Origin of the sequence: Nocardia sp. NPDC049149, assembly GCF_043197455.1 — a bacterium.
In the GTDB taxonomy this organism is placed as follows: Bacteria; Actinomycetota; Actinomycetes; order Mycobacteriales; family Mycobacteriaceae; genus Nocardia.
On record NZ_JBICTD010000010.1, the window covers coordinates 199,773 to 313,477 of the forward strand.

111 protein-coding genes (1 of these 111 only partly in view) are annotated in these 113,705 nt (G+C 65.0%); 44 read left to right on the plus strand and 67 right to left on the minus strand.

Annotated elements, in window-relative coordinates; translation table 11 throughout:
• The 7 genes from ACGFNJ_RS34330 to ACGFNJ_RS34360 form a co-directional block, all read right to left on the minus strand.
• Positions 1 to 20, minus strand: partial view of an ABC transporter permease gene (locus ACGFNJ_RS34330; RefSeq protein ID WP_393458481.1) — the 5' portion only. 763 nt of this gene lie to the left of the window's left edge; the window shows 20 of its 783 coding nt (coding positions 1-20); the start codon lies at positions 18 to 20; its stop codon lies off the left edge, out of view.
• A 62-nt stretch (positions 21 to 82) separates the two neighbouring features.
• Positions 83 to 1,078 (minus strand): ATP-binding cassette domain-containing protein, encoded by a 996-nt coding sequence (locus ACGFNJ_RS34335; RefSeq protein WP_393458002.1) that lies wholly within the window; start codon positions 1,076 to 1,078, stop codon positions 83 to 85.
• Positions 1,079 to 1,217: 139 nt separating this feature from the next.
• Complete coding sequence (locus tag ACGFNJ_RS34340; RefSeq protein ID WP_393458005.1) at positions 1,218 to 15,092, minus strand: amino acid adenylation domain-containing protein; 13,875 nt, start codon at positions 15,090 to 15,092, stop codon at positions 1,218 to 1,220.
• Between the two features lie 489 nt (positions 15,093 to 15,581).
• Positions 15,582 to 17,102, minus strand: coding sequence for an apolipoprotein N-acyltransferase (gene lnt, locus ACGFNJ_RS34345; RefSeq protein WP_393458484.1), 1,521 nt, complete (start codon positions 17,100 to 17,102; stop codon positions 15,582 to 15,584).
• 134 nt (positions 17,103 to 17,236) lie between these two features.
• Positions 17,237 to 18,832, minus strand: a complete 1,596-nt coding sequence (locus ACGFNJ_RS34350) for an amidohydrolase (RefSeq protein WP_393458008.1) — start codon at positions 18,830 to 18,832, stop codon at positions 17,237 to 17,239.
• A 43-nt stretch (positions 18,833 to 18,875) separates the two neighbouring features.
• Positions 18,876 to 19,130, minus strand: a complete 255-nt coding sequence (locus tag ACGFNJ_RS34355; protein WP_393458011.1) for a hypothetical protein — start codon at positions 19,128 to 19,130, stop codon at positions 18,876 to 18,878.
• Positions 19,131 to 19,207: 77 nt separating this feature from the next.
• Complete coding sequence (locus tag ACGFNJ_RS34360) at positions 19,208 to 19,690, minus strand: FxsA family protein (protein WP_393458014.1); 483 nt, start codon at positions 19,688 to 19,690, stop codon at positions 19,208 to 19,210.
• A 168-nt stretch (positions 19,691 to 19,858) separates the two neighbouring features.
• On the opposite strand from ACGFNJ_RS34360, the gene ACGFNJ_RS34365 reads away from it, so the two are divergent.
• The gene (locus ACGFNJ_RS34365) at positions 19,859 to 20,860 is read left to right on the plus strand and encodes a zinc-binding dehydrogenase (protein WP_393458017.1); all 1,002 of its coding nucleotides are present in this window, start codon (positions 19,859 to 19,861) and stop codon (positions 20,858 to 20,860) included.
• Between the two features lie 55 nt (positions 20,861 to 20,915).
• Here ACGFNJ_RS34365 and ACGFNJ_RS34370 read toward each other — a convergent pair whose 3' ends face one another.
• The 3 genes from ACGFNJ_RS34370 to ACGFNJ_RS34380 are packed head-to-tail and all read right to left on the minus strand — an operon-like array spanning position 20,916 to position 23,957.
• Entirely contained in the window at positions 20,916 to 22,046 is a 1,131-nt protein-coding gene (locus ACGFNJ_RS34370) for an FAD-dependent oxidoreductase (protein WP_393458020.1), read from the minus strand.
• Between the two features lie 33 nt (positions 22,047 to 22,079).
• Entirely contained in the window at positions 22,080 to 22,739 is a 660-nt protein-coding gene (locus tag ACGFNJ_RS34375) for a response regulator transcription factor (protein ID WP_069162531.1), read from the minus strand.
• Positions 22,740 to 22,781: 42 nt separating this feature from the next.
• Positions 22,782 to 23,957: a sensor histidine kinase gene (locus ACGFNJ_RS34380; protein WP_393458024.1), complete on the minus strand. Its 1,176-nt coding sequence runs from the start codon at positions 23,955 to 23,957 to the stop codon at positions 22,782 to 22,784.
• Positions 23,958 to 24,144: 187 nt separating this feature from the next.
• On the opposite strand from ACGFNJ_RS34380, the gene ACGFNJ_RS34385 reads away from it, so the two are divergent.
• A complete protein-coding gene (locus ACGFNJ_RS34385; protein WP_393458027.1) occupies positions 24,145 to 24,912 on the plus strand; it encodes a TSUP family transporter in 768 nt (255 codons plus the stop codon).
• On the opposite strand, the gene ACGFNJ_RS34390 is transcribed toward ACGFNJ_RS34385, so the two are convergent.
• Entirely contained in the window at positions 24,913 to 25,554 is a 642-nt protein-coding gene (locus tag ACGFNJ_RS34390; protein ID WP_393458030.1) for a TetR/AcrR family transcriptional regulator, read from the minus strand. It lies immediately after the preceding gene.
• Positions 25,555 to 25,766: 212 nt separating this feature from the next.
• On the opposite strand from ACGFNJ_RS34390, the gene ACGFNJ_RS34395 reads away from it, so the two are divergent.
• Positions 25,767 to 27,296, plus strand: a complete 1,530-nt coding sequence (locus ACGFNJ_RS34395; RefSeq protein ID WP_393458033.1) for a TldD/PmbA family protein — start codon at positions 25,767 to 25,769, stop codon at positions 27,294 to 27,296.
• Positions 27,297 to 27,307: 11 nt separating this feature from the next.
• A complete protein-coding gene (locus ACGFNJ_RS34400) occupies positions 27,308 to 28,684 on the plus strand; it encodes a metallopeptidase TldD-related protein (RefSeq protein WP_393458487.1) in 1,377 nt (458 codons plus the stop codon).
• 290 nt (positions 28,685 to 28,974) lie between these two features.
• Here the strand turns inward: ACGFNJ_RS34400 and ACGFNJ_RS34405 are convergent, their stop codons facing one another.
• Complete coding sequence (locus ACGFNJ_RS34405) at positions 28,975 to 29,355, minus strand: PPOX class F420-dependent oxidoreductase (RefSeq protein WP_393458036.1); 381 nt, start codon at positions 29,353 to 29,355, stop codon at positions 28,975 to 28,977.
• Positions 29,356 to 29,377: 22 nt separating this feature from the next.
• Entirely contained in the window at positions 29,378 to 29,929 is a 552-nt protein-coding gene (locus ACGFNJ_RS34410) for a PadR family transcriptional regulator (protein WP_393458039.1), read from the minus strand.
• Between the two features lie 114 nt (positions 29,930 to 30,043).
• Between ACGFNJ_RS34410 and ACGFNJ_RS34415 the strand changes: the two genes are divergently transcribed.
• The gene (locus ACGFNJ_RS34415; RefSeq protein ID WP_393458042.1) at positions 30,044 to 30,763 is read left to right on the plus strand and encodes a VOC family protein; all 720 of its coding nucleotides are present in this window, start codon (positions 30,044 to 30,046) and stop codon (positions 30,761 to 30,763) included.
• A 153-nt stretch (positions 30,764 to 30,916) separates the two neighbouring features.
• Here the strand turns inward: ACGFNJ_RS34415 and map are convergent, their stop codons facing one another.
• Positions 30,917 to 31,705, minus strand: a complete 789-nt coding sequence (gene map / locus ACGFNJ_RS34420) for a type I methionyl aminopeptidase (RefSeq protein WP_393458045.1) — start codon at positions 31,703 to 31,705, stop codon at positions 30,917 to 30,919.
• A gap of 96 nt (positions 31,706 to 31,801) precedes the next feature.
• On the opposite strand from map, the gene ACGFNJ_RS34425 reads away from it, so the two are divergent.
• Positions 31,802 to 32,065, plus strand: coding sequence for a helix-turn-helix transcriptional regulator (locus ACGFNJ_RS34425; protein WP_069162539.1), 264 nt, complete (start codon positions 31,802 to 31,804; stop codon positions 32,063 to 32,065).
• A 91-nt stretch (positions 32,066 to 32,156) separates the two neighbouring features.
• On the opposite strand, the gene ACGFNJ_RS34430 is transcribed toward ACGFNJ_RS34425, so the two are convergent.
• From ACGFNJ_RS34430 to ACGFNJ_RS34440, 3 genes are all read right to left on the minus strand, one after another.
• Positions 32,157 to 32,546, minus strand: coding sequence for a PPOX class F420-dependent oxidoreductase (locus ACGFNJ_RS34430; RefSeq protein WP_393458048.1), 390 nt, complete (start codon positions 32,544 to 32,546; stop codon positions 32,157 to 32,159).
• A gap of 110 nt (positions 32,547 to 32,656) precedes the next feature.
• Positions 32,657 to 33,820, minus strand: a complete 1,164-nt coding sequence (locus ACGFNJ_RS34435; protein WP_393458051.1) for an epoxide hydrolase family protein — start codon at positions 33,818 to 33,820, stop codon at positions 32,657 to 32,659.
• Between the two features lie 600 nt (positions 33,821 to 34,420).
• Entirely contained in the window at positions 34,421 to 36,895 is a 2,475-nt protein-coding gene (locus ACGFNJ_RS34440; RefSeq protein WP_393458054.1) for a hypothetical protein, read from the minus strand.
• A gap of 1,299 nt (positions 36,896 to 38,194) precedes the next feature.
• Here ACGFNJ_RS34440 and ACGFNJ_RS34445 point away from each other — a divergent pair.
• The 3 genes from ACGFNJ_RS34445 (at position 38,195) to ACGFNJ_RS34455 (ending at position 40,775) form a co-directional block, all read left to right on the plus strand.
• Entirely contained in the window at positions 38,195 to 39,031 is an 837-nt protein-coding gene (locus ACGFNJ_RS34445) for a helix-turn-helix domain-containing protein (RefSeq protein ID WP_393458490.1), read from the plus strand.
• A 363-nt stretch (positions 39,032 to 39,394) separates the two neighbouring features.
• Positions 39,395 to 39,544, plus strand: coding sequence for a hypothetical protein (locus ACGFNJ_RS34450; protein ID WP_393458057.1), 150 nt, complete (start codon positions 39,395 to 39,397; stop codon positions 39,542 to 39,544).
• Positions 39,545 to 39,962: 418 nt separating this feature from the next.
• Positions 39,963 to 40,775 (plus strand): SAM-dependent methyltransferase, encoded by an 813-nt coding sequence (locus ACGFNJ_RS34455; protein ID WP_393458060.1) that lies wholly within the window; start codon positions 39,963 to 39,965, stop codon positions 40,773 to 40,775.
• A 218-nt stretch (positions 40,776 to 40,993) separates the two neighbouring features.
• Here ACGFNJ_RS34455 and ACGFNJ_RS34460 read toward each other — a convergent pair whose 3' ends face one another.
• Genes ACGFNJ_RS34460 through ACGFNJ_RS34480 form a run of 5 tightly spaced genes read right to left on the minus strand, consistent with a single transcriptional unit; the run spans position 40,994 to position 43,873 of the window.
• A complete protein-coding gene (locus tag ACGFNJ_RS34460) occupies positions 40,994 to 41,428 on the minus strand; it encodes a YbaB/EbfC family nucleoid-associated protein (protein WP_393458063.1) in 435 nt (144 codons plus the stop codon).
• The gene (locus ACGFNJ_RS34465; RefSeq protein ID WP_393458066.1) at positions 41,421 to 41,840 is read right to left on the minus strand and encodes an ankyrin repeat domain-containing protein; all 420 of its coding nucleotides are present in this window, start codon (positions 41,838 to 41,840) and stop codon (positions 41,421 to 41,423) included. Before ACGFNJ_RS34465 ends, ACGFNJ_RS34460 begins: the two co-directional genes overlap by 8 nt.
• Complete coding sequence (locus ACGFNJ_RS34470; protein ID WP_393458070.1) at positions 41,841 to 43,259, minus strand: GH-E family nuclease; 1,419 nt, start codon at positions 43,257 to 43,259, stop codon at positions 41,841 to 41,843.
• The gene (locus ACGFNJ_RS34475) at positions 43,260 to 43,556 is read right to left on the minus strand and encodes a WXG100 family type VII secretion target (protein WP_393458073.1); all 297 of its coding nucleotides are present in this window, start codon (positions 43,554 to 43,556) and stop codon (positions 43,260 to 43,262) included.
• Positions 43,553 to 43,873 carry a WXG100 family type VII secretion target gene (locus ACGFNJ_RS34480; protein WP_393458076.1) on the minus strand — a complete coding sequence of 107 codons (321 nt, stop codon included), beginning with the start codon at positions 43,871 to 43,873 and terminating at the stop codon, positions 43,553 to 43,555. Before ACGFNJ_RS34480 ends, ACGFNJ_RS34475 begins: the two co-directional genes overlap by 4 nt.
• Before the next feature lie 848 nt (positions 43,874 to 44,721).
• Between ACGFNJ_RS34480 and ACGFNJ_RS34485 the strand changes: the two genes are divergently transcribed.
• The 8 genes from ACGFNJ_RS34485 to ACGFNJ_RS34520 all read left to right on the plus strand — a co-directional run bounded on the left by ACGFNJ_RS34485 (position 44,722) and on the right by ACGFNJ_RS34520 (position 55,591).
• Positions 44,722 to 45,681 carry a hypothetical protein gene (locus tag ACGFNJ_RS34485; RefSeq protein WP_393458079.1) on the plus strand — a complete coding sequence of 320 codons (960 nt, stop codon included), beginning with the start codon at positions 44,722 to 44,724 and terminating at the stop codon, positions 45,679 to 45,681.
• A gap of 72 nt (positions 45,682 to 45,753) precedes the next feature.
• On the plus strand, positions 45,754 to 46,317 hold the full coding sequence (locus ACGFNJ_RS34490) for a restriction endonuclease (protein ID WP_393458082.1): 564 nt from the start codon (positions 45,754 to 45,756) through the stop codon (positions 46,315 to 46,317).
• A 299-nt stretch (positions 46,318 to 46,616) separates the two neighbouring features.
• On the plus strand, positions 46,617 to 47,888 hold the full coding sequence (locus ACGFNJ_RS34495) for a competence protein CoiA family protein (RefSeq protein ID WP_393458085.1): 1,272 nt from the start codon (positions 46,617 to 46,619) through the stop codon (positions 47,886 to 47,888).
• The gene (locus tag ACGFNJ_RS34500) at positions 47,888 to 50,359 is read left to right on the plus strand and encodes a UvrD-helicase domain-containing protein (protein WP_393458088.1); all 2,472 of its coding nucleotides are present in this window, start codon (positions 47,888 to 47,890) and stop codon (positions 50,357 to 50,359) included. Before ACGFNJ_RS34495 ends, ACGFNJ_RS34500 begins: the two co-directional genes overlap by 1 nt.
• Positions 50,360 to 50,580: 221 nt before the next feature.
• Positions 50,581 to 50,772: a YegP family protein gene (locus ACGFNJ_RS34505; protein ID WP_393458091.1), complete on the plus strand. Its 192-nt coding sequence runs from the start codon at positions 50,581 to 50,583 to the stop codon at positions 50,770 to 50,772.
• Positions 50,773 to 51,580: 808 nt separating this feature from the next.
• Positions 51,581 to 53,068, plus strand: a complete 1,488-nt coding sequence (locus ACGFNJ_RS34510) for a pentapeptide repeat-containing protein (RefSeq protein WP_393458094.1) — start codon at positions 51,581 to 51,583, stop codon at positions 53,066 to 53,068.
• A gap of 206 nt (positions 53,069 to 53,274) precedes the next feature.
• A complete protein-coding gene (locus ACGFNJ_RS34515) occupies positions 53,275 to 54,276 on the plus strand; it encodes a pentapeptide repeat-containing protein (RefSeq protein WP_393458097.1) in 1,002 nt (333 codons plus the stop codon).
• Positions 54,277 to 54,349: 73 nt separating this feature from the next.
• On the plus strand, positions 54,350 to 55,591 hold the full coding sequence (locus ACGFNJ_RS34520; protein ID WP_393458100.1) for a pentapeptide repeat-containing protein: 1,242 nt from the start codon (positions 54,350 to 54,352) through the stop codon (positions 55,589 to 55,591).
• 35 nt (positions 55,592 to 55,626) lie between these two features.
• Here ACGFNJ_RS34520 and ACGFNJ_RS34525 read toward each other — a convergent pair whose 3' ends face one another.
• The 3 genes from ACGFNJ_RS34525 to ACGFNJ_RS34535 all read right to left on the minus strand — a co-directional run bounded on the left by ACGFNJ_RS34525 (position 55,627) and on the right by ACGFNJ_RS34535 (position 57,357).
• A complete protein-coding gene (locus tag ACGFNJ_RS34525; protein ID WP_393458103.1) occupies positions 55,627 to 56,358 on the minus strand; it encodes a DUF4145 domain-containing protein in 732 nt (243 codons plus the stop codon).
• 132 nt (positions 56,359 to 56,490) lie between these two features.
• On the minus strand, positions 56,491 to 56,730 hold the full coding sequence (locus ACGFNJ_RS34530; RefSeq protein ID WP_393458105.1) for a hypothetical protein: 240 nt from the start codon (positions 56,728 to 56,730) through the stop codon (positions 56,491 to 56,493).
• A 258-nt stretch (positions 56,731 to 56,988) separates the two neighbouring features.
• Positions 56,989 to 57,357 (minus strand): hypothetical protein, encoded by a 369-nt coding sequence (locus ACGFNJ_RS34535; protein WP_393458108.1) that lies wholly within the window; start codon positions 57,355 to 57,357, stop codon positions 56,989 to 56,991.
• An 85-nt stretch (positions 57,358 to 57,442) separates the two neighbouring features.
• On the opposite strand from ACGFNJ_RS34535, the gene ACGFNJ_RS34540 reads away from it, so the two are divergent.
• Complete coding sequence (locus tag ACGFNJ_RS34540) at positions 57,443 to 57,610, plus strand: hypothetical protein (protein ID WP_393458111.1); 168 nt, start codon at positions 57,443 to 57,445, stop codon at positions 57,608 to 57,610.
• A gap of 30 nt (positions 57,611 to 57,640) precedes the next feature.
• Here ACGFNJ_RS34540 and ACGFNJ_RS34545 read toward each other — a convergent pair whose 3' ends face one another.
• Positions 57,641 to 58,240 (minus strand): hypothetical protein, encoded by a 600-nt coding sequence (locus ACGFNJ_RS34545; protein ID WP_393458114.1) that lies wholly within the window; start codon positions 58,238 to 58,240, stop codon positions 57,641 to 57,643.
• A 75-nt stretch (positions 58,241 to 58,315) separates the two neighbouring features.
• Positions 58,316 to 60,031, minus strand: coding sequence for an amidohydrolase (locus ACGFNJ_RS34550; RefSeq protein ID WP_393458117.1), 1,716 nt, complete (start codon positions 60,029 to 60,031; stop codon positions 58,316 to 58,318).
• Positions 60,032 to 60,315: 284 nt separating this feature from the next.
• On the opposite strand from ACGFNJ_RS34550, the gene ACGFNJ_RS34555 reads away from it, so the two are divergent.
• Both ACGFNJ_RS34555 and ACGFNJ_RS34560 read left to right on the plus strand, forming a co-directional pair.
• Positions 60,316 to 61,242, plus strand: coding sequence for a hypothetical protein (locus ACGFNJ_RS34555; RefSeq protein ID WP_393458120.1), 927 nt, complete (start codon positions 60,316 to 60,318; stop codon positions 61,240 to 61,242).
• Positions 61,239 to 61,775: a restriction endonuclease gene (locus tag ACGFNJ_RS34560; RefSeq protein WP_393458123.1), complete on the plus strand. Its 537-nt coding sequence runs from the start codon at positions 61,239 to 61,241 to the stop codon at positions 61,773 to 61,775. Before ACGFNJ_RS34555 ends, ACGFNJ_RS34560 begins: the two co-directional genes overlap by 4 nt.
• A 15-nt stretch (positions 61,776 to 61,790) precedes the next feature.
• On the opposite strand, the gene ACGFNJ_RS34565 is transcribed toward ACGFNJ_RS34560, so the two are convergent.
• From ACGFNJ_RS34565 to ACGFNJ_RS34585, 5 genes are read right to left on the minus strand one after another with little or no spacing between them, the layout of a single operon-like run.
• A complete protein-coding gene (locus ACGFNJ_RS34565; RefSeq protein ID WP_393458126.1) occupies positions 61,791 to 62,117 on the minus strand; it encodes a hypothetical protein in 327 nt (108 codons plus the stop codon).
• Between the two features lie 52 nt (positions 62,118 to 62,169).
• Complete coding sequence (locus tag ACGFNJ_RS34570; RefSeq protein ID WP_393458129.1) at positions 62,170 to 63,105, minus strand: MBL fold metallo-hydrolase; 936 nt, start codon at positions 63,103 to 63,105, stop codon at positions 62,170 to 62,172.
• 37 nt (positions 63,106 to 63,142) lie between these two features.
• Positions 63,143 to 63,940 (minus strand): hypothetical protein, encoded by a 798-nt coding sequence (locus ACGFNJ_RS34575; protein ID WP_393458132.1) that lies wholly within the window; start codon positions 63,938 to 63,940, stop codon positions 63,143 to 63,145.
• Positions 63,937 to 64,227 carry a hypothetical protein gene (locus ACGFNJ_RS34580; protein ID WP_393458135.1) on the minus strand — a complete coding sequence of 97 codons (291 nt, stop codon included), beginning with the start codon at positions 64,225 to 64,227 and terminating at the stop codon, positions 63,937 to 63,939. The genes ACGFNJ_RS34575 and ACGFNJ_RS34580 overlap by 4 nt, the downstream gene beginning before the upstream one ends.
• Before the next feature lie 3 nt (positions 64,228 to 64,230).
• Positions 64,231 to 65,634, minus strand: coding sequence for a peptidoglycan DD-metalloendopeptidase family protein (locus tag ACGFNJ_RS34585; protein WP_393458138.1), 1,404 nt, complete (start codon positions 65,632 to 65,634; stop codon positions 64,231 to 64,233).
• A 337-nt stretch (positions 65,635 to 65,971) separates the two neighbouring features.
• Between ACGFNJ_RS34585 and ACGFNJ_RS34590 the strand changes: the two genes are divergently transcribed.
• Complete coding sequence (locus tag ACGFNJ_RS34590) at positions 65,972 to 66,823, plus strand: hypothetical protein (RefSeq protein WP_393458141.1); 852 nt, start codon at positions 65,972 to 65,974, stop codon at positions 66,821 to 66,823.
• Positions 66,824 to 67,031: 208 nt separating this feature from the next.
• Here ACGFNJ_RS34590 and ACGFNJ_RS34595 read toward each other — a convergent pair whose 3' ends face one another.
• From ACGFNJ_RS34595 to ACGFNJ_RS34610, 4 genes are read right to left on the minus strand one after another with little or no spacing between them, the layout of a single operon-like run.
• Positions 67,032 to 67,646, minus strand: a complete 615-nt coding sequence (locus ACGFNJ_RS34595; RefSeq protein ID WP_393458144.1) for a DUF2744 domain-containing protein — start codon at positions 67,644 to 67,646, stop codon at positions 67,032 to 67,034.
• The gene (locus ACGFNJ_RS34600) at positions 67,643 to 67,909 is read right to left on the minus strand and encodes a hypothetical protein (protein WP_393458147.1); all 267 of its coding nucleotides are present in this window, start codon (positions 67,907 to 67,909) and stop codon (positions 67,643 to 67,645) included. Before ACGFNJ_RS34600 ends, ACGFNJ_RS34595 begins: the two co-directional genes overlap by 4 nt.
• Positions 67,854 to 69,392, minus strand: a complete 1,539-nt coding sequence (locus ACGFNJ_RS34605; protein ID WP_393458150.1) for a hypothetical protein — start codon at positions 69,390 to 69,392, stop codon at positions 67,854 to 67,856. Before ACGFNJ_RS34605 ends, ACGFNJ_RS34600 begins: the two co-directional genes overlap by 56 nt.
• Positions 69,389 to 70,303, minus strand: a complete 915-nt coding sequence (locus ACGFNJ_RS34610) for a hypothetical protein (RefSeq protein ID WP_393458153.1) — start codon at positions 70,301 to 70,303, stop codon at positions 69,389 to 69,391. Before ACGFNJ_RS34610 ends, ACGFNJ_RS34605 begins: the two co-directional genes overlap by 4 nt.
• 194 nt (positions 70,304 to 70,497) lie before the next feature.
• Here ACGFNJ_RS34610 and ACGFNJ_RS34615 point away from each other — a divergent pair, with 194 nt between their 5' ends.
• Together ACGFNJ_RS34615 and ACGFNJ_RS34620 are read left to right on the plus strand one after the other, a co-directional pair.
• Complete coding sequence (locus ACGFNJ_RS34615; protein WP_393458156.1) at positions 70,498 to 70,905, plus strand: hypothetical protein; 408 nt, start codon at positions 70,498 to 70,500, stop codon at positions 70,903 to 70,905.
• Between the two features lie 56 nt (positions 70,906 to 70,961).
• Positions 70,962 to 71,360 carry a hypothetical protein gene (locus tag ACGFNJ_RS34620; protein WP_393458159.1) on the plus strand — a complete coding sequence of 133 codons (399 nt, stop codon included), beginning with the start codon at positions 70,962 to 70,964 and terminating at the stop codon, positions 71,358 to 71,360.
• A gap of 40 nt (positions 71,361 to 71,400) precedes the next feature.
• On the opposite strand, the gene ACGFNJ_RS34625 is transcribed toward ACGFNJ_RS34620, so the two are convergent.
• Together ACGFNJ_RS34625 and ACGFNJ_RS34630 are read right to left on the minus strand one after the other, a co-directional pair.
• Positions 71,401 to 74,982 (minus strand): hypothetical protein, encoded by a 3,582-nt coding sequence (locus ACGFNJ_RS34625; protein ID WP_393458162.1) that lies wholly within the window; start codon positions 74,980 to 74,982, stop codon positions 71,401 to 71,403.
• Between the two features lie 16 nt (positions 74,983 to 74,998).
• A complete protein-coding gene (locus ACGFNJ_RS34630) occupies positions 74,999 to 75,364 on the minus strand; it encodes a hypothetical protein (protein WP_393458165.1) in 366 nt (121 codons plus the stop codon).
• Between the two features lie 196 nt (positions 75,365 to 75,560).
• Here ACGFNJ_RS34630 and ACGFNJ_RS34635 point away from each other — a divergent pair, with 196 nt between their 5' ends.
• Positions 75,561 to 76,280 (plus strand): hypothetical protein, encoded by a 720-nt coding sequence (locus ACGFNJ_RS34635; RefSeq protein WP_393458168.1) that lies wholly within the window; start codon positions 75,561 to 75,563, stop codon positions 76,278 to 76,280.
• Positions 76,281 to 76,286: 6 nt separating this feature from the next.
• Here the strand turns inward: ACGFNJ_RS34635 and ACGFNJ_RS34640 are convergent, their stop codons facing one another.
• The 3 genes from ACGFNJ_RS34640 to ACGFNJ_RS34650 all read right to left on the minus strand — a co-directional run bounded on the left by ACGFNJ_RS34640 (position 76,287) and on the right by ACGFNJ_RS34650 (position 77,866).
• On the minus strand, positions 76,287 to 76,655 hold the full coding sequence (locus ACGFNJ_RS34640; protein WP_393458171.1) for a hypothetical protein: 369 nt from the start codon (positions 76,653 to 76,655) through the stop codon (positions 76,287 to 76,289).
• 83 nt (positions 76,656 to 76,738) lie between these two features.
• Entirely contained in the window at positions 76,739 to 77,140 is a 402-nt protein-coding gene (locus ACGFNJ_RS34645) for a hypothetical protein (protein ID WP_393458174.1), read from the minus strand.
• The gene (locus tag ACGFNJ_RS34650) at positions 77,141 to 77,866 is read right to left on the minus strand and encodes a hypothetical protein (RefSeq protein ID WP_393458177.1); all 726 of its coding nucleotides are present in this window, start codon (positions 77,864 to 77,866) and stop codon (positions 77,141 to 77,143) included.
• A gap of 159 nt (positions 77,867 to 78,025) precedes the next feature.
• On the opposite strand from ACGFNJ_RS34650, the gene ACGFNJ_RS34655 reads away from it, so the two are divergent.
• A complete protein-coding gene (locus ACGFNJ_RS34655) occupies positions 78,026 to 79,192 on the plus strand; it encodes a hypothetical protein (RefSeq protein ID WP_393458180.1) in 1,167 nt (388 codons plus the stop codon).
• A 19-nt stretch (positions 79,193 to 79,211) separates the two neighbouring features.
• On the opposite strand, the gene ACGFNJ_RS34660 is transcribed toward ACGFNJ_RS34655, so the two are convergent.
• The 12 genes from ACGFNJ_RS34660 to ACGFNJ_RS34715 all read right to left on the minus strand — a co-directional run bounded on the left by ACGFNJ_RS34660 (position 79,212) and on the right by ACGFNJ_RS34715 (position 87,651).
• Positions 79,212 to 79,577 carry a hypothetical protein gene (locus ACGFNJ_RS34660; protein WP_393458183.1) on the minus strand — a complete coding sequence of 122 codons (366 nt, stop codon included), beginning with the start codon at positions 79,575 to 79,577 and terminating at the stop codon, positions 79,212 to 79,214.
• Positions 79,577 to 79,873: a hypothetical protein gene (locus tag ACGFNJ_RS34665; RefSeq protein ID WP_393458185.1), complete on the minus strand. Its 297-nt coding sequence runs from the start codon at positions 79,871 to 79,873 to the stop codon at positions 79,577 to 79,579. The genes ACGFNJ_RS34660 and ACGFNJ_RS34665 overlap by 1 nt, the downstream gene beginning before the upstream one ends.
• 15 nt (positions 79,874 to 79,888) lie before the next feature.
• On the minus strand, positions 79,889 to 80,245 hold the full coding sequence (locus ACGFNJ_RS34670) for a hypothetical protein (RefSeq protein ID WP_393458188.1): 357 nt from the start codon (positions 80,243 to 80,245) through the stop codon (positions 79,889 to 79,891).
• Positions 80,245 to 80,649: a hypothetical protein gene (locus ACGFNJ_RS34675; RefSeq protein ID WP_393458191.1), complete on the minus strand. Its 405-nt coding sequence runs from the start codon at positions 80,647 to 80,649 to the stop codon at positions 80,245 to 80,247. Before ACGFNJ_RS34675 ends, ACGFNJ_RS34670 begins: the two co-directional genes overlap by 1 nt.
• Positions 80,646 to 81,698, minus strand: a complete 1,053-nt coding sequence (locus tag ACGFNJ_RS34680; RefSeq protein ID WP_393458194.1) for a P22 phage major capsid protein family protein — start codon at positions 81,696 to 81,698, stop codon at positions 80,646 to 80,648. Before ACGFNJ_RS34680 ends, ACGFNJ_RS34675 begins: the two co-directional genes overlap by 4 nt.
• Before the next feature lie 9 nt (positions 81,699 to 81,707).
• Positions 81,708 to 82,367 carry a hypothetical protein gene (locus ACGFNJ_RS34685; protein WP_393458197.1) on the minus strand — a complete coding sequence of 220 codons (660 nt, stop codon included), beginning with the start codon at positions 82,365 to 82,367 and terminating at the stop codon, positions 81,708 to 81,710.
• Positions 82,368 to 82,447: 80 nt separating this feature from the next.
• The gene (locus tag ACGFNJ_RS34690; protein ID WP_393458200.1) at positions 82,448 to 84,022 is read right to left on the minus strand and encodes a phage portal protein; all 1,575 of its coding nucleotides are present in this window, start codon (positions 84,020 to 84,022) and stop codon (positions 82,448 to 82,450) included.
• On the minus strand, positions 84,012 to 85,319 hold the full coding sequence (locus ACGFNJ_RS34695; protein WP_393458203.1) for a PBSX family phage terminase large subunit: 1,308 nt from the start codon (positions 85,317 to 85,319) through the stop codon (positions 84,012 to 84,014). The genes ACGFNJ_RS34690 and ACGFNJ_RS34695 overlap by 11 nt, the downstream gene beginning before the upstream one ends.
• Positions 85,316 to 85,927: a helix-turn-helix domain-containing protein gene (locus ACGFNJ_RS34700; RefSeq protein ID WP_393458206.1), complete on the minus strand. Its 612-nt coding sequence runs from the start codon at positions 85,925 to 85,927 to the stop codon at positions 85,316 to 85,318. Before ACGFNJ_RS34700 ends, ACGFNJ_RS34695 begins: the two co-directional genes overlap by 4 nt.
• The gene (locus tag ACGFNJ_RS34705; RefSeq protein WP_393458208.1) at positions 85,927 to 86,268 is read right to left on the minus strand and encodes a P27 family phage terminase small subunit; all 342 of its coding nucleotides are present in this window, start codon (positions 86,266 to 86,268) and stop codon (positions 85,927 to 85,929) included. Before ACGFNJ_RS34705 ends, ACGFNJ_RS34700 begins: the two co-directional genes overlap by 1 nt.
• Before the next feature lie 275 nt (positions 86,269 to 86,543).
• Entirely contained in the window at positions 86,544 to 86,930 is a 387-nt protein-coding gene (locus ACGFNJ_RS34710; RefSeq protein ID WP_393458211.1) for a hypothetical protein, read from the minus strand.
• Positions 86,917 to 87,651 (minus strand): hypothetical protein, encoded by a 735-nt coding sequence (locus ACGFNJ_RS34715; protein WP_393458214.1) that lies wholly within the window; start codon positions 87,649 to 87,651, stop codon positions 86,917 to 86,919. Before ACGFNJ_RS34715 ends, ACGFNJ_RS34710 begins: the two co-directional genes overlap by 14 nt.
• A gap of 608 nt (positions 87,652 to 88,259) precedes the next feature.
• Here ACGFNJ_RS34715 and ACGFNJ_RS34720 point away from each other — a divergent pair.
• From ACGFNJ_RS34720 to ACGFNJ_RS34745, 6 genes are all read left to right on the plus strand, one after another.
• Entirely contained in the window at positions 88,260 to 88,454 is a 195-nt protein-coding gene (locus ACGFNJ_RS34720) for a hypothetical protein (RefSeq protein ID WP_393458217.1), read from the plus strand.
• A gap of 128 nt (positions 88,455 to 88,582) precedes the next feature.
• Positions 88,583 to 89,431, plus strand: coding sequence for a hypothetical protein (locus tag ACGFNJ_RS34725; protein WP_393458220.1), 849 nt, complete (start codon positions 88,583 to 88,585; stop codon positions 89,429 to 89,431).
• Between the two features lie 97 nt (positions 89,432 to 89,528).
• On the plus strand, positions 89,529 to 90,266 hold the full coding sequence (locus ACGFNJ_RS34730) for a DUF2786 domain-containing protein (RefSeq protein ID WP_393458223.1): 738 nt from the start codon (positions 89,529 to 89,531) through the stop codon (positions 90,264 to 90,266).
• 209 nt (positions 90,267 to 90,475) lie between these two features.
• Positions 90,476 to 90,610, plus strand: a complete 135-nt coding sequence (locus tag ACGFNJ_RS34735; RefSeq protein WP_393458226.1) for a hypothetical protein — start codon at positions 90,476 to 90,478, stop codon at positions 90,608 to 90,610.
• A 66-nt stretch (positions 90,611 to 90,676) separates the two neighbouring features.
• Positions 90,677 to 91,075, plus strand: a complete 399-nt coding sequence (locus ACGFNJ_RS34740; RefSeq protein ID WP_393458229.1) for a hypothetical protein — start codon at positions 90,677 to 90,679, stop codon at positions 91,073 to 91,075.
• Positions 91,076 to 91,220: 145 nt separating this feature from the next.
• Positions 91,221 to 91,508, plus strand: coding sequence for a hypothetical protein (locus ACGFNJ_RS34745; protein WP_393458232.1), 288 nt, complete (start codon positions 91,221 to 91,223; stop codon positions 91,506 to 91,508).
• A 220-nt stretch (positions 91,509 to 91,728) separates the two neighbouring features.
• Here the strand turns inward: ACGFNJ_RS34745 and ACGFNJ_RS34750 are convergent, their stop codons facing one another.
• On the minus strand, positions 91,729 to 92,481 hold the full coding sequence (locus ACGFNJ_RS34750; protein WP_393458234.1) for a phosphohydrolase: 753 nt from the start codon (positions 92,479 to 92,481) through the stop codon (positions 91,729 to 91,731).
• A gap of 244 nt (positions 92,482 to 92,725) precedes the next feature.
• On the opposite strand from ACGFNJ_RS34750, the gene ACGFNJ_RS34755 reads away from it, so the two are divergent.
• Together ACGFNJ_RS34755 and ACGFNJ_RS34760 are read left to right on the plus strand one after the other, a co-directional pair.
• Entirely contained in the window at positions 92,726 to 93,160 is a 435-nt protein-coding gene (locus ACGFNJ_RS34755; protein ID WP_393458237.1) for a hypothetical protein, read from the plus strand.
• Positions 93,161 to 93,171: 11 nt separating this feature from the next.
• The gene (locus ACGFNJ_RS34760) at positions 93,172 to 93,831 is read left to right on the plus strand and encodes a hypothetical protein (RefSeq protein WP_393458240.1); all 660 of its coding nucleotides are present in this window, start codon (positions 93,172 to 93,174) and stop codon (positions 93,829 to 93,831) included.
• A gap of 320 nt (positions 93,832 to 94,151) precedes the next feature.
• Here ACGFNJ_RS34760 and ACGFNJ_RS34765 read toward each other — a convergent pair whose 3' ends face one another.
• Both ACGFNJ_RS34765 and ACGFNJ_RS34770 read right to left on the minus strand, forming a co-directional pair.
• Complete coding sequence (locus ACGFNJ_RS34765) at positions 94,152 to 94,862, minus strand: 5-formyltetrahydrofolate cyclo-ligase (RefSeq protein WP_393458243.1); 711 nt, start codon at positions 94,860 to 94,862, stop codon at positions 94,152 to 94,154.
• A gap of 10 nt (positions 94,863 to 94,872) precedes the next feature.
• Positions 94,873 to 96,096, minus strand: coding sequence for a hypothetical protein (locus tag ACGFNJ_RS34770; protein WP_393458246.1), 1,224 nt, complete (start codon positions 96,094 to 96,096; stop codon positions 94,873 to 94,875).
• Between the two features lie 357 nt (positions 96,097 to 96,453).
• On the opposite strand from ACGFNJ_RS34770, the gene ACGFNJ_RS34775 reads away from it, so the two are divergent.
• The 5 genes from ACGFNJ_RS34775 to ACGFNJ_RS34795 are packed head-to-tail and all read left to right on the plus strand — an operon-like array spanning position 96,454 to position 100,483.
• Positions 96,454 to 96,738 carry a hypothetical protein gene (locus tag ACGFNJ_RS34775; RefSeq protein WP_393458249.1) on the plus strand — a complete coding sequence of 95 codons (285 nt, stop codon included), beginning with the start codon at positions 96,454 to 96,456 and terminating at the stop codon, positions 96,736 to 96,738.
• Positions 96,739 to 96,769: 31 nt separating this feature from the next.
• Entirely contained in the window at positions 96,770 to 97,603 is an 834-nt protein-coding gene (locus ACGFNJ_RS34780) for a sugar phosphate nucleotidyltransferase (RefSeq protein WP_393458252.1), read from the plus strand.
• Positions 97,537 to 98,757: a radical SAM protein gene (locus ACGFNJ_RS34785; protein ID WP_393458255.1), complete on the plus strand. Its 1,221-nt coding sequence runs from the start codon at positions 97,537 to 97,539 to the stop codon at positions 98,755 to 98,757. Before ACGFNJ_RS34780 ends, ACGFNJ_RS34785 begins: the two co-directional genes overlap by 67 nt.
• Entirely contained in the window at positions 98,754 to 99,698 is a 945-nt protein-coding gene (locus ACGFNJ_RS34790; RefSeq protein ID WP_393458258.1) for a dTDP-glucose 4,6-dehydratase, read from the plus strand. The genes ACGFNJ_RS34785 and ACGFNJ_RS34790 overlap by 4 nt, the downstream gene beginning before the upstream one ends.
• Positions 99,695 to 100,483: a class I SAM-dependent methyltransferase gene (locus ACGFNJ_RS34795; protein ID WP_393458261.1), complete on the plus strand. Its 789-nt coding sequence runs from the start codon at positions 99,695 to 99,697 to the stop codon at positions 100,481 to 100,483. Before ACGFNJ_RS34790 ends, ACGFNJ_RS34795 begins: the two co-directional genes overlap by 4 nt.
• Here the strand turns inward: ACGFNJ_RS34795 and ACGFNJ_RS34800 are convergent, their stop codons facing one another.
• A complete protein-coding gene (locus tag ACGFNJ_RS34800) occupies positions 100,484 to 101,350 on the minus strand; it encodes a glycosyltransferase family 2 protein (protein WP_393458264.1) in 867 nt (288 codons plus the stop codon).
• A 37-nt stretch (positions 101,351 to 101,387) separates the two neighbouring features.
• Between ACGFNJ_RS34800 and ACGFNJ_RS34805 the strand changes: the two genes are divergently transcribed.
• From ACGFNJ_RS34805 to ACGFNJ_RS34825, 5 genes are all read left to right on the plus strand, one after another.
• Positions 101,388 to 101,678, plus strand: coding sequence for a hypothetical protein (locus ACGFNJ_RS34805; RefSeq protein WP_393458267.1), 291 nt, complete (start codon positions 101,388 to 101,390; stop codon positions 101,676 to 101,678).
• Positions 101,679 to 101,691: 13 nt separating this feature from the next.
• Positions 101,692 to 102,666 (plus strand): UDP-glucose 4-epimerase GalE, encoded by a 975-nt coding sequence (gene galE, locus ACGFNJ_RS34810; protein ID WP_393458270.1) that lies wholly within the window; start codon positions 101,692 to 101,694, stop codon positions 102,664 to 102,666.
• Positions 102,667 to 102,764: 98 nt separating this feature from the next.
• Complete coding sequence (locus ACGFNJ_RS34815) at positions 102,765 to 103,382, plus strand: exonuclease domain-containing protein (protein ID WP_393458273.1); 618 nt, start codon at positions 102,765 to 102,767, stop codon at positions 103,380 to 103,382.
• A 224-nt stretch (positions 103,383 to 103,606) separates the two neighbouring features.
• Entirely contained in the window at positions 103,607 to 104,053 is a 447-nt protein-coding gene (locus tag ACGFNJ_RS34820; RefSeq protein WP_393458275.1) for a hypothetical protein, read from the plus strand.
• Positions 104,050 to 105,033: a pentapeptide repeat-containing protein gene (locus ACGFNJ_RS34825; protein WP_393458278.1), complete on the plus strand. Its 984-nt coding sequence runs from the start codon at positions 104,050 to 104,052 to the stop codon at positions 105,031 to 105,033. The genes ACGFNJ_RS34820 and ACGFNJ_RS34825 overlap by 4 nt, the downstream gene beginning before the upstream one ends.
• 258 nt (positions 105,034 to 105,291) lie before the next feature.
• On the opposite strand, the gene ACGFNJ_RS34830 is transcribed toward ACGFNJ_RS34825, so the two are convergent.
• A complete protein-coding gene (locus ACGFNJ_RS34830; RefSeq protein ID WP_393458281.1) occupies positions 105,292 to 105,930 on the minus strand; it encodes a hypothetical protein in 639 nt (212 codons plus the stop codon).
• Positions 105,931 to 106,007: 77 nt separating this feature from the next.
• Between ACGFNJ_RS34830 and ACGFNJ_RS34835 the strand changes: the two genes are divergently transcribed.
• On the plus strand, positions 106,008 to 106,400 hold the full coding sequence (locus tag ACGFNJ_RS34835; protein ID WP_393458284.1) for a hypothetical protein: 393 nt from the start codon (positions 106,008 to 106,010) through the stop codon (positions 106,398 to 106,400).
• 224 nt (positions 106,401 to 106,624) lie between these two features.
• On the opposite strand, the gene ACGFNJ_RS34840 is transcribed toward ACGFNJ_RS34835, so the two are convergent.
• The 9 genes from ACGFNJ_RS34840 to ACGFNJ_RS34880 form a co-directional block, all read right to left on the minus strand.
• Positions 106,625 to 107,623, minus strand: coding sequence for a GAF domain-containing protein (locus tag ACGFNJ_RS34840; RefSeq protein WP_393458287.1), 999 nt, complete (start codon positions 107,621 to 107,623; stop codon positions 106,625 to 106,627).
• A gap of 82 nt (positions 107,624 to 107,705) precedes the next feature.
• Positions 107,706 to 108,509, minus strand: coding sequence for a hypothetical protein (locus ACGFNJ_RS34845; protein WP_393458290.1), 804 nt, complete (start codon positions 108,507 to 108,509; stop codon positions 107,706 to 107,708).
• Positions 108,509 to 108,715, minus strand: a complete 207-nt coding sequence (locus tag ACGFNJ_RS34850; protein ID WP_393458293.1) for a hypothetical protein — start codon at positions 108,713 to 108,715, stop codon at positions 108,509 to 108,511. Before ACGFNJ_RS34850 ends, ACGFNJ_RS34845 begins: the two co-directional genes overlap by 1 nt.
• Entirely contained in the window at positions 108,712 to 109,101 is a 390-nt protein-coding gene (locus ACGFNJ_RS34855; RefSeq protein WP_393458296.1) for a hypothetical protein, read from the minus strand. Before ACGFNJ_RS34855 ends, ACGFNJ_RS34850 begins: the two co-directional genes overlap by 4 nt.
• A complete protein-coding gene (locus ACGFNJ_RS34860; RefSeq protein WP_393458299.1) occupies positions 109,098 to 109,568 on the minus strand; it encodes a hypothetical protein in 471 nt (156 codons plus the stop codon). Before ACGFNJ_RS34860 ends, ACGFNJ_RS34855 begins: the two co-directional genes overlap by 4 nt.
• A 445-nt stretch (positions 109,569 to 110,013) precedes the next feature.
• On the minus strand, positions 110,014 to 111,360 hold the full coding sequence (locus ACGFNJ_RS34865; RefSeq protein ID WP_393458302.1) for an AAA family ATPase: 1,347 nt from the start codon (positions 111,358 to 111,360) through the stop codon (positions 110,014 to 110,016).
• Entirely contained in the window at positions 111,357 to 112,874 is a 1,518-nt protein-coding gene (locus tag ACGFNJ_RS34870; protein WP_393458305.1) for a hypothetical protein, read from the minus strand. Before ACGFNJ_RS34870 ends, ACGFNJ_RS34865 begins: the two co-directional genes overlap by 4 nt.
• Before the next feature lie 104 nt (positions 112,875 to 112,978).
• Positions 112,979 to 113,176: a hypothetical protein gene (locus tag ACGFNJ_RS34875; protein WP_393458308.1), complete on the minus strand. Its 198-nt coding sequence runs from the start codon at positions 113,174 to 113,176 to the stop codon at positions 112,979 to 112,981.
• Entirely contained in the window at positions 113,173 to 113,574 is a 402-nt protein-coding gene (locus ACGFNJ_RS34880) for a hypothetical protein (protein WP_393458311.1), read from the minus strand. The genes ACGFNJ_RS34875 and ACGFNJ_RS34880 overlap by 4 nt, the downstream gene beginning before the upstream one ends.
• Positions 113,575 to 113,705 lie beyond the last annotated feature (131 nt).

Genomic DNA, 113,705 nt, shown 5'->3' on the forward strand with positions numbered 1-113,705 from the left:
ATCGCGCTGTCTCGGAAGATTCGCAGCCGAGGGCCCGAATCCAGTTGGGCCAGATACATTTTCGGGATATCGACAACAGCGGTCACGAAAGAATCTCCTCTTGAACGTCATCGGTTTCTGACTGCCGGTCGGCCGGCGCACCGGCGGCGGTGCCGGTGAGAGAAAGGAATACGTCGTCCAAACTCGGACGGTGGACGGTGGCGTCGAGCACGCATACCCCGGCGTCGTCGAGCCTGCGCAGCGCCTCGACCATGGTGCGCGAGCCGTCACCGACGACAATCGATGCCTCGTCGGTGCCCGCCTCGTGGTTCGGCTCGCCGATGCCGACCTGCGCGAGCACCGACAGCGCGGGCCGCATGTCCTGCCCGGCGGCGAGGGTGACGGTGAGGCGGTCGCCGCCGATCGACATCTTCAGCTCATCCGCAGAGCCACGCGCAATGACCCGTCCGCGATCGATGACGGTGATCCGATCGGCGAGCAGATCCGCCTCCTCCAGGTACTGCGTGGTCAGCAGCACGGTGGTGCCGTCGTCGACGAGATCGCCGATGACACGCCACATGTCGATCCTGCCGCGCGGATCGAGGCCGGTGGTCGGCTCGTCGAGCACTACGACCGCGGGCCGCGCGACGAGCGCGCCGGCCAGGTCGAGCCGCCGCGCCATACCGCCGGAGTAGGTGCCAGCCCTGCGGTGCGCCGCGTGTTCGAGGCCGAGCGCGCCGAGCAGTTCGGCGGCGCGGACGGTGGACTGTCGTTGCGACATCCCGTACAGCCTGGCCACCATGCGGAGGTTCTCGTAGCCGGACAGGTTGGCGTCGACCGCCGCGTACTGGCCGGAAAGGCCGATCCGCCGCCGTGCCGCACCGGGATTGCGCAGCACATCCACCCCGGCCACCCGCACCGACCCAGCGCAGGGCCGTAGCAAGGTCGTCACGATGCGCACGGTCGTCGTCTTACCCGCGCCGTTGGGGCCGAGCAGACCCATCACGGTGCCCGTCGGTATCTGCAGGTCGATATTGTCGAGCACCCGAACCTTGCCGTAGTTCTTCACCAACCCGAGTACTTCCACCGCCAAACTCATTGCGCCACCTCCACCGTCGTCCGCGCCGGTCGACCGACGGCTGCCACCTGCGCCGCTCCCTCCACTCGCAACATCCCCTTCGCCGGGTCCGGCTCATCGCAGGCCCGAAACGGCAAGAACATGGTCGGGCAGTGCCCACTCACCTGCGCTTCTCCTTCTTTCTGGTACTCGGGGCAGCTTTGTCGGCGGCCCCTTTCCTGCGGGGCGCCGGACCGTCGGCGGGCTGCGGTGGCTCGCCGTCGAGCACCTGACGCAGCACCGGCCCGATCGCGGCGAGCGATTCGGGTGCGGTCATCGCCGAGTGCCTGCACGGGAGTTCGTGATCGTGGATGTCGCCGGTGACGAACGGCTGCCAGGCCGACGCGCGCCGCTCCGGGTCGGCCCGGTTGATCTCGTCCGCGGCGGCGGTGAAGAACACCAGGTCACCGTCGAAGACGCGGGGCCGGAAACTGTGCGCGAGCAGGGTGCCATTGGTGTAGCCGGCGTACAGCCGTTCGAGGTGCTCGACGGTGAGCGCCGCGAACGGCCCCGGCCGCGCACGCAGCAGCTCTGCCGCATCGCGCAGGTTCATCGCGGGGTCGAGGGGTGCGTCGAGTTGATCGGCGCCGAACTCCTCGATGATCTCGGCAACGCTCGGGATCGCGTGCTCGAGCCAGGCGTCGGAGAGGCGGTAGCTGTCCATCATCGACAGCAGCGCGACCTCCTCGCCCGCTTCCTGCAACCGCACCGCCACCTCGTGCGCGATCAGCCCGCCGAGCGACCAGCCGAGCAGATGGTAGGGCCCGGTCGGCTGAATCGACTTGATATGTGCCACATACTGTCCCGCGGCCTCGGCGATGGAGGCGAAGCCGTCCTCCCCCGCGACGTGCGGCGCCTGCAACCCGTACACCGGTCGGTCCGGCGCGAGGTGCGCGAGCAGTCCCGAGTAGCACCAGGCCAACCCGATCGCGGGATGGATGCAGAACAGCGGCGCATGGTCGGCCGACTGCCGCCCGCCAGTGCTCACCCGCCCCACCGGCTCCGCCGGCTGCCGTCCCCGGAGGGGCCGGATCGGCAGGATCGGGCCGAGCGCGGCCGCGATGCCTGCGCCGGAGTCGTCGAGCCGCGCGGCGATGGCGGCGGGCGTCGCCTCGCCGAACATCACCTGCACCGGCAGGTCGAGACCGTTGGCCCGTACCTGCGCAACGACTTTCGTCGCGAGCAGCGAGTTGCCGCCGAGCTCGAAGAACCCGTCGTCGACGCCGACCGATTCCACGCCGAGCACCGCGGCGAAGGCCGCGCACAGCGCCATCTCGGTCGGAGTGGTCGGCGCACGATAGCCGACCGCGGCGGCGAACACCGGTTCCGGCAACGCCTTTCGATCCAGCTTGCCGACCGGGCTCAGCGGCACCGCGTCGAGCAGCATGATCGATTGCGGCACCATGTAATTCGGCACCAGCTCGGACACGTGATCGATGAGCTCGGCCGCGGTGAGGTCGATGCCGTTGCGCGCCTTGACATACGACACCAGCGCGGTGGTGCCCGCCGGTGTGCGATGTCCGATGGTGGTGCTGAACTCCACCCCGCCGTGCCGCGCCAAGGCCGCGTCGATCTCACCGAGTTCGATACGGAAACCACGGATCTTGACCTGATGATCGGTGCGTCCGACGTACTCGATCTCCCGGCCGATGCCCGCGCTGCGGCCCGCGGCGAACGAACCGTGCCCGGTCCACCAGCGCACCAGGTCGCCGGTGCGGTACATCCGCTCGCCCGGCTTGCCGAACGGGTTGGCCACGAACCGCTGTGCCGTCAGGCCCGGCCGGTTCAGGTAACCGCGGGCCAGCGCCGAACCGGACAGGTGCAGCTCGCCGGTGACCCCGACCGGCGCTGGATGCAGGCGCGCGTCCAGGATCGTCGCGCTGACGCCGCGGATCGGGCCGCCGATGGTGATCGGCCCGCCCGGCGTCATCGGCTGCGAGATGATCGTGACGATGGTCGTCTCGGTGGGGCCGTACACGTTGTACAGGTTGCGATTCGGCGCCCACCGGGTGACCAGGTCCGGCGGTAATGCCTCGCCGCCGACGAGCACATGCTGCAGCTCGGTGACGCCGGTCGGGTCGACCGTGCCGAGCGCCGAGGTGGTGATGAACGCGTGCGTGATCGCCTCGTCGATGAACACCCTGGCCAGCTCGGCCCCGCCGACCACCCCTGGCGGGGTGATCACCAGGGTCGCCGCGCCGCCGAGCGCGAGCAGCAGGTCGAGCATCGCGGCATCGAAGCTCGGCGTCGCGAAATGCAGGACGCGGCAACCGGGTTGGACGTCGAACCGCTGCGCGGTCTCCGCGGCGAAGTTCGAAAGGCCGCCGTGCGTGACCACCACGCCCTTCGGCGTTCCGGTCGACCCGGACGTGTAGATCACATACGCGGGGTTGTCCATCCGCAGCGGGGCGGTGCGCTCGGCCGCGGTGATCGGCTCGTCGGACGAATCGAGCACGAGCCCACGGAAACTCGCCTCGTCGAGCACGATCCACTCGACCCCGTCGGGCAGCTCGTCCCGATAGTCGCCGAGGGTGATGCCGAGTGCCGCACCGGAATCCGACAGCATGTGCGCGATCCGCTGCGCCGGATACAGCGGGTCGACGGGCACGAACGCGGCGCCTGCCTTGGCCACCGCGAGCACCGTCGCCACCGACTCGACCGACCGCGGAATGCCAAGTGCCACCAGCGTTTCCGGGCCGACGCCACGGCCGATGAGCACCCTGGCCAGCCGGTTGGTCCACCGGTCGAGCGCGTCGTAGCTCACCTGGGTGTCGTCGGCGCGCAACGCGATCGCCGCGCGGTCGATGTTCGCGGCCGCCTCGAACACCTCGGGGAAGGTGACCGGACGGTCGGCCTCCGCGCCACGGACCGGGGCAAGCCCGGACCATTCGGCGGGATCGAGCAGTTCCAGATCGCCGACCGCGGTGGTCGGATTCGCCGCGATCGCGGCGAGCAGCCGGACCAGCCGCTTGCCGAGCCGCAGCGCGGTCTGCTCGTCGAACAGATCGCTCGCGTAGTTCACCGTCAGCGTGATGCCCGCCGGTTCCCGTTCCGGTGTCTGCGCCTCGGTGAGGGTGAACTGCAGGTCGAACTTGGCGATGCCGGTGTCGATATCGGCCGCTTCGATCCGCAGCTCGGGCAGTTCCAGCCCGCCTGCGGGCTGATTCTGCACCGAAAGCATCACCTGGAACAGCGGGTGATGCGCCTGCGAGCGCGCCGGATTCAGCACCTCGACCAGCCGCTCGAACGGCACGTCCGCGTGCGCGAACGCGTCGAGATCGGTGTCGCGGACGGTGTGCAGCAGGTCGGTGAACCTGGCGTCCGGATCGATGCTGGTGCGCAGCACGAGCGTGTTGACGAACATGCCGATCAACCGGTCCAGTGCGGGATGACCGCGGCCTGCGACGGGCGAGCCGACCGTGATGTCGTCGAGGCCGGTCATCCGGTGCAGCAGCACCGCGAGTGCGGCGTGCAGCACCATGAACATGCTGACGTTGTTGCTGGTCGCGACGGTCCGCAGTTCCTTGTGGGTGAACGGATCCACGGTGCATTCGACCAGCCCGCCCTGGTAGGACGGCACCGGAGGCCTTCGCCGATCGGCGGGCACGGTGAGCAGCTCGGGAATGCCGTCGAGTGCACCGCGCCAGTAGTCGAGCTGACGGCTGAGCACCGACTCCGCATCCGACTCGGCGCCGAGCGTGTCCTGTTGCCACAGTGTGTAATCCGCGTACTGGATGGCCAGCTCGTCCCACTCCGGCGACCGGCCTGCACAGGCCGCCCGGTAGGCGGTCGCGACATCGACGGCCATCGGTTGCAGCGACCAGCCGTCCATCGCGATGTGGTGCACGACCAGCACCAGGACGTGCTCGTCGGAGACCTCCGCCGGATTCTGCACACCCTGGTCGCCCTCCGGCGACACCGAGATCAGCGCGGCGCGCATCGGCACCATGCCGGCGAGGTCGAATCCCGGTGCGGCGAAACGCCGTACGGCCTCGTCGACTGCGTCCGGCGTGACCGTGGCGACGAACAGCGTGATCGCCGCACTGGCCAGATCGAGCACCTGCTGGGCGGGTTCGCCCCCGGCCTCGGGGAACACGGTCCGCAGCGTCTCGTGCCTGCCCTGCACCGCGTGCAGCGCGACGACCAGCGCGTCCACGTCGAGCTTGCCGTTCATCCGCAGCACGAGCGGCACGTTGTAGGCACCGGCCGTCTGATCGGTGGTCGCGCCGGATCCGTTGAACCGGTTGAGGAACCACAGCCGACGCTGTGCCGCCGACAACGGAATCCGCTCGGGCCTGGTGCGCCGGACCAACGCGGGCCTGGCATCCCCGCCCGAAGGCCCGGAGTCGAGCAGCGCGGCGAGCTCGGCCACCCGCGGCGCGGCGAACACGGTGCGCACCTCGAGCCTGGTATTCGTCGCCGCGGCCAGCCTGGCGACGAGTTGCGTTGCCAGCAGCGAGTTTCCGCCGATATCGAAGAAGCTGTCGTCGGCCTGCACGGCGTCGACGCCGACCAGTTCGCCCATCACCTGCGCGACGAGCAGCTCCGATTCGGTCTCCGGCGCCCGCGCCGCCGCACTCGCGACGAGCTGCGGTTCCGGCAGCGCGGCGGTATCCAGCTTGCCTACCGGCGTCAACGGGATCTGTTCCAGCACAGTGATACTCGCGGGCACCATGTGCGACGGCAACTGCGCGCCCACATGGGCGCGCACCGCCTCCAGATCCACACCTGCGTGTTCGTCGGCCGGTTGGACGAAGGCGACGATCCGATCCGCGCCCGCGACGTGGCGTACCTCGGTGTGCGCGAACCGCACTCCGGGGTGCTCGCCGAGGGCGGCGGTGATCTCGCCGAGCTCGATGCGGAAGCCGCGCACCTTCACCTGGTGATCGCTGCGGCCGAGGTAGCACAGCTCCCCCGCGCCGTTCCAGCGCACCACATCACCCGTGCGATACAGCCGTGCGCCCGCCGGGCCGAACGGGTCGGCGACGAAACGCAGTGCGGTGAGCCCGAATCGGTCGAAGTACCCGCGTGCAACGCTGTGGCCGCCGAGGTACAGGTCGCCTGGCACGCCGATCGGCACCGGCCGCAGCCGCTCGTCGAGCACGAGCGCCCGCACCCCGCGCACCAGCGTGCCGATGGTGACGGGCCGGTCTGCGGTCAGCGTCGCGATGGTGGCGACGATGGTCGTCTCGGTCGGCCCGTACCCGTTCAGCATGGTCCGGCCCGGCGCCCAGCGGGCCACCAGGTCGGGCCCGCAGGCCTCGCCGCCGACCATCAGCGCACGCAGGTTGGGCAGCGGCCACCGCTCGTGGTCGATGGTGGCCAGCGCAGCCGGTGTCAGGAACGTGTGCGTGATCCGCTCGCGTTCCAGCAGCGCGCCGAGCTCGTCGCCGCCGTAGATCTCCGGCGGGCAGATCACCATGGCCGCACCGGAACCCACCGCGAGCAGCAGGTCCAAGACGGCCGCGTCGAAGCTCGGCGAGGCGAAATGCAGGGTGCGCGAGTCACGGTCGACCCGCATCCGGTCGCGAAGCTCGTCGGCGAAATTGGACAGCCCGGCGTGCGACACCGCAACGCCCTTGGGCTTTCCGGTGGAACCGGAGGTGTAGATGAGGTAGGCCAGGTCGGCCACCTCGACGGTGCGCAGGCGGTCGAGATCATCGACCAATTCGTCGTCGTGGCTGTCGAGTTCGGCGGCGAAGCCGGGATCGTCCAGCAGCAGCCAGTCGGTGACCGGGCCCGCGGTGGCGGCCGCGTGCAACCGGTCGGCATGGGCGGCAACGGTGATGCCGATCCAGCAGCCCGAGTCGGTGAGCATGTGCCGAATCCGGTCGGCCGGATAGTTCGGGTCGACCGGCACGAACGCGGCGCCGGACTTGATGACGCCGAGCACCGCGACGACGGACTCGATCGATCGGGTGAGGCCGAGCGCCACCCGATCCCCCGCACCGACGCCGCGCGCGATCAGGGCGCGCGCCAGCCGATTCGAGCGCCGGTCGAGGTCCGCATACGCGAGCGTGACCTTGCCCGATTGCACGGCGATCCGATGCGGATGCATGTGCGCGGTGGCGGTGAAGTACGCAGCGAGCGTGCACTGCGGCGTGATCGCCCCGCCGGTCGCCGGGGTGAACAGGCGGCGCTCGCGCTCGGTGCGGGCGTCGATGTCGCGCACCAGGACTCGCGGATCGGCGGTCACGGTGGCCAGCACCCTGAGGAACCGGTCGGCCAGCGTATCGATCGTCGATTCATCGAACAGCTCTGCGGCATAGACGAATTCGAACTGCCGTCCGGGCTCGCCCGGTCCCGCGTCGCACCCGATGTGCGCGACCCGAAGCTCCAGGTCGAACTTGGCGAGCGCAATATCGAGTTCGCTGGCGCGCAACGCGAGACCGGGCAGTTCGAGGGTGGGAACCGGACTGTCCTGCACCGTCAACGCCACCTGGAACAGCGGATGCCTGCCGTTCGCGGCGCCAGCCCTGCTGTCGCGCCCCAGCTCCTCCACGATGCGCTCGAACGGCACGTCGGCGTGCGCCATCGCGGCCAGCTCGGTATCGCGGTCGGCGCGAAGCAGTCCGGCGAAGGTGCGATCCGGGTCGACGTCGGAGCGCAACACCAGCGTGTTGACGAACATGCCGACCAGCTCGTCGAGCTTGGTGTCGCTGCGCCCGGCGACCGGGGTGCCGATCACGATGTCGCGGCCGCCGGTCACGCCGCGCAGCAGCACCGCGAGCGCCGAACGCAACACCATGAACATGCTGACGCCCTGTTCCCGCGCCAGCTCGGCGAGGGCGCGCTGGACCGGATCCGGCACCGTGAAGCGCACCACGCCCGCCTGCTGTGTCGGTTCCGCGGGACGCGGCCGGTCGTACGGCAGCGGGAGTTCCTCGGGCAGATCCGTCAAGGCCGAGCGCCAATACGCAAGCTGACTGCCCGCGAGGCTGGCCGGGTCGTTCTCGTCGCCGAGGCAGGCGCGCTGCCACAGCCCGAAGTCCGCGTACTGCACCGGAAGTGGCGCCCACGCGGGTGCCGCACCGTCGTGCCTTGCCACGTAGGCGGCGGCCAGGTCCCTGGTCAGCGGGCCGAGCGACCAGCCGTCGGCGGCGATGTGATGCACCGCGATGCCGAGCAGGTAGCGCTGGGATGCGGTGCGCAGCAAGGTCATTCGCAGCGGAGTGGTCCGCACCAGATCGAAACCGGTGTGCGCGAGCGTACGCAGCGCGGCCGCGGCACCCGCCTCGTCGACGTCGATCGGCTCGACCGCAGGCAACGCCCGCGCGGTCGGCAGCACCGACTGCTTGGCCCCTGCGCTGTCCTCCGGGAACACGGTGCGCAGCACCTCGTGCCGCTCCACCACGTCCGCCAGCGCCGCCCGCAGCGCGGGCACATCCAAATCTCCGGCGATTCGGATAACGAAAGCGATGTTATATGCGCTCGATTCGGGAGAATATCGATTGAGGAACCACAGTCGCTGCTGCGGCAGCGACAATGGAATGCGTCCCGGACGCGGGGCATGCACAGCCAGCGCCAGCCGCTGCGTCCGGGGCGCTTCCGTGAGCCGTTCCGCGACGCCAGCGACGGTCGGCGCCTCGAAGATCACCCGCACCGGCAGGTCGACGCCGAACTCCGCGTGCAGCGCGGCGGCGAGCCTGGTGGCGAGCAGCGAATTGCCGCCGACGTCAAAGAAGCTGTCCTCGGCGCCGGTGATCGGGCGCCCGAGGATGTCGCCGAACACGCCGGCGACGCGCAGCTCCAGGTCCGTGCTCGGCGCGCGCGTCGACCCGACGGCGGCAAAGACGGGCGCCGGGAACGCCTTTCGATCCAGCTTGCCCGCCGGGGTCACCGGCAGCTCGTCCAGTACGGTGACCGAGGCGGGCACCATGTAGCCGGGCAGGCGCTGGCGGGTGGTCTCGACCAGCGCGGCGGACTCCACCGGCTGGTCCGCGGTGACGTACGAGGCGAGGCGGGGCTCGCCGTGCTCGTCGGTGTGCACCACGGTCAGCGCGAACGTCACGCCGGGATGCGCGCGCAGCACGTGGTCGATCTCGCGCAGCTCGATGCGGAAGCCACGGATCTTGATCTGGTCGTCGGCGCGGCCGAGGAAGCGCAGCTGTGCTGGCCCCGCCGACTGCCGTCCGCCGCTCGGCTCGACCACGACGAGGTCGCCGGTGCGATACATCCGCTCGCCCCGCCTGCCGTGCGGGTTGGCCGGGAAGCGTTGTGCGGTAAGGCCGTAACGGCCGTGGTAGCCACGGGCCAGGCCGGGCCCGGACAGGTACAGCTCGCCGGGGGTGCCCGGCGGCACCGGATGCAGCCTGGCGTCGAGCACGAACAACCGCATGCCACGGATCGGCATGCCGAGCGGCACCGGACGGCCGGGCACCATCGGCCCGGTCGCGGTGGCCGCGACCGTCGCCTCGGACGGCCCGTACATGTTGTGGATGCGGTGGGTGGCCGACCAGGTTTCGACGAGCTCCTCCGAGCAGGCCTCACCGCCGACGATCACGGCCTCGAGCTCGTCGAGCCCCTCGGTCGGCACGGTGGCCAGCGCGGCAGGGGTGATGAAGGCATGGGTCACCCGTTCGTCGCGCAGCAGCGCGGCGAGCTCGGCGCCGCCGTACAGGCCTGCCGGGGCAACCACGATGGTGGCGCCCGCCGCGAAGCCGAGCAGCAGCTCCAGCACCGACGCGTCGAAGCTCGGCGACGAGAAGTGCAGCGTCCGAGCCGAATCCGAGACGCCGAACAGATGCATCTGTTCGTGCGCGAGCGAGGCGAGGCCTGCGTGGGTGACGATCACTGCTTTCGGCTTGCCGGTCGATCCGGAGGTGTAGATCAGGTAGGCCGGGTGCGCCGAGCACAGCGGGACGTGCCGGTCTGCGTCGGTGAGCGGCTCTGCGGAGTAGCGCGCCGATTCCGCGGCCAGCTCGTCGGAGCCGAGCACCAGCCAGTCCACGTAGGTTTTGCGGTGCTTGCCCCGCGGCGCAGGCCATTCCGGCATGGCGGCAAGGGATTCGGCGTCGGTCAGGCCGAGGATGGCGCCCGAGTCGCCGACCATGTGCGCGATCCGCTCACCGGGGTAGCCGGGGTCGATCGGCACATAGGCCGCACCGGTTTTCGCGACGGCCCAGACGGCGGTGATGGAATCCAGCCCGCGGGGCAGCGCGATCGCGACAACCACCTCGGGACCAGCGCCGTGCTCGATCAGGGTGCGCGCCAACCTGTTCGACGTTTCGTCGAGCTCGCGGTAGGTGGTGTCCACGCCGAGGTAGCGCACCGCGACCGCGTCCGGCAGGCGCTCGGCCGTGTCGGTGAGCAGTTGGGCCAGTGTGCAGAACGGCTCCGCGGGTGAGCCCGCGATCGGCACCAGGTTGGCCTGTTCGCGGCGGTCGAGGATGCTGAGATCGCCGATCGGCAGGTCGGGTGCGGCCACCGCCGCGTGCAGCACGGCGACGAATCGGCGGGCGAACGATTCGACCGTGGTGCGGTCGAAAATATCGGTGGCATAGCCGAACTCGGCGGACAGCGGGCCGTCGGCGATGTCGTCGTGCACGACGAGCTGCAGATCGAACTTGGCGATGTCGGAGATGATCGGCAGCACCTCGGCGTGCAGGCCGGGCAGCGTGATGTGCAGGTCGGGGGCACGGTCGTAGGACAGCATCACCTGGAACAGCGGATGCCGTGCGGCCGACCGTTCCGGGTTGACCACCTCGACCAGCCGCTCGAACGGCACGTCGGCGTTGGCGAAGGCGTTGAGATCGGTCTCGCGCACCACGTCGAGCATCCGATCGAAGCCCGCGGCCGGGTCGATCTCGGTGCGCAGCACCAGCGTGTTGACGAACATGCCGACCAGGTCGTCCAGCGCCGGATCGGAGCGGCCCGCGATCGGGGTGCCGATGGCGATGTCGGTGCTCGCGCACAACCGGGAGAGCAGAGTGGCCAGCGCGGCGTGCAGCACCATGAACATGCTCACGCCCCGGCTGGCGGCCAGTTCGCTTGCGGCGCGCCGGATCTCGGGTGCGATGGTGAACTCGACCCGGCCGCCGGTGGTCGACCTGCGCAGCGGGCGCGGGCGATCGAGCGGCAGATCGAGCTGATCGGGCAGTCCGGCCAGTGCCGAACGCCAGTGCGTCAGTTGGCCACTCAGCGCGCTGGCCGCGTCGGATTCGGCGCCGAGCAGTTCCCGTTGCCACAGCGCGAAATCGGCGTACTGCACCGGCAGCGGTGTCCACTGCGGCTCTGCGCCCGCGGTCCTGACCGCCACCGCGGTCATCAGGTCCCTGGCCAGCGGCGCGATCGACCAGCCGTCACCGCAGATGTGGTGCAGCACAACGAGGAACACCCACTGGTCCGGTCCGGTGGTGTAGAGCGCGACCCGGATCGGGGCTTGGCTGCGCAGGTCGAAGCCGTACCCGGCGAACTCGGTGGCCAACGCCGCGACGTCGGCGCCGGTGGCGTCGATCGGGTCGAGGGTGAGCGGGATCTCGACCGCGGGATGGATCAGCTGGTACGCGCCCTCCGCCGACTCCGGGAAGGTGGTGCGCAGGCTCTCGTGTCGTTCGATCACGTCGACCAGGCCCGCGCGCAACGCCTCGACGTCGAGCGCGCCCTCGATCCGGACGGCCAACGGCATGTTGTAGGCGGCGGCGTGCTCGGCGAACCGGTTGAGAATCCACAACCGCTGCTGGGCCAGCGAGAGCGGAATCCGCTCCGGGCGTGCGCCTGCGACCAGCTTCGGTGCGGCCACATCCGAGGTGCGGGTGGCGAAGCGCTGGGTGAGCGCGGCGATGGTCGACGCTTCGAACAGGTCGCGAATGGTCAGACCGGTGCCGAGGTTGGCGTTGATCCTGGCGACCGCGCGGGCCGCGATCAGCGAGTTGCCGCCCAGGTCGAAGAAGCTGTCCTCGACGCCGATGTCGTTGGTGCCCAACACTTCCGCGAAGACGCCAGCCAGCATCCGCTCCACCTCGGTGCGCGGCTCGGCGGTGGACCTGCCCGCCGACCGTGCCCCCGTCGCCGGGGCGGGCAGCGCCTTGCGATCGATCTTGCCGTTGGTGCTCAGCGGCAGTTCGTCGAGCACCATCAGCGCCGACGGCACCATGTAGGCAGGCAGGGTGCGGCGCAGCGCATTGAGCAGCGCGGCCGTGTCGAGCCTTGCCTCGGTGGTCCGTCCCGCGGTCCCGGCCGCGACCACATACGCGACCAGCTCGTCGCCGTTGCGGCCCGCGTGCGCCACGCAGACCGCCCTGGCCACCTGATCGTCGTCGAGCAGCGCCGCCTCGATCTCGCCGAGTTCGATGCGCAGGCCGCGGATCTTCACCTGGAAGTCGCTGCGGCCCATGTATTCCAGGACACCCGTCTGCTGTCCCTCCGGACCTTCAGCGGCCAACTGCCAGCGAGCCAGGTCGCCGGTGCGATACATGCGCGCGCCTGCGGTGAACGGGTTCGCGACGAACCGATCGGCGGTGAGCCGGGATTGGCCGAGGTAGCCGCGAGCCAGTTGGACGCCTGCCAAATACAGCTCGCCGACCACACCGGGCGGCACCGGCCGCAGCCGCGCATCCAGCACGTAGGTCTGGGTGTTCCACACCGGTGAACCGATCGGCACGCTCGCCGGATCGGCGGGGCACGGCCAGTAGGTGACGTCGACGGCGACCTCGGTCGGGCCGTACAGGTTGTGCAGAGCGGGACCGTGCCGGTGCGCGGCCTGCGACGCAGGCGAGCGCCGAGGCGCCACATCCGGCGAGGCAAGCGGAGCGGGCGAGCGTTCGGGCACCGCAGGCGCCGGGGTGGGTGTGCGCAGCGCGGCATGGAAGTCACGGACGGTGGCGGCGGGCAGTGCCTCACCACTGCAGAACACTTGCCGCAGCGCCGTGCAGCCGCGCACGTCGGTGTCGGTGACGAACACCGAAAGCATGGAGGGCACGAAATGCGCTGTGGTGATGTTCTTTTCGGCGATGATGCGCGCCAGGTACCCGGGGTCACGGTGCCCGTCGTGTTCCGCGATGACGAGCCGAGCGCCGATCTGCAAGGGCCAGAAGAACTCCCACACCGAGACGTCGAAGGTGGCCGGAGTCTTCTGCAGCACCGCGTCGGTGTGATCGAGCGGATACTCGTGCTGCATCCAGCGCAACCGGTTGACGATCGCCGCGTGCGTGACGCCGACGCCCTTCGGCTTTCCGGTGGAACCCGACGTGAAGATGACGTAGGCGAGGTGGTCGGCGCGCAGCGGGGCGCTGCGGTCGGCGTCGGTGATCGGCCCGCCGTAGACCTCGGACAGGTCGAGGGTGTCGATGGCCAATTGGGCTGCGGTGTCCGGCAATTCGAGCTCGTCACGGGCGGCCGTCAGCACGCAGACCGGTGCCGCCTGCCGGACGATCTGCTCGATCCGCTCGGCTGGATGCTCGGGGTCGAGCGGCAGGTAGGCGGCGCCCGCCTGGACGACCGCGTACATGCCGACGACCAGGTCGATACTGCGGCGCAGGCACAGGCCGACCACCGTCTCCGGTCCCGCGCCGCGTGCGATGAGCAGCCGGGCGAGCTGGTTGGCACGCTCGGCCAGCTCGCCATAAGTCAGCGTCACGTAGCGACTCGATGAGGGGTGGTGGTCGGGCGACGGGTGGGTCACTGCCTCCTCGCCGAATTCGAGCGCGATCGCCTCCGGGCACTGCGCCGCGCGCTCGGCGAACAACTCGGCCAGGGTCCCGGTCTGTGCTGGCACGTCGGTGGCGTTCCAGTCGTGCAGCACCCGCTCGCGTTCGGCATCGGTGATCGCGGTCAGCGTCTCGGCGAGCGTGTCCGGCGCGGCGGCGAGGAAGCGGGTGAGGAAGTCGAGGTAGCGGTCGTGGTGCACGGCGACCTCGGCCTCGCTGTAGAGCCGCGGGTTCGCCTCGAAGTCGACGTGGATGCGGTTGCCCTCGCCGTTGTACAGATTCACCGACAGGTCCTCGACGGGACCGGTGGCCAGCACGTTCAACGAGCCGACCAGGCTGCCGAACTTGAGCTCGTTGTGGAACAGCATGATGTTGACCATCGGGCCGAAGAATCCGCGGGCGTCGCGGGAGTACCCGCAGTCGCGGCGGATGTCGTCGTGCCGGTAGCGCTGGTGCCGCAGCGCGCCGGTGATCTGCAGTTCGGTCGCCTTCACCACGTCGGCGACGGTGGTGTCGGCGGCGAACTTCAACCGGATCGGCACCACGTTGGACACCACGCCCGCCGAACGCCGCAGCGACACCGTGGTGCGCGCGGACACCGGAAGGCTCAGCACCACATCCGGATTGCCGGTCACCGACCGCACGTAGGCGCCGAGCGCCGCGACGAACAGCGCCGAGTTGGCGGTGCCGAACGCGGTGACGGCCGCGTCCATCGCCGACTGGCCGCGGTCGTCGAGCACCGCGGTGGCGGTCCGCCTGCCCACGTCATGGGTGGCGGCGGTGACGGTGGCGCCGCCGAGGCTCATCGGCTCGCCCGCACCGGCCAACTGCTCGAGCCAATAGTCGCGGTCGTGGCCGCACCGCTTGGAATCGCGGTAGCGCACCTCGTCGGCGTAGATCTCGGCCAGCGGTGCGGCGCGGGATGCGACCGGCTCCGTGTGGTTTTCGAGTGCGGTGTAGATCTCCGCGGTGCGAGTGAGCGCGTTCATCGCGCCGTAGCCGTCGATCACGATGTGATGGGCGCGGGCGTACCAGATGTAGGTCGAATCACCGGTCCGCAGCACCACATTCGTGGTGAGCGGGTCGCGCTCCAGGTCCATCGGCGAGCTGGCGTGCTCGCTCATCCAGCGCATGGCCGCCGCGTGCGGGTCGGCCTCGGCGCGCAGATCGACCCTGGCCCAGCCCGGCCTGCGCGTGGAATCGACCAGCTGGTGCGGTATTCCGTCGATCTCGAGCAGCCGCAGGTGACCGACCTGCGCCTCGGCGCCGAAGCGCTCGATCGCGTACAGCAGTCGTCCGACATCCAGGTCTCCGTGGATCTCGACGTACTGCGCGATGGTCAGTGGCACATCCGGGCGGATTCGTTGTGCGTACCAGAGTGCCGTCTGCGCTGGCGACAAAACGAACGGTTGTGCCGAAAATTCGCCGGATGAACATTGGTCGACGCGATCCGTGGCCAATGAACTCATCAATCACTCCGTTCTGCCGCTGTTGACGCAACTCCCCAAAGCACCGTCCCGGCCCGGCGCGCAGGCGCCAACCGTGGACGTGATCCACGCCCTATGATTCGGAGCGTCCGAACGGGCGGATTGCCAGCGCGATGGATTTGTTTCACATCGAACGACGTTGCCAGAAGGTGGATTTCGCTAGCTAATTCGTGGCAAACCTAACGATCCCCGCGATGAGCGACAAGTAACGGCAGGTTAACTGAACGTGAACAGCAAGATGATCTTGTCGGACGACCGCCCAGCAAATTGTGTGCAATCTCAAGTAGAGATCGAATTCAGGTCACGATAGGGCATAGAACAGACTGAAGGTTCGGTCAGCGCACGGCGCTGTCAGCCGACTGGCTGGTCTGTCTTGCCAGCCTGAAATGTCGTGTCCGCGATGCGATTTTGCCGACGACGCCACCCCGCGATTGCGATTGTGACGGCGGTCACGATCACGAGCAACCGCTCCGGCGCGGGGCCTACGATGGTCGCGAGAGTGTTGCTGGTTCGCAACGGCAGATCCGCGACCAAGGCAGCGGGCACAAACTGCGGACTCTCTTGCCGCACAGCGCCGTCCGCTGTGATGATCGCGCTCACGCCCGAGGTTGCCGCGACAACAAGGGCCCTGCCGTGCTCGACCGCGCGCACCCGCGACATGGCCAGCTGCTGATAGGTCATCTCGCTGTCGCCGAAGGTCGCGTTGTTCGTCGGCACCGTGAGCAGCTGGGCGCCCGCGCGCATCGCGTCCTCGAAGGCCCGATCGAAGGCGACCTCGTAACAGGTCGCGACGCCGATATCGACGCCTGCCGCGCGGACAACGCCGTCGCCGTTGCCGGGCACGAAATACCCGGCGCGGTCGGCGTATTCGGAGAACAGCCGGAAGAACGAGCGCATCGGCAGGTACTCGCCGAACGGCTGGATGATCTTCTTGTCGTGCCGCTCCCCCGGGCCTGCCGCGCCGTTCCAGACGATCACCGAGTTCGTCGTCGTGCGATCGCCGTTCACCAGCACGGCGCCAACCAGGATCGGCGCGCCGATCTGCTCGGACGCCCTGGTGATCAGCGCCGCGGCGTCGGCGTTGCGCAGCGGGTCGATATCGGACGAGTTCTCCGGCCAGATCACGACATCCGGCTTCTTCGCCGCGCCCGCGGTCACCGCGCGCGCCAGCTCCTCGGTGCGCCGCACGTGGTTGTCCAGCACCGCACGCCGTTGCGCGTTGAAGTCGAGGCCGAGTCGAGGCACGCTGCCCTGGATCGCCGCGACCGTGATCGTCCGATCGCCCTGATCCGGTGCGGGCAATGTCAGACCGAGCAGCAGACCCGCGACCGGCATGACCACCAAAGTCGCTGCGGCAACTGCGAAACCGGCCCGCGACGCGCGGCCACGGTGCACCACGGTCCACACCAGCAGGACCAGCGCGGCCGCCGCCGCTCCCGTGAACGCCACCGCGAAGCTGACCAGCGGCGCACCGCCGATCGATGCCAGCGACAGGAACCACCCGTCCGCCTGCCCGAAAGCCAGTCGCCCCCACGGAAATCCACCGAACGGGAAACTCGACCGCGCCCATTCCGCGGTCGTCCATGCCGCCGCCACCCACAGCGGCCACCCCGGCAACCTGCCGACCAGCCGCACCAGCACGCCGAACAACCCGACATACACTGCGCACACCGTCGACAGCGCCAGCCACGGCACCGGCCCGACATAGATCCCCGTCCACGGCAGCAGCGGCACGAAAAATCCCAGACCAGCCAGGAATCCGTAGCCGAACCCGCCGCGCAGGCGCCCGTCGCCACGCACAACCAGCGTGAGCACCGCGATGCCGAGCGGCGCGAGGAACCACCACGGCCGCGGCGGAAAGCTCCCGAACATCAGCAGCCCGGCCAGCACCGCCGCCACCGACCGCCCGATCACCGGGTGCCCGGCAAGAAATCCCCCGACCCCCGAGAGTCGCTCACGCACGACCGGCCACCTTCTCCCGCACCGCACCGGACGCGGCGGCGTGTTCACGCTTCATAGATGGTGACTCCGCGGTGCACGGTGCGCAGGCAGGTCGGCAGGGCCGAATCCGGCTCGAGCGGGGGCAAACCGGGGACGCGGGAGCGCGGGTCGGTGGACCAGCGCTGGACGGAGTCGGCGGCCGCGGCGACAACCAGCTGGTCGGCGTCCCAGATCGCGTAGGAGGCGGGGGCGCCTGGCACCAAAGTCCCTGCGATGCCGTCGCGCACACCGCCGGCGCGCCACGCGCCTCTGGTGGCGGCGGCGAAGGCGGCGCGCGGGGAAAGGCCGTGGCCGGGGGTGCGATGGTTGACGGCGGCGCGGACGGCGGCCCACGGATCGAGCGGGGTGACCGGCGCGTCCGAGCCGATGGCGAGCGAGATGCCCGCGGCGGCCATCGCGGCGAAGGGATTCAGCGTGGCGGCGCGGCCTTTGCCGAGCCGCGCGGCGTACATGCCGTCGGATCCGCCCCACGCGGCGTCGAATCCCGGTTGCACGCTGGCGATTACACCCCAGGCGGCGAGCTTGGCGATCTGGTCGGCGTCGAGCAGTTCGGCGTGCTCGACGCGGTGGCCGCGCGCGGCGACGGCGGGGCCGCCGAATTCGGTGACGACACGGTCGAATCCGGCGATGATCGCGTCCATGCCCGCGTCGCCGATGACGTGGAAACCTGCCTGGATGCCCGCTTCGGTGCAGGCGCGAACATGGGCGGCAACAGTGTCGGCGTCGAAATAGGCGCGCCCGGTGCCGGATTCGTCGGCATAGGGGTCGCGCAACCATGCGGTGTGCGAGCCGATGGATCCGTCGACGAACAGGTCGCCGCCGAGCGCGTGCACGCCGAGGTCGGCGACCAGTGCCCGCGCCTCGTCCGCGCTGCGCACCGCTTCACCCCAGTAGGCACGCACCTCGACACCGTGGCGGAACTCGAGCAGTTCGCGAACGTCGGTGCGCCCCGCGATCTCCGGGCCCGCGCATTCGTGCACCGCGACGACGCCGTGCGCGGCCGCGTGGTCAAGCGCCGCGCCTCTGGCCCGATCCCGTTGTGCCCGATCCAATTCCGCGAGCACGGCGGTGCGCACCAGGTGATGGGCGTTCGCCCGGACCGGTTCGCCTCGGGTGTAGCCGTCGGTGGTGGTCACCTGCGGCAGCGCGTCGAGCAGCGCCGACGAGACGACCGCGGAGTGCGCGTCGATCCGGGACAGGTAGACGTGCCGAGCGCCCGCTGCCTTGTCGATCTCCTCGACCGTCGGCGGCCTGCCCTCCGGCCAGGTGGTCTCGTCCCAGCCGTCGCCGAGGATCGCGCCGTCGGGCCTGGTCGCGGCGAAGTCGCGCAGCAGCGTGAGGCAGTGCTCGAGCGAACGGGCAGGTGACAGGTCGAGCCCGGTCAGCTTCAGCCCGAGCGCGGTGGTGTGCACATGCGGATCCACGAACGCGGGTGCCACGAACGCACCGCCCAGGTCGATCACCTCGGCGTCCGGATGCAGTGCGCGACCAGGCTGTTCGGCACCCAGCCACACCACGGTTCCGTCGGTCACGGCCATCGCCGTCGCGTCGGGGGAACTCGAGCTGTAGATGCGACCGCCGACCAGCAACTGGGTACTCACAACTGACCAGTCTGCCGTATGCCCGATTCGGGCAGCGGGTCGGTCAGCCGTGCAGCGCAGGCTCCAACGTGACGTCTTCCGCGTGCGCGAGCAGCGTCATCACTTCGGCGAACCGCGGCGGCGCGGCACCGGGCGCACAATCCGAACCCGGCGGGCACCCCGCCTCGACGGCGATCAGCTCCAGCCGCAGCGCGGCGGCCGTGAACCCGGAAATCGACTGTCCCGCAGCGGCGGCCGCTCGTTTGACGGCGGCTGCCAGCTCTTCGCTCACCGTGATGGTGAGTTGCTCGGTGGCCATCGCGTCACCATAGACCCTTTTCGCACGGATCCCTAGCGCGCCCGGAGTGGCTTTACTACTCGTTGGTAATAGAGCAACTAAGCCTTGGTAATCGCACGTCGGGCGTTGCCCTGTCCGTCGTCGTACCACTGCTGCACGACCACGCCGTCGACCACCTCGTCGCCGTCGATCACCACGCCGCGGTAGGGCATGGCGGCGGCGAGTTTGCCGAATCGGCGGGCGGCGAACGCGGTGACCACCGGGCGCACCAGGAACCTGGTCGGCGGCAACAGCAATAGCAGACCGAACAACGAGGTGACCAGTCCCGGCACGAACATCAGGAACCCGCCCGCGGCGACCAGCGCACCGTCGGCGACCGCGGTGCCCGGCGGAATCTCGCCTCGGCCTGCGCGACGGAACTGCTCGAACACCCGCCGCCCCTGCGATCCGACCAGCAGCATGCCCGCCGCGGACCCGGCGATCAGCAGCAGGATGGCGGGAATGACGCCGAGCCACTGGCCGACGGCGACCAGCGCGGCGATCTCGGTGATCACGTAGAGGACGAAGACTAGGGCGGGCATGGCGTTCCTTTCGGACGGTCTACCTGTTGCAACGTCGGAAAGTCGCATTTTTCTCCCGGATCCGCCTGAGAGCCCGCTGAGATCCGCCCTCAGCGTCGGGAATGCGGCGGGAGCGATGGCATGTTGACCCTCGCTGACCGACTCGCCGACCCGGGAAGAAGGCAGGCTATGACGTCCTCGCCGACCACTATGCGCGCCGTGCAACTCTCCGCACCAGGCCCCATCGAGAACCTGCGACTGACCACGCTGCCGCTCCCGCCCGAGCGGGACGGCTGGGTCCGCATCCGCGTCGAGGCGTTCGGCCTCAACCGCTCGGAGTTGAAGCTCCGGCTCGGCGTGAGCGTCGGTGTCAGCTTTCCCCGGGTGCCGGGCATCGAAGCTGTCGGCACCGTCGACGCGGCGCCGGCGGGCAGCGGGCTGGTTCCCGGACAGCAGGTCGTCGCCATGATGGGCGATATGGGGCGCACCTACGACGGCGGCTACGCCGAGTACACGTCGGTGCCGCTGTCACAGGTCATCCCCGTCGACACCGACCTGCCGTGGGAGGTGCTCGGCGCGCTTCCGGAAATGGTGCAGACCGCTTACGGGTCGCTCACGATCGGCCTTGATCTGCAACCCGGTCAGTCCGTGCTGATTCGCGGCGGCACTTCCTCGGTCGGCTTGGCCGCCGCTGCCCTGGCCACGTGGCGCGGCGCCACCGTGCTGGCCACCACTCGGCAGGCCGAGCGTCTCGCCACGCTGAAGGAGCGCGGTATCGATCATCCGCTGCTCGACAGCGGCGAGGTCGCGCCCGCGGTGCGCGGGCTGTACCCGGGCGGCGTCGACGCCGCCCTCGATCTGGTCGGCACGCCGACCCTGCCCGACACCTTGCGTGCGGTACGCGTGCACGGCACGGCCTGTTTCAGCGGCAGCCTGTCCAATCAGTGGACGGTGCGGGACTTTTCGCCGAACGAGTACCTGCCGAAAGGGGTGCGCCTGGCCGGCTACTTCGGCGACGCCGCCGACCTGCCTCGGGATGCGTTTCAGGAAATCCTCGACGCGGTCGCGGCAGGCCAGTTGGCCTTTCCCGTCGACCGCGTCTACGACGGCTTGGAGCAGGTGCGGCAGGCCCACGACGATATGGAAAACGACCGTGCCACCGGCAAACTCGTCGTCCGCGTCAGGCACTAGGCGCGAAGGCTCACCGCTCAGCGGCGAATCTGCCTGAACGGCCGTGAGATTCGGCTCAGCCGACCGCCTCGCGGTGACCGTTCATCATCTCGATCAGCCGATCCAGCCCGTCCTCGCCGAACATCATGGTCATGTTGGCCGCGGATTCGGCGGCGAGTGCGGCGCTGCGCGGGAAGAGCGCCAATTCGTAGGCGGCGAGCGCCTGCTCGACATCGGCGTTGGCGACGAGGGCGGCGGCGAGTTCGGCGCCGTCGAGCATGGCGAGGTTGGCGCCCTCGCCCGCGAACGGCGACATGAGGTGGGCCGCGTCGCCGAGCAGCGTCACGCCGGGCACCCGGTCCCAGCGGTGCCCGACCGGCAGCGCGTGGATCGGGCGGACGACGAGCGGCTCTTCGGCATCGGCGATGAGCGCGCGCAGTCGCGCGTCCCAATCGTGGAAGTGTTCCAGCACAGCCGCTTTCGCGCCCGCGGTGTCGGAGGTGTCGAGCTGGCTCGCCCAGTCGACGGCCGCCGCGACGTAAGTGTGCACTGAGCCGTCGGTTTCGTGATGGCTGAGCAGACCCTTGCCATCCGCGAGGGCGAACATCGCACCGCCGCCGGTCAATTCGACGGTCGCTGGATGCTCGGCAGCCGCGTCGAGGAGGTCGCATTCGACGAACGAGATACCGGAGTACTCGGGGGTCGCCGCCGAGACCAGCGGCCTGACCTTGGACCAGGCACCGTCCGCGCCGACAAGCAGGTCAGTGGTGCAGGTCGTGCCGTCCGCGCAGGTCACCACATGCCGCCCGGCGCCGAGCGCACGCACGCCCGTCACCTTCGCGCCCCACCGAATGGTGCTGTCGGGCAGCGAGTTCAGCAGCATCCCGCGCAGATCATTGCGATCGATCTCGGGACGATCACCGTCGCCGGAGTCGGCCACCCGGATGGTGCCGTGCTTGTCGACGACGTGCATCGCCTCGCCACCGGGATGCACCAGCGCACGGAACTCGTCGAACAACCCGGCGGCGCGCAGCGCGGCCTGACCCGATTCGACGTGGATATCGAGCATGCCGCCCTGGTTGCGGACGGTCGGCGACGCGTCGAGTTCGTAGACGGCCGTTGCTATTCCGTGCACATGCAGCACGCGGGCCAGCACCAGGCCGCCGAGCCCGGCGCCGACAATGGCGATGCGATGGTGTTCTGACATGGCAGTACCCCTAACGATTCGCGATGGGTAGACCTATCCGCCGGGGCGAACCAAGCCCGTCTCGTAGGCCAGCACCACGGCCTGAACCCGGTCGCGCAGACCGAGTTTCGTGAGCACGCGACCCACGTGCGTCTTCACCGTGGCTTCCGAGAGGAACAACTGCTCGGCGATCTCCGCGTTCGAGCGGCCCGCGGCGATCTGCTCGAGCACCTCGCGTTCGCGCGCGGTGAGCACATCGAGCACCCCCGGGTCGCGCATCCGCGCCGGATCCTCGGCGATGAGCCGATCCAGCAGTCGCTTGGTCACTTTGGGCGACACCACCGCGTCACCGGCGGCGACGCTGCGGATGGCGGAGATGAGGTCTTCCGGCGGCGTGTCTTTCAGCAGGAAGCCGCTCGCGCCCGCGCGCAACGCACCGAGCGCGTGCTCGTCCAGGTCGAAGGTGGTCATGACCAGCACACGGCAGCCGTGGCCCGCGTCGACGATCCGCGTTGTCGCGGTGACGCCGTCGACGACGGGCATCCGCACATCCATCAACACCACGTCGGGCCGCAGTTCGGCCGCCCTGGTGACCGCGGCCGCCCCGTTGGCCGCCTCCCCGATCACTTCGATGTCGGGGTGTGCACCGAGCACCATCTTCAACCCCATGCGCATGAGTTCCTGGTCATCGACTACGAGAACGGTGATCGGCACGCTCCTAATCTAACGTGCCGACGGCGCGACCCCGACGGTCTCCTACTCCGCGAACCCCGGATCGAGCGGGATGGTCGCGTGCACTCGCCACGCACCCTCCGGCGCGCGACCGGCGTCCAGGGTGCCGCCGAGCACCGCGATGCGTTCGCGCATGCCGACCAACCCCATGCCGCCGCCTTTGATGCGGACCGCTGGCGCGTCGAGCGGGACGCCTCCGCTGTCGGTGATGTCGATGGTGACGTCGTCGTCGCGGCGGCGCACCCGCACCCATGCCTTCGGATGCGGACCCGCGTGCCGCAGCGTGTTGGTCAGCGACTCCTGCACGATGCGGTGCACACCGAGGCTGACCTCGGGCGCGATGTCGTCGAGTTCGCCGGTCAATTCGAGATCGACCGCGAGTCCGGCGCCGCGCATCATCTCGACCACCCGCGCGATGCCTGCCGTCCCGTGCTGCGGCAACGAATCCGGGGCATGTTCGGTGCGCAGCAGCGCGACGGTCTTACGCAGTTCGCGCAACGCTTCTCGCCCGGTGCCCGCGATGGTGGCGAGCGCCTGCTCGGCCGCGTCCGGGTCGCGGCGCAGCGCGTATTTCGCGCCGTCGGCCTGCACGATGATCACGCTCACCGCGTGCGCGACCACATCGTGCAACTCGCGCGCGATGCGGGTGCGTTCGGTGGACACCGCGTCGTGCGCGCGACGTTCCTTGTCGTAGTCGGCGACCGCGAGCCGCGCCTCCACCTCGGTGTCGTACGCGTGGCGCGCGCCGATGAACTCGGCCAAGGTCCAGCACAACGCGTAGAACATCGCGGTGAAAACCAGATCGGTGGTCGCGGTGCCCGCGATCGCGATATAAGAAAGGACGCTGTCGGCCACCAGCGCGGCCGCGAACCACACCCCTTCCCGGCGTCCGACATAGGCGACCAGCGTGTACAGCATGATGCCGAGGCTGAACAGGGTGATGTGCGAGGCTTCGCGCTCCCCGACCACGTACTGCACCGCGATCGCGGTGAACGACAGCAGCAGCGACACCACCGCGACCGCACGCGGATAGACCCGCCGAAACACCAGCGGCAACGGGATGAACACCCCGATCGCCAGGTAGGCGATCTTGTTCTCGGCGGCGGCGACGCCGAGAATCTCGACCACCAACAGGGCAAACGTCAGCATCGAATCTGCCACGATGGGCTTCCCGCGAAGCCACAGACTGAACCGACGCACGTCGAACAGCCTAGGGTGACCGGCTCCGAGCAGGGCCGGCACCACGATCTCGAAACAGCACGACCGACCCGATGCGGCGATGGGGGCACGATCCCGAACACGACTGCCCGGTAGTCGGTGACCGCCGCACTGGACTGGTCGCTGGTCCGAAACCGGCTCGATGTCGCTGGTCTGCTTGGCTGAGCGCGTGCAGATCGGTGATTGGGTGGTGTTGTTGACGGCCGCGACGGCCGCGGGCTGGGTCGACGCGGTGGTCGGGGGCGGCGGGTTGATCATCCTGCCGACGCTGTTCCTGGTGGCGCCGACCATCGCACCGCAGACCGCGCTCGGCACCAACAAACTCGCCGCGGTCGCAGGCACCGGCGCGTCGGTCATGACCTTCGCCAGAAAGGTGCCGATGCGCTGGCGGGTGCTGCTGCCCGCGGCGGCCATCGCGGCGATCACCTCCGGAACCGGTGCGGCCGCAGTCTCTTTGATCGACCGCGAGCTGTTCATTCCGATCGTGATGGTGGTGCTCGTCGGCGTCGCGGTGTTTGTCACGCTGCGACCATCGATCGGGGTCACGCTGGCCACGCACGCGCCGACGCGGCGCAAGTTCATCCTCACCGTCGCGCTGGCCGCCGGCCTGGTCGGTTTCTACGACGGCCTGCTCGGGCCCGGCACCGGGACCTTCCTCATCATCACCTTCGCCACCCTGCTCGGCACCGAGTTCGTCCGCGCCGCCGCGATGGCGAAGGTGATCAACTGCGGGTCCAACGTCGGCGCGCTGATCTTCTTCGGCGCGACCGGGAACATTCTGTGGGCGCTCGGCGCGGCCATGGCGGTCGGCAACGTGATCGGCGCGATCATCGGATCGCGGATGGCGTTGGCCAACGGCGCGAAGTTCGTGCGCGTGGTGTTGCTCGTTGTCGTGATCGGGATGGTGATCCGGTTGGGCTGGCAGCAGTTCGGCTGATCAGCCGACCGTCTCGACCTGGGCGAGCCAGGGCTTCAGCACCCGCGAGGTCGTCTCGTGGATGCGCCGGTGCAGGCGCTCGCCGTCTTCGGCGCCGTTCAACGGCTGCTGGAACAGCACGGTCAGCGCGCCGGACACCGCACCGACGACCGCACCGACCAGCGCAGCGGCGCCGACCTCGTCCAGTTCGGCGGGGAACGCGATGTGCAATTGGCGGGCGATCTCGCGCTGCGCGACCAATTGCGCATGCGCGGCCCGGCCGCTCACCGACGGCACGGTGCGCGACACCTGCGCGCGCAGCGCGGCGATCCGTGCGCTGAGGTCGTCGACGAGATGCTCGCCCGGGTTGTCCCCCGCCGCCCGTAATGCCCGTAACAACACCTCGACCGGACGCTCGCCGGGACGCCGGCTGCCGATCGCGGCCACCGCGGCCCGCACCCGCTCGTCTGTCTCCGGGAAGAGTAGTTCTTCCTTGCTGGCGAAGTAGTTGAAGAAGGTCCGCGTACCCACCTCGGCCGCCGCAGCGATGTCGGCCACCGTCGTTTCGTCGTAGCCTCTTGTCTCGAAAAGCTCGACGGCTGCCTCGAGCAAGGCGCGGCGGGTACGTTCACGTTTGCGGTCACGGAGGGCGGATGGCGGCACGCGGGCACAGTACGGCATTTCGCGAGGCAGACTCGGTATCCGCGGGTTTCGCGCGTGCCGTGCGGTGATCGATTGGCCCGGTCGCGACCGCCTCGTTATTCATGCTGTGCCACTGTGCATTTCATGCATGTTTGCAGTCGATGCACGATGGCATAGCGTGCAATCCGGGGAGCCGCAGCCACACTGGGCCGCGAACGACTACGTTGGTGCGGGTGAGCATCGCGACTTCCAAGGATGTGGACGCCGAGTTCCTCGACCTGCCACTGGCCGCGCTCGCCGGCGCCGCGTTGACCGCGGCGACGGCGGCGGGCGCCGAACACGCCGACCTCAGGGTGCATCGGCTGGTGACCCAATCGATCCGATTGCGTGACGGCCGCGTCGAGGCGATCACCGACAGCATCGAGCTGGGCATCGCGGTCCGGGTGATCGTCGACGGCACGTGGGGCTTCGCCTCGCACGCCGCGCTGACCCCGGACACGGCCGCCGAGGTGGCCCGCCGCGCGGTGACGGTGGCGACGACGCTGCGGGCGTTGAACCGCGAGCGGGTGCAGCTGGCCGACGAGCCGGTATACGACGACGTGCACTGGGTCTCGGCCTACGACCTCGACCCGTTCACCGTGTCGACCTCGGACAAGGTCGACCTGCTGCTCGACTATTCGGGTCGACTCGCCAGCTCCGACGGCGTCGACCACGTGACCGCGTCGGTGCTGCAGGTCAAGGAGCAGACCTTCTACTCGGACACCGCAGGTTCGCGCATCACGCAGCAGCGGGTGCGGTTGCATCCGGAGTTCGAAGCGACCACGGTCGACTCCTCGGCGGGCGTCTTCGAGACGATGCGCACGGTGGCGCCGCCGGTCGGCCGCGGCTGGGAGTACGTCACCGGCGCCGACGGCACCTGGGACTGGCAGAGCGAACTCGCGCAGATCCCGGAATGGCTCGCCGAGAAGGTGAAGGCGCCCACCGTGCAGGCGGGACCGACCGATCTCGTCATCGACCCGACCAACCTGTGGCTGACCATCCACGAGTCCATCGGCCACGCCACCGAATACGACCGCGCCATCGGCTACGAATCCGCCTATGCGGGAACCTCGTTCGCCACGCCCGACAAGCTCGGCACGCTCCAGTACGGCACGCCGATCATGCACGTCACCGGCGACCGCACCGAGACGCACGGCCTGGCCAGTGTCGGCTACGACGACGAGGGTGTCGCCGGGCAGCGCTGGGATCTGGTGCGCGACGGGGTGCTCGTCGGCTACCAGCTCGACCGGGTCTTCGCGCCGCGCCTCGGCCTCGAACGCTCCAACGGCTGCTCCTACGCCGACTCCGCGCACCACGTGCCGATCCAGCGGATGGCGAACGTCTCGCTGCAGCCCGACCCCGAACGCGACACCAGCACAGCGGATCTCATCTCGCGGGTCGAGAACGGCATCTACATCGTCGGCGACAAGTCGTGGTCGATCGACATGCAGCGCTACAACTTCCAGTTCACCGGGCAGCGGTTCTTCCGCATCCGCGACGGCAAGCTCGACGGTCAATTGCGCGACGTCGCCTACCAGGCGACCACCACGGATTTCTGGGGTTCCATGGAAGCGGTTGGCGGACCGTCCACCTGGCGGCTCGGCGGCGCGTTCAATTGCGGCAAGGCGCAGCCCGGTCAGGTCGCGGCGGTCAGTCATGGCTGCCCGTCGGTTCTGGTGCGCGGCATCAACATTCTCAACACCCGGACGGAGGCGGGACAGTGAGTGACCAGACCTTGATGCCTGCGGGCGAGGTTGTCGAGCGAGCGCTCGCGCTGTCCAAGGCCGACGAGGCGATGGTGATCGTCACCGACGCCTACGACGCGTCGCTGCGGTGGGCCGGGAATTCGATGACCACCAACGGATCGTCGGTGTCGCGCGGCTGGTCGGTCATCTCGATCTTCCGCGAGGGACCGAATGCCGCACGGGTCGGCACCATCGGCTCGACCAGCGTCGATCCCGCCGAGATCGAAGCGGTGGTGCGCAAGAGCGAAGAGGCGGCCCGCACCGCGGAGCCCGCCCGCGATGCGATGCCGCTGCTGGAACCCGAAGGGCCGTCCCAGGATTGGGCCGCGGAACCCGGCAGCACCGGGATCGAGGTGTTCACCGGTCTCGCGAACGACCTGTCCGCAGGCTTCGACGGCAGCGACCGGCTGTACGGTTTCGCCCATCACACGATGAACACCACCTGGCTCGGCACCTCGACCGGCGTGCGGCGGCGCTTCGTGCAGCCGACCGGCTCGGTGGAGATCAACGGAAAGCGTGGTGAGGGCAGCGATCTCGCCAGCGCGTGGGTCGGTGTCGGCACCGCCGACTTCACCGATGTCGACGTGCCAGGCATGCTCACCGAGCTGTCGCGGCGGCTGGACTGGGCCAAGCGGAAGGTCGACCTGCCTGCGGGCCGGTACGAGACGCTGATGCCGCCCTCTACCGTGGCAGACCTGATGATCGCCATGGCCTGGGAGATGGAGGGCCGCGGCGCGCAGGAAGGACACACCGCGTTCTCCCGCGCGGGGGGAACGCGAATCGGCGAGCGGCTCACCGACATTCCGCTCACGCTCTACTCCGACCCGAACGCGACGGGGCTCGAATATCAACCGTTCGTCGCTACTTCCGCGTCGTCGCAAGCGTCGTCGGTGTTCGACAACGGCTTGTCGACGGGACGGGTCGACTGGATCCGCGACGGTGTCATCGAATCACTCGTCTACCCGCGGGCCGCTGCCGCCGAATTCGATGCTCCCACTACGGTTCCCGGCGACAACCTGCTGCTCACCGGCGGATCCGACGCGTCGATCGACGACATGATCGCCCGCACCGAGCGCGGCCTGCTGCTGACCACGCTCTGGTACATCCGTGAGGTCGACCCGGCGAGCCTGCTGCTCACCGGCCTCACCAGGGACGGGGTGTACCTCGTCGAGAACGGCGCAGTCACCGCGGCAGTCAACAACTTCCGCTTCAACGAGAGTCCACTCGACCTGCTGCGCCGGGCCACCGAGGCGGGCAGCACCCAGATCACCCTCCCCCGCGAATGGAAGGACTGGTTCACCCGAACCGCCATGCCGCCCTTGCGAATCCCCGACTTCCACATGTCGTCGGTCAGCCAAGCAACCTGAGCCCGGCTTGCCGCAGCTGTTCTGATGTCTCGCACGATCTGGCACGCCGGAAAGGTCGCAACCCCACCGGCCGTGTCCCGGTCGATGCGATGAGCTCCCGCGATTAGTACATGGTGGAGGCGACACGCCGTAAACGCCCTCCACCATGTACCACTCGTGAACCTCTACCCGCGCGAACGGGACATGGCTGCGCCAATTCTCGCGCCAGAACACCTCTGAGGTGGCAAGCCTCGCATCGGCGTGAGAAGTAGTTGCTGGGCGCTGGAAGGTGTGCGGATTCGCAAATAGGTTCAGGTGAGGGTGATCTCGATGCCGATCGTGCCCTTCTTGCCGCGACGAATGTTGCTGCCGAGGATGGTGATCGGACCGGTGAGCCAGTACTTCTTCATGAGCAGCTTGCGGACCCGGTCGGTGCCGTCGGCGTCGAGGATGCGGCCGGTCCCCTCGACGATCTCGCCGCGCGTCTTGCCCGCCACATTGCACGGCTGCAGGGTGACGGCCGGGTTGCGGCGCAGGCGCTTCACCTTCCAGCTGTCGGTGACCGTCCACACGTAGAGCTTGTCGCCGTCGGCGACTGCCCACACCGCGGTGCCGACGGGGGTGCCGTCCTTGCGGAACGTGGTCAGTAGCACGTAGTCGGCTTTGCCGATCGCGCCAAGCGTGTTCGTCATGCACGCAGCGTAACGGGGCGCGTTATTCCGGCATTCGGTACTCGCCGGACTCCAGCCGTTCCAGCAGGCCATCCGTCCATCCGGCGAGATTGCCGAAGACGCTGCTCCACAGTTCCAGCAGGTCCGTCGTGTGCGGCGGCTCGTAGCGACCGCCGGGGAAGTTCGGGACCATCTCGAGCAGGCTGGCGCGGACCTCCTCGCTGCGGCGGCGCTGCTCGCGCAGCTTCTCGATGACGTGCGCGCGCGGCAACGCGTCCATGAACGCGATGCCTGCCCCGAGTTCCTCCATGTCGACGCTCACCAGCGCCTCGTCCATCAGCTTCCGGAATTCGGCCTCGCCTGCGTCGGTCAGCTGGAACAGCGTGCGGCCCGGGCCTTCGGTGCTGCCCTCGGTGCCGAAGGCGGTCAACTTTCCTTCCTGCGTCAGCTGTTTCAGCGCGTGATAGATCGAGCCCGGCTTGACGTTGGTCCAGGTCTCGGCGCGCCAGGACAGCAGTTCGCGACGCACGGCGTAGCCGTAGGTGGGCTGCTGCAGGCGCATCACCCCCAGGACCAGCAGGCGCACCGCCGACATGGACAACCTCCTCGCAGATAGGAAATCTCCATAGTAATCAAGTTTGACTTCTGGGTTGGCGGCTGGCTAGCCTTTACTAGTCAAAATTGATTACCGCAGTTAAAGGGAGTTTTCATGGATGGCACGGCAGTACCGGTGATGTGGGCCGGGGACTTGGCCGAGGTCTTGGACTTCTATCGGACGCTCGGATACGAGGTGACCTACGAGCAGGCCAGCCCGTACATGTACGGCTCGGTGGCACGCAGTGGGTACGACCTGAACTTCTTCCGAGCCCTCAATGACAAGCGCCCCGCGGAGGAGCGCGATGCGGGCTGCTTGGTGTTCCTCGACGAGATCGAGGACCTGCACCGGGATTTCAGCGCAGCCCTCAAGGCACGCTTCGGCCGTGTTCCCGCGCGCGGGATCCCGCGCATCACCCGATACCGGTCCGGCCAAGGCCGATTCACGGTGGTGGACCCGGCCGGAAACAGCGTCACCTACCTAAAACGCGACGCACCCGACGTCGAGTACGGCGGATCACGCAAACTCGAAGGGTTGCAACGGATTATCGACAACGCGAGCATTCTGCGTTTCTCGAAACAAGACGACGAGGCGGCACGCAAGACCTTGGAGTCCGGACTGCGGCGGTTCGCGGCGACGGCGACACCGTTGGACAAGGCACACGCGATGGCGGATCTCGTCGAACTCGCGGTGGCGATGGAGGATCCGGCGCGGGCGGCCGAATGGCGCAGCGAGATAGCGGCACTCGACCTCTCGACGGAGGACCGCGCCGAGATCGCCGAGCACTTGCAGATCGCGTCCGATCTCCAAGAGTGGCTGGCCGACTCGGAGTAGTTCACCGCAGGGTAGGCGCCGAGCGGGTACTGGTGCAGGTGGGGCTTCTCGGGCGACGCCTGCACCAGTACCCCGTGATCAGTCGACCAACTCGACAAGCGGTGCGAATGCTCGAGAAGAGTGTGGATTCCGGGGGCACCTCGGGTGCGTGCGTCAGGAGGGGGTGTTGGCGGCGACGGGAGCGAGGGTCAGGATCTGGGGGCCGTCTTCGGTGATCGCGATGGTGTGCTCGGAGTGCGCGGTGCGGGAACCGTCGGCGGAGCGGAGGGTCCAGCCATCCGGGTCGGTGACGATGCGGTGGGTGGTGCGCGCGAACCACGGTTCGATGGCGATGGTCAGGCCGGGGCGCAGCCGGAAACCGCGGCCGGGTCGGCCGACATTGGAGACGTGCGGATCCTCGTGCATGGTTCGGCCGAGGCCGTGGCCGCCGAACTCGTTGTTCACCGGGTAGCCGTAGTCGAGCGCGACGGCGGAGATGGCGGCAGAGATATCGCCGATGTGGTTGCCGGGCAACGCAACCGCGATGCCGGCGGCCAAGGCATCCTCGGTCGCCCGGATCAGGCGGAGGTCCGCCTCGGCCGCGGTGCCGACCACGATGGTTTTCGCCGCGTCCGCCACCCAGCCGTCGATGCTGACAGCCAGATCCATGGTCAGCACATCGCCGTCGCGCAGCGCGTAGTCGAACGGAAGCCCGTGCAGCACAGCGTCGTTGACCGACAAGCAAACCGTGTTGCGGAACGGGCCCCCGCCGAAGGACGGCGCGTAATCCCAGTAGCAGGATTGCGCGCCGCGCTGCCGAATCCGTTCGCGCACATGGGCTTCCAGTTCCAGCAGGTTCACCCCCACCTGCGCGAGCCCGCACAGCTCGCCGAGCACCTCGGCGACGAACTGCCCGGTGACCCGCATCCGCGCGATCTCCGCGGGTGTTTTCAGCTCAACCACGAACAACTCCCATCTCGGTATTTTAATACCACCGTAGCTCAGCCGGTATTTTAATACCAACTTGCGGTATTAAAATACCGGCTCTACGCTGATCGGATGGTTCGCCTCCCCCTGACCCCGGCACAGATCGACGCAGGCCGACGCCTCGGCGGCGCGTTGCGTGCGGCCCGCGCCGACCGTGATCTCGCTGAAGTCGCAGGTGCGGCGGGCATTTCGCCGGAGACACTCCGCAAGATCGAAACCGGACGGCTGCCGTCCCCCGCGTTCGGCACCGTGGTCGCGCTGAGCTTCGCGCTCGACCTTCCGCTGCAGGACCTCGCCGATATCTGGAGGGCGGCGGGACTGGCACAGTCCGCCTGAGCGGTGGAATTGCGGGTGTCTCCCCCAGAGCGGTTGTGGGCGCCGCGCTGTCCTGGATGATGCCGTAAGCCCGACCAGTGGCCGGTGGCAGTTACTCGCCGCGGACCTGCTGGGTGATGGTGAGCCCAACGGATCCGTCCGCACCGCGAAACAGCTTGTGCAGCTTGATGAGCAGCGCGCCGATGATGCCGTACTTGCGCGAGACCAGGTCGCGTACCCGCTGGGTGCCGTCCGCATCGAGGATCGCGGCAGTGCCCAGGTACACCTCGTCACCTTTCGGGCGGCCACGGGCATCGGACGGCTGCAGCGTGACGCCCGGATTTCGCCGGATTCGCTTGACCTTCCAGGTCTTCGGATTGGTCCACACGACGATCCGATCCCCGTCCGGCGCCACCCAGACCGGGGTTCCCACCGGCGTGCCGTCCTTCTTGTAGGTGGTCAGCAACGCGAACTTGCTCGTGCCCAACTCGTTCCATGTCATAGCGAAAACGGTAGGCAGCCGCGGCCCGCGGAACATCCGTCAGCGGACACAGATCCGCTGTACGCGCCCTGACGTAGCCGCGGCCCCTACCGTGCCGAAGCAGGCTCAGCTCACCCCCGATATCCCCGGAAGAACGTGCGCACGTCCTCGAGGAACAGTTGCGGCTGCTCCACGGCGGCGAAGTGCCCGCCCTCGGCGTACTCGGTGAAGTGCTCCAGGTATCCGCCCGGATTCATCACCCGGCGCATCAGCGGATTGGTGTTGAACACGGCCCACCCCTGCGGCACGCCGGAGGGCGCTGCCCATGGCATTCCGGAATGCGCTGTCTCCCAGAGGAACTGCGCGGCGGACGCACCACTGCGGGTGAACCAATAGATGCAGATGTTGGTCAGCAGCAGATCACGGTCCACCGCTTCACCTTTCGGCCGGTCCGGGTCCGTCCAGGTCTGGAACTTCTCGGCGATCCACGCCAATTGCGCGATCGGCGAGTCGCTCAACGCTGCCGCGATCGCATTCGGCTGGGTCGACTGAAGCACCAGGTAACCCTTCTGCTCCGCCCATTGTTCTTGCGCGGCAGTGATTTCCGCCAACTCCGCATCGGTCAACCCCTCGGGCATCGGCAACTGCTCGCCCACCAACCCGAGCATCCCCTGATCGCTGTTCACGTGCGTCGCGATCACCCGCTCCGGGTACACCGCGGCCAGCCGTGAGGTCACCCCCGCCCCGACATCCCCGCCCTGCGCCACGAACTTCTCGTACCCGAGCCGCGTCATGACCTCGGCAAACGCGTCGGTCGTCCGCGCGAGCTCCCATCCGGTCGAGGCGAGCGGCGTGGAGAACCCGAACCCCGGCAGCGACGGAATCACCACATGAAACGCGTCCGCCGGGTCACCACCGTACGCGGCCGGATCGGTCAAAGGTCCGATCACATCAAGGAATTCGACCACCGACCCCGGATACCCGTGCGTGATCAGCAACGGCACCGCCCCCGGCTCCGCCGACCGCACATGGAAGAAGTGGATCGTCTGCCCATCCACCTCGGTCGTGAACTGGTCGTACGCATTCAGCTTCGCCTCCTGCGCCCGCCAGTCGAACCGGTCCCGCCAGTACTCAGCCAACTCCGCCAGGTACGCGGGCGAAATCCCCCGCCGCCAATCATCTTCGGTCCCCGGCACCACATGCGGCAGCCGAGCCTGCGCCAACCGCCGCTGCAGCTCGTCGAGCTCGCCCTGCGCAATGTCGATACGGAATGGATGAATCGCTGTGTTCGTCATGAACACCACTCTCCACCCCAATGCGGAAGACTTCCTTCCGCAATCAGAACCTTCTTCCAAATTCCTTGAGATTCGAGCCATCGGTTCTGCCAGGGCTGATAGCAGTCGACTACCGGAAGCGAGGTTCGACGGAACCCGACGATATTCGGCTGGATTCTGCTGAAAACATGGAGTAAACATGGACCTTCGCCAGGCCAGCGACCGTCCCTACACTCGGCTCGATGGATCCTCCGCCACCGCTCACTCAGCCGCCGGTCCGTCCTGATGTCACCGGCTCACTGACCGCGATCGGACAACTAGCGAGTGAGTGCGCGCGGCTCCCCTACCCGAGAACATGACTCCACCTGAACCCGCTAACAATGGATTAGCAATCCACGGCTCTGCCAGCTACAGGCATCTTCGTTTACCTACGCCTATCAGGCCGAATAGGCGATCAGCATGACTCAGGTGATGCGGTCATATTCGGCAGTCTGCGACCCCGTTCGGGTGAAAAGTGTGAGTAAACGTGGAGCTAGGAGCGATGCTCAAGCCCGCCAGTGAGGTCACCTGGGTAGGGGCTGCGCGCAGTCATCGCGATGGCGACATGGCGGCTCCTGAACGTCACGCAGGATTCAGCGCGACCGCACGGAGCTCCGGCGACAGTCCACGCAGCCCGGTGATCAACAGAACGGTTGGCGAGCCGAGCGGTGGCCATGGGAACGCAGTCACGGCATCACGGATCGCGTTCTGTGCGCTTGTCGTCCACGTTGATTCGGTAGTGGCAAACATCAGCTGGTCTGCCTGCAACCAGGATGCGGCCTGACACTTCTTTGTGACTTCAGCCCTCATCTCTACCTTGTGGGTGCTCCCGAGATGATCCGTGCTCTTGCACTCAGCCACGGTGAGGATGTCATCGTGGTAGGCGATTAGGTCCACTTCGACCCGCCGCTCGGTGTTTTCGACAAACTCGATCTCTGTGATGTCGTGGTACGGCCTAGGTTTCGGCTTGCCTTGGGCCATTAGGTACGCGGCGAGCAGTGCCGAGACGTCGCCGTGGTCGCGGAGGAGGTGTCGAGCCACGGGGTGTAGGTCGTAGAACCAGATGGGTTCGCCGGTGGGTTTCTTCCAGGTCACCTTGTCGAGGTGGTTGGCTGCGTCGCACCGTGTACAGGTCCAGACCTGCCCGAGTTTGTCGATCTGCTGAAACTGCACTTCCTCACATGTTTGGCATTGGAGCACCAGGCCACGGATCGCAACCCCCGCCCTTAGAGCCTCGTCAAGTCGCTCACGCACTTGCGGCTGCTCCAGCGCCGGAACGCGGGCACAGATGCCTGCGAAGCTCAGCACGCCGCAGCCGGCGCCTAAGCGGACGCCGCCTCCATCGGGATACGCCTCGGGGCTAGATGAACCGACCGGGTGCAGTGCATGCAGCGCAGGCAGCAGTGGGCCGCCGAATAGCTCGACGAATTGCTTGCGTCCGCCGAGCATGCGCTGCAGTTGTGCGGTGCGCTGTCCGGCGTCGCCGATTCGCGCTGTCAGGCCGTGCTCCGCGGCCTTCGCGGTGACCCAGGCAGCCAGGCTTAGATCGCGCAAGGCAGGGCGGGCGATCCGGTTGATGCTTTGGATGCCACCCTCGACGAAGTCAAAGCGGCGCGACGAGTGTGAGATGCCGTGGCGGGCGCTTCGAGCGAGCGCGTGCCACGAACTCGTGGATGGCGCAATCAGCTCGCTTCCGAGCAGCCCTCGGCCGAGCACGGATTCACGTGCATGCCAGGTGATGTCAACATGCCAGTCCAGGTCTGAGTGTGCGGCTAGTTGCGGATCGCGCACTATCGGCGGCGGGAGGGGTGCCACCATCACCCGGCTGCCATTCTCGTCAATGACTGTGGGAACGGTGAGCACGTCATCGAACTGCTCCGCAACCGCTAAGTGCGCGGTGTTCGTGCGCGTCCACGGAAGATCCGTAGCTGGGGTAGTTCGACTGAGTTCATCGGTGTCAGGTTCCACCCCGGACCAGTTATGCACTCCGTAGCTCAGCCGATCATGGATTCGTTCAATCTCCTCGTCAGGCAGCGAGATTGAAGTCACCATCAATTTCCCTGGCCAACCACGGAAGCCGTCGAGGAGTTTTGACATTGACGAGGTGAGGACGAAGGGAAGCGGATCCTGCTGAGTGCCAAGGACAGTGGGGAGCCATACACCGACGCCGTAGGTGAGGTCCCAGAGCCTGGCCAGCGCAAAATCCTCGGCAGTGTCGCCAAGTACAGCCACCGCCGGTCGCATGCCCGACGGGCCGCTGAACACAGGCACAAGTCCTGTCATCGTGCGCTTATGAGCGAGAGGTATCTCGGCATCAACGACGCCGGACACTACCGTTGGAGACCACAGCAGATCCGCAACCGGTCGGAAGTTGGGGTCGCGCAACAGCCATCGGGTTAGCTGCTGCCGTACGCTCTCCTTGAGATTCGGTTCCACAGCGGCTGGGTCCGGCGGGTCAACGACCCCGGCATAGGACGCGACCGCAGCACCGAGCAGGCCACCCCAGTCATGCGGACACTGTAGTACCTGACCGAGATAGGCACCCGGCACGTTCGTCGCAGAGGGAAACTCCCGAGACGGGCCGTCGAAACGCCTAACGATCTCAAAAGGCGTGGATCCTCCTGTCTGCTGATATGGCGAGCAGACGCTGGCAACGAGGTCACGCGCCTTCGTATCGCCTGGACGCTGCCCTCCTTGGAAGATGCAGTCGTTCGCCAGAGCGTCCGCGCGCTCTTGGCCAGTGAGAGGCTCCCCGTCTGCGCCAGTGATGCGAACTTTCCCCGGCTCGAAGTACTCGTAGTCCTCGATCCGCAGGGGGAACGCGACCACATGATCGGGATCAAATGCCCTGCACGCGTGCAGGAGAACAGAATCCACCTCACCGCCCTGGTGCGGAACCAACGCGAAACCGGCACCACCCCAGACCTGGTTCGCCAAATAAAGCGCTCGGCGCGCCCAATACGACCAATGCGCACCACCGTCGAACACGATCGCCACTCGCACCGGCCTGAGACCGCGGCTGACCACCGAATACGTCATCACCGCTGTGCTCGTCATCCGTTCACACAACCACAACACGTCCGCGGACGAGCAATAGCCTCGACGAAGATGGTCGGTAGGCCCACTTGCGTGTCCGGCATCAGGCAGAATCGGACGCCGCCAGGTATCACCGAATGCGACACCTTCAGCTTCGGGCGAGGCTCGACCGTGACGGCGACTGCGTCAAGGGTGGAGGAATCAATTTGCATCGTCAGACGAGTCTCAAAGTAGCCTGAATTCGTTCCGAGCGCAGACCGCAGCAGTGTCAACGGCAGAACTTCTGCTTCTGCCGCAACAGGATTCGGCTATCTGCGATCATCTTCGCTTACCTATCCCTATCAGCCAGAATAGCTTTCAGCTATGCGCCCGAGGATGCTGTTGTCTCACAGTAGATTCGGGCGCATTCTGATGAAATTCCGGAGTAAATCCGGAGCGTACGGAGGGCTGAGTCCGCTCTTTCGGAACGGACTCGTCGAGTGCTGTCGCCGAATCGGGAACCAATACGGCCCGCACCGGGGTTCGGGGAGCTGTAACGACGATCACGTTGACCGCCGGTACAGTGCCACGAGCGGTTTTGGTAGTGCGCAACAGCTTCGGCCTCCCTTACCGGACGCGCTACGTGGACCGCGCGATGTGGACATAGGCAGACATCAAGGTGCCCGCTGGAACCGCGCTCATCTGTATGACGTTCCCTGGGGAACTTCGACCTGTAGCGGACTGTTGCGCCAGGCTGACGCGCGGGTCTCGGACGACATAACCGTTCGAGTGCGAGATTCGAAGTGGGACAGCTTTGTCCGAGGTGTACATGCCTTGGAATTCGCCAGGTGACACGGTAGGAAGCCGTAGCTCCGCCGGTTTATGCGATCAACTAGCAGCGGTGCCGAGGACCACTTCCAATCCCCGGCACCGCCCGTATCCGAACAGTCACCTGGTTGGGCGCAAGGTGACCACCATGGATTCGCGCACCGACCTGGCGTGGATGGGTGCGGATTCATCACACCTGCCTGATCGTCGCGCTCACTCGTCCTTCCGCGAACGCGTACGCCTCGCGTACGCCGAAATTAGCTGAGCCCCCCACACAGATCCGGGCGACCTCGGGTCAAATGCCCTGCTGAGCAACCGATCACCGGCAGGTGATGATGTTCGCCTCCGCCAAGGCCATCCGTGCGCTCATTTGCACGCACATCTGCAAGTGCATTTCGTCGAGCGGAGTGCGAGACTCGTCGTGTGAACCCTGATGGAAGCCGCAAAGTCGCAGAGCTGACCGCAGTTCGGGGCAGCACGTGCACTGGAGATGTGCCCTTCGTTCTACGAAGAATGCTCGGCTTACGACTTCAACAGCTACGCAAGGACCTGGGCCGGACTCAGGAATACGTCGGCGAGGAGACACGCATGTCGGCATCGACGATCAGCCGGATCGAATCCGGAGCATGGTCGAGCCTCGACCGCCGCGGCCTGATCCGCCTGCTGACGTACTACGGCATCACCGATACCCACGAGCATGAGAAGTACCTGTCACTGGTACAGCTCGGTACCCGGCCTGGCTGGTGGCACCGCGACAGCGATTTCCTCCCGAAAGGGTTCGAACTTTTCAACCTCGAGTCGGCCGCACGCACGATCCGCTGTTACGAACCCGCGGTCGTCCCTGAACTTCTCCAAACCGCCGAGTACGCCCGGGCTGCACTCCGATTGAGGTACCCGGGTTACTCCGGCGACAAGATCGAGTGGCTGCTCGAGGTCCGGCTACGACGGCAGGAGATCCTCGCGAGCGCCGAGCCGCCCTTTCTGTGGATCGTTGTCGAGGAGAGCGCGCTACGTCGCCCGATCGGCGGTACCACGGTGTGGCGCAAGCAGATAGACCACCTCGAGCAGATGCTCGAGGCAGAGAACATCAGGATTCACATCGTGGGAGATGCAGCCTGCGGCCCAGCGGTCGTCGGTCACGCTTTCATGTACATACGCTTCACGGACCGGCGACTGCCCGACGTCGTATGCATCTCGCAACCGACCAGCACCCTCTACATGGGGGACAGGAAGGACGTCGACCGTTATCTGCTCATCGCCGAGCAGCTCGCCCTTATGGCCGCACGCCCGAGCGCCGCCGTACCCCGGCTGCGGGCGCTCAAGAATGACGCAGAAAAGCCGAGAGGCTGAACGGGACTCGGGTGCCGCAAACATGTCTACCCGAGGCGTAACCCTGCGACCGCTGATCGGCCGACACAGCTGATCATTCAGGCCAGGGCGCTTCCCGCTACCAGCGGGGCACCCGACGTCTCGTCGGAGTCGGCCAGTTCCGGGCACGTCCGCACATGCTCAATCAGACGTACCCAACGGCGATGACTGGCGAATTGCCTTGATTTGCAGCGGTTCCCAAGACCATCGGAATGAATGGAGGACGATAATGTGGCCAGAAATCGGAAAGACAGTACGCAAAGCCATGGACGGCTGGAGCGCGCTCGTACGTTTCGTTGTGTGCGTGGCGACGCTCACCGTTGCGGCGGTGGTAGTGCTGCTGGTGTGTTCGCTGTGAATGTCACCCGCGTCGGTGGCGATGCCGGATACGTCGTCATCGGCACCGGCCGCGCCGACACCGTCTACGCCCTTACCGACAATGGCCGCACCGCCGTAGCGAACCTCGATTCAGGGTTCGACCTGCTCAACCCCTGAGGGACCGACATTAGCGACTGCGCGAACCCGCCTGCCCGGCGGACGGATCGTCATCTGCTGGTTCTTGACCGCGATGATCCTGAGCATCGTGGGCATGCTCGAGTGAAGAGCTCGACGAGGCCCAATGCCGCCGCATGGGAGCGTGACTGTGTCCGCCAGGGCCTTGTCTGAAATAAGTTCGTTCGCGACGAGTGCCCGCACTCGTCCGAGCCTGATCAGCAAACGGCAGTCCGATGTAAGTGCGCGACCTGCTGTGGGTATCGGATTCTGTTGCGCTGGAACAGAGTTCATCGACGACGCGAGCAAGTGACGTTGGGCGGGCGAATCGGCGGCCTCGTTCGGGCAACCCACATACATCCGGACGGCAGATCTCCGGATCGGCACCCGTCCGAGGTGGCGATCAGATACCGTTTCTCTTGTGGTCGAGGAAACTGAGGGGCCTGTGGCGCATGACGACCGAGCGCCGCAACCGTTCAACGCCGAGCAGCCGAACTCTGCGCGGGTGTATGACTACCTGTTAGGCGGTAAGGACAATCAAGAGACCGACCGCGAGGTCGGTAACGAAATGCTTTCTCAGGCACCGGAACTCAAGTCCTTGGTCTGGTTCGTCCGGGGTTTCATGCTCAAGGCGGTCCAGATGGCCACGGATGCCGGTATCCGACAGTTCATCGACCTGGGCTCGGGTATCCCGACCTCACCCAACGTGCACGAGGCGGCGCGGGAGACCCAGCCATCAGCGCGGGTGGTGTATGTCGACTACGACCCGGTCGTCTACACCCATTGCGACGCGCTGCTGACCAAACCACACGGTGTCACAGCACTTCTCGGTGACATTCGCCGTCCTGACGAAATCCTCGATCAGCTCAAGAACCAAGCGCTGATCGACTTCGCCGAGCCAGTGGCTATCACGATGCTGGGTGTGCTGCACTACGTGATGGACGACGAACACCCGGCTGACATCATCGCCGCCTTCCGCGATCAGATGGCACCAGGCAGCTACCTGGCGATCACGCACGGCTCCCTCGATTCCTCCCCGGAGATACTCAAAGTGCTAGAAGCCACCCGCGGCTCCTCAGCCCAAGTCACCTTCCGACCCCCCGCACAGACCGAGTCATTCCTCGCCGGCTTCGAGGTGCTCGAACCCGGTGTGGTGCCGGTACAGCAGTGGCTGCGCCCCGACCTGCCAGAAACTCGAATGATCATGGACGCTGCCATCTGCCGCAAACCCTGACGCAGCCGACGTGAGCAGGAGCAATTCTCGGACGCCGATCGGCTGTCCCATAACTGCCAGCTGATCCGTTTCTACAAACATCAACTGAACCGCTTCTGGACAGTCCCGGGCGGACTGGACTACTTGCGGGCACGGATCGTCAGTGCCGACTATCTGCTGACAGTTCTATAGCCACCAACGGCATTGTCGGCGGATGGTCATCTGAACCTAACGGCGCGTCAATCGGTCCACCCGTTCCTGTTCCGCTGCTCGAAGTAGGCGTCGTCGGCCGCCTGGATTTGCTCCTTAGTCATCGTCCCGGGAACGACGCGTCGGGGTTGGCTTTGTCCGAATACTGCTCGGGCAGTTCGGACTCCAGCCAGGACGCGGTGGTCGTTGGCGAGGGGGCGCATCGCGGTCTTGGCTTTCGCCGCTGCGTCTTTTTCGGCGGCTGCGGTGGCCTGGAGGATCATGGCTGCGAGACGGTTTCCGGACCGAAAGGCTTCCTTAGTCAGTTTTAGGTCACGGAGGTGCCCGGCGGAGTCTACGGTCGCGGTGATCGCGCCATTGCCTGCGATGCCGACGCCGCGGATACCGGCGAGCGCTGTGCTTACCTGGTCGGACTTGGCTTTGATCTCGGCGAGCGCGGCGTCGACGTCGACGTGCTCACTCATCGATCAGGTCCGCGAACTCGGCTCGGATGTGAGGCTTGTTGGTGGTTTCCTTGATGAAATGCAGCGGACTCTTGAGGCCGAAGTAGGTTTTGATCGATTCCCGGCGAGGGTCGGCACCACGTGCACGCAGGATCCGGATGGTGGCCACAGGGTCGCCAGTGGTTGCGGTGGCTGCCCAATAGATCGCGGGCATCCCTTTCTCGGTCAGTGCGTCGATGTCCGCCCCGGCGTCGAGGAGTCGTTCGACCGCTTTGGGATGGGCGTTTTGCGCGGCGAAGTGCAGCGGGGTCCAGTCATCGTCGTCGCGGACGTTGACGTCTTCATTAGCGAGTAGGCGTTCGATGGCGTCGAGGTCGCCTTCGAGTGCCACGTAGTGCAGTGGGGTCCGGCCCCATTCGTCTCGTTGGGTCATCTACTTCTGTTCCCTTCGGCCGCTTCGGTTCCCGGTCATGTCCTCGACGTGGAACCATTCGGGGTGATCGTTGACCTGCTTGGTCAACTGTTCCTGAGTCCAGCCCTTGTCTTGGGCATCGCCGATGAGCCTTCGGTTCTCATATCCGCTGTTGTGGCCGAAGTCCCAGCTGGGTTTGACCGGATACCGGACCTGGTTGGCTTCGTCGAGGTAGTACTGCCCCTTGGGGTCTTTGGGGAGCTGGGTGATCTCGGGGTGGTTGTCGTAGTTCTTCTCGATCGGCACCTTGATGTCGGGCTCGGACTTGACGGTATAGAAGTCCTCGGTGGTATCGCCAGGTCTTCGCCACTTGTCGGTGTTGTCGATGATCTTTCGCTTGGTGTCCTCCCACAGTCCTGGACGGCGAAGCCGCGACCACGACGTGAACGGTCCGGGCGCGACCGCCCCGTCGGCGCCGGCCAGAGCGGGCCTTGCCCGAAGCAGAGGGATCAGTGCTTCGCTGCCGCGGGCGATCGCTTGGGACACCGCGACCGGGACGCGCGCGACCTCGGCCATCCCGACCAGGGCGCGGATGCTGGTGGCGATGCGTGCGCCGTAGATGGTGATCGCGACGGCCATGCCGCCCTGGGCGGCAAGAGCGGATCCACCGAGGGTGAATGGCGCGGCTATCCATCCGAATGCCTGGTCCATGGCGACGAGCGCGAGGAGCTCGATCAGGGCTCGTTTGACCGCGTTCTTGGTCTGTTCGATCGAATCGGCATAGGACGCACAGGCTTTGCCGAGTTCATCGCACACCCCGGCGAGGGACTCGAATTCGGCTTTTACGATGTCGGCCTGTTCGAGCGCCTGCAGGGTTTCGGGGCTTTGCTGAGCCTCGATCAAGCTGCGGGGCGCGGCCAGCATGCCGACGATGAAGCGCAGGCCGTTGGCCATGTCGCGCCACGACGCGCCCATCTGGCGCAGCTTGTCGGGGTGTCCATTGGGCCACAGCTCACCCTCGACGGCGCCTTTTACCAGGTCCCAGCCGGTCGGCTCTGGGTCGCTGCCTCCGTAGGCGGCCGGTGGTTCCGGGGGTTGGTAGACCTTTAGCGTTCCGGGCGGGAAGACCAGGTCGTTCGGGTTCGGTTCGGGTGCGGATTGGGAGTTCGCGTTGGCGTGGTTGGCGGCGGTGAACTGCAGCAGGTCATGCATCTGACCCACCGCAAGGGCTAGATCCCCCAGTGCGTCAACGGTATTCCAGGCGGCGGGGTCGTAGTCGTTGGTCCACTTGTGACCGGCATTGTCGGTACCGGCGCTGCCGCCGCCTTTGGCCAGGTTCTTCGTCAACGTGTCGATATCGAAGGTGAGCGTGTTGTGCACGCGCTCGTATTCGGTTGCGGCCTTGGCGAATCCTTGCGGGTCGACTTCCACCGGTGCCATCTAGGGCCACATCTTGGTGTTGGTTTCGATTGCGGCACTATAGTTTTCGTGCGCTGTGCGCGCGACCTGCCGGAGTTCGTCGAGGTTCTCGCGCATCTCGTTCACCCCCGCGGTCCACTTCTCGTGCGCGACCTGTTGCGCGGTGGCCGCCGTGCTCGACCACGTCAGATGCAGGTCAGCGATGTGGCGGTCGACATCACCCAACCAGTCCTCGACCGTGCGGCCGAAGGTCGCCATTGTCTCGATCGCGGCATCGAGTTGCTCGAGGTCGACCCGGTATCGGTCAGCGCTGGTCACGGCAGGTCCAGCCCTACCAGCCCGGTGATCGCGTCGCTGTTCGTAGTGTCGCGGGATTCGTACTGGGTTGCTGCTTCGGCTAGGTTGACCGACGATTCCTCCAGCGCAGCGATGATCGTTTCCGCACCGTGTTTCCACTCCACCCACGACTCGTCATAGGCGCTGGCCGCGCGCCCCTGCCAGCCATCGACAAGCAGCTCCTTGCCGATCGTGTCATCGAGCCGCTTCAACTCAGCACGGATCGCCGACGCTCGGTCAGCGGCGAAGCGCGCGGCCTCGCGTAGCCGGTCGACTTCGACCTGAAGCTCTCCCGCCACTGCGACTCCCCTCCGTAGTGTCCACCGCCTATGACTATAAGACGCCGACCCTGATGGCAGCCCTCGCTGGTTGCGGCCTCTGGGACGGCGAGCTACTTCTAGGTGGAGCCAAGCCTCGCAGGTCTCCTGAGCGTGGACTCGGTCTTCGTCGGTGAACGGATCGTCGCGCAACGGCGGCTCGGACTGGGGCGCGGTGCAGGCGCGCTTGCTTTGTGGTGCTCGATTCGGCGACGCTGCCCGCAGTACGCGACCGCTCGGATACGAGCGAACGGGAATCAGGCGATCTGTTGAAGGCTCTCACCGGCCCGTGATGGGACGCAGTGTGAACCTGCACACCGCCACGTCTACCCGTCCGGAGCTCAGAGCACGCGGTCCCCTGAGTCGAATAGCATTCCTCGCTCTATCAACGCCGGGACAATGGCGTCATGGCCCGCCGGTCCGGACCTCGCATGTGCCTTGCGTGTCATGCGCTGCTTCCTCGTGACGCTCATCGCCTGCGCCGCTACTGTTCTCCGGCGTGCGTTGCCAGAGGTTATCGGGCACGCAAGAGGTTCGGCGCCGTCGATGCCCTTGGTGCTGGCGTCGTCTGTCCTGGTTGTGGTGAGCGAATCTTTCCTGGTGGCCGGAATCTGCGCGCTGATGCGCGCCATTGCTCGCCGGCCTGCCGACAGCGTGACTACCGCCGCCGCAGACGCGAAGAAAGTTCTTGATCATGACGGTGAGCCGTCACGGTGTCACGCCTGTCGTCATGATCACCGCGAATCGTGTCGGTGTCGCGTTCCACACTGTGCCGAAACCTGATTCTCAACCCGGCGCTACGAGCGCCGGAACCCGAAGGGGGATTACAGATGTCGGCACGCGCCTGGGTGGAACGCGCGATCGCGCCCGGAACCACGAGCAAACCTGAGCTGTATGCGTATCTACCGTTCGAAGGCACCACGAACCGGACCTGGCTCGCGGCGAAACTCGGGAAACGGGTCCAACTCACACGAGTGCAACGCAACAACCGAACTGCATGGAAGATCAGTCCGCAGCACTTGTTGCCCTTAGCCTCGGCGATGGCCGACAGGTTCGGTGAGATCGAGATGCAGTTCGAGATCTCCAAGACGATGCAGTGCGACACCAAATGCCAAAACGCCAGCCCCTACACGGTGTGGCGGTGTGTCTGCGCCTGCGCTGGCGAAAACCATGGCGGGGTGGGCCACTATCACGACTGGTACCGCACCGGTCGAACCACGCTTATCCGGCATGAAAAGACCCAGATCGAGCAAGTGATCATCGCGCGCGGCCAGATCAAGCTGCCCAAGAAGGACACAGGAAAGGCGGCCATCCCGATTACAAGGCCCCGCCCCGCAGCGCCGCGTCCGCCGCTGCCCCAGCCGACGCCCCCGCCACGGCCGGTATCCCTACCGACACCACCGCCACCGCCGGTTACACCGCCACCCACCGCAGCGGCGCAGCTGGATCCCATGCCGCGCACAGTGATACCTGCCGCCGATCGCTTCCGCGAGCCCCGCTCGGCACCGTCGCCGATGCCTGCGCCTTCCCTGACCGTGCCGCCCCAGCGACGAGGCAGGCGCCCGCTATATGCGGCTGCGGCCGGGGCTGTCGTCGTTGCGATCGGGCTCGCACTGGCTACCAAGCCGCACCATCCAGCTGCCCGGCCCGATACGACCCAGCAGCCAACTCAGGTCTCCGCTAGCCAGGAAGAGTTACCGCCTGCACCGGCAGTCGAGCCGGAGCAGACGAAACAGGCTCCGGCTCAGCGGGTCCCGGCGGGCTGCTATCCGTTTCAATCCGGCTGCTGAAAGGAGAAGGAGCTGATGGGAGGCCGACGTCGCAGTCGTAGCCGGGCGCAAGGTTCGGCTGCGCTGGTATTCATGGCGGGAGCGGCAGCGTTCGCTGTCGTGCCGGGAATTGCGCGTTTCGTCGAAGCGCACACCGCTGCGCTGGTTGTGGCTGCGGTGTGCGTGGCGGTGGCCGGGGTCGGCGCTGTGGCGCTGGCGGTGCGGCACCGTCGCGTGGTTCGAACTCGTGATGACGCGCACGTACTGTCAGCGTTGCGACAGAATGCGTTGAGTCCTCTGGAGTTCGAGCAGGCGTTGGCGGCTTTGTGTCGACGCGATGGCTGCACACAGGTCCAGATGGTCGGCGGTTCGGGTGATCTGGGTGCCGATGTGATCGCACGAGCACCGGATGGGCGTCGTATCGTGTTGCAGGCCAAGCGGTACCGCCATGCGCGCAGCGTAGGCAGCCAGGACGTGCAACGATTCGGCGGGACCGCGCGCACCATCCATGGCGCCGACGTCGCAGCGGTGGTGACGACCGCCCACACGTTCACCCCCCACGCACGAGCCTATGCAGACAAAGCCGGAATCCTGCTCATGGCAGCAAAAGCCCTCGCAGCGTGGGACTCAAGGACAGGCCCAGCACCATGGGACTGAGATCGGCACGGTGGCCTGCCGCGTGGTCACCGCCGGATACGACTGTCGACATCGACTTGGAGTTGTCGTAGGATCAACGCGGGGCTGCACATAGTAGTTGAACTCATGAACCTCGAATCTCCCGGCGCTAAACGTAACTGAATCTTGTTAGAGCGAACTAGCTCTCCTCATATAAATATTCAGCCGGATCTCATACACATACCCCTCTTAAGTCGAATAGCGCAGTCTCGCAATGGCTTTCCTGTGCGCGCTTGGCGCTGCCGGGATGGCTTCCGCCTATTCCGAGAAGGGTGTTCGAGGTGCGTTCCTACGACAACCTCACCGTCGCGCTCGACCTTGCGCGGCACGAGTATCTCTGTGCGCCAACCAATCCTGCTGAACCGAGCATGGACGAGTTGCGGACCAAGAGCTACACCGGCGACCAGACATTGGTGTGCGCGTTGTGTTACGCGGGCATCGGGGCACCACCGGCGACCAGGGTGCCGGTGGTCGTGAAGGGCAGGATCGGTGGTGAGCGCCGTCCGCATTTCGCGCACCCACCTGGCATGGGGCCTGCTGGGGGTCAGCATGAACCGGAGTCGGTGTGGCATCTGATGAGCAAGATGTCTCTCGCCGTGTGGGCTCGGATGCAGCCGGGTGTCGTTGATGTCGGTACCGAGGTGTGGCTGCCGAACCGTGCGCGGCGAGCCGACGTGCGCGTCAGGTTCAACGACGGCAGCCAGGTTGGGCTGGAAGCCCAGGGCTATCGGATAACTGATGCCGACTGGATCAGCCGCCATCGTGACTACGAGCGAGATGGCGTCGTGGACGTGTGGTTGTGGCACCCGGACATCCCGACCGCCTGGTCGGTCCTCACCAGCACTGGGCACCCGCAGCAGTTGTGGACTCTGGATCCCTTGCACGAGGCCGTCACGGTGATGGTCGGCGCGCCGCATCGAAACCGGCTCGCCGCATCCGATCACGACATTGCCCAGCAAGTGCAACATCTCCCACCCTGTCTCGGCGATGAGCTTGTTCCCTACACGTACCCGTTGAGTCAGCTTGTGCTGACACGGCAAGGCATCTCGATTCCAACAGAGCTACTGCATCAGCTGGCCGAAGAGCAAGACCAAGCACGACGCCGCAGACAAACCGTCGAGGAAGTACTCGATCGGCTTCGTTCGCGTCAGCATCCGCCGACCGACTCATCACCAGCTCCTGGGTCGACGCCGCCCACCACGCACGCCGCCGACCGCGGAAACCACTGCCCTACGGCGGAGACCCTCGACCCGGCCGCTCATGCACATCTGAGATGGATCACCTTGCAGAACGCTCTGCACGCTGCAGGTCACATCATCGATTACCGCGACGCTCCTAGCCTGCTGCTACCGCGGACCAAGCCACGAGCGGTGCGCTGCACTGGGTGCGGCCAGGTATTCGCGCCCGATCTCGATCCGGGAGCTATCGAGCCTTGCTCGCCGCCGCAGAGCGCGGTCGAACGCCGGTTGGATGTCGGTGCGACGGGCTATCTTGAGTTTTCGGCGAGCCGGTCCAGCCAGCCGAGGGGCGGACTGATCAGGAGGGGCGCGTAGTGGCTGATGGCACGGTTCCGGAACTGGCGCGGTCCTGGGGAATTCAGGAGTGCACGCTCGCGGCTGACCGAATGGCCGAAGCAGGCTGGACCTACGAAGAGTCCCTGTCGATGGATTGCCCGAACGGCCACGCGCCACTGCGTGTGGTTCGAAAACCTTTCGAACGCAACGGTACAGCGTTGCGTTACACCGCTCTCGTCTGCGCCGGCTGTGGGCATGCCTACGAGATGCGCGATCTCGGTTATACCTCCTATCCACAGTTACGCAAAGATGCTCAAGCTCCCGCCGGCAACCCTCGACCCGATCAGCCACCAACTCCTGCACGCGCGAGTAGGTCAGGCACCGAGCACAAGCCGACCAACGAGCAGCAGAGAGTTATCGACGCGGCGCGGTCACAGCAGAACATGGTCGTTCAAGCAGGTGCTGGTGCGGGCAAGACAAGCACTCTGGTCATGGTCGGCCATGCCTTGGTCGGGAAGAAGGTGGCCTACATCGCCTATAACAAGGCCATCGCGATAGAGGCGAAGGGCCGGTTCCCCAGTCAGGTGCGCTGCTCGACCTCCCACGCGCTCGCTGGCGCCTACATCAAGAAGTACCAGCGCCGCGTCAGCAACGGGCAGCGACAACGAGCCCATGAACAGGCTCGAATCCTCAACATCGGCGGAAGTATCGAGCTCACCTCCACTGTCCTGCTACCGCGCGACTTGGCCAGGATCGCGATGGAGACAGTCAAACGGTATTGCCAGTCCTCAGACGAGGAGATCAACGGTCATCATGTCCCCTGGCAAGTGGGTATCGACCGGGTAGACGAGCACACCTTCCTCACCGACGTCGTCCTCCCCCACGCCCGCAGCGCATGGGCGGATATCCGTGATGTCGAGGGCCGCTTGCAGTTCGACCACGACTACTACTTCAAGATGTGGGCTCTGACGAAACCCGCTCTGGGTTTCGACGTCGTCATGCTCGACGAAGCCCAGGACACCAATCCCGCTCTCGCCGCGGTGATCGCCGCCCAAGACGGGCAACAGATTCTGGTCGGTGACTCCAACCAACAGCTCTATGCGTGGCGAGGCGCAGTCGATGTCCTCGAGGGATGGGACGCTCCGGTTCGGCTGACGCTGCGTCAGTCCTGGCGCTTCGGGCAAGCGATAGCCGATGAGGCCAACCGGTGGCTCAGCGTGCTCGGTGCCGACCTGCGAGTCATCGGTAACCAGTCGCTGGATTCCGCTGTCGGACGGTTGAAGCGACCCGATGCCGTCCTGTGTCGAACCAACGCCGAAGCCGTCAAACAGGTGATGCAAGCCCTCCAGACCGGCCGACATCCAGCTTTGGTCGGTGGCGGTGCGGCGATCAAGGCACTCGCCAAAGCCGCGCACCAACTGAAGACACAGGGACGCACCGACCACCGGGAGCTGTTCGCGTTCAGATCCTGGGGCGAGTTGCAAGACTACGTCGACAACGAGACCGGCGGACGAGACCTCAAACCCTTCGTCGACCTCATCGACGAACACGGCGTCGAAAAGATCCTGCACACCGTCACCGGACTCGCCGACAACGAAGACGACGCCGATGTCGTGATCTCCACTGCCCACAAAAGCAAAGGCCGAGAATGGAATACGGTCACCATCGCCGAGGACTACCGCGAACCACTACCCGATGACGACGGACACCCCGGACCGATACCGCGCGAAGATGCGATGCTCGCCTACGTCGCAGTCACCCGCGCGAAACTCCGACTCGACCGCACAGGACTGGCCTGGATCGATAACTACCTGCCACACCGTAAGGCTGCGGCAGTCAAACACCAACGCGTGGCAACAACTGCCGTAGCGAGGCCTTCGGCTGCATATCCAGCAGCCACAAGGACTACCGATTCACCAACCGTGTACGACGCCCTGCCAGCCGCAAAGGAACTCGCCGATCACTTACACCGGCATGCTGGGCCGGTCGTCGACCGCATTGAATCGCGTGACATCTCAGGAAACACCAGCGGCTACACCGTCCTGGTGTGTAGCCATCGAACGCACCCGATCGTTACTGTCGCCACGACCGGTTTGCGGTTCTGCACCCCAGCGCCTGACACAGAGATTGTGCTCACCGCCGATAGTGACCAACTCGCCTTAGCTCGAGCGCTGCTGGACATCACAGCGATGACAGTCCTTGTCAAGTCTTACCTGCTAAGCCCCGGGCATCGGATGATCGATAAGACCCCGCTGATCGGCGGCACGAACATCTTCGGGATCCTTGCTTGGCATCATCCGTACTTCGGCGCCGAGTCAAACACCGTCCGGGACGTCTCTCACCAGCCGCTCATCCAGCTGACGACCCTGTGGCCTCTCGTCGACGATGAAGTCGCCTACATACGCGATTTCGGCCACCAGGCCCTTATCGACCTCTGGCACCGTCATCAAACACCGATACATGATCTCAACCGCTCCAGCGTGCTTCGCCACCACGAACCCGGATTCTGAAACAGGCACAATGCCGACTGCACCGCACGGCGAACCAGTCCCGGTCTTCGCCCGGAGGGGACCGGGTAAGGATCACCGGATTCGACGTGTAGGTGCGACGACGCAGCCGATTGATTGCTGTTCGATAACCAGATGCCAGTTTTGCCGATTGATGTGCTCGCGGATCACTTAGCGTCGGGTGGTCAGGCGTTATCCAGTCAACAAGAGCTGAGGTAACTGGGATGGCTGCGAAGTTCGAGATCTACCAAGACAAGGCCAACAAGTATCGCTTCCGACTGAAGGCCGCCAACGGCGAAATCATTGCAGTCGGCGAAGCCTACGAGTCCAAGGCCGCGTGCCGAAACGGCATCGAGTCCATCAAGAAGAACGCCCCAATCGCAGAGATAGTCGACCAACCGATGGCCGGGGTCTAGCGCGTACGATCCGCGAGCTCGGTCCGGCTGTGCGCTTTCCGGGTGTCGACACCGGGGCTGAATTAGCGCGCCTGGGGGACCGTAATGGGCGTCCCTGGTGCCCATATGGGTCCCCGGGACGCCCATATGGGCGCATTGGACGTACGATGATCCGTAGCTGACTTGACACGGAACGGGTGGCCCTCGCGCCAACGAGGACCACCCGCCCTAGCGGTCACATGAAGAGCTGCCCAATCCAGAGCAGTGCTAGCAACCGGACCACACAGATGACAAGGGCCTCGGGGTATACCGCCAAGTAGACCGGGGCCTTTGCCTTGTCTCGATGCTTCTTCCGCTTCTTCGGCATCGACCTATCAACCTCCTCTCCCAGGACGCGGCTTCAGGTCATCCGAACGATGCACTGAATTGATGCCGCGTCCCTTGGCGAGGATGCGAGCCCGGCCCCAAACTCAAGCGGGGAACCGGTTCGCGGGCAAGAGTATCCGATCCAGCGCATCCGAACTGTGCACATGGGTGTGGCAACCCTGCTGTTGATCAGACCAGACCAAATGGTTCAAACCTAACGCCTGGACCTCCGCAGCGATGCCCAGGGCCGTCGAGGACCGTGGACTTGAACTCCATTGGTCACGTCGGGCACTTGCCGCCCTACTCCCGTGTCATATATCACAGTCACGAAGCATGCGACTCCACCGAGCACACAGCACTACGGACATCTACTCACGGATATCGACACTGACCTCCGGTAAGAGAATGGTCTGGCCTGCCAGATTGCCGTAACGCGGAATCGTCTGGGCTGTAGCGTTTTGCTGTGTCCGAGGTGGAGAAGGCGACGACCGAGACGGCCGCGGTGGAGAGCCGTGATCCAGGGCTGGTTTTAATACGGAGCCGATCGCTGTTGATCGGCCTAGCCAGCACGACGGTCGGTGGTGGCGTTGCGGGGTTCATTGTGGCCCTGTTGTTCGGTGTGCAGGCTGGGTTTTCGCAGCCGCTCGCGACATTCCTCGCTGGGGCCGGCGCGCTGAGCGCTGGTGTCCTCGCCTACGTCAACGGCGAACGCACCCGCGATCTCACCAAACGACAACATGAATTAGATACGAAGCGCGAACGCGAACGGCACCAGGCCGACATGGATCGTGAGCGCGAACGGCACGCGGAAGACTCTCGCCGAGAACAGGTCTCGACCCTGCGTGACCGCTACACCGCCATCGCTGGCCAGATCGCCGACGACTCCGCTGCGATCCGGCAAGCGGGCGTCTACGCGCTGACCGCTCTCGCCGACGACTGGCATGCCTTCGGCGAGGACGATGAACGACAGGTCTGCATCAACCTGCTCCAGTGGTACCTCCGCGTCCCATTCCCCCAGCCGGGCGAAGACGAGCCACCAACCCTGTCCGAACGGGAAATCCGGCAAACCATCGTCGGAATCCTCACCCAACGCCGCCATCGGCCGCCCGACGACCCGAAATCCTGGTCGACTACCGCCATCGACCTCCACCATGTCTCCTTGCCCAATTGCGTTCTTACTAAATTCGACCTCACCAAATTCGATCTGCACGGCGCGAACCTGGGAGGCGCGGATCTGCGCAGCGCGGACCTGACTGGCGCGAACATGGACGGCGCGTACCTTCACAGCGCGAATCTGCACGGAACCGACATGACCGGCACAGATCTACACGGCGCGGATCTGCACGGCGCGGACATAGTCGGTGCGACGCTGTCCAAAGCGGACCTGATCGGCGCGGACATGGTCGACGCGGATCTGAGCGGCGCGAACCTGGATAGCGCGAGCCTGGATGGTGCGGACCTGACGGACGCGATCCTGGTCGACGCGACGCTGATCGGCGCGAAGCTGGATGGCGCGCGGCTGGGACGCGCGGACCTGGGAGGCGCAAGCCTGGGAGGTGCGGACCTGCATCGCGCGGACCTGCAGAGCGCGGACCTGCACAGGGCGGATCTGGACAGTACGTCGCTATTCGACGCCCACCTGAATGGCGCCGACCTGACTGACGCGAATCTGCGCAGCGCAAACCTCTTCCGCGTGGACCTGACCGCCGCAAACCTGACCCGCGCGCACCTCAAGGGCGCGGACCTGAGCGGCGCAAACCTGACCCGCGCGCACCTCGAAAACGCGGACCTGCGCGGCGCGCACCTCGATGGCGCGGACCTGACCGGCGCAAACCTGCACAACGCGGACCTGAACGGCGCGCACCTGAACGGCGCGAACCTGGACGGTGTTGTCTATGGTGAGAACACGCGGTGGCCGGAGGGGTTTACTCCACCACAACGCGAGTCCTGACCTCCAGTAACGATCGTTGGCTGGCCTGCCGGATTATCCTGACACTGAAATCGCCTGCGCTGTACCGTCTTCCCATGTCCGAAGGGGAGACTCCGGTAACTGAGACGACCCCTGGAGATGTTCCTGGAGGTCGAGTCGGCCAATTCGTCGTCTGGTGGCGGGGCTCGCTGTGGGCCAATCTGGCACTGGTAGTAACCGGTGCTCTGGTGGCGGGATTCGGCGCAGCCCTGTTCTTCGGAGTTCCCGCCGAGTTTTCGCAGCCGCTCGCGACGTTCCTCGCCGGTGCTGGCGTGCTTTCCGCTGGCCTCCTGGCCTACTTCAACGGCCAACACAGCCGCGCACAAACCGAAGCTCATCACAAAATTGACTCCCGTCACACGAAGGAGTCGGCGCTGCGTGACCGCTACACCGCCATCGCCTCGCAGATCGCCGACGAGTCCGCAGCGATTAGGCAGGCGGGCATCTATGCGCTGACCGCGCTCGCCGACGACTGGCATGCCTTCGGCGAGGACGATGAACGGCAGGTCTGCATCAACCTGCTCCAGTGGTACCTGCGTGTTCCGTTTCCCGTTGGCGATGATCCCGATAAGCCGGATCTGTCCGAACGCGAGATCCGCCAGACTATCGTCGCGATCCTGACCGAACGCCGCCACCGGCCAGCCGAGCATCCGAAATCCTGGGTTGCCACCGCTGTCAGCCTGAATCAGGTATCGCTGCCGAACTGCACCCTTGGCTACGACGGTCTCGCGGATCTCAACCTGTCGGGAGCGGACCTGACCGGCGCGGACCTGAGCTACTCGGACCTGACCCGCGCGAACCTGAGCTACTCGGACCTGACCCGCGCGGACCTGGTCAGCACGAACCTGACCCGCGCGGACCTGATCGGCGCGGACCTGACCCACGCGGACCTGACCCACGCGGACCTGACCCACGCGGGGCTGACCCACGCGGACCTGACCGACGCGGACCTGACCAGCGCGGACCTGACCCACGCGAACCTCACCGACGCGAACCTCACCGACGCGGACCTGACCGGCGCGGACCTGTCTCGTGCGGACCTGTCCAACGCGAACCTGACCCGCGCGAACCTGACCGCTGCGAAACTGACCCGCGCGAACCTGACCGATACTCAGTTGTCAGGAGTCAAGTACAACGAGTTCACGCGGTGGCCGGATGGGTTCACTCCGCCGCCGCTTCCTCAGCCCTGACCTCCGACAACGATCGTGTCTGACCTGCCGGATTGTCGTGATGCTGAAATCATCTGAGCTGTACCGTCTTCCCATGTCCGAGGGGGAGAAGCCAGTCACCACGCCGGCCGCCGGGAATCTGGTCCGGAGGTGGGGCGTGACCCATCGTCGATCGATCTGGTCCGGGCTCGCGCTGGCAGGTGCTGGCGGCGCGGGCTTCGGCGCCGCTGTGCTGGCTGGGGTCTCGCCCACCTTCGGGCAACCGCTCGCGACGTTGCTCGGCGGCGCGGGCGTACTCGCCGCGGGCACCTTGGCCTACCTCAACGGTCAACACAGCCGCGCCCAAACCGAGGCTCATCACAAGGCCGACATGGAACGCGAGCGCGAGCGCCACCGGGAAGACTCGCGTCATACGAAGGAGTCGGTTCTAAGGGATCGCTACACCGCCGTCACTGCGCAGATCGCCCATGAGTCTGCTGCAATCCGGCAAGCGGGCGTTTACGCGCTGACTGCGCTCGCCGACGACTGGCACGCTTCCGATGAGGACGACGAACGGCAGGTCTGCATCAACCTGCTTCAGTGGTATCTGCGTGTCCCGATTCCTGAAGGCGACGACCCCGATAAGCCGGATCTGTCCGAACGCGAGATCCGTCAGACCATCGTGGCGATCCTCACCGAACGTCGCCGCCTGCCCGCCGAGCATCCGAAATCCTGGGCCGCCACCGTCATCAGCCTGCATCAGGCATCACTGCCGAACTGCGTCTTCTGGGGGATGAATCTCGCCGATCTCCACCTGCCCGACGTTGACCTGAGCAACGCGAAGCTTGCCGGCGCGGACCTGACTAACGCGGACCTGGGTAGCGCGGACCTGAACGGCGCCGACCTGAACGACGCCGACCTGCGCAGCGCGGACCTAAAAGACGCGAAACTAACCGGCGCGAGGCTGACCGGCGCGAAACTGGACGACACTCACCTGTTCCGTGCGATCCTGGTCGAAGCGGACCTGAACGGCGCAACCCTGACCGGTGCGTACCTGAACAGTGCGAACCTGAACGGTGCGTTCATGTACCGCGCGGACCTGGAAGGCGCGAACCTGATGAAGGCGAACCTGACCGGTGCGCAGCTGGGCTTCGCGAAACTGAACGGCGCGACGCTGATCAACACGGACCTGACCGGTGCGTTCCTACACGTTGCGGATTTGAACGGCGCGGACTTGACCGGCGCGAACCTGCTGGGCGCGGATCTAACCGGCGCGGACCTAAACGGCGCGAATCTGAGCTTGGCAAACCTAACCGGCGTAGACCTGACCGGCGCGAAACTGGACAGCCCAAGCTGAGCATCACGAGCACGCATCCGAGGCCGAACGCGCTTCTAAGGGACAAGCTTCTTTGCGTTGTTGATTCGGTCCGCCCGTGCCAGGAGCGCCGAGTTGTCCTTGGCATAGATGACTCCGAGCGCGACCTCAACCATTTCTGCGGTGTCCAGCGCGTCGGTAGGTGTGAACGGAGTGGTTTCGTGTGCGCCAGTGTTGCCGACCCATTTGGCAGCCAGCAGTAGCTTTCCCGCCTGAGGCTGCACTTTCGCGAATTCGAGCAACCGGTCGTGAAGGTATGCTGGCTTCTTCCCAGCTGGCCGTACCACGATGCCTTGTTCGTCCATCAAGCGCTCGACCGCAGTCCGCAGCACCCCCGCAAAGGCGAGGGGGTCTAGCCAAATCACAGCCGAGGCTCGGTCGATGGCGGTCCGGACGGACTCGGGCACGTTATCGGTCAGCTCTATCACCGGAATTGGCGGGAGAATCGTGCGCACAGTCAGCATCGGCCACACGTCCAAGTACTTGTTGTAGTCGTCGAACGACCAGTCAGTAATGTAGTCGCCGGTCATGAGAACCCATGACGTACATTGCGCCCGACCGCATACCAGCCGCAGCTCGAAGCGTCCCCGCAGATCTGTCGGGTCGTCCTCGTGGTCCTTCTGGCCGTTCTGGTGCTCCCACTCGAACCGTTCAACTCTGAGCCCGCCCTCCCCACACACCGGACACCCTAGGTTCGGCCAGTCACCATCACGGAAGGGGCTCGCCAGCTTGCGAATGCTCCTGTGCATAGTGCAAAGCATGAACTACGGCCCCGCGTTGGCTCAGCGGATTGATCACCCCGTTACCGCGACTGGTCGATCCGCTACACCGCACGATTGAGGGCCGGTGTCTACGCATCTCGGCATCGCCGCGCATTCTGGTCAGTCGCTCGTGGGTGCGGGCCTGGCCGCCTTCTCTGCCGCGAGTTTGGCTGCCGGAATGGTGCTGCGACGGCCCCATTTCAGGGTCTTGGTGTCGCTGTCGACGGCAAACCAGAACAGGTGCCCTTCTTCCCACACGGTGAGCTGACGTCGGTACATCTGCCGGGTGAGCATGACGCCTTGGGTCGGGTGCTCGTGCAGCGTCCATCCCCCAGTGGCGTCCGCTTCGGACAGCGGCATCGACGAGCCCCTTCGTGGCCGGAGAAAATTAGACCAATCAGTATGCATCGGATCGCCGGGAGGCGGTCACATCATGGACACCTGCGGACACACGCGCCGCCGCCTGGAACCCCTGCGCTCCGGAAGCGTCGAATTGGTCATGAGCTATCGAATGCGGGACGCGGTCGAGGCTGCGGGTGGTCGCCCTGACGACCTGCGTGCACAGCTCGGACAGGCGTGCGTCCGGTTCCACTTGCGCCGATACGCGATCGAGCGCGGCTATCGCCCTCGCCGACTATCCGAACGGTCGCGGTAGTCGTTGTTCGCCTTGGCGGGCGACGGCGTTAGCGAATGTTCAGGACACCATTGCCGCATGTCGAGTTGACCCCGGTCGTTGCCCGTGTGGACGGTGAACTCACATAACCCGAGCCACACGCCATCCCACGCGCGAGCCCACGCGTACAGCACGCCGGGCACGGTCCCGGTCAGTCGCAGACCGCCCGAACTCACCCGCAAAGGCACGCCACCCGTGCCGAACTTCGCTCGATGCGTAGGGATGGCCTGGCCGAGATCAACCACGACGGGCATCGGCGGATCCAACACCCGGCGCAACGACGGGCTGAACTCATCCGGCCATCGATCGAACATAGATTCGAATAATAGCGTGTCTTAGCGCTGGTTGGTCGGATGCTCAAGTTAGGCTCCGGGCGTGGCATTACCCGAAGGTTCCAAGGTGAAGATCGGTGCAACCGGTGGCTCCGAGTTCAGCGTGATCGAGGTCGATTACAACGGAGACCCCGAGGTCGTGCTGATCAAACCGGTCCTCGATGCTGGCTACCCGTTCCCGATGCGGGTAGCCAATCTGGTCCTGATAGGCGACGACGCCCAAGGCTCCCAGTAGCCGCCATGACGAAGACGACCTGCTGCCACCTCAGGTGACTTCTATGATTTCGTCGAGGGCGGCGCGCGCGGTCTCGAGGAACATGCGTTGCGCCACGAGGAAGCTCTGCCCGGTGACCTCCACGGCGCTGCTGAGTTCTGCGACGTTCGGTGCTTCCATTGCATGCGCCTGCGCGAAGACACGGACCTCGGTTATAAGGGCACTCAACTGATCGGTCAGCGCTTGCGCCGCCTCGACGACGCTGGCTGGTCCTTCGAGGGCGACTCTGTAGAGGGTCTGCTCCGCCGCCTTGAACAGACCACGGATCGCGGCCAGCCGAGTTTCGTCGACAGGCGTCAGGTCTGACACGGCTACGAGTTCGCGGAAGTACTGCTGGTTGGCCCGGTCTGCGGCGGTCAGGTCCGTGAGTAAATCAAGGTAGGCGGCTTGGCGACGTTCGCGACGCCATCGAAGATGCTCAAGCGTTAACTCGCGACGTTGCTGGTCCTGCTGTTGCTGTTCCTCTCGGATCTGCTGCCGCTCCAGCGCCACCTGCCGCCGCCCCTCGGTCTTCGCCGAGATAGACGCGGTCAACACCGCACCGATCGCCGTGCCAAAGATTCCGACGGCTGCAACAAGAACGCTGATCATGAGACTCCCCCGCTCCTTGCCGCCAGTATGACGCTGCGCCCCAACACAAACTGACGTTCCCGACGATTGCAGCATTCAGAGTTGGCCGTACTCGCCAACGCATTTGCCGCCGACCCAGGTTTGGAGCACCTCCGTCCGCCACAGAGGTGCCTGCGCCGAGAATGGATCCCGATCCAGCAGCACGAGATCAGCGTGCTTGCCAGGCTCAATGGACCCCAGGTTTCGCTCCTGATGTGAAGCGTAGGCAGCATCGAGGGTGTACGCGCGTAGCGCTTCGACCACGGTGAGCGCCTGTTCGCGATGCCAGCCGCCGACGGGATGGCCGTCGCGGTCGGTTCGGGTGACCGCAGCGTGGATGCCGTCGAAGGGGCGGTAGGAGGACACCGGGAAATCACTTCCGGCGGCGAGGATGGTTCCGTGGTCGAGCAGCGACCGCCAGGCGTAGGCGCCGGCGAGGCGGGCCGGGCCGATCCGCGTCTCGGCCATGTTCATGTCGTCGGTCGCGTGGCTGGGCTGCATTGAGGCGATCAGGCCGAGTTGGGCCAGGCGTGGCAGGTCCGGCGGGGCGAGGATTTGGACGTGCTCGATTCGGTGTCGCAGCCGCAGTCCTTGAGCTGAGCCCAGCACCGTGGTGTAGGCGTCGAGCGCCATCCTGTTGCCGTAGTCGCCGATGGCATGGATCGCGGTCTGGTAGCCCGCCGACACAATTTGGCGTACCCGTGCGGTCAGCTCGGCCGGTTGTAGCTGTGGCAGTCCCCGGCTCTCGGGCTGGTCGGTGTACGGTTCGAGCAGCGCCGCGCCGTAGGACCCGAGTGCACCGTCGGCGAGCAGTTTGACCGTGCGGATTCGCAGCATGTCGTCGGCCGTCGAGTCTGTGCGCACCTGGCTGCCAAACTGATTGAACGCCTGCCAGTTCAGGAATGCGTTTATCCGCAATGTCATTCGTCCTGTGTTGGCGAGGTCGTAGAGTGCGGGGATCTGATCGGGAGCGGTGGATGCTTCGCTGATCGAGGTGAGCCCGGCCGCGTTGAGTTTGCGTTGGGCGGCGTGAAGCCGATCTTCGTAATCGGACAGCGTCGGTACGGGAATATGCTGTTCGACAAGCCTTTTGGCAGTATCAACCAGTACTCCACTGGGTCGGCCATCGTGGTCGCGAATGATCTGCCCGCCCACGGGGTCTGGTGTCGACGGAGTGATCCCGGCGAGCCGTAGTGCGGCTGTATTGCCCACGCCTGCATGGCTGTCCACGCGCAGCAGCCACACTGGTCGGTCATCGACAGCCTGGTCGATGTCGGACGCTGTCGGTAACCGGCCCCAGGGGACGTCATTCCATCCCCGTCCAAGGAGCCACGGCCGATCACGGTGGTCGCGAGCATAGGTGGTGATCACTCGCAGCGCGTCATCGACTGATTGCGCTCCGGCGAGGTTGATTTGGGTGAGGGCAGCGCCGAAGTTCCAGATGTGACCGTGTGCGTCGTGCAGGCCGGGCAGACAGACTCTGCCGCGCCCATCGATTCGGCGCGCGCCCGCCGTGCTTGCGGGATCGAGTGCTTCGACTCTTCCGTTCGCATCGATCAGCACGCTGCTGAACCGGTGGAATCCGTCGGCAGTGCAGGTGTAGCCACGAACCCTGTCCAGCAGAACACGTTCCGTGCGTGGCGGATCGGGATCGGAGCACGCGGTAAGCGCGGCCGCGGTGGTAGCCGTGATAGCGGCACCGGTCAGGCGCAGAAACTGATTCCGGCTGAATCGGGAGCGCTCAGTGGAGCGGCAATCGCCAACGTGTTTCACAACTTCTCCATTTCGTGTGGGTCATCCCGGCCCGCGACTTTTACTGGTTGCTTCGGCCGTCCCCACGTTTGAATCGCTGACTATTGGCGCAGCTTCGGCACTTGCATACGGCAGCAAGGCGGGCTGGTTCCGGGGAGTGTGGATAGGGGGCGTTGCTCGCGAGCGCGCGCAGGAGAGCGGTGCTGCCGCCCGTAGGTTGCGGCACGGCGGTCGCGGGGGTTTGCCGGGGAAGTTGCCTTGTTCAGAGCGCCTCGTCCTGGTGCCCCGCTGAGTACGATCAGTTCATGCGCGGACTCATCATGGCATCGGCTCCGCTCGACTTGGGAGTGTTGTGGGATGTCCTCGACAGTCGGGATGTCGACGCTGAGCGAACCTCTGACCTCGGCGCTGGCATTGACCTTTTGCGAGTGCCGCCTGACGACTTCGACTTCGGAATTGCTGTCGTACCGGCGGAGCAGCCGACCAACAGCGGGGTGAGGGCTGCAATCTTCCTTGAGATTGGCATAGCGGCGGCGCGCAACATCCCGGTGCTCGTGATTATCGACCCTGATGAGCCACCGCTCCCCGCACTGGGCGACCTGAGTCAAGTACGAGCAGCCGTAGATAACCGCGAAGCCCTTGAGTTGCACGTAGGCCTATTTTTGAAACGCTTTACCAGGAAGCGTTCGAAATCCGATTCGTGGGATCCCTATGAATCGGAGCGATCAAGACACAATCCTCGAGTGGTAGCTGGACCATCAAAAACAAGCACTGCGGAGATCCGTCGACGACTTAATGAGTTTTTCGCAAGCATGGATTCGAGCTCTTGGTCCAAATTCCGGGAAGTCGAGACTGCCGAACTTCTCGATGTAGTGCTGCAAGCCGAGGGCGCGACCGTTGCGAGAGAGATTCGAGATGCCGACCAAACAGTTGATATAGCATTTACCCATCCCGACATTGGCGAAACTGTCCTGATCGAGATTAAGAAGATAAAGCATGCCGGGGATTTGGATAGCGCCCAGGAGCAACTTTCGTCGTATGTGAAGAACAACAGTCACGCCATTGGACTTGTTCTCTACGACGGACCCCAGATGACGTCCTCGATGGACACGTTCTCTAGGTATTCACAGATATGGACTATGAGTCTTCGTGAATTCTACACTAGTGTGGCTCGGGAACAATTGGGGCCGTTTCTTATCCGGACCCGCAACCAGCTGGTGCACCACCCATGACGAATCTCGATCAGTTGGAGGTGACACGCTACCTTGATACCGCGCGATGCGCTGGCGACACAGATACCCAGGGCAAGGCATATGAGGCGCTGGCGCTGTATTTATTTGAGTGTATTCCTGGATGTTTCGCCGAGCGAAATGGAGTTAGTCACTTCAAGAGCGAGCAGATTGACGTCGGGGTATGCAACAGCAAGCATCAGAGCGGATTGCACGCACTACCGCATGTAATCCTGGTCGAATGTAAAGACTGGAGTCATCCGGTTGACAGCAGCACGCTGGGATATTTCATAAACATACTTGATAATCGTCGGGTGGAGACGGGGATCTTGATCGCAGCGAATGGGATCACCGGCGACGCCCGAGATCACACCTATGCCCATTCGCTCGGCGTCAGCGCATTAGCGAGAGGCATCAAGGTACTCGTTGTTACGACCGAGGAGATTGAAAAGCTCACCTGTACCGAGGATTTCGTCGAACTCCTGCTACGACGATTCCTTTCGTCGTATATGCGCGGCGGCATAGGCGTGCCCTAAGCCCACCCTGTACGTTTACTGCTCCCGGACGATTGGTCCTCGAAACCAACAGAAGGGCAGCCGAATTCCCGGATAGCAGAGGTAGAGGCCGTAGTCGGCGCGGGTTCGGTTGCCGACGAGGTCGGTGAGATCGGGACCGACGAGGTATTCGACAGCCATCGTGGTAATGCTCGTGGCGTGCCAGGTGGTGAGAAGTTCGTCGTCGCTGTCATAGACGTCGATCCAGGATGTTGTCCCTTCCGGTAATGGGTTGCCGATGACCTCGAACCGTTGGGTGAAAGCCGCTGAACGGCTGAGGACTATCGTGAATTTATTGGGGCGATACCCGAGGTACTCGACCATATGGCCTCCCGACTGACGAGGCGGACTCGGTGGGATGGAGTCCGGCCAGGTGTTAGTCGTAGGGAACCCAGCGGGTTCGACCAGCATCATCGCGCCGCGCGTGCCCGAATGGGATGTCTGCGAAGTGGATGCCGAAGGCGAGGTCACCGCTGTCGGCTAGCCGCCCCACCAGCCGACGGCGATGGAACGCGGCCTCGTGCTGGTCGTAGTCGGACGCGGAGACCCATTCAGGGTGCGCGATTTGGACCGGTGAGTGCAGCGCGTCGCCGAAGACGATCATGCGGCGGCCGCGGGATCGGATGACGTATCCGGTGTGACCGGTGGAGTGGCCGGGAATCATCACCGCGTGTACGCCAGGAAAGATCTTGGTGCCGGGGGTGATCGGGTGGACTTGGGCTGCGATGGTGTCGAGCACCTGCCGGTTGAGGATGCTGGGTTTGGCCCAGCCGGGGAAGGTGTCGATCATCGCAGGGGTCAGTGAGCGCCACCAGTTCCATTCGTATTCACCGATGTGGATGCGCGCGGCGTGGAACGGTGGGCGGTCGTTGCCGGGGGCTGGGCGCAGTGTCCAGCCGAGGTGGTCGAAGTGCAGGTGGGTGATCGCGATCGAGTCGATGCGGCCCAGGCCGTCGACGCGGGCGAGGTTGTCGAGCAGTGCCCCGGAGATCATGGCACCAGTCATCGGGTTGGCGGGGTTGTCGGGCAGGGTGATCGGCCCGGCTCCGGCGTCGATGAGCAGCGCGCGGCGGCCGCGCTGCACGAGCAGGCCACCGAGTCCGGCGACGAGATGGCCGTTGGTGTCGAGGTATTCGGCGTTGGCGTTCCAGTCCTCGTCGGTGGTTTCGGGGAGCCAGCCACGTGGTTTGAGGCCGACGTGACCGTCAGGGATGTAGGTGAGCCGGTAGCAGCCGAATCGGATCGTGCGCAGGCGTGGCGGCTGGCGGAGCCGTTCGGTGTCATCGGTAGTAGTGCAGGGTGTTTCGGGCATGGGTGTGCCTTTCGGGTGTGCAGGGTGCGGGGTGTGGTCATCCGAGGAGGAACCAGGGCCACCAGTGGTTGGTGCCGAGGTGGGCTGCGCTGAGGAACGGTGGCGGGGATGGCAGGCCACCGCCGTTGCCGCCGCCGTCGTAGCCGCGGGTCCAGAAGTACGGGTGCGTGGGTTGGGTTCCCCAGGGCTGGTTGATGATCCAACGTGCGACGGAGGCGAGTTGGTAGCCGATGCCGACGTAGTTGGCGAGGAACCCGACGCCGTAGACCTCGCCTTGGCGGGCGTTGATGGTGGGGATGTCCCAGCGGTATTGGGTGGAGGCGAAGTTGAGGACGGATTTGATGTCGCCGCTGTCCCAGACCAGTGACAGGTCGCCGTTGTCTTGGTTGAGGCGGTAGACGGCGACGAAAGCGCTGTTGATGAACGACCATCCGGCCGGGCCGATGATGAGTCCGACTTGGCGGTATTCACGGTCGCGGGTGGCGCGGATCATCCCGACTTCCAGTGCTCCGGTGGCGGGTTGGTAGAACGGCGGCTGGTTGAGCTTGCCGTCTGCGTTGGGTTGGCGTGCCAGCAGCGCGAGGGGGAAGGTGGTGTCGTCGGTGGCGGTCAGGTTCATCCACAGCGGGATGTCGGTGGGGATCTCGTCGTAGGTGGGACGTTGTTGGATGGGTTGGCGGACTTCGCGGCGGTGGGTGTTCTGCGCGCCGGTGTAGGCACCGATGACCCCGGAGCGGATAGCGGCTTTGGCTTCCTCGGGTGACTGGTCCTGGAACCTGCGGAACGCTCCGAGGTTCCAGGACCCGTCCGGTTTCGGCTTGTTCGGTGTGGTCACAGCTCGGCAGCGAGCCAATCCGGGATCCCTGGTGCCTCCGGAGGTTTCACGTCCGGCGCGTGGTGGGCGATCAGTCCGGTGAGTTCGGCTCGGTGATGTAGCAGGGCGCGGATGAGGCGCACCATGGTGCGGAAGCGTTCGATGTCGGTGCGGTCCTGGGTTTCCAGTTCGGTGACACGGTCTCGCAGTTTGCGAACTTGCCCGGCCTGGCGGGCGGTGAACGCACCGATGACGGTGGCCAGCGCGACCCCGAATGCCTGGACGACCTCGGCGTTGAGCCATCCCATCGCCTACTCCGTCCCCTGTGCGCGGTGACGGCCCGCGTAGGGGGCCGAGTCGAGGTGTTCGAGGATCGACTGGATCTTGCCCTGCACACCGGCGAGCACGGTGGTGACGGCGTCGATCTTGTCGTGGGCGGACGCGACCGAGTCGACCACGGACTTGCCGTCGAGCTGGGGCCAGCCGGTGGGGTCCAGGGCGGGGCCGCGCTGGTGGCGGGAGTCGGGGCCGGCGAGTTGATCGACGACCCAGGAGGCGTGCATGTCGAGGGAGGCGAGCAGGTCGGCGAGGGTGACGGGGTTGCCGTCCTTGTTGATGATGATGTCGGTGAGCTGCATATCGGGGTCCTTTCTGAACAGACGGGCGAGCTGATCGCTGCCGCCGCGTACGGCGTTGACGTCGATGAGTTGGCCGCCGATCGCGGCGGTGGAGGAGAACTGGAGGATGGCGATGTCCTTGCCGCCCATCGGTTCCCAGCCGGGATGCCGGTCGCCGGGATAGAGCTGGGCGGGGGCGGAGATGCCGGTGACGTAGTGGCTGTTCCAGATCGGCACTGGCAGGCCGGACAGATCCGGGGAGCCCATGTTGTCGCGCCAGTACCAGCGCGGCAGGTAGATAGGTAGCAGCGCGAATCCGCAGGCGGTGATGGCGTCCACGCGCGCGAGCAGGTCAGCCAACGACGGTGTGCCGGTGAGGTCTTCGTAGTCGATCTGGATGGGCACCGTGGTGTCGGCGTAGGCGGCTAGCGCGTCAGCTTCGGTGTCAGGGTCGGTGTTGAGACGGCAGTAGACGTAGCCGCCCCAGTGGTCGAAGTGGGCGGCCATCTGTTCGCGGGCTCTGGGCCACAACGGATCTCGCCACGTGCCTTCGCAGATCTTGTGGGTCGCGAAGTTAATTCCTTCGGCCGCGGCGTGGGCGAAGTCGAACTCGCCTTGGTGGTTGCTGATATCGATACCGAACTCGGTCAAGACGTCTCCTTGCGTGGGTGGGTAGGCCGCACCGGCGAGCTGCGGCAGAGGATCCAGGACCTCGGGGCCGGGCGGGCTGAGCACGCTGCGGTGCCATTCGAGGTGCAGGTGCGGGTCGACGTTCCCGTTGCGGGTGCGGTCAGGTTCGATTCCCGCGATCGGCTGTCCGGCCTCGACACGCTGGCCGACGTCGACGAAGGGGCGGACGTGGCCGTAGACGGTGGTCCCGGCCCCGTCGGCGTAGAGATGGTCGAGCACCACCCAGTAGCCGAATCCTCGGGCCGGACCGGCGCGAACGACTGTGCCGCCCTGGCAGGCGTAGACCATCAACCCCGCCGCCCCGCCGGGCCAGCCGAGGTCGACACCGAAATGCCAACCGTCCTCGCGTAACCCGAACGGTGAGGTCACGACATGACCTCGCGGCAGCGGCCAGTAACGTTCACGCATGCGGAATCCTCTGTCTTGCAACCAGGTTGGAAGTTCGGCGAGCAGACGTGGCTGCGCCGCAGGTGATCTTGTTGCTCGATGTGGCGTCGGGAGTTGTGCGGCGTGCTACCTTGTACGCAGGTGATCGGTTCGCCTGCCCGCTGAGCTCCCGGCCTTCGAGCTCACATAGCGACGCTTTTAAGGCTCAGGGTTGGGTCAGCCGTTTCGAGAAACGTTGGCAGACAACCGAGCTCTTTGCTCCTGACTGTGCAGCGCTGGGCCGGGCAGCATCCGCACCAGGGAGTTAACGATGTCTCGCATAAACAACGACGCGCGGCAGCGGAGCAGGCTCACCGGCGTGAGCTACAAGCGAGCGCTCGACTTGAACCGAATGTCTCCGAGTGGTTATTCGGACCAATCGAGCCGCGACCGGGCAGGCGATCAACTTAGGCTCGAATTCGCAGTGTTCTACGAGCTGGTCAACGAATTCAACGGAAGCTTCGACCGCCCCGGTACCGCATTGGGGCTGGAAAGCGTTCATGCTCGCGATGGATATCTTGTCCTCATACCCGCACCCGAATATTCGAGAAGAGTTGTTTCTCGGCTGCTGCCCAGCTATGACCGAGAATCCGGGAATCACTACGGCGTAGCCGGGTTGCGGGCGCGTCCTCGCGGTGCCGAGTGGGAGCTTCGTGTCCACAACACTGATGCAAAGCTCCACATACCCGCAGTTCGGTTCCCTGCGGATCTCGTGAAGGGCTGGAACCCTGTTCCAGATAAATTTGATCTGATCTGGAACAGTCATGAGCATCTGCTGACCGAGGAAGAGATATTTCGATGGTTCTCACCATTCCGAGACGGCGCGCCAACTCAGTCGCTCGCGCGCTCCCTTCTTCGCCGACCAAATGTAATACAGAGACTTAACGCACGCGGCACATGCTGGGTCGACATCTACCACCACGCCTATATGGACGTGATGCTGGAATGGTGTTGCGGGCCATCCAAAGCGACCGTATCTGAATGGCTTCGAGCCGAATCAGACATCGGCCCCTGGCTCAACTTTCCTCCTACGACCTCCGATCGCGACGCGCATCCACTCAAGCTGATGCGGCATGAATGCGGAGAGGCTCGGTCGCAGTGGAAGGCGGAGAACGCCTATGAGGGCCACATCCTGTCGTTGGTGCGCGACTATCGGGAGGAGTTCGCGTGACGTGGGATGCGGTTGTCGCGACGGCTGCCGAGCCGATGGGGTACGCATTCTGCCTTGCCGTTGTGATGCATACGGTATGCGTTGGATTCGCTGCCCTGATCAGTGCATTACATCCAGATCCTAGGCGGCGCGCGGACGCGCTCAAAGCCTTGGAGGTGCTACTGAAGATAGTTCGACGGATGTCCCAGTAAGGAACCCACCTATAGGACTACTTCAAGCCGCCGGACGAAAGACCCGAGTAGTGAGTCAGTATGGCGGGTCGAGCTTTGCCGAGATGCTGCTCGATGGCCAGCACTCGTTCTCGCTCCTCGGGGTCGACGGTGCGCAGGTAGGCCAGTACGGCCTTGACGCCACGCCGTGTCGGATCGAACTGCGGCAGTGGGTCATTCGATGCTGTCGCTTCGGTGGCGACCGGCTGTGTGACCGGCAGCATCGGCGCGGGCGGTGCCTCGTCGGGGACGGCGCCGGCCAGCCCGAGGGCGGCGGCGAGTTGCTGGCGTTGGCGCAGTGGGAGTTCTGCGACGAATTGCCGGACGTCGAAGACGTCCTCGGGATCGGGGTCGTTGATGTCGGTCCACGTGCCGGGTGAGAGCAGCCAGTGCGGGTCACCGGCGCGTGGTGGCCGGTATTTGATGACGGGCTCTCCGACCGGGCGTGCTCCGCAGTCCCACAGGCGGCGCGAAACGGCGCGCAGGTGCTGGACCGGCAGCAGCAACGGTGCACCCTTGAGCCCTGGCAGCCCGACGAGCATCCACAGGAACGCTTCCTCGGGGTCGGTGGGGTCGCAGTTGTCGCGGATGGGAAATTGGCCGCTGACGCTCATGCCATCACCCCCAGTTCGTGCACGCCCGCGACGAGGTCGGAGACCATGTCGAGGGTGCGTTGGCCGCGGTCTCTGTGGCCGGTGGGATCGCCGATGACCGGCCGCCATTCAGGGAACTGATCGCGGTCCCAGGCCAAGGTGAGCTCGCGGACGCGATCGACGCGGATGGTGTAGGTGTCATCACCGGGCGCGGTGGCTCCGATGCGGTCACCGATGAACCAATGCCCGCCCTCGCCGATGACGAAGGGTGCGCCGTCGCGCACGGTGATCTCGTGGGAGAACCAGCTTCGTGTGTCGTGGAAGCCCTTGCGCAGGGCCATCATTGCCGCGATCGTGTAGGCTCGCCCCGGCGAGGCGGCGAGGTACTCGAACAGTCTCGACCAGCCCGAGTTCTGTTCTCGGGCCTTGGATTTCACGGCATGCCAGGCCAGCAACGTCCCTTGATACAAAGGGCGCAACAAAGCGTCGGTGGCTCCCCCCACCGGCGGGAGGACGATGGCGGCGGCCACCAGATCGCCCGCCATTTGTATTGCGGCAGAAAGACTTTCGTCGGCTGGGTCGGATCGCGTGTACCCCACCCCCGTATGAGGATGGGGTACCCGCGACCCCCGGCATCGATTGCCCGCCGGTCACGACTTGCACTGCGGTAGCAGCGGTCTCGGTGAACTTGGAGGTTTCGATCCCGGTCTCGGGGCTGTCGAAATACACCACAAAAGGTGTGGTGACATCGGTGCGCCGACGGCCGGGGATCAGATAGTCGTCAGGAGTGACGGGGCCGAGGATGGGTTCCTCGACGGTGTCGATGAAGTCCTCGGCGAAGCGGGCCACCGTACGGAACAGGCCATCGAAAGGTGTTCCTCCATTGGAGGTGTCGCTATAGAAGCCCGAGGAATTCACGATATCGATGACGAGCACACCGTGACGCAGCCTCGGCGCGCCGGGCCACGGTGGCGGGTCGCCTTCGAGCCAGCGACGGCACCGCACGGACAGTTCGGCGTCCTCGAGGATTTCACGGGCCATGTCGAACCAGTACTTGAACCGCGAATGCGGTACCGCCCAAAGGGTTCCAGCGGCGAGGTCTTCAGCGAAGCTGGTCGGGGCCACCACCACTGACCATTGCGACATGTCCAGGCCGACCGCGCCGAGCCAGGAGGCCGGATCGAGCGGATCATCCGGCAGATGCCAGCCGTGCTGCTGCATCTGCTCACGCATCACGTTGAGCAGCAGCGGCAGCTTCAGCGCCCACCGCGCCGGACCAGGGACCGGGCCGAAGGTGCGCGGTATCTGGACCTCCGGGCCGAAGAACGGGTTCGACCAGATCAGATATGACTTGCAGTGCTGAAAATCGTGAACAAACCGCAGCGTCAGGACCTGGCTGCCGTCGGCGCGGCGCTCGACCGAATGGTCATGCAGATGCCCCGACCAGCGCGTGCCATCAGGCTTGTCGCAGGTGATGTGGATGTTGCGGCCTTCACCGGCCTCGATACGAGCGCGGGTACGCCACACCCACTTCGCGAGGGGGTCATCCAGGGGGATTTCGACCAGCGCTTGGCCGGTGTCGTTGTCGATCCAGGTGAACTCGGCGCGGTACTCCGAGCAGATGATCCCCGCCAGACGCCAGTGCCCATCCCAAAGCCTCAGGAGTGGCTGGGCGAGCCGGTCGAGATCGTCGGCCCGTTCTGCAGCAAGGGTGGCGTCCCAGATCGCCTCGCACTGCTCGGTAAGGCTCATCGCGTCGAGGCTCATCGCACCCCCCACGCTCTCGTCCACAACCGGGGCTGGCGCAGCTCGGCGCGCGCTCCACCGGCGGGAGCGTCGGTGACGCTGATCGGCAGCAGCGTCGGCGGCGTGCGCGGTGGGATGCGGTGCATGAAGTGCAGCCCACCGAGTCGGCCGATCAGGTTGGTGCCGCCCAGATCTCGCACGTAGAGCTTGGCGGAGTCGAGGTCGATGCGTGCTCCACCTTCCCGGTCGCCGAGCATCGGCAGGGTGATCTTCCGGTTGCCGTAGCGCCCGCCAGGGCTGCGGTGGTACTTCTTGCCCTGCCACGACACGTCCGGGATCCGCCAGCGCCCGCGGGTGAGCACCCATTTCTGGGCCATCTCGAGATCGGTGGGGTTGGAGACCTCGATGAACCCCTCGTTCGCGCCCTGCCCGCTCTCCCAGGAGGTGATCTTCATGGGTTCTTCCCACATCGGCTGCGCGGCCGTAACCGCCATGGGAACAACAGATTTGCGCAGCAGGTGCGGGTCACGTTCGGACTCGAACTCGATACTGCGGTCCAGGGCAAGCCACAGCCAGCGGGTGGAGCGGTCGGTGCTGATCTGCATCTTCGTCAGCGTCGCGTCGGGATCCCACGCGTCGAGTTCGTAGTCCCAGGCGTTGCGCCACGCCGAATCCCGTAGCTCCCATTCCTCGTCGTCGGCACCATGGATGTTGACCGCGAAGGTGATGTCGCGCTTGAGATAGCGCTTGCCCTGATAGGTCGCGCCGCGCTGGTAGACCGAGGACTTGTAGCTGGTGGTAACCGGGGCATCCCCGATACCCTTCGGGTTCGTGGCCAAGGTGATGACGTCACGGTCGGCGTTAGGTCCGTTGATGATCCAATGCGAGTCATCGACACCGAAGACCTCGACGGCGACTGAATCGGGATGCATCACAAGAGAACTCACCTCCTGCGTACGTATCAGATGAAAGTATGAATTTGCAATACATTCCGGACGGTCGCGTATTGCGTTGAGTCCGACGCCCAGTCTTCTAATTTGCTAACAGATCCCGTAGATTGAGCGATCTATCGAGGGCCTGGACGTTGCCAGGAACCGACGAACCCGCAGCTGGGGGTACAGAACAAGTGTCGTCAGACATCCTGAAGTCCATCGGATTGAGCTTGGGCGTCCTCACTCTCACGTTCTTGATACAGAAGTTTCTGAGTTTCCGATCTCGCAACGCCAGGGCGGGAGCACGCTGGGGCCGTGAGGACTACCTCATGTGGCCCGACTGGCTCGCATCCGGACTCGTGACGCTTGCCGTATTCCTCACAGTTGGCGACGGTGCGGACGACATCAAGCCGATCCAAATCGGTGCGCTACTAATAGTTTTCGGGGTCAACTTCCTCCTCCCCGACATAGTGCGAGAGCTGTGCTACTCCACCACTGGATCTCACACTTTGCTTACCTGGCAAGGAATCGTCTTCCCCAACGTGGCAGCGGCGTTAACCGTTGGAATAGCAGTTGCCGTCGGTGTCGATTTCGCCAACTGAAAGACTGAAAGATGATTCAAAATCAAAGAACTGCGAACTTCATACTGATAGGGCTGATGACAGCACTCATCGGTGTCGCCCTCACGATCATGGGTGTCAGCATCGGTATCGTCAACGCCATTGTCTCTGTATCCGTATTGATCGGTTTCAGCGTCGGAGTCACCTATCTGGCCCTCGGACAGGCGCGGAGAGCGGCATTCAAGAACCTTCGTTCCATTTTTGTCCAGTACACGGAGACCCGGTCCCCGCGCGCGCTCTATGGCAACTACATCAACCCTTTGCTCGAGCTGCCCGCTACCGAACAAGTAAAGATGTTCAATAGGTTGGCGGAGGAAAATCGAATCGAACCAGATCGCCGCTTGGCCGCAAACCAAATACTGGAAAGTGGCGAGTTCGGCAACGCGCTGGATAGAGTCCGCGCTGCCCTTGCCGCCCTGGTAGGCACACAAGCCTAGAAGCGCAGGTACTCCTCGCCTCCACGTACGACCCTTAACGTCAACTCCTCGCGGTGTATTGGAGTGCACGTAGGTCCGCGATCTGCTGGGCGCGGCGGTAGCCTTCATCGACGTCGCGGGTCTGCACGGTGATGTGGGTCGAGTTGTCGATGTTCGACATCGGCCCCGCCGGAGCGGTGACGGTGGGCACCGGTGGCGGTGCGACCTGGTTCATCAGCGCCTGGTAATCGGCAGCACCGGCCGCACGGGCGGCTTTGGTGGCCTCGAACACCTCATAGGAGCGCTGATAATCCTGGAGTGCGCGGACTCGCTCGGAGTTCAATGGGTTCGGGGCACCGACCACCGACAGGGCGTCGTCGAGCTGGCCGCCGAGGAACTCCTTGCCTGCCTTGGTGAAGGTGTCGGTGGCCTTCTGTCCCAAGCTCTCCCAAGTATCCAGGCCCAGGCCCTTGCGGGCGGGGTCGTCCAACCCTGGTTTCTGTTGGCCGGGTACGAGCGGGACGCGGGAGTCGATGAGTTCCCGCAGCCAGCGCCACTGGTCGTGGGTCAGGACCGCTTCGGGCTTGCCTGAGGTGTTCCAGCCGAGTGTCCCTGGCTCCCAGATGCCGCCGGAGTCGTAGCCGTGGCCTTGGCCCCACATCCGTGACAAGTCCATGCCGTAGCGGGACTTGTAGTAGCGCAAGGCGGCGACCATGTTGGCGAACGGGTCACGCCGGTCGAAGGGAAGATCCGGATCACGGTGCGCGGCAAAGGTTCCCGGAATGATCTGCAACAACCCGACGCCCGCGGCTTCGCCGGTACCGTTGATGTCGGTGATCTGCTGGGCGATATTCGGATCGCCGCCGGACTCTGACTGGATCTGCGACAGCATGATGTCGACCTGGGCAGGGTCGAAACCCACCCGTTTGAGGGCTTCGATGGCCATCGCCCGCCACCGCTGCACCCCTTCACCAGGCGGCAGCGCGGCACGGGCACCGCCGTCGGCTCCGGCGCGCATGCCAGCGGTTCGGCCGGCCAGAACCTCGGCGGCGGAATCGGTGACCTGCGCGAGTACCGCGCGTGGCACCGTGCCGATCCCGCCTCCGAAGTCGGGCACGGTGTCGGCGAGCGCTTGGACGGGGGTGAGGAACAGATCGGCGATCTTGGCGCGCACCGCGGACTCGACCGAGGCGAACCGGTCACCGACCCAGTCGGTGACCGTCCCGAATAGTCCACCGCCATCGCGGAATCCGGGCAGCTGCCCGGCCAGCGCGGAGCGCCGCAACCGCAGCATCGCGGTGTGCCCGCCGACTGCGTCGACTTCGGCGCCGGTCCAGACATGCTCGTCACGCGAGAGCAGCGCGGGCACCGAATCCGAGATCCGCGAGCCCGGCCCGACGACTCGGCCTTCAGCGGCGGCGGGGCCGCCGGTGGCGCGTCGGGTGATCGGGATGAGCGGCACCTCGGTGGCCCATTCGGCGAGCACGGGCACCACAGTGCGGATGGCATTCCACGCGGTGCGGAATCCGCCGTTGACGACGTGCTCGATGACCCAGTTGATCGGCGCGGCCGTTTTCTCGCGCAGCCCGTCCCAGGCGTCCCCGATCCCGGACACGATGCTCGACACCCGCCCGCGTAGCCCGTCGAGGGAGTCACCGAACCCGGTCAGGCTGCCCGTCGCACCGCCGAGTGCGCCGGGCAGCCGGTCTTGGAGCCATTCGCGGATCTTCTCGAACCGCTCCGGCACCTTTTCGAGCTGTTCGAGCAGCGTGAACAGTGCGCCCTGAAAGATGTTGATACCGCTGAGGTCTCGGATCGCGTCGAGGAACTCGTAGATCTTCTCGGCCGCTTGCCCGATCCACACCACGAGGCTGGCCAGGTTGGTCACGGTGGTGCGGACGTCTTCCCAGAAATCCTTCATCGCCTGTCGGCCCTCGGGCGAGTTCAACCATGTCGAGAACCGGTCCAGGTTGCGCACCAGCGACTCGATCATCGACTCACCCGAGGGTTCAGCGCTGGTGATCAACCCGGCCAGGGCCTTGCCGATGGACTTGGCGAGCTCCCAGATCCGGTCGAGTGCGTCGAGGGAATCGGCGAGGAACTGGTGGAACTTCTGTTGCCCGTCGGGGCTTTCGGCCCAGGCCCGGAAGCTGGCCATGGTGTCGGCGAAGTTGCGGCTGGCATCCGGGAGGAACTCCGAGCCGACACCGGCTAGGGACAGCAGACCTTGGAGGAGGTCGTTGACGCTGTCGATCAGCGGGCCGACCGCGGCCTCTGCGTTGGTGAAGATCTTGGCGAGCTTGTCCCCGGTCGCGGGGGTCGCCAGGTCGTCGAGGACACGGCGTGCACCGGCGTTGATCGCGACGGCGATCCCGGCCAATCCCTCACGCACGCGCCCCAATTGCGCATCCGCCAGACGCACGACCGAATCGCCGAGCCCGGTGAATAGCGGCTCTTGCACGGCCATGCGGAAGCGGGTCCACTCCGAGCCGAGGCCGCGGATCTTGGTGACGAAGTCCTTTGCCGCCGGGGATAATTTGGCCATGGCCCGCTCGAACGCCTCGACCGCAGGCGAGACCTGCGCGGCCGCCTCAGCCACAGCGGTGCGCGCGTCGGCGAGCTGGGATTCAGCATCAGCGAGACGTTCGCGGGCGGATACGACCTCATCGGCATTGTTGATGCCTTTGGCTTGGGCGTCGGCGGCTTGTTCGTCGATATCGGCGCGACGGGCCCGCACCTCGAGCAGCTGCTGCTCGGCCTCGGCGACGCGCTGGTTGGCGCGCACATAGTCGAGGGGGTCACGTGATTGCAGCTGCGCGAGATCGCGGCGAGCCTCGGCGATCGAGAGCAGAGCGTCGCCCTCGCTCAACGCCGCGCCACGGGCTTGGAGCTCGAGGTCACGCAGGCGTTTGGCCGCGTCGGCGTAGGCGCGATTGAGGTCGGTGCGCGCTGTCGCGACCGCACGGGTGGCCTGCTGCTCACCGCGCTGCGCGGCAGCGATCGCGCGCGAGCGGGTTTCGGCGTCCTTGCCCGCCGTCTCCGACATCTGCTTGGCTGCGGCGAACGCATCCGAGATCCCGGACACCCCGACCGCGATCGTCGCGATCCCCGCAGCCGCCGCAGCGGCGGCCGCGGGCAGGAGCCCCAAGGTGCCAGCGGCTTGCGCGGCGACCGCGACCAGAGGGAACAGTGACCCGAGAACTAGGCCGAGTAGCGCGGCTTTCAAGACCCCGGCCGCGACCGAGGCCAGGCTGATCACCGACCCGAGCCGCCCCATCGACATCCCAGCTGGTCCACCGGCCCGATTTAGCTGGGCCAGTGCCTGGATCAGTGCGAGCAGCTGGGAGTTGTCGATGTCGATCCGGACGCGGATCTCCCGCCCACGAAACGGTGCGAGTGCGGCATTGAACCGGGCAGCGAACTCGTCCAGGTCCGGGACCGGCCGGACCCGGACCGTGAAGTTCCGCAGCCGCGCCAAGCGGGTGCGCAGGTCGGTGGCGAACTCACCCAGGTTGGGCACGATCCGCACACCCAGGTCCTGGCGGATGCGCAGCAGCTGCCCGCGCAGGCGATCGATGAAGTCGCGCGCCAGCTCCGGCAGGACGGTGAGGCGGGCCGAACCGGCCGAATAGGGCTGTGCCACAACCTCACCGGCCCTTCTACAGTTGGACCCCCAGCCGGGTAAGGACGTCGCGGACCTGGTCGCGTTCGGCGCGGGCACGCGCGGCCGCTTCGGCGGTCATCGGGCGCGGCTCAGGCGGTAGCGGCGCGGCGGGTGACTCGGCGAACACCGACGCGACGACGCGGATGAGTTCCTTGGTGACATCGATGTGCCGCAACATCAGCAAGGCGGGAAGGTCGTAGTGCAGCGGCGAAAGTGCCAGCAGTTCAGCATCTTCCGGCTCTGGTTCGGCGCGGAGCTCGCCGAGTTCGGGGTCCATCAGCGGTGCGGCCTGGTAGTGCGACCACATCGGCAGGTGCCGTAGGAGCCGGATCAGCTGGGACCACGGGCATTCGCCGCGCATATAGTCGAGCAGATCCCAGCCGCGGGTGAGGGTAGCCGAAGTTGTTACATCGTGCAGGATTTGGCGAGTTGCCGATCGAGCGGGGATGTATCTGACATGGTCAGGTTTGACGCACGCCGGAACCAGCGTATGGTCCAGAATGGCCGTCTATACCAGTTCTTGCTTGAGCTGATTTCCGCGACAGGAAAAGATCCAAATGGCTGACGATGTTCCACAACAAGACATTCAAGCCCGTCATCGGGATTATATGTCGACCCACTACATCTCCATCTACACAACGACTGTCAGTGTCGTTCTTGGAATAGCGGGGCTCGCGTTCGGGGCTTTGCTCGCAGCGAAAGATCACTACGGCAACGATTACGCTCTATTCTGGCTCCTCGGCGCCGTCGCCCTGGCCGCATCGGTACTCACCTACGCCGGTTCGGCGATCGGTGCGATTGCCCTTCCGCCGGGGGTCCCTGGTCTCCTCGATCTTCTGCTGCCCCTGGGCATATGCATGTCTCAGTTCATGATGTTCGCGCCGCTGGTCGCTTCGGTCGCAGACCTGCCGCCCCGGGTGGGAGTCGTAACGTGGCTTGCGAGCGAGTGCCTGTTCGGTGTGTGCGCCTCCGCGACAGTTCGACGTGTACGAACCCGGGTAGACGCCTATCCCCACTACTCTGGCACGAGTCTGCCATGGATCAAGGACTACATAGCGAGACTAAGAAGTGATGGTCGAGGTTCCGCTATGGTGGCGGCATTCGGGGGCATATCCACAGTCGTATTCCTCGCCTTGCCCCAACTCAGCCTCGCAGTTGCCTACGTTCCCGCCGTTGCGATCGGTTTGGGTCTCGCATGGGGAATGCGCAGCAATGCGATATCCAGCGGCATCCTTCACAAAGCTTTTGACGTTGCTCCCACCAGCCCCGCTGGTTGAGCCAACCTAATACGTCACACCAAGACGGGCGAGGACGTCCAAGACCTGGTCACGGTCAGCGCGGGCACGAGCGTGCGCTTCGGCTGTCATCGGGCGCGGCTCAGGCGGCAGCGGCGCGGCGGGCGATTCGGCGAACACCGACGCGACGACGCGGATGAGTTCCTTGGTGACGTCGATGTGCCGCAATGTCAACAGCGAGGGCAGGTCGTAGTGCAGCGGCGAAAGCGGCGGCAGCTCAGCATCTTCAGGCTCCGACTCGGCGGCGCGCAGCTCGCCGAGCTCGGGGTCCATCAACAGCGCGGCCTGATAGTGCGACCACATCGGCAACTGGCGCAGTAGCCGGATCAGCTGGGACCAGGGGCGTTCACCGCGCATGTAATCCAGCAGGTCCCAGCCGCGGGTGAACAGGTCGGCCTCGATCTGCTCACCGAAGTCCTCGATGAGCAGTACGAGGCCGCTCAGCCCCCCGGCAGCTCACCCACCTTCCCCGGTTCCGGTAGGGAGCTGAAATGGCGGTTGATGGCGTCCAACAGCGGCCACAGCACCTCGGCGGGCTCGCCCCGCACCACTTCCCAGACCGCGTCGAATCCCTCGCCGCACATGGCCTCGAACAACTCCCGGATCCTCCCGACCGGCATCTCCTGACCGTCCAGCAGCGCCGCCAAGGTCAGCACCTGCCACACAGTGTCGGGCTCGTAGATCGGCGTCGGCGGGCTGGTGCCGTCGAACATGTAGGGGCGCTTGCGTTTCCGCTTCCTCGTCGCGCGCGCTTCATCGCGCATCTGGAGCCACGTCGACTTCTCCGGCGCCGTGGCCTCAGGGTTGCGGTGGCGGGGCTTGCGGCGCTTGGAGTTCGGCATTTAGGCCACCTTCTTCGATGGGCTCGCGGCGTCAGCCTTGTCGGCGGCCGGTGGGGTCGGTGAGGGTGCGGCGACGGTGAAGCCCATCGGGATGACCAGGTTGCCGACGCCGGGCCCGCACAAGACGTTGCGCAGCGAGTAGCCGAGCTTGTCATCGACGGTGGCTTTGACCGTGATCGGCCACGCGGCGATGTTCTCCGAATTCCACTGCTGCTGGCCGACCTCGGTGACCGATGCGCGTGGCATGATCCGCAGCACCCACTTCTCCCGCGCGCCGACACCGTCGACGAACAGAAAGATCACCCGGTAGTAGATGGTGTCCGGCGCGACTGGCTCGTTCCACGACAATTCCTTGGTCACCGCATCTGCCTGGACATCGGCCAGACTGCGGCCTGAAACGAGTTCCAGCACAGTACGTTTGAACTCTTGGGCAGTGAACCCCACGCTCATGTCCCGTTTGACGATGTCCGAGCGTGTCGGCTCCAGCCAGCCCCAGCTCTCGGTCTCCGAGAGCTGCTGCTCGGGCCGGAACTGCGGGCCACCGGACTTGTCGATCAGACCCAGCGACGAATACCCCTCCAGCGACTGGAATTTCGCGTCCGCACCCGCGGTGAACTTGACCGGCACGTCAACGCTCATCGGCGCGATGAGCACAGCGCCCTTGAGGGGCTTGAGTAACAGGTCCTTGTTCGCACTGATGATCTGCTCGAATGTGGTTACCGTCATTGACGTACCTTTCAAACGATTTGGCTGAGGTTCCTTGTGAGGGAGAGGCGAACCGCGTGTCGAGGCCGCTGAGCGGGTCAAGCCAGGGTGGTGGTGCTACGTGCTGGCACCGTCGCTTATTCGGTGCTATCTCCGGGCATGGCGTGGCATCCTCGACTTGTGCCCAAATTGGAGTGGTCGGCTGAACACGAAACCCTGCTGCTAGAGGACGGTTCGCGTGTCAGCCTGGTCAGAGACGCTTCGCCCATTCCCCCGGGTTCCGAGAAGCGCCGGACAGGAGTGCAATCCGCGATGGAGAGGCTGGGGGGCGTCGACTTGGCCACGCTTGCAACAGCGCTTCGCGAGGCATCAGAACGTTCAGCATTCCGCAAAGAGGCAACAGACCTACACTCAGAGTTAAAATTCGGTATAGAGGTAGGGAGCATCCTCGACCGGACCGAGCCATATTTTCTTTTCGAATACTCAATAATTACAGGTAGTCTGACATTAGGACTGGTTGTCTCATATCCGCATTGGCGCTGGGGGAAGAAAGATCTGTCAAATCTGATACAAAAATTGTGGGACCCACATTGCGACGAGATTGAGTCAGTGGTTCGCACAGACCCCTACGACTCTTCCCCGGGACATTTGGAGGCCTGGCTAGCACTTACGTCGGACAATTGTCAAACGATTGCAGACGTCGTACAGCGCGGATGGTTGACTCACGATATTGTTCAACTTCCCTCCACAGAGCCAGCCGATAAACTCAACCTAGACCGAGGCCTTGCATGGAAGGTGCTGGCCGCTGGACACCCACAGTGGTTAGTAGGAGAGTACGAATCTTCATGGCTGGAAGTTAAGTCGACTGGGTACGACATTAACAGTTTCGCGGGCAAAATTGAACTAGCGCAAGATGTTGCTAGATTCGCCAACGCCACGGAGGAAGGTATCCTGATTTGCGGACTCAGAACAAAACGCACAATTGAGGGCGACAAGATTGTCAAGCTCACGCCGCTGGAATGCGATCGGAAACTACCTGTTCGCTACCGCAAAGTCATCGATGACTATGTTTATCCACCTCTTGACGGCCTGCATGTCGAGATGTTCTCAGATCGAGGTGGCGGCTGCTACCTTGCAGTGAGAGTTCCGGCGCAACGCGACGAGTCTAAGCCGTTTTTGGTGTGTGGCGCGGTTGTGGACGGCGTGAGCGAGGGAGCGTTCATCTCGATCGTGAGAAGGAGTGGAGAACACTCGATTCCTACAACCGCAGCGGCGATTCACGCCTACCTCTCGGCCGGACGAAAAGCGCTCAACTCGGCAACAGCAGCTTCAATACCCGAAGAATGACAGCAGTTTGCGATGACCACTACAGTGCACGAAACGACAGCTGGTACACCGCTGTCTGCTTCCGATCAGTGGGGTCGGGAGCCGGGGCATCCTGACCGCCGGTGATTTCGTTGGCGGTATCGATGAGGACTCCCTTGACGAGCGTGCAGCAGGAATCGGTAATGCGTTGGCGGCAGGCTTCTTTCAACTCCTCGGCCTGTTCGTCGGTGTGGGCGTAGTTGTCGACCCGCACGATCGGCCGGTCGGTGATGCTGTCCTCGGCTCCACCGATACGGCGAACAACGGTGTAGGGCAACGGCTGCCCTTGCCGCTTGACCTTGACCGTCGTCGCGATCGGCGACAGCAGGGCGATAAGCACCTCGTGCACGTTTGGGTACGTCGGCATCACAGCCCTCCGATAGAGTGCGCGAAGTCGGACAGAACGTGTTCGGCGGCGTTGTCGTGGGTGCCTTCTTCGCGATATCGCGCATACCGGCTGTAGGCGTAGACGACGCCGAATTGGTGGCCTTGGCCGGGGTCGACATAGCCGGTCACCGCGGTGGCGTTGTGTCCGCTGCGCCGGTGAGATTGGCTGCGCCAGTAATCGGCACCGAGTTCGACGATGTGTTGGAGCATCTGGCGGGTGTCCTCGCCGAGTCCGACAGCGACGTCGAGTTCGTTACCACTCGGGTCGAAGTCCACCGGCCTCCCTTGTGTCTAGAAGCCGCGAGCGAGGCGGAAGCGCCTGCCCGGCGACCAACCGGTGAATGAGTTGCGTGGGTCGAGGATGTCGCCGACGATCCGGAATGGTTCTCCGGCGATCTTGACGCGGTCGGTGCCCCGCACGTCCGAGCGAACCGGCGCGGTGACTTGTGCTGCGATGGTGATGGTTTCGCCATCGACATATTCCTCGGTGGTGGTCCAGGAGATCGCGCAGGGCCCGATGGTGTGGCTGAGGTGGGCGTAGCGGTCGAGCAGTTGGCCGTCGGCGTCTCGGAGATCGCCGTAGGCGTCGGGTTCGCCCTCACGGTAGATCTGGACCATCACGCCGTGCGGGTAGTGGGGCGCGTCCATCAGCAGATGAGTGGTCGCCCGCTAGCCAGTCCTGCGTTGCGGAGCACGAGAACAGCTTCGTGGCAGAGGTATTCGGATGCCCGGCGCAGCGTGGCGGGGTCTGGCCGGCTGTAGGTGACTGATCCGCCGTCGGCGCTCTGGCTGGCGATCTCGGTTCGCAGTCCGCCGATGGCTGGGTCGACTCCGAGTTCGACCCAGGCGATGACCTGGAGGCAGGTTGCTTCGCGGAGCGCGTCGCGTAGTTCGTCGTCGGCGGGTAGTCCTGGCGGAGTGATGTCGTAGAGGTCGTTGCTGGTGATGTCACGGACCCTGCTAGAGGCGGCCTCGATCAGAGCGACGGCGTTAGCCGGGATCGGGTCCAGGCGATTGGTGAGGTCGGCGGGCTTTGCGTAGACGAGCATCACGCGGCGGCAGCCCCTGTCTTCGTTGTGTCCTTGCCTGCGGTGCGCTTGCTGGTCGCGGTGGCTGGTGCCACTGCTGCCGCGGTATCAAGGTCGCCGGGCACAGATGCCTGCTCCGCGGGCGCAGCAGTGGCGTTGGGGCCTTTGAGTAGGACGGCGCGGTTGGGGTCGAGGCATTTGACGCCGTAGAGGGTGTCGACGGAGATGACGGTGGTCTTGTGGCGGATGTCGTAGTCCATGGCGACACGCATCGACAGGCCCTTGTACTGGACGGTGAAGACCTCGGCGCCGGGCGGTAGTTCCATCGGAGCCGACGCGAAGGCGAATGCGGTGGAGTGGAAGGCGACTCCGACTTCGGTGCTGGGCTGTCCGGGTACGGGGGTCAGTGGCGGCTGGCCGACGTTCTGGCTCCAGAAGGCGTCGAAGCCGACGATCTGCTGCCCGATCGAGCCTTGCCGCAATGCTGCGGTGGAGTCGCTCTTGTCGGCGTGCAGCAGCAGTGGTTTGCCGAGCCATCGGGCCTTGGTGGTCGGGCCCACTACCGCGCGCCGTCCCGGTGCGGGGACGTTCTGGATGTCGAGCTGGCGACCGGCCTCGATGAGGTTTTCCGGGTTCTCCCATAGTCGGCCGGTGCCGCCCTCCATCGGGTCGGCTCCGCAGTGCTGGGCGACTTGGGCGCGTAGCGAGAGCAGGTCGCGGTCGACTTTTTGGCTGATGGCTTCCATGGCGGGGCGAAGGATCTGTTCGTCGAAGTTTTCGATGTCGAGGGTGAGTTCTTCGGAGGTGACTTCGACTGAGACGTCGGCGATGGTGTCGAGCACGACGGGGATCTTGGATTCGGTGGTGTCTTGGATGACGATGCCGCGGGCGCGGTCGAATTCGGTGGCCACGAATCGTGGGGGTCGCTTGACGTTGACGGTGTTGCCGACCTTCTGTGGGCCGAAGTCGCTGGAGATGTCGCGGTAGACCAGCGGGAGCATGACGGTGAGTTCGTAGAGGTTGGCCAGGCTGCGGCGCGCGAGGATGTCGGGGGTGAGGAAGGTGTTGGGCACGGTGGTCTCCTAGGTGCGGGCCTCGGCGATCGAGTCGCGGACTTTGCGGCGGATGGCCTCGATGTCGTCCTCGACAGGAGATGCGGGTGGGGTGGAGTTGCCTGCGCTGAACTCCCCGCCGGAGCGCTCGACCGGTGGGGTGTTGGTGAGTTTCGGGTTCGCGGTGATGGCGTCGGCAACGAGGGCGTCGACGCGGGTGGTGAAATCGGTTGCGTCCGGGTCGAGTTCGTCGAGGGCGCCGAGCCCGCGCAGGTACGGGACTAGTAGCTTGTTGTCGCCGCGGCGGGTGTCGGCGGCCGCGGCGATGGCGTCTTTGATGCGGTAGTCGCGCAGTCTGCGGTCCGAGGCGCTGGCCCGGTCAGTGAGTTCGGCGATGACCTGTTCGGGGTCGGTGTTCTCGTCAGCGACCAGGCCCAGAGCGCGCCCGATCTCCTGCACCATGGCGTCGCGGGCTTGCTGGGCTGCTTGGTCGAGGGCGGCCGAGGCGTCGGTGCGTGCGTTTTCCAGGTCACGTCGCAGCTCGGCGATCACCTCCCCCAGCTGGACCGGGTCCTGTCCGTCGGCTTCCTCCGGTGCCGGTGGAGTCGGGGTGGGGATGGCGGCCGCAGGCTGATCCGGTTCGGTCGGCGGTTCTGCGGGCTCGGCGGGCGGGGTCGGGTTGTCGGACATGGGTTCCTTCCTCAAGGAATAGATGGATCGGGCTCCGAACTAGCGGTGGTCCAATCGGTTTCGGCTGCCCGCTTTCGTGATCAGTGCGCGAATTGGTCGTGGACTGCGGCATTGCCGGACAGGCGAGGTTGGAGGGCCTGGCTGCGGGTTCGTTGTTCGACTTCGCGGAGGATGCGCGCGACTTCGTCGTTGACGTCGTCGCCGGACCAGTTCGGGTTGCGTTCGCGCACAGCCTGTTCGGTAGAGATCAGATCGACGGCTTTGAGCGCGGCGAGCCGTTGGGCGGTCTCGAGCGGTGGGAGCTGGGCGCGGACCGGCCAGCGCACCTCGGGGTTGGCTTTGAGTTCGATACGGCTGCCGAAGTGGATGTGGTCGAGCTCGGTGAGCGTGCGCGCGAGCGGGGCGAGTTCGGCTTTCCAGTAGTTGATCTTCTGGTCGCGGGTGGTTTCCGACAGCTTGTCGCGGGAGTTGACGCCGGTGGCGGTGATCAGCCCGGCCGTGCGGTCGTCGCCGAAGGCCGACGCGGATAGCCCCGCGTCGCGCAGGATGAGTTCGGTGATCGCGGTGGCGGTTTCGCTGTGTTCTTGCCAGCGGATGGCGAACTGCTGCGGAACGATCGGCGGGGCACCGTCTTTGAGGCTGCCCAGGCTCGCTCCGGGCAGCGGGGTGAAGATCGCCTGCTCGGAATCGAAGCTCGCGCCCGCGCCGGGGCCTCGGATGTGGGTGAGCTGCTTGTCGATGAATAATCGGCTGCGGCCGTGGTCGATATCGCGCATCCACGCCGACCAGGTCTCATCGAGTGCGTCCAGCATCGGTTCTTGGCCTTCGAGGTCGGAGCGGCCGAGTTGGGCGAGTCCTGGTGTGTGGCGCCAGATCCGGTTGGGTCGCACGTTGGGCACGTAGCAGGCGGTGAGGGTGTTGATGCCGGTGGCGATGGCGGCGGTCGAGTCGACCAGCGGGGCGGCCCAGGCGGTGTCGGGGTGTTCGATGAGTTGGCGGCGTTGCCCGAGGTGGTCGCGGCTGCCTCGGTAGAGGCCGTGGTGGATGCGGCCTGGTGCGTGGTATTCGAGGTGTCGCCATACTTCGCCGCTGGTGGTGTCCTCGGCGACGGTCTGCCAGAACGTCACTCCGGCCAAGCGGCCGTAGCGCCAGCGTGGGATGGCGCAGTCGGCGGCCATGGTGGCGAGGTTGACGTGGTCGCTGATCGAGCGGTCCCACCAGGCCCGCAGATATACCCCGCCCAAGGCGGAGGCGAGCTCGCCGGCCTCCAGGAGCGTGGCGGCGGTGTCGGCTCCGCCGAGCAGCAGCTCGAGGCGGGCTTGGGCGGGTTTGTGGTTTCCGCGTGCGTCGTCTTCGCCGATGACGAACCGTGGGGGCTGGGAGAACAGCAGCGCAGAGGAGCCTCGGGCGAGGTCGGCGGCGAGGGGGATGTGCAGGCGTTTGGTGGCTTGGGGGTTGGGGCGGCCCCAGAAGAAGCGGGCGATGCGTCCGACGAGGCCGCCGGAGAATTGGGCGGGACGGTAGGTCGGGTAGCGCTGGTAGATGTCGGCGAGGCGGTCGGTGTCTCCGGTGTACCAGGCATCCCAGGCGGTCATGATTTTCTGGGTGCGGTCGAACGGTGGTGGCGGCCAGGCGGTGTCGGTGTCAGGCAGCATCTTCTACCTCGTCGAATCCGATGACCGGTCGCCAGAGGCGTTCGGTGGTGATGACCGCATACCGGAGGGCGTCGATGCCGTGGTCGTTGACTTTGATGGGTGCGTCCTCGCCTTCTTCGGTGGCGGTGGTCGACCAGGAGTAGCCGGGGATCTCGAGCAGCAGCGCCGGGCATCGGGTGGAGATGCGAAGTAGGTTGCGGGCGAACAGCATTGCCAAAACCCGTAGTCCGTAGAGGACGTCGTTGTCGGCGGCCGCGGTCTCGACGCCCTCAGCGTGGAGCTGCACGCGCAGTGACGCTGCAGAGGGGTCGGCGATGATGTGCTCGGCGCGCATCCGTGATTGGCGCAGGTCCGGGAGGTGGGGTTGGTCGAGCCAGGCGCGCAGGTCGGCGGAGAGTTCGGCGTCGGTTTTGCGTTGGCTCATGGTGGTGGGCTCGTAGCGGTATTCGTCTACGGCGTAGAGGATTCCGTCGACACCGAGGCCCAGGAGTACGGCGTGGGTGGGATTGGTGGTGCCGTAGTCGATGCCGACCGCGGTCAACTGCTGCATCAGCGGCAGTGCGGCCCAGTCGAGGGTGAGGTGCTCGGCCCAGGAGTCGAACACCGACCCGTCGGCGGCGACCCAGTGCCCGAGGATGAAGCGGCGGTACCACAGCCCGGAGTACTCGCGCTTGTACTGGAGTTTGCGTTTCTCCGACAGGGCGGGGTTGTCGTCGAGCTCGAAATGCCAGGTGCGCCAGTCCGGTAGCAGCGGGTCGCCCTCGGCGTCGAGTTTGTCGATGCGGTCGAGGAATTCGCGTTTGAGCCAGTGGACGGGGTTGTCGGGGTTGGTGGAGCCGAACAGGCGGGCATCGTCGAGGCTCATGCGCCCTAGGAGCTGGCGGAAGAAGTCGGGGCGGATGACGGTGATCTCATCGACGTAGGCCCCGGCAACGGTCAACCCGCGCAGCGACATTTCGGCTTTGGCGTCGGATGCGCCGAGCATGTAGACGCGGCGGCCCAGGATTGTCGCGGTCGGCGCACCCAGGGTGTAGGAGACCCGTCCGGCGAGATGCCCGAACAGGGCGGGGTCGCGCATGGGTTCGATGACGTTGCGGGCCAGCGATTCTCGGGTGCGTCCGACCATGACGAACTGGCCGCCGGAGGGTGGGTTGGATAGGAAGATCAGCCAGCACAGGATGGAGGCGATGGTCTTGCCGCTCCTGATTGCGCCTTCCCAGATGTTGCAGCGGGCAACAGCGTGCACGATCGAGACCGCCTGCTTGCGCGAGATCGGCAGTTCATCGAGCACGCTCACTGGGGCAGCTCCAGCTCGTCGTCCGCCCCGACCGGCACAGCTTCATCAGGGACCGGTGCGGCGGTATCGGCGTCGACGGCGGCTTTGAGCTTTCCGAACAGGTCCGAGAGCATCGACCGATCACCGGCCACGGTGTCGTTGCTTTGGCTGGTCAACAACTCCGAAAAACTGCGCAGCGCAAGCGATAACGCGGTGTAGCCGTCACGGACATCGCGCAGCGGCGGCAACGGAACGGTGACCGGCACCATCGAGTCCAGGCCGCGTTCGTAGGTGGTGACCGGGCTCCACAGCCGCCGATGCAACGCCGGGATCTGGGCCTCGATCATCTCCGCGAGATCGAGACGGCGACGCTTGAGCTGCTCGAGCCGCGCGGCCGTGGCTTCCGCGGTCTGGGACTCATCGAAACGCAGCTCCAGTTTGCGGGCCCAATAGGTGATCGTGGCGCGTGTGACGCCGAGCTGCTCGGAGATCTCGTTGCGGCCCTTGCCTTGCGCGTGCAGCTCGACGATTCGCTGTTGATCTTCGGCGGTGATCTTGCCGGGCCGGGCTCCGCCACCGCGTGCCGCCGCCCGCGAACGGGGCGGGTCGGTCTTCTTCGGTCGAGCCATCAGAGCCGGAACCGGGCCGCCCACGCGGCGATCTTGCGGTCGGCGCGATCACGCACTGCGCTCATCGGATTGGGCACTGGGCTGCCGGAGGCGGCGTCGATGACGAGTAGGCCGGTCTCGCCGAGGATGACGGTGGCTTCCTGGAATTCGGCTAATGCCTCGACGTAGCAGGCGAATTCGCCGACGTTGGCTGGGTTGAGTTCGGTGTGGGGTGCGAGTTGTTCCCACAGCAGCCGGGCCTGCTCGGTCAACCAGGTAGGCGGATCGGTTTTCCACGCTGACACCGATACCGGTTGTGCCGGTCGGCGAAGCGGGACCACCGGGTAGTCCGGGGTGGTCATGGGCGTCTACGCCTCCTCGAAGTGGGTGTGGCGCCGGTGGCCCCGGCTGGCGGGACCACCGGCGGGTGGTGGGTCAGGAGCCCGAGGTCGAGGCCGCGCCGCGCGATCCGGCGATGCGGCTGCGGGCGCGTGCCCCGGCTGCTCGGATGACGGTGCCCAGGCGGCGGCCTGCTGCTGCGAAACGATTCATTCTCTTGTCCTCCTTTCACAGAGTGGTTTCGGGCATGAGAAAGCCCCGGCAGAGACTCTGCCGGGGCTTACGGTCTGAATTTCGGTTACTGGTTGTCGAGTTCGATACCGAGGATCCGAGCGACTTTCTCGCCATCGAGGTATTTGTCGCCGAGTTCGATCAGCTCGGCTTTGCGGAGGAATTCGTCTTTCTGTTCGCGGGAGCGGAAGCAGATCGCGATCCAGAATTCTGAGTCGTTCATGGCCGCGAATTTCTCGGCCCATTGTTTGCTCGCTCCGGACAATCCTTTGCCGAGGGCGTTGAGTTCGGCCTTTACGTCGGCTTCTAGATCGCCGGTCGAAGAGTCGCGGACCTCGGCGAGCGGATCGGGGTGGGGTTGGCGTCTCAGCGCGTCGGCGATGTCCTCACGCGAGGCTTTGACTTTCGATTTCCCAGCTTTGAGGATGGTGAGAACTTCTTCAGGGAGCGGCATGCATGACCTCCGCGCGAAAGATTTCCAGATCGGCGAGTGGGAACCATGTCAGGATCGTCTGATAGTCGTCGGGATAGTGAGTGCGCAGCGGACCGAGGTAGTCGTAGCGGATGCCGTCGATGGAGCGTTTGAACATCCGGTAGTCCGGGCCGAGTTCGAGCCCGGCAGTCTTGATACGGGCCCAGACCTCGCGGGTTTCCCAGTCCCACAGCGGGGACTGGCGGCGGGTGCGGTGTTTGACCGCTCCCCAGCGTTTGATCGCGAGCATGCGGGTCGCGGAGTCGGCGGCGCGCACGCCATCGAGGATCCAGGTGTCGGAAGTGGCGAATGCCTCGCGCATGAGTTCGTCCCATTCCTCTCGGGTGGGCACCCACAGGTCGGCGGCCTCGATGATCGCGCACCGCTCCGGTGGTTGAAATACCAGGTTGGACAGCATCCGCCAGAACGCGTCGGCGGGTAGGTCGATGATGCGGGTACCGAAGTACTGCTCGTAGCGGTCGAGGTCGGTGCGGATGAATTTCAGGCCGGGGACGATGGACTTGTGGATGGGGATCACCTCGATCTCGCGTGCGGCGAGCTCGAGCCAGACCGCGACGGAGTCCTTGCCGCGGGAGAAGTTGAGGATCACCGGTTTACCGGCTTCGGCCAGCCCGTCTAGGAGCTGGGTGGAGGTGGGGTATCCGGGCAGGCTGATCATCGGCAGCTCCCGGTCGCGGGCCATTCAGGTACCCGGCCGACATAGGGGAAATTCGGGGGTGAATTCATGGGCAATCCTCACTGTGCAACCTTCACTGTGCAGCCCCTTTGGGTAGGGCTCAGAGGGCAGGTTAGAGGGCACCCAAACAGCCCCAGCACAGCCCCACAGCAAGCCTTGAGAGCCATTCTCAGAGCCCAGAATGCCCTTGGGGCAATGGTGGGTCATTTGAGTGCCCCCAGGGCTCCACATGGCCATTGTGAAGCCATTTGCAGCTGATTTGAATTCAGGGCTTGCATTACTGCAATTACTATGGTTACTTGGGGCTTGGAAGTGCTTTCACAGGCTCCATTCACCACTGGGTACCTGCCCCTGGCTTATGGCAGGGTCGCCCCAACAATCAGCCTATTGGTACGGCTCACACATATCGTTTTCTGGGTGAATTCGGCATCTCTGGTGACAGCGGAGCTATGCCACATTACGGGGGAAGTCGCACGCAGCTTTACCCACTCGCGTGACCTCCACATGTCGTTTGACAACTCCACAGTGTGAACCAGGCAGACAGGGCAGATGGTCTGGAGTCTGTTGTGTCGCAAGGGCGTCCTGGGCTCACCAGCTGAAAGACTGGTGATCACATGGAAGACTTCGATGCTGATATCGACAAAGCCGCGTTGCGGAAATTGATTCGTATCGCGATCGACGAGTACACACTAGGGCGACCACTTCAACCCCACGAATTCCCGGAAGCATTCGCCCACGTCGAACGGCGACTGCGCCAAATACTCCCGGTGTGGAACAAGGTGTCAGCTGACCCGAAATCCGGCCGATAGCTCCTACTCGCATCGTGCTGGTGAGCCTCGGAAGCTCTTGCACCACAACATGACCCACTGACCTTATGTTCTGTCTCTTCATCCTGTCTGCGGCGCAGCGCCGCAGACATCCAAATGGAAGAGATTTCATGACCACTCGCAAAAACACCCGCACGCGCACCACCGGCACGCGCAAGGCCACGCCGACCAAAGCCCAGCCTGCCAAGGCTGAGCCGAAGAAGGCCGCCCCAGCACCGGAGCCGGAGCAGAAACAGCAGAAGCCGTTCTGCGGCACGTGCGGATCCCGGACCGCGCCGGAGGAGAACGACCCGTTTTTGGGATCGGCTCTGCTCTACGACGATTCGGGCTACGCGAACCTCATGGGTGCGATGTTCCTGTGTGGCTGGCAGTCACAGACCTTGCAAAAGGTGGTTGCTGGCCGCCCTGCTGTCATCGTCGTCGGGACTCCCGTCGACACCGAGGGCACGGCACTGACGAATCGCAAGATCGTCACCGCCACATGGCAGTACTTCGCCGCCGACGGATGGGTGCAGTTCGCTGCACTCAGTGGCTACAGCCGCCCGGACGGTAGCGGATTCCAGACCCGTACCGCCGAGCAGCTGACCGAGTACGTCGGTCGCAACACGGCTGACTGGGTGCTCGCCCCGATCGAAGACGAGGGCGAGCAGAAGGCCAAACCCAAGGCAGCGGGAACCCGAGGTGCTGGCAAGACCCGCGCGAAAGCGCAGGCCGAGCCGACACCGGCGGAGGGCACCGAGGACACGCCGGACACGGCCGCCCCGGAACCCACTATCGATCCGGAATCCAAAGGGCTGCCCGCAGGTTCGACACCACCGCAAGACGATCCGGCACCTGACGCTGATCAGGAGCCGGACCCCGACGTGGAGGGTACCGATCCCGGCGACAGCGAACCCGTCATCGAGGACGCTGCCGCAGGAGTGGAGGAAGAAGTGATCGACGAAGGCGCGGCCGCCTAGAAATCCGGCCCTGCCGGTCGAAGGCCCGGTTCGAGACAGTACCTACCTGCCTCGAACCGGGCCTGTTTCATCCAATCAGCTCCGGGAGAGGAACACCATGGAATCCGAGCAGGATTCGACAGCCACCGAGAAAGTCATGCGGCGGGTGCGAGGGCTTTTCGCCAAGGCCGAGGGCACCGACAACTCCGATGAGGCCGACACGTTCCGGGCGAAAGCCTATGAGCTGCTGGCCAAGCACAACCTCGACGAGATGCGAGTACGTGCCTCCGGCCAGCAGAGCGCGAGCTCAGCCCGTGACAATCAGATCGTCATCGTGCGATTCGACATTCCGCTGCGTTACCGCAACGAGCGCATCATGCTGCTCGTATCGGTCGCTGGTGCCTTGCGCAACCGTGGCGTCGACTGCGGGGACGGGGTGCAACGGATCATCGGTGTGCGCCGCAACGTGGAACGAGCACGGTTTCTGTACAGCTTGCTGACTCCGCAGATGCTTTCTGCGACAAGCAAGTACGTACCCGATGACCCGTTCGACCACGCTGCGGTCGTTCGTGAACGCCAGTCGTTCATGAACGGCTTCGCCGACATGGTCTACCTGCGGCTCTGCGAAGCAGAAGCCAACGCAGTCCGCGAAGCCGGTGACGCTGTGGCGGTTGTCGTCAAAGAAGACGTGGATCGTACCAACGCCGCGTTCGTCAAGAAATGGCCGAACACGAGGAAAACGTCTCTCGCGCACGGCCATAGCGGCGCGGGATTCGAGGCGGGACTCCGCAGCGGCAACGCCGCCGATGTCGGTCATACCCGCCTCGGCGGGGGCCGCAAAGCCCTCGGCTCATAACCAGCCAGCACCGGCCACCGCCCACACCGGGTGGTGGCCGGAGCTGTTCGGATCACAACGGAAGTGTGGCGATGAAACGCAAACCTCCACGGCCCATTTTGAACCGCTGCAGCATCACTGTGCTGCCTGCCACCTCCACGCTGCCCGCGGCATGGAGAGCCCGGGTCGGTGTGCATGACAGCAGGGGCCGGTCCGACCGTATATGGACTGTGAGCCCCAGCCCTGATTACGCCATCGAGGCCATGCTCGAACTGCTCATAGATCTCGGCGTGACAGACAGGCTCGCTGACAAGGTATTCGAGCAGTTGTACCGGCAGCTGGATCAGACATCGCAACAGCAGTGACCTTGCTGTTGCGAATCAGCCTGCGGCACAACACCGCAGGTGCACAAGGAAAGGATGGAGTACGCAGTGAGTGAGGAACCTATGACCGATTGTGACAGCGCACCTGGCAACTACTGCTCTGGATGGATCATTCGAGAGCTGTACGTGGACAAGACGTTGCGGTACGCCGAGCTGTTGACCGCGATGTCGATCGCCGGGTGGGAGTTCGAGGTCAGCCAGCTCGTCGTGGACGACAGCCCGCGGGTCATCATGCGGGGTGTCCCGGTCACCGAATATGGACGGCCGCGCCTGGAACAGCGCGAGATCTGCGCGGTGTGGGAATACCACTCCGGAGCGTGGCAAGTCGGCGGCTTCGGCACCGGCTCTCAGGCGATCGGCGGTGGACTGTTCCTCCAGGCCACCACCGACGAGCTCGTTGACATGGTCGCCGACGCTCCGGCGAGCTGGGCGCACACATCCCATTGATCCTCATCGACCAAGCCGGAACGGAGCGCCGACCTCGCTAGCACGGGTCGGCGCTCTGTGCCGTACCACGGTCGATCACCGGTACACCGTGAAAATACCTGCGGCAGTTCGCCGTAGGCGCTTCTGAACATGAAATGGAGTAGGAATGAGTGAACAACGCACCGGCTGCCGGGAAAGCATCGAGCTGAGCTGCGCCCGTTGTGGGCATATCGTGTCCTGTGATGGTCATGACCACACCTCGATCATCACCGAGCTGATGGTCAACGACAGCCTCGGCTTCAGCGACCTGCTTTCGGCGCTGGTCGTCTCAAGCTGGGAGATCAGGATCACCCCTCGTCTCGCCGAGGGGCAAACCCATGTATTCCTGGTGGGCACTCCGGTCGATCGGCACGGGTTCCGACGCTTCAGCAGGAACGAAGTGCTCGCCGCGTAGAGACGCCGACCGGATGGATGGACCCACAGGGAAGCCCTGACCGGCTACTGGCCCACCAACGGTTTAGAGTTCGAATCTCTGAACCCCAGTGAGCTCGTCGACTACGTGTCCAACAACCCTGCAAGCTGGGTACGCGTGGCACGCTGAGCTGCACACCCGTCTGATACGAGAGCGCCGACCCCGCTAGCACGGGTCGGCGCTCTCGCTGTCTCTACAGCTTCTATCGGGGGAATCCGTTCGCCGTGATGAGCAGCGCGAATCCCCACGAGGTCAACCACGCCGTCCGCCCCGCCGGCACAGCGGCCGCTTCGGCCCGCAACGCCGTAACCATCGCCTGCTCGAACCCCGTCCGGGGATGCAATAACAGCACCTCGTGCACCCAGGCAGAGTCGAACTCCGACAGGCGGAAACCGAAGGTATCCAGCAGTGTCCCGGCGGCGACGAACCCGGCAGGGTCCGACAGATCGGCACCCACTCCGAAGCTCATGTGCCCGGCGATACCCGCTGCGAGGACTTCCGCACGCTCGGCACTCTCCCCCGCCGCCACCGCGATCTCAATCGCGCGTCGAGCACCGCTGACTGCGAAACAGCATCCTGGGCTGGGATGTTCGAGTGTGATGCCGTGCAGAAGACATGACACGTAGACGAGTTCGTCGTCGTAGTCCGCGCCATCCACCGCCGCGAGCACGCGGGCGAACCAGTAACTGCGATAGGCGTGTTCGAGCATCGGCGGTGAGAGCACCGCCCGCGCCTGCTGTTCGGCCCGCCGGACGAGGGCGGTGTCAGGTAGTCGAGCGTCTGCGAGTTCGAGTTGGGCTGGCCCGTGGTGGCCGGTGCGTGCCCGGATCACGTCTACGACCAGATCCGGCATCATGGCCAGCATCACCCACATCAGCTGAAGGCGCTGCGCGGTAGTCAGATTCCCGCACGTTTTCTGCGCCCACGTCCAGTCGAGCCCAGCTGGAGCGGCCATCCGCGCCTCCTCAGAGATTGCAGGCCAGCTCGCAGGCTCGCACAAACTCACCACGCGAACTGTCCGGAGTGCCGGACCCTCCGGCAAGTAAATGCCGCCCGCGGGATCGGGCGACGAATTTCGACTCCTGCTGCCCCGCAGCAGGTTCCACGCACCCTTCGGGTGTGTGGGCCGGGTCCCGGCCAGCTAGCACCTGGCCGGGCCTCGGTTCTCGTTTCACCGAACATCTACGGGAGACACAGCAATGAGTGACCCATGCATCGTGGGCAGGCTCGGCGGCGAGAAGGCCACCGGCGTCTATATCCACATCGATGGCACCCCGGCAGCGATGCTGCCCCGCCTCGGGCAACTGCTAGCCCGCGACGGAACCGAAACCGTCCTGACCACCCTCGCACGCCGACACTACGGATGGGCCTACCTGTGGCCCGAACTCGACGAAGGTGATGCCGAAACCAACCTCGACCTGCCGCTCTACAAGGGCACGGTGATCCCCGGATACGGGTTCTCCTACACCATCGGGCCACTCGTGCACCGGTTCACCCTCGACAAGGCCCGCACCCATCCACTGATCGGCTGGGCGTACTTTATCGACGCGGCGGGCGGGGACATCCACTGGTGGGACACCCGCCCCGGAGCTCCGGACACCGCGCACGTCGCCACTGTGTGGGGGCGGGCGTGACCGGAAAGCCCTTGCCGGGCGGGGTGTGGCGGCGTGACCGGATCACCGGCGGGTGGCGGTACTGGGTCACCGAGTATCGCCGCTACAGCGAACCAGATGCGTTCCGCAGCAACCTCATTGCCGCGATCAAGTCGATGATCTGGTATCCACCATCGGGGAACGAGATTCCGATGTGGCCGGGACTCGGCCTGCAGGAGATCTGCCGTCAGCGCGAACTGAAGATGGTCGCGGGCCTGGGAGTCAGTTCAACACCACTGGAATACCCCGAAGACCCCTACATCGCCGACTATCTCGAGCGGGGCCACGAGCCGATCTGGGCAACCTACTCCCTGCTGGGGATCAAGCAGTTGATCCACGGGGGTTGGCAGATCTCCTACTTCCTCGATCGAGGAACCGAGATCGGCGGTATCGCACTAGATTTCGTGCACGAAGCCAGACCCGATCGTTTGAGCGGGAAGTGTGCGCTCAACCGGCACAACGAATGCAGCGGCTGGGCCTGGACACGGCGGTGGCTGATCCCCCAGCGGACGCCTTGCGTGTGTGTTTGCGGGTGCGGTTCACCCCGGCGGGGCGGCGGAGAGCGACCCGATGCGGCCGAGGAAGTCGAGGATCTGAAGCCAGATGACCAGGTGGGGACCGTAACTCATGAGGAACCTCCGAATGAGAAGTAGCTGAATGCAGGAACGACAGAACCCCCGAGACCTATCAAGGGGGCGATAGAGGTCCTCGGGGGTTCTGTTGTGAAAACGCCAGCGGTGGAAGGGGGTTGGGCACACTACTGGCGCGAACTTGACGCTAGCTGTCCACAATCAGTCGGCGCAATAGCTCGGATTGGCTCGAGGTCACGATCCTCGACGCAGGCGGGGATCGATGCCTCCTGGCATTCCGAGCCTCAGGGGTTGGTCCGAGATACCCCACCTATCAGGGTCGCAGTGAGTCAGATTCGGTCCGCATGCTCGGTCTTGTCATGGCCACACGTCCAGCATTCTTATCAGGGCTGTCGCGCCTTCAGAGCGGGAATCTCCGCGATCTTGTGGGCAGGAAGCGACTCCCAGATCAAACCATCCGGCCGCTGTGGAGCAGTGCATTCGATCACTTCGTCCGGAGTGACAATCAGGTCCACTCCGAAATCGTGGCTGTCCTGTGGCAATTCACCATCAACTACTTGGAGTGGATGAACCGTTGTCACAATAAGTGTTTCAGGTTTTATCAGGCCGTATTCTTGCAAGATCGCGATCTCGATATCCGAGTAACCCGCCCCCTTGCCCAGCCGTACACCACTTCGGCTGACCGCGACGCTACCCAGCACGACCATATCGACCGGAGGCATATCATCTACCTCTACGGTAGAAGCGATTTCAGCGGCGACTTCTTTTTTGGCCGCCTCCGTAGGCGGGATCGTCAGGACTGCTGGGTCGAGAACGTAGAATGGCTTTGCCGCCGCGAGGCGTGGAACGGCCATGTAGACCAGCTTGCTCGCGTCCAATGCGTGAGCTCGAACAGGTAGTTGGGCTGTGTCGGGGACAGTCACGATGACGTGGGCCGCCATCCACTGTGGTAGGCCAGCAAGCCGGTCAGCAGCGAGGGCGGCACCGATGAACGCAGGAATCCTCCGCGGTGCACCCGTCGGCACCGCGTGCTCGTGTTCGAGTAGTGTCCAGATCTTTTCGCGGACTTCCTGCTTCTGCTGATCTACACTCACCGATTCGTCCTCAGCTCGTTGCCATCAATGTCAATACTCGGTCGTAAACTTCCTGCACCGGAGCCATATCCCGTGAGGGTCGCAGTTCACGACATGCATCAAATACGATATTGAGACCGCCGCCGCCCCTAGTGTTCTCGACGACGTCGATTGCCCGGTTCAGTGCATCGATACAGCCGTCGATGTCGCCTTGCCGTACATAAGCCAGGCTGAGATTCCCAAGAATTATCGCCTCTGCTTTGGTCTTGTTCCTGGCCTCTTCCGCGACGCCCTCAAGTATTTCTTGCGCCCGTTTAGCCTTGCCGAGGAACAGGTAGCACGATCCAGCCAGTTGCCCACGTTGAGTAGGCGAGAACAGGGTGCGTGCTGGCTCGTCGGGCTCGATCCGGTCGAGGTAAGTATCGGCGGTACTCAGCGCCCGCTCGCACTCGGTCAATTGCCCAAGCATGGCGTGTGCTTCGGCCTGATGCAGCATGGCGACCCCTGCGAGCGCCTTGCTCGACCGCGACGCCGTTTCGACCGTTTGGGTAGTGATCGCGAGACCGACGACAGGGTCTTTCTGTCCATAGAGCGCCACATAGCTTTGTCGCAGCAGCGCCCGTCCCTCCGCGACCCGGTCATTGAGCTGGCGGGCGGCGTCAACGGCCTGACCGAGATAGTGATTCGCGTTGACGTTATCTCGGCGCTGAGATGCATCCCATACGAGTCGACTCATGCAGGTTGAGCCCTCTGCCTCGGCAGCGAGCAGTTCACGGCGGACCAGTTCCGGCATGGCCGCGGCGCGCAGGATCTCGATCTGGCCCAGACATCGGCCCGCCTCTGCCAACAACGAGGTCGACGGCTCGTAGCTGTAGTTGTCATCGACTGCTCTGATCCTAGTTCGAAGCCGCCCCACGGCCGCCATGTCGATTGTCACGACTGGCTCACTTGCCACAGGAAGCACGTAGCCCGTTTCGATCCCTTCACTTGGCCGCCGATACCAGGATTCCTGCGGTCGCGATTCGGCCACCGCCGTCCAAAATCTTTGGGTCTGGTCCTCATTCAGTGCAGCCAGCTGCGTGTCCAGGTCATGCGCCGACTTCCCTCGCACAGGCCGCGCTGCAGTTGCCTGCTGCCATTTCCGGATAGTGACAGGCTGGTAGCCGAGCCGTTCGGCGAACTCTTCCTGCGTCACCCGCAGGGCGACGCGCCACAGAGCTCTAACCTCAACCCCGGTCCAGTTGGTAACGATCATTGCCGCCCCATCCCGCGCCTGCAATCAGCTATAGCGGAAGCGTAGCGGTTACGTGCGGTTCTGTGTCTGGGAACGAACTCGCTGGTCGGCGACGCTCGATACAAGCACCCGATGGCGGGTTGACCTTCCCCGTGACTCGCATCGAACTGCCGGTCGACCGGCGTCCTCGCTGTCGGGTGTACCCAACGACATCGAACACGGCAGGGGTGATTGCGGTGGGATTCGACTGGTGGCGAGAAGCTGCACCGGACGGCGCGTCCGTGCAAGAGATCGTGGATCGCATACAGGCGAAGTGGAGAGCCGAGCGGCAACGTATCGAAGCAGACGCGTCGGAGCCGGAGAGCGATCGGACACGCGATGGCGCTGACTGAGCCGCAAGCGAAGGTGCTCGGTGCGCTGTCCACGCTCGGCCCTTGGACGAGGTTCACGGTTCGCGAGTTGGTCACGGCAACAGGATTACCGACCGACCGCACGCGCGCAGTTCTGCTCCGACTGACCTACGACGGACTCGTGCGCCGCTCGGGCAAGACTCCCGCCGACTACTGGATTTCGCGCACTGGACGCGCCGTCATCGCTTCCCCGACATACCGGGAGTACCGGACACGCCGGGATACGGCCACCGTGCCGCGCTCCAAACACTAGTCCAGCCGATAGTCCCAAGGAGATATCCACCTTGCCGAATCAGACACCGGTGCACGGGATCCTGCTGCTCGGAGGCAGCGGGAGCCGCCTGCGCCCTGCGTATACCGGCAACAAGCACCTCATCCCGATCGGCGGCCGCCCAATGGCCGAATACGGGCTGGAGTTGTTGCGCCGCTGCGAGATCGAGTCCGTGACCGCTGTAGTCAGACCCGAAGACTCGACGTACTTTCAGCGGTTATTCACACGGACGGCGCCACAAATACCGATCACCTATGTCGTCCAGCCGGATCCACTGGGCACTGCCGACGCCCTGCAACGATGCGCCCGCAGCGTTGAGCACCCTTTCGTTGCGACGTTGTGGGGTGACAACCTATTCGAGGTTGCCCCACGATCGACCGTGCGCCGGTTCCTCGCAGACCCCGCTCCAGCCATGATCACCGTGGCCGAATCCACTGCCCCACAGCACTTCAGCGTCGTCGCCGTGCAGAGCGGTCGGGTTACCGACATCATCGACAAGCCCGCCAAGCCCACCGCGAACACGGTCTGCGCCGGCCTCATGCTCTTCGATACCGACGTCTTGTTCCGGTCCTTATGCGAAGTGCGCCAGAACGCACGCGGTGAGCGTGAAGCAATGGACGCGGTCCGCCGGATCATGCACGCAGGCCAATTGACGTTCGACCACCTGAACGGCCGCTGGTTCGACGCGGCGGTGGCCCCCGCCTTTCTGCGAGAGGCCGAGCTGTTCGCGCTCCGCCGAGGTTTCAACCATTCCATGCCCGAGCACGAGGAGACACCGTCATGTACCTCAACCACCCGACCGCGCCCATTCGGATCAACCTCGACACAACCAGGCGTTGCCAGCTGAGTTGCTGGTACTGCCACTCGTCGTCCGGGCCTGAGTACCGCGGTCCAGAGATTGACCCTGCCGTGATTCCTGATCTGCTCGAAACAGCGGACCAGCTAAGGACTTTCGAAATCACCGTTACCGGCGGCGAGCCGACCATGTGGCCGGGTCTGGTCCCGCTGCTTGAGCAGTCCGCGCGTCTGGAATTCGCGAGCCTGCTGTTGATCACCAACGCCATGGCGACACCGCCGCGAGTCTTGCGGGCGATGGAGTCGGCCAACCTGTCACGGATCTGCGTGAGCCTCGACGGCATCGGCGAAGTTCATGACCGCAACCGCGGTGGCGGAGCATATGAGCGGGTGCTTCGCGGTATCCGCGAACTGCGCAAGGTCAATGACAACCTCGCGGTCATCTCGGTAGTCGATTCGACCAACCACACCCGTTGGCCCGAGCTGACACGGCTCCTCGCCGAGGAAGGTGTCGCGGCCCACCACCTGACACCTGTCTGCACCGCAGGTCACGCCCTCAGCAACTATCGCGGGCTCAGTGCACAGCAGTTCGCCCAAGTGCACGCCTTGGTCGAGCAGGTCGTCGAGGAGGTTCCTGAGGTCGCTTTGCTGTTCAACGATGAACTCGTCCACCCACTGACGTCTCGGACGATGGGCATTCACCAGTTCACCGAGAACTGGAAAGGCTGGCACCGCATCGTGCGACCGGACGGCGACGTGCGCACCCAGATTCGCGCGTGGGGGCGGACCTGGCGCACCGACGAGAGCATCGGAAACCTCAACAGTGCTCCGCTGTCCCACATCCTTCGTGCACCGGCACAACAGGTTTCGGCGTTCACCCGCACTGAGGAAGTCGCCAGAAAGTTCCGCATCGGCGCCGACGCACCGCTGATCTTGACCGACATCCACGACGTCGGCGCCGTGGAGCGCGGTGCCCGCGCTGCACCAGTACCAGATTTAGCTGGTGACATCCCGGTGCCGTCCGCCTTGGGGGTCGACGTCGACGAACTCGGCCACACGGTCCGGCGATGCCCCAGTCGCTATCGGCTTCGCGAGGACGAGGACGGTTTCGCGTTGCTGTTCAACACGCACAGTCACCAAGTGCATGTGCTCGGCGACGACGACTACTGCTATCTCGCACCGGATTTGACCGAGGTCCTGACATGAGAGTTCTGGTCACCGGCGGCCTGGGATTCGTCGGCGTGCACCTCGTTGACCAGCTGCTGTGCATGCGTCAGATCACCTTGATAACCGTGCTCGACAACTGTCGCCACACCGCCGCACCGCAAGCACTCCCGAAGTCCCAACGCGTCCAGTTCGTACAAGGCAACGTGCTCGATTCCGACCTGGTCACCCACCTGGTCACCGATTGCGAGGCGGTCGTGCACCTTGCCGCCGAAACATTCGTCGATGCGTCGATCGCCGACGACGAGCTGTTCGTCGAAACCAATGTCACCGGCACCGCGGTCCTACTACGGGCGCTACGGACACTCGGCAAGCGGCGACTGCTCCACGTCTCTACCGATGAGGTATTCGGAGAAGCAACCAACGAACCCTTCACCGAATCGACGCCGTACCGACCCCGAAACCCCTATGCGGCAACGAAAGCCGCCGCCGATCACCTCGTGCACGCCTATTCCGTCACCCACGGCGTGGACGCGGTGATCTGCCACTGCTCGAACCTCTACGGACGCTGGCAATACCCCGAAAAGCTGATACCGGTCACCGTCATGCGGTTGCTGCGTGGTGAACCCGCTCTCATCTACGGCACCGGCCGCCAGTCCCGGACCTGGCTGCACGTGGTCGATGCCGCTGCTGGTCTAATTGCCGCACTCGCGAGCGGTACTGGTGGCGAGTCGTATCTGATCGGCGGCGACCGAGAGCTGACGACGCTCGACGTTGTCGGGCGAATCGCCGAGCAGCTGGAAGTACCTGCCGCTGAGGCGGTCTCGTTCGTCGATGATCGACCCGGCCATGACTACCGATATACAACCAACAACGACAAGGCGCGCCGCGAACTCGGATGGGTTCCGGCGATCGAATTCGAAACCGGCCTCAAAGACACGGTGGACTGGATGATCGAACACCCAGGATGGTGGAAGCGATGAAGGACAAGCAGCAGTTCCGCGACATCTATATGGATGGGAGCGTGCTGGAGACCAAGATTGATTTCCACGCCCGCTACAGCAGCATTCCGATCGACCTGCCCGCGGCCATCGTGACCCGTTGCGGGATCCCTAACGACATCGACCTACTCGACATCGGTTGCGGCACCGGGCATCTGATCGAACACTTCGCATGCCTCGGGCACGCGGGCCGCCTCTTCGGCCTGGACTTGGTTCGACCGTTGATCGCCGACACCCCCGGTAAGCGGTACGCCGCAGGCGACGCCGAGTACCTGCCATTTCCCGACGACAGCTTCGATGTCATCACCTGTGTGCACACGCTGGGCCACATCGCCGACCTCGCCACGGCAATGGGTGAGGCCCGACGAGTACTTCACAAACCAGGCACCTACATCGCGACCGCGAACTCATTGCACGCCTACCCACACACCGCCGACTATCGCCAGCGGATACACCACGACTTCGGTTGGGGTCTGCCAGGATTCACGACTTCTCGTGTCAACGCGGAAAACCTCGAGCAGACCCTCACACCGTACTGGGAATCGGTGCGTGTCGACTTCCTCGACGGCGAATTGCGGATACCGGTCGATGAGTACCCAACCTACTTCGCCGCGCACATCCCCACCTGGGACCACACACCCACCACGGTCGAACAAGCCAAGATCTTCCAGCAGGTCACCCAGTGGGCGCGAGAAGACCAACACGACGGCTACGTCATCGAATCCAAGCGAGTCGCTGTAGCTGTCGCCTCGATGACCGCTGCGTGACTAGCGACCGCGCGCCAGCGCGGTCCTTGCCACCGACACCGCACCACGCACAACCAGACCCGCCGCCACCAGCGGCGTGAATACGATCCACGGTGACTTGCGGTTGTAGTCGATATAGAACCGCAAGGCGCTGCGATGATGGTTGCGGACCTTCCGGAACGGCGCGTGCCGAGTGCTACCGCCCTCACGATGCCGGATTTCGACCGTCGGATCGAGCACCACCCGGTACCCGGCGCGATGCATGTCCAGGGCGATCTTGGTTTCCTCGAAATACATGAAGTACCGCTCGTCGTACCCACCGACAGCGTCAAAAGCTGTGCGGCGGAACAACATGCAGCATCCAGAAATCCAGTCCACATCGCTCACCGACGTCACCGGATTGCCGAAGTACGCACGAGTCGCCCGGTTCGAAGGCCACACCGACCCGAGTACCGCATGCGCGATACCGATGCCGATCGACGGGAACCGACGCCCCGTCGGGTAGGGCGTGCCGTCGAGTCGAGACACCCTCGGCCCGATCAGGCCGATCCGTTCATCGGATCGCGCTGTCTCCACAAGCGCCGCGATAGCCCCCGAATCCAGCCGCGTGTCCGGGTTCGCGATCAACAGCCACTCGGTATCCAGCTCGGCGGCACCTTGGTTGATCGCACGGGTGAGCCCGACGTTTTCCCGGTTACGCACTACTCGCGCACCGAACTGCTCCAGGATCTCCACGCTCTCGTCGGTGGACGCATTGTCGACGCCAACTACCTCGAGAGCTAGCGGCTCGACAGCGGCGGGCAACGATTCCAGAAAGGGAGGCAGATCCTCGGCACTTCCGTAGGTAACCAGGACAAGGCCGACGGACTTCTCATCGCGGCGAGGCATGCCGGGGAACATATCATCGCAGCCACATCGCCGCGTCTTGATCCTGTCAGACGTCATCCCTCAACCACGCCCCGACGCGGTCAACTACAGCCGCTACGCGACCACCAGTAGCGGCCGGATCGTCGTGCGCCATCATCAAGCCGTGCACGCGCTGTCGCGTGCCATGGCCGATGCGTGGATCATTGCGCCGGACCCGGCGGCGTTGGCTACGGTGAAGCGGCGCGCGTGGGTACGGATCACCGGCCGGACTGTTAGCGCGCCGCAAACAGACCCGAGGAACACTTCCTCGCGCACAAGCGGGAAATCCACGATCACCTACTCGCGATGAAAGTGCAGGTCAGATGAAACTCCTGGTTACTGGGGGCGCAGGCTTCGTCGGTGCCACCGTCACGCGGATGCTGCTCGACGCCGGGCATGAGGTCGTCGTCATCGACGATCTCTCCCGCAACGACGACCGGCAAATCCCCGGCGGCGCGAAGTTCATCCAGCTGCGCGTCCACGACGTGGCGGAAGTTCTCACCCCTGGGGCCGGGTTCGACGCAGTACTGCACTTCGCGGGCCTCATCGCTGCGGGCGAGTCGATGCACCACCCCGAATGGCACTGGGACAACAACACCCGCGCTTCGCTGGCGCTGCTGGATGCGATGCGCGCCGCCGAGGTTGACAAACTCGTGTTCTCCTCCACCGCTGCCGTTTACGGCGAACCCACCGAGCTGCCGCTCGTAGAGACCTCACCGACCAACCCGGTCAACACCTACGGCGACACCAAACTCGCCATCGACCGGGCCATCACGACCTTCACCCGCGCGTTCCCGTTCGGAGCGATCTCATTGCGCTACTTCAACGTTGCCGGTGCACACGACTGCGGCGACGGCACGATGATCGGCGAACGCCACGATCCCGAAACCCACCTGATCCCGCTCGCCCTGGATGCCGCAAGCGGCAAAGCCGACAAGTTCTCCCTGTTCGGCGACGACTACCCCACACCCGACGGAACCTGTGTACGGGATTACATCCACATCACCGACCTCGCCCGCGCACACCTCCTCGCACTCGAAGCAATCCGGCCCGGCGAGCACAAGATCTACAACCTTGGCAACGGCATCGGGTTCTCGAACCTCCAAGTGATCCAAGCAATTCGAGAAGTCACCGGCGTACCGTTCGAACTGGAGAACGCACCCCGGCGACCAGGCGACCCCGCCACGCTGTACGCCTCCTCAGAGCGAGCACAGCGTGAACTGGGATGGACACCGGAGAAGCCAGACATCGCCGACATCGTCCAAGACGCCTGGCGATTCCATCAACAGCCACGCTGAGCTGCGTGAAGGCAGCACCGCTGTCGCCAATGTCGCAACCATTACCGAACTCGGCACTAACGCGCCGACCTCGGCTGGCACACGATCAAGGAGACATTGTGACCAACATCCCGAACACGCTGCGCAGCAAAGACATTGCTGTCGTAGACGTCGAAGGAAATGGTCAGACACCGCCAGAAATCATCGAGATCGCCATCCTCGCAGTCTCCGGCGAGATAGCCAGCATCAACAACATGCGATCATGGCTGATCAAACCTCAGCAGCCGATCACCCAGATCTTCACCCGCAAGGTCCACGGCATCAAGAACTCCGACGTCGAGGGCAGCCCATCGTGGGCCGAGATCGCACCTGACATCGACGGCGCTCTGGCCGAACGAACTCTTGTCGCGCACAACGCGGCAGTCGAGCAACGCGTTCTCGCCTCACACCTGCCATCCTGGAATCCGCCGATGGTCCTGGACACCCTGCGCCTGGCAGAAGCTGTGTGGCCCGGTCTTTCCAGCTACAGCCTCGACAAGCTCATCGAACACGCGAAGCTAGACACCTCAGCGGTCACCGAGCAGGGATACCACCGTGCTGGCTTCGACGCATGGGCAGCCTGGCAACTGCTCTGCAAGCTCGTCGATGACAGCGGCCTGGATTGGGCTGCGCTGGTCAGCGCTGCGGCACCGAAAGAGTTCGTACCCAAGGCCGAGCCTGAGAACGGTCTGTGGTGAAAGCCGTAGCCATCGCTGCCTGCATTCACAGGCCCTGCTCAGCGCTGACGGGCGAGGTCGGTCCGCAGCACCGAAACCGCGCCACGAAGCTTTGAACAGTGGTGGGACGTATCCAGTGGCAGACTGATACACACTGGATTGCCCTCGAAGACAGCCCATTTCGAAATAGCGGTAGCGACAGTGAATCCGCCGCCTGCAATCAGATCTGCGGGTAGCGTCAGCTCATGGACGCGCTGATAGTGGCGGAGTACGCGGCCTGGGGCGGGGCGGCCTCCATCGCGGCAGCCGGCTTCGAACTCTGGGACTTCACCCGCAAGAAACAACGATGGCCCTGGCACAACAAGAAAGACAACAAGAAGACCAAGGCCACCAGCCCGTCACTAGGCTTCTGGCTATGCAGCAACATCGTGCTGCGAGTGGCCCTCGCCACGCTGTTCGTGGGGCTCCAGGCCGGCGCCGCGTGGATATCGAACATCGGCGCGGCGATAGTCATCGGCGCGGGAAGCACTTTCGCGTTCACCGGTGTTGCAGCTAGAAGAGACGTAGGGTATGTCGAGGTAGAGAAGCCGGATGATGCAAGCACGCAATCACCGCCTTACCCGCCAGTACCGAAACCTCAGCGGCAAAACACGCAACCAGCGGCTTCCCCTGCGTCACAGGAGGAGTCGTGACCACCATTCTCCGTACCTGGCGGCATCCGCTCGGTCGGGCACTCGACCGTCCCGCGACGTTATTCGACCGGATCGCCGCCGCAATATCGAACCGGCCGCTGCCAGTCCATGCTCGCCACGGCCGCCAAGCCCGAAGCGATGACTCCAATGCTCTAGTTGAGCCGTCGGACGACATCGGCGATGAACTCACACAGGGCGATGAAGTATCATCGGAAGTTCCCGTATCGAACAATCAGAACAACGAACAAGAAGCCCCGACCTCTAAGAACGATCCAGATAGCGCGCCCTCCCCTGCATCAATCGAGCGGGTGCCGCAGGACTTGGTCGACCTGAGAGGCGCGAACCTAACTGGCATGCTCCTTGCTGGCGAGCTTCTTCGGCGCAGAGACCTGACCGACGCGGACCTCTCCCGCGCGGACCTCTCCCGCGCGAACCTCTCCCGTACGAGCCTCATCCGCGCGCGTCTGGTCCACACGGGCCTGGACTTCGCGAACCTGACCGACGCGAACCTGACCGACGCGAACCTGACCGACGCGAACCTGACCGACGCGAACCTGACCGACGCGGACCTCACCAACGCGAACCTCACCCACGCGAACCTCACCCACGCGAACCTGACCCACGTGGACCTGACCCACGCGCGCCTGACCGGCGCGGACCTGACCCACGCGAACCTCACCGATGCGAACCTCACCCGCACGAACCTCACCGACGCGGACCTGACCGGCGCGGACCTGACCCGTGCGGACCTCACCAGCGCGCTGCTCCTGCGAGTAAACTTCCGGGGCGCGAAGCTCGGCCAAGCGCGGCTGCCGGATCTGACCCGCTTCGAACGGGTCCTGTGGGATCGGAGTACTGATTGGGCTTCCCGCCAAAGTGAGGTTCTCGATCGGTCCGTGGAGGTTGCGCCAGGACAGTACGAACTCAACCCTGACACCGGCAACGTCCGCTCAACCGACCTGCAGCACGTCAAGCTCTGATAGACGGGCCACCGCTTCAGACGGTTTCCACAGGTGAGACTCGATCAAAACGGCCCAGCTGTAGTGGCAGAAGTCCTATTACGGGCAAACCTCCCTGGCAAAGGCCCAATTTCGCTGGCAAAGACACCACGCACGAGCCGGATTCATAAACGGTGGTGATGCTGTCAGCATTCGTGAACATCGACCTCCTCAGTGAGCATGCCCGTCCGTGTTGGTGAACAAGTGCCGTCGCACATGACGGGCAAAGCCAGGCCTGGGCTACTCGAGGACACCAGAGGGAAGCTGGCATCCCAGTGCGGCGGCGAGGAGCCGGTAGTGGGTGGGTGCCCAGCTGGTGCGGCAGGATTGGCAGATGCAGCCGTCTGCGGTGATCTGGAGCGCGGCTTGGCGGACGTATTCACCGGAGGTGTCGGGCCGGTGCACGGTGCGGATCTGGCAGGCCGGGCAGGCCGCGACCAGCTCCCACCGGTGCACCGGTTCGAGCAGTACCTTTCCCACTTCGGCCCAACGCCACAGACGGGCGGTCCACTCGCCCACGAGCTCGTGATACTCCGGCGCCCAGGAGGTTGAGGCGAGGAGGTTGAGGCGGCGCACGGTCTCGGGCTGTCCGTTGTCGTGGCCTGCGTCGGGGTGCCAGGCGGCGACGGTGGTGTCGATCTCGGCGAGCCAGTCGAGTCCTTCGACCCAGGCTGGAGGCAGGCTGCGTGGCCGCAGGGTTCCGCCACCGCCTTGGCGGGCGGCCAGTTCCGCGCGGACCTCGTCGTAAACCGATTCGCTGTAACCGCTGCGGGTTTCGCCGTCGGTGTCGGTGTGGCTTCGCAGCCGGTGTCCGATCAGTGCGTGGACCGCGTCGTCGAGCTCAGTGGACACGACAGTTCGTGGGGTTGTGCTGGTCATGGGCGTGAATCTGGTTGTGTCACAGCGACGATCACCATCTCTCTACCATAGCGTGCATTGGTAGATATTGCAGTGGCGTGCCTGTGGCGAACCGGTCGATGTCAGCAGGCGCAGTTGATTTGTCCAGCGGCGCACACCAATTGGTTGAACTGCTGATGGGAGGCGTGACCTACCAGGCCGGAGAGCAGGCTGATTGCTTGTTGTTCGTCGCAGTGGAAGAACAGCAACCGCGCCTGCTCGTAGGGCAACCCGAGCAGCTCTTGCGCGAGCATGGGAACCGAGCGGCGTTTGCCACGGTAGATGACGATCTCGTGGCATTGGGTCCATTCGGCGCCCGCGAGGGTGACGACCCATCCGGCGACACTGTGAGCGACACCTTCAGCACGCGCGTCGATCCAGACTCGATGGTCATGCAGGTGTGGTTTCGCGCGCAGGGTTCGAAGCACAGCATGGGCAAGCGACAGATTTAGCACGGCAGGCACAGCAACCTCCGGACTGGTAACAAAGCAACCTCCAACCGGCCGAGGCGATTTCGGCCCGTATCCATCGACTCGGCGGCCGTCCCGGCACGGCACGGCGAGTCGAGCTTGCGGGTGATGGGTTTTCGAGGAGCGAGGTTGACCAGAGGCGAGGGGGTCTTACCCCGAACAGAAGATCATAAACGTGAGATCCACTATGGAAAAGACCTTTCCGATTATTCGGTTGATGTGGCATGCGAGAGCCGGACCAGCACCGCTACCGCGTCTGAATCGTGGGTCAGCAGTACACGTTTGGCTTCGACCTGCACGACCACCCATCCCCCACTGGTCCCGCGTAGCCGCAGCTGACCGCAGGCGGGCCCACCGTCCAGGCCGCGGACCATCGCCCGAGCGACAGGGATGTCCTTAGAGTGCAAAGCCGGGTCGCGGTCGGGGTCGCCGGTGAGTTCCCAGGCAATGCCGGGCATTTCGGCGCCGAGCCAGCGGTGAGCGATGAGCGTTTTGGGATCGACCAGGGCGTGGTAGACGCCGGGCACATCGAGTTCGGCTTCCAACACGGCTTGAGAGAACAGAGGTGGCACTGGCGGCGCCGGCTCGTCTCGGCCCGCGCTGACGTCGATGCTCAGGCCGCTGACGAACCGCTGCCCATCGAGAGTGGTTCCGCGGGCACAGAAGTTGACCTCCCGGGCTATTCCGTCGTCGCGCACGATAGGCCACGTGTCTTGGTAGACGGTGGTTTCGTCGGCGTGCAGGGCCAGCGCGAGTGCGTTGCCTTCGTCCTCGGCGAAGGTCATGTGGCGTAGCGCGGTCATGCGAGTGATCTCGGTGCGTCGGCGCTCGGGCGCGACTGCGTAGATGTCATAGATCTCGTCGGTGAACAGGGCGGTCATCTTGTCGAGATTCCAGTCCCAGGCACCCGAGCGTGGCGGCTGCGGAATCTCGATCTCGGTGTGCCCGACCCAGATCCGAATCCCGTAGATGCGGTCGGTCGCGTTGACGATCGGCTCGGCGATGAGGTGCTCGCCACGAGTGCGCGAGACTTCTTCGTATCGCTGCCCGCTGCGGCGGACCTTGTTGGTCAGGCGCCGGGTCGCTTTGAGCGTCTCGTTGCGCAGTACTTTCTGAAGTGGTAGCAGGCGCACCGGTTTTCGCCCGATGGCCATGACGGTCGGCTCTTCGTGGACGCATTCGATCAACAGCCATTCCCCCAGCATCTAGCCCACGCTAATAGGAAACGGCGGGTTTCACAGTAGGTATTTTTGCTCTGTCAAGCCCGCCGATCCGTGGCCTATTGCCTCATTCTGCTACGGCAATGACCCTCTGCCCGGTGACCTGCTGGACCAACAGGTCCGGGTCAACTCGTCCGTCGGCGTGGTAGCGGGCCTGCATGTTCGGGCCGACTTCGACGATGACACCGTTGTGGTCGATAGCTGCTTGATAGGGACCGTCCTCCTCTCCGGCGAGTACGCCGTGCCAAGTCCCGTCGATGAAGAGGCGGTCGATGATCTCGGGTTGGGGGGTGCCGGGTGGGTGGTAGCGGAAGATCGCGGTCTCGTACTCTGGTCCGTCGTCGGGGATGGTTCGCTTGATGTGGGAGACGAACACATAGTTCGTATCGCGCCAGGGCCGCGAGAGCCGGTAGGCCCAGATTTGGGCGCGGTATTCCGAGGACGCGGGGAACGGGATGCGGTAGGCGCACCCGTCCGGCGGTGTCGGGCCCGACGGTGGGTCCGGCTGGGCGGTGTCTGTTTCGGTCACCTCGATGATGTCGATGCGGATCGGGATCGGTCCCGGCCAGGTGGCAAGGCGTTGGTGTAACGGCTGCAGGGGGCCGTGGAACCCGGAGCCGGGACAGAACACGGGGCTGTCGTCGGCGGCGTAGTCATAGGCATCCAGAGCGGCGTCGCAGTTCTTGCAGCCGCAGTAGCGCAGTCGTAGCAACAGCAGGTCCATGCGAATGGGCAAGGAGTGCCAGTCATAAGGGCAGTGCGGACAACCTTCGAAGGTGCCGCTGTCGGGTTTGCGGGCTAGTTGTTCATCGACCAGGGCGTCGATGTCATCGATGACTTTGCGATCAGGAGTCGGATCGCGGTGCGGCATCAGTCGATTCCGAGTTCGTCTAACCGGGCCTCGACAGCGTCGGCGGCCTCGTCAGGGTCGCCGCGCAGCGCTTCGAGACGCCGGAGCGTGCCCTCGAAATCGCGGTAGGTGACCCTGGCGCGCCACCGTTCGAGGTCCTCGCCGCGCGCGGGAACGTCGATGATTTCGATGGTTGTGCAGGTGCCGGGTTCGAGTGGTGGTCTCATCGGCTGCTCCCGACGACGCCTTTGATGCGCAGGTCCGCGACAGTGATCGCCCACTGCCAGGGGTGACCATTGCTTTCTTGGGTTTGGACGATGTTGAGCCACAACAGGTCTTGGCCCCACACACCGAAGCGCACGAAGTGCATGACGGTGCTCGCGGCGGACAGCGCCCGCGCGTCGTGCTCGGCCAGGGCGTCCGGGTCGGCACCCAGTTCGAGCAGCGCGCGCCCAATCAGTCGTGAACCGCGCCACTGGCCATCGGTGTCGCGGACGACGTAGCGGTTGCCGTGCGGGTGATCGGTGAGGTTGGGCGTGGTGGCCTCGGGGGTGGCGGTGACGAGTTCGCGGACCTTGCCGACCAACGCGGTCGCGGTGATGGTGGTGGTCACAGCTGCCCCTTGCCGATCCGGTCGATGATCTCGGCGAGGTCGCCGAGGGTGTTGGCACCCAAAAAGAGTTGGCTTGCTTGAAGTCCGGAGAGGCCGAGGCGTCGTTTGGCGTATTCGCGGGCAGGCAGCTGATCACCGGTGCTCAGATCCCGTGCGGTGGTGAGATCGTGATGCAGGTGCACTGGAGGCCAGGTCGTGTCATCAGTGAGACCGGCGGTGCGAAGGGTCATCGAGTCATAGGCCCAGTCCACATCGGGATCGAGTTGGACGACCCATCCGGCGAAACACAGTGCGGTCCGGCAGACCGGTGCGCCGGTGTCGGCATGAATGACGGCGTCGACGTCGACGGCCCGGTAGACATCCTGGTTCCATTCCAGGCCTGGATGGCGGTGCCGGTCTGGCAGGGTCGTGATGGTGTCGAGGACGCGGCGCGCGAAGCGCAGGTCGGGGACCATGCGCCGGATCACGACTGAACCCCCTGCCGTGCAACGGCTTCGGTGCCGAATAGGCGGCCGCCGGTCAGCAAGCGCACCGGCGGGCCAGGCAGCCAGGTGGCGCCGCAGCAAGAACAGAATCCGGTGTCTCGGTCTTGACCGTCGACAACGGTGAGACCGGTTTCCAGGGTGCGCCCAGGACAGGCCGGGCATCGCCGCCTCGAAAGCAGTTGCGACAGTGTGGATACGACTCGCGCCTTGATCGGCAAGCCGTCTTCTGCGACATGATCGTGCCCGTCTGGGCAGCACAATGCCCATGACGATCTTCATCGTTTCTCCCGTAGATGCGGTATCCGATTCACAGGGGAAGGTGGTGCTAGCCACATGAAATCCCCTGCACTCCATACTATTTCAATCCATATTCGTACTCAATACCTCAATTCAACTGCTGCACAATCATTTACGGTTCGCGTTCGATTCAAGCGAATATGCCCCGGCTTCGGCATACCCGGAAATAGTTGTCGCTAGGAGTCCACGGCAGCCCGAAGGTGGAGTGGTAGAGCTCGTGCGGGAACAGCCGTTCATCACGGGCGTAACGCCATTGACGCAGGTTCACCACGTTCGGGTGTTCGTCGTCCTCGTGCCCGCGGGCAGGCACAAGGCCGTAGCCGAACTCCGGCCAGCGCAGCAGCAGCGAAGACCCGATGGGGCGCACCGAACGGGAACGCCCGTCAGCCGCGTGCGGGATATGGCCTTCCAGCAGCAGCACGAACCGGTACTTCACTCGCAGCCGGTCCAGGATCCGCACCAATTCCCGTGCACCATCGGCGGCTTCGGTATCGAGAGCATTGAGCCGATACAGCGGACCAGCAACAACGAGCGAGGGCCGGTGCGCGGCGATCGCGGCTTCGATGCGGCGCAGCTCGCGCGGATCTTCCAAGCGCACACCGTCTGGACGGGCCTCGATGCGCAGCTCGTCGGTCCAGTCCGGGCGCGGGTGGTTCTGCTGCGCGCACACCGCATCGACGCGAGCGACGAGATCGCGATAGCGGCGGCGCAGCTGGCCGGGCAGGTTCTCCGCGTCGATGACCAACACCCGATGCGAGCTCGCACGCGGGGCTCCGGCGCCCAAGATGGGGGCGGCCAGGAAGGGGTGCAGGCCCGCGGTGACAGCGCAGGCGATCTGGGCAAGCAGCATCGATTTCCCGAGCCCTTCGATGCCGGTGAGGATCATGCGGTCGCCGTACTCGAACAGCTGCGGGATCAGCCAATCGTAGGAATCACTCCCGGCGAGAATCTCGGCGACCGAGGGCGGTAGCGCCGCCTCACCCGGCGTGGCCGGGTCGGTGAAATCCAGATCAAGGGCCTCGCGCGCGCGGGCCACGACCTGACCAGTTAACGCAAGGTCGCCGTTGCGGTGCAGGACGTGGAGTTTCTGGACCATGCGGGTGGCTTCAGCGACAGCGGTGCGCGCGTACCACAGCGTGATGATCCGGTCCGCGAAGTACGGGACCGATCCGGGTACGCCCTTGCCGAGCAGTTCCAGGGTGATCAGCCGTAGGCGGCCGGTGTCGGCGCCGAGTTCGCCTCTGCTGCTGGCTTTTTCCAGCACGATTATGGGGTCGGCGGGTTGTCCGCCGCGCAGCAGTTCGACCATGGTCGTGTGCAGTAACTGGTGGGCGGGACGATAGAAGGCTTCGGTGGGGATTTCGGCGACCATGGCGGCGACGTCGGCGTTGTCTTCGGTGTAGAGCGCGGCGCCGAGGATCTGTTGCTCAGCTTCGATGTCGCACATCTCCGGGGCCTCCCACTCCGGGCTGCTCATGCCGGGACTTTCGCTAGGCGCTCACGCAGTTTCGAGGCCGCCCACAGGCCGGTTTCGCGCATGGCGCGCAGTTCGGTGCACAGCCGGTCTTGGTGGTGGCCCTCGCCGAGCAGGGCTTCCAATTCACCGCGCAGGGATTCACGAGCTGGGCCGGGCGGGGTGCCACCCTGGCGGGTGATGGCGTCGATGTGGTCGCGTGCGAGTCGGTAGGCCATCGCGCGCACTTCGCCTGGCGTCTGCGGGTCCGGTGTGGGCAGCGGAGTGTGCGCGGCTGCCATGCGGCGGGCGTAGCCATGCGGGCCGTGGGGGTCGAAAAGCCTGTCGATGTCCTTGTTTTCGACAACGTTCGTGGTGGCGAGGTACTCGGCGCGAGCCTCGATCATCGCCTCGGCGCGGGCGAGCTCGGCTTGGGCCTGGGCGTGGCGCATCGTGCCGGCATCCGGGTCGGCTAACACCTCGACGGCATCGGGTGCCAGACGGGCCAGGACGCGGAGCCGCATCTCTGGGGTTGCCGGGATTTCGGGTGCGGAGGCGTTGAGCCGGTCAGCGACCTCGTCGCCGCCGTGGCGAGGACGTGGTGCAGGTCGTGGTGGTGAGAGCGGTCTTTCCTCCCGCGCGTCACTGTCGTAAGGGGTGAGACCTACTGGAGTAGAGGTATTTATGACTTGTGAACTGTGAGACGCGCCCGCGTTGGTAGCCGGAGCTCTGGCAGGAACGCTAGCGGTTTCGCTAGGAGCGTCCCGGCGGTTCGCGGCTTTGGCGAGCCCGCCCTTCCTACCGGCTGACCTGGCCTGTTCGGTCCTTGCGGTGGGGTCGAGATAGTGGGTTTGATGGTGTTGGTAGTCGTGCATGCTGAAAAAACCGTGACCGCACGGTTTGTCCGTCGTGCATGCGCCGAGCCGACACGGTGTCGCTGTAGCACAGTCGTGGTGCTGCCATGATCCGGCGATGGAGAGCGCGTCACGGATGCGCGGTGGCGCGATCTTGCGTGCTTGGCTGGCGGCGATGACACCGTTGGTTCGATTGCGGGCGCAGTAGATCCACAACTCGAGCAACTTGAGTTTCGAGACCGGTGTCAGGGGACCGGTTTTGCGGTTCTCCAGGAAGTCGACGCTGAGCTTGAGGTAGCCACGTGGGTCCTTACGCTTGGCGACCGCTGGGCCGTGCAAGGTTTGGTGGCGCTCGTAGTCGTGCATCGTGAAAAACTCGCGCCCGCACGGCGCTGACGGTGTACACGCACCGTGCTGGCACGGTGTCGCGATGGTGCAGTCATGGTGATGCCAGCAGCGCGCGAGAGTGAAGACCTCACGGATACGGCCCGGCACCAGCCGTCGTGCCTGGGTCGCGGTGACTATGCCGTTGGTTCGGTTGCGGGCGCAGTAGATCCACAGCTCGATCAACTTGAGCTTGGTCACCGGCGACATCGGGCCGGTCTTAGGGTTCTCAAGGAAGTCCAAGGCGATTTTGATGTATCCGCGGGTGTCTCGGGTGACCCCGCAGGCGTCAACGGGCATGCGTGTACTCCGAAAGTCTTTGCGCACCTGCATGGCTCGACGCCACGAGTGCGCGGTGTCGAGCTGCCGCGTGGGCGCGGGCTCGGCGGGGGCGGGCGAAAGGATCAGGTCAGGGGCTCGACCTCACGGGATTCGTATTGGCCGTCACCCCAACGGCGTTCGGTCACCTGCGCACGCCCGCTACCGCTTTCGATGACGTATCTGCACTCCCACAGCACACGGGCCGGATAGCCGTCGTTGTCACTGATTTCGTCGATTACCGCCCAGTCCTGGCCATCGCCGAATGGATCAGCGCCGCTCACGACTGGGTCCAGACCGGGGTGTAGACCGGCGCGCGTCTGGGCCGTTGCGCCCGTGACTGCGAGGAGCGGATGCGTCCGCGCTTGAGTGCGATTTGCACCAGCATCAACGCGATCCCGGCGTCCAGGGCGTGGAGCTGTTCGAGGGTGAACGGCTCACCGGCGTCGATGAAGGCGTCGAGGCGATCGGCGATCCGCTGCTCAGACTTGGACAAGACCAGGCAGTTGTAGCGCAAGATGCGGGTACGCAGCGTGGCGATCGTCAGGCCGAGGCGCTGCGCTATCGCATCGTGGCTCATGTTCGCCTCGCGCAGGAACCGATATTCGGCGACGAAGATCCGCTTGGCGTCCTCCTTCGACATCGTGACCGCGTCGAGGGAAGGACGCCCGCGGCTGCTCACGCCGACCTCGGTTCAGCCAGCTCAGCCAGGTAGGCCCAGTAGTCGCATTCGACCCACCGCAGCGGACCGGAGTCTCCGTTGAGCCGAAACCCTTTGTCTGCCAGTAGGTGCGGTTTGGACTGCGATCGCCA

What these genes read in the sequence shown, in the direction of transcription:
- ACGFNJ_RS34800 (WP_393458264.1), bottom strand. Translation starts at nt 101,350, where the DNA reads ATGCCTCGCCGCGATGAGAAGTCCGTCGGCCTTGTCCTGGTTACCTAC.
- ACGFNJ_RS34690 (WP_393458200.1), bottom strand. Translation starts at nt 84,022, where the DNA reads ATGCTGCCTGACACCGACACCGCCTGGCCGCCACCACCGTTCGACCGC.
- ACGFNJ_RS34620 (WP_393458159.1), top strand. Translation starts at nt 70,962, where the DNA reads ATGACAGCACTCATCGGTGTCGCCCTCACGATCATGGGTGTCAGCATC.
- ACGFNJ_RS34700 (WP_393458206.1), bottom strand. Translation starts at nt 85,927, where the DNA reads ATGGCTCGACCGAAGAAGACCGACCCGCCCCGTTCGCGGGCGGCGGCA.
- ACGFNJ_RS34435 (WP_393458051.1), bottom strand. Translation starts at nt 33,820, where the DNA reads ATGACGAACACAGCGATTCATCCATTCCGTATCGACATTGCGCAGGGC.
- ACGFNJ_RS34545 (WP_393458114.1), bottom strand. Translation starts at nt 58,240, where the DNA reads ATGATCAGCGTTCTTGTTGCAGCCGTCGGAATCTTTGGCACGGCGATC.
- ACGFNJ_RS34335 (WP_393458002.1), bottom strand. Translation starts at nt 1,078, where the DNA reads ATGAGTTTGGCGGTGGAAGTACTCGGGTTGGTGAAGAACTACGGCAAG.
- ACGFNJ_RS34720 (WP_393458217.1), top strand. Translation starts at nt 88,260, where the DNA reads ATGGAAGACTTCGATGCTGATATCGACAAAGCCGCGTTGCGGAAATTG.
- ACGFNJ_RS34770 (WP_393458246.1), bottom strand. Translation starts at nt 96,096, where the DNA reads ATGATCGTTACCAACTGGACCGGGGTTGAGGTTAGAGCTCTGTGGCGC.
- ACGFNJ_RS34635 (WP_393458168.1), top strand. Translation starts at nt 75,561, where the DNA reads ATGGCTGACGATGTTCCACAACAAGACATTCAAGCCCGTCATCGGGAT.
- ACGFNJ_RS34505 (WP_393458091.1), top strand. Translation starts at nt 50,581, where the DNA reads ATGGCTGCGAAGTTCGAGATCTACCAAGACAAGGCCAACAAGTATCGC.
- ACGFNJ_RS34645 (WP_393458174.1), bottom strand. Translation starts at nt 77,140, where the DNA reads ATGCCGAACTCCAAGCGCCGCAAGCCCCGCCACCGCAACCCTGAGGCC.
- ACGFNJ_RS34755 (WP_393458237.1), top strand. Translation starts at nt 92,726, where the DNA reads ATGAGTGACCCATGCATCGTGGGCAGGCTCGGCGGCGAGAAGGCCACC.
- ACGFNJ_RS34530 (WP_393458105.1), bottom strand. Translation starts at nt 56,730, where the DNA reads ATGCCGCTGTCCGAAGCGGACGCCACTGGGGGATGGACGCTGCACGAG.
- ACGFNJ_RS34430 (WP_393458048.1), bottom strand. Translation starts at nt 32,546, where the DNA reads ATGACATGGAACGAGTTGGGCACGAGCAAGTTCGCGTTGCTGACCACC.
- ACGFNJ_RS34850 (WP_393458293.1), bottom strand. Translation starts at nt 108,715, where the DNA reads ATGAGACCACCACTCGAACCCGGCACCTGCACAACCATCGAAATCATC.
- ACGFNJ_RS34460 (WP_393458063.1), bottom strand. Translation starts at nt 41,428, where the DNA reads ATGAGTGAGCACGTCGACGTCGACGCCGCGCTCGCCGAGATCAAAGCC.
- ACGFNJ_RS34360 (WP_393458014.1), bottom strand. Translation starts at nt 19,690, where the DNA reads ATGCCCGCCCTAGTCTTCGTCCTCTACGTGATCACCGAGATCGCCGCG.
- ACGFNJ_RS34425 (WP_069162539.1), top strand. Translation starts at nt 31,802, where the DNA reads ATGGTTCGCCTCCCCCTGACCCCGGCACAGATCGACGCAGGCCGACGC.
- ACGFNJ_RS34555 (WP_393458120.1), top strand. Translation starts at nt 60,316, where the DNA reads ATGCGCGGACTCATCATGGCATCGGCTCCGCTCGACTTGGGAGTGTTG.
- ACGFNJ_RS34640 (WP_393458171.1), bottom strand. Translation starts at nt 76,655, where the DNA reads ATGCGCGGTGAACGCCCCTGGTCCCAGCTGATCCGGCTACTGCGCCAG.
- ACGFNJ_RS34560 (WP_393458123.1), top strand. Translation starts at nt 61,239, where the DNA reads ATGACGAATCTCGATCAGTTGGAGGTGACACGCTACCTTGATACCGCG.
- ACGFNJ_RS34355 (WP_393458011.1), bottom strand. Translation starts at nt 19,130, where the DNA reads ATGGCCACCGAGCAACTCACCATCACGGTGAGCGAAGAGCTGGCAGCC.
- ACGFNJ_RS34650 (WP_393458177.1), bottom strand. Translation starts at nt 77,866, where the DNA reads ATGACGGTAACCACATTCGAGCAGATCATCAGTGCGAACAAGGACCTG.
- ACGFNJ_RS34570 (WP_393458129.1), bottom strand. Translation starts at nt 63,105, where the DNA reads ATGCCCGAAACACCCTGCACTACTACCGATGACACCGAACGGCTCCGC.
- ACGFNJ_RS34670 (WP_393458188.1), bottom strand. Translation starts at nt 80,245, where the DNA reads ATGGACGCGCCCCACTACCCGCACGGCGTGATGGTCCAGATCTACCGT.
- ACGFNJ_RS34830 (WP_393458281.1), bottom strand. Translation starts at nt 105,930, where the DNA reads ATGACCAGCACAACCCCACGAACTGTCGTGTCCACTGAGCTCGACGAC.
- ACGFNJ_RS34410 (WP_393458039.1), bottom strand. Translation starts at nt 29,929, where the DNA reads ATGTCGGCGGTGCGCCTGCTGGTCCTGGGGGTGATGCGCCTGCAGCAG.
- ACGFNJ_RS34715 (WP_393458214.1), bottom strand. Translation starts at nt 87,651, where the DNA reads ATGGCCCGCGACCGGGAGCTGCCGATGATCAGCCTGCCCGGATACCCC.
- ACGFNJ_RS34630 (WP_393458165.1), bottom strand. Translation starts at nt 75,364, where the DNA reads ATGCGCGGCGAATGCCCGTGGTCCCAGCTGATCCGGCTCCTACGGCAC.
- lnt (WP_393458484.1), bottom strand. Translation starts at nt 17,102, where the DNA reads ATGTTCGGGAGCTTTCCGCCGCGGCCGTGGTGGTTCCTCGCGCCGCTC.
- ACGFNJ_RS34610 (WP_393458153.1), bottom strand. Translation starts at nt 70,303, where the DNA reads ATGCATCCCGATTCAGTCGCCGTCGAGGTCTTCGGTGTCGATGACTCG.
- ACGFNJ_RS34660 (WP_393458183.1), bottom strand. Translation starts at nt 79,577, where the DNA reads ATGCCGACGTACCCAAACGTGCACGAGGTGCTTATCGCCCTGCTGTCG.
- ACGFNJ_RS34445 (WP_393458490.1), top strand. Translation starts at nt 38,195, where the DNA reads ATGCTCGGCTTACGACTTCAACAGCTACGCAAGGACCTGGGCCGGACT.
- ACGFNJ_RS34520 (WP_393458100.1), top strand. Translation starts at nt 54,350, where the DNA reads ATGTCCGAGGGGGAGAAGCCAGTCACCACGCCGGCCGCCGGGAATCTG.
- ACGFNJ_RS34465 (WP_393458066.1), bottom strand. Translation starts at nt 41,840, where the DNA reads ATGACCCAACGAGACGAATGGGGCCGGACCCCACTGCACTACGTGGCA.
- ACGFNJ_RS34820 (WP_393458275.1), top strand. Translation starts at nt 103,607, where the DNA reads ATGGACGCGCTGATAGTGGCGGAGTACGCGGCCTGGGGCGGGGCGGCC.
- ACGFNJ_RS34845 (WP_393458290.1), bottom strand. Translation starts at nt 108,509, where the DNA reads ATGCCGCACCGCGATCCGACTCCTGATCGCAAAGTCATCGATGACATC.
- ACGFNJ_RS34605 (WP_393458150.1), bottom strand. Translation starts at nt 69,392, where the DNA reads ATGAGCCTCGACGCGATGAGCCTTACCGAGCAGTGCGAGGCGATCTGG.
- ACGFNJ_RS34490 (WP_393458082.1), top strand. Translation starts at nt 45,754, where the DNA reads ATGGCGGGAGCGGCAGCGTTCGCTGTCGTGCCGGGAATTGCGCGTTTC.
- ACGFNJ_RS34730 (WP_393458223.1), top strand. Translation starts at nt 89,529, where the DNA reads ATGGAATCCGAGCAGGATTCGACAGCCACCGAGAAAGTCATGCGGCGG.
- ACGFNJ_RS34470 (WP_393458070.1), bottom strand. Translation starts at nt 43,259, where the DNA reads ATGGCACCGGTGGAAGTCGACCCGCAAGGATTCGCCAAGGCCGCAACC.
- ACGFNJ_RS34685 (WP_393458197.1), bottom strand. Translation starts at nt 82,367, where the DNA reads ATGTCCGACAACCCGACCCCGCCCGCCGAGCCCGCAGAACCGCCGACC.
- ACGFNJ_RS34865 (WP_393458302.1), bottom strand. Translation starts at nt 111,360, where the DNA reads ATGAGCAGCCCGGAGTGGGAGGCCCCGGAGATGTGCGACATCGAAGCT.
- ACGFNJ_RS34440 (WP_393458054.1), bottom strand. Translation starts at nt 36,895, where the DNA reads ATGACGAGCACAGCGGTGATGACGTATTCGGTGGTCAGCCGCGGTCTC.
- galE (WP_393458270.1), top strand. Translation starts at nt 101,692, where the DNA reads ATGAAACTCCTGGTTACTGGGGGCGCAGGCTTCGTCGGTGCCACCGTC.
- ACGFNJ_RS34745 (WP_393458232.1), top strand. Translation starts at nt 91,221, where the DNA reads ATGAGTGAACAACGCACCGGCTGCCGGGAAAGCATCGAGCTGAGCTGC.
- ACGFNJ_RS34790 (WP_393458258.1), top strand. Translation starts at nt 98,754, where the DNA reads ATGAGAGTTCTGGTCACCGGCGGCCTGGGATTCGTCGGCGTGCACCTC.
- ACGFNJ_RS34710 (WP_393458211.1), bottom strand. Translation starts at nt 86,930, where the DNA reads ATGCCGCTCCCTGAAGAAGTTCTCACCATCCTCAAAGCTGGGAAATCG.
- ACGFNJ_RS34785 (WP_393458255.1), top strand. Translation starts at nt 97,537, where the DNA reads ATGTACCTCAACCACCCGACCGCGCCCATTCGGATCAACCTCGACACA.
- ACGFNJ_RS34565 (WP_393458126.1), bottom strand. Translation starts at nt 62,117, where the DNA reads ATGGTCGAGTACCTCGGGTATCGCCCCAATAAATTCACGATAGTCCTC.
- ACGFNJ_RS34705 (WP_393458208.1), bottom strand. Translation starts at nt 86,268, where the DNA reads ATGACCACCCCGGACTACCCGGTGGTCCCGCTTCGCCGACCGGCACAA.
- ACGFNJ_RS34775 (WP_393458249.1), top strand. Translation starts at nt 96,454, where the DNA reads ATGGCGCTGACTGAGCCGCAAGCGAAGGTGCTCGGTGCGCTGTCCACG.
- ACGFNJ_RS34365 (WP_393458017.1), top strand. Translation starts at nt 19,859, where the DNA reads ATGACGTCCTCGCCGACCACTATGCGCGCCGTGCAACTCTCCGCACCA.
- ACGFNJ_RS34525 (WP_393458103.1), bottom strand. Translation starts at nt 56,358, where the DNA reads ATGCACAGGAGCATTCGCAAGCTGGCGAGCCCCTTCCGTGATGGTGAC.
- ACGFNJ_RS34485 (WP_393458079.1), top strand. Translation starts at nt 44,722, where the DNA reads ATGTCGGCACGCGCCTGGGTGGAACGCGCGATCGCGCCCGGAACCACG.
- ACGFNJ_RS34795 (WP_393458261.1), top strand. Translation starts at nt 99,695, where the DNA reads ATGAAGGACAAGCAGCAGTTCCGCGACATCTATATGGATGGGAGCGTG.
- ACGFNJ_RS34405 (WP_393458036.1), bottom strand. Translation starts at nt 29,355, where the DNA reads ATGACGAACACGCTTGGCGCGATCGGCAAAGCCGACTACGTGCTACTG.
- ACGFNJ_RS34725 (WP_393458220.1), top strand. Translation starts at nt 88,583, where the DNA reads ATGACCACTCGCAAAAACACCCGCACGCGCACCACCGGCACGCGCAAG.
- ACGFNJ_RS34585 (WP_393458138.1), bottom strand. Translation starts at nt 65,634, where the DNA reads ATGCGTGAACGTTACTGGCCGCTGCCGCGAGGTCATGTCGTGACCTCA.
- ACGFNJ_RS34580 (WP_393458135.1), bottom strand. Translation starts at nt 64,227, where the DNA reads ATGGGATGGCTCAACGCCGAGGTCGTCCAGGCATTCGGGGTCGCGCTG.
- ACGFNJ_RS34595 (WP_393458144.1), bottom strand. Translation starts at nt 67,646, where the DNA reads ATGAGCGTCAGCGGCCAATTTCCCATCCGCGACAACTGCGACCCCACC.
- ACGFNJ_RS34535 (WP_393458108.1), bottom strand. Translation starts at nt 57,357, where the DNA reads ATGTTCGATCGATGGCCGGATGAGTTCAGCCCGTCGTTGCGCCGGGTG.
- ACGFNJ_RS34415 (WP_393458042.1), top strand. Translation starts at nt 30,044, where the DNA reads ATGGATGGCACGGCAGTACCGGTGATGTGGGCCGGGGACTTGGCCGAG.
- ACGFNJ_RS34370 (WP_393458020.1), bottom strand. Translation starts at nt 22,046, where the DNA reads ATGTCAGAACACCATCGCATCGCCATTGTCGGCGCCGGGCTCGGCGGC.
- ACGFNJ_RS34840 (WP_393458287.1), bottom strand. Translation starts at nt 107,623, where the DNA reads ATGCTGGGGGAATGGCTGTTGATCGAATGCGTCCACGAAGAGCCGACC.
- ACGFNJ_RS34870 (WP_393458305.1), bottom strand. Translation starts at nt 112,874, where the DNA reads ATGCCCGTTGACGCCTGCGGGGTCACCCGAGACACCCGCGGATACATC.
- ACGFNJ_RS34750 (WP_393458234.1), bottom strand. Translation starts at nt 92,481, where the DNA reads ATGGCCGCTCCAGCTGGGCTCGACTGGACGTGGGCGCAGAAAACGTGC.